Genomic DNA, 114,524 nt, shown 5'->3' with positions numbered 1-114,524 from the left:
TCGCCGTCCACCTGTTCGCCCGCGCCTGCCGACGCGATCGCGCGCAGGCGCGCGTGGAGGTCGTCGAGTCCTGCACCGGTGGCGGCCGAAACGAACACACGGTCCGGATCGTCCACGGTGGGGCCGGCCTGCAGCAGATCTGACTTGTTGTGGATGTAGACCTTGTGCGGCACAGCCCTCACCGCTTCGCCGATGGCCGCCTCTCCCGCCGCCGGATCGCGTGCATCCAGCACGATCAGCGCCAGGTCGGTGCGTTCGATCTCCACGCGCGCGCGGCGCATGCCTTCGCGTTCGATGGCGTCGCCACCGTCGCGCAGGCCGGCGGTATCGACCAGGGTCAGCTCCAGTCCATCCAGGCGGATGGTCTCGCGCAGCGTGTCGCGCGTGGTGCCGGCGATGTCGGTGACGATGGCGCGTTCGCTGCCGGCAAGCGCATTGAGCAACGAACTCTTGCCGGCGTTGGGCGGGCCGATCAGCACCGCGTGCAGGCCATCGCGCAGGCGGCGGCCACGCTCGGCATCGCGGCGCAGCAGGGCCAGGTCGCTGCGTGCCAGTTCCAGCCCGCGGCGCACCTGCGCGCCGCCCAGCGTATCCAGCGGCTCATCTACAAAATCGATGGCCGCTTCCACATGCACGCGCAGCAGCACCAGCTGCTCGACCACGGCGTCGATGCGCCGCGAGAACACCCCGTCCAGCGAGCGACGGGCAGCACGCGCGGCGCGGTTGTCGCCCGCAGCGATCAGATCGGCGATGGCCTCGGCCTGGGCCAGATCGAGCTTGCCGTTGAGGAAGGCGCGCTCGCTGAACTCACCGGGCCGCGCCTGCCGCGCGCCGAGCGCGATGCAGCGTGCAACCAGTTGCTGCAGCAACACCGGGCTGCCATGGCCCTGCAGTTCCACCACTTCTTCGCCGGTGAAGCTGTTCGGTGCCGGGAACCACAGCACGATGCCATCGTCGATCACCTCGCCGTCGGCGTCGCGTAGACGTGCGTAATGCGCGTGACGTGGGCGCAGGCCGGTTGCGCCCAGTGCGTTGGCGATGGCGGCGGCGCGCGGGCCGGACAGGCGCAGGATGCCGACGCCACCTGCACCTGGCGCGCTGGCGATGGCGACAATGGTGTCAGTGCGGGCTGCCTCATTCATCGCTTGGAACGTCTCCGGTTGCGCACGCGCGGAATTCTACCGCCTCATGCGAAAAGCCCGCCTTACGGCGGGCTTCTGCTGCGGTCAGCCGGCCAGCGGCCGACTCTACCGATTACTTCTTCTTGACCGGAGCCGATGCGGCGGTGGCCGGGACCGGGTCGCCGCCATGGCGCTTGGTCATCCACCACTGCTGCAGCAGGCCCAGGCCGCCGTTGACCACCCAGTACAGGACCAGGCCGGACGGCATGAAGGCCATCATGACGCCGAACACCAGCGGCATGAACTGCATCATCTTCTGCTGCATCGGGTCCATGCCCGGCGCAGGCGTGAGCTTCTGGGTGAACCACATCACCGCCACGTTGATCACCGGCAGGATGAAGTACGGGTCACGCGCGGTCAGGTCCTGGATCCAGCCCAGCCACGGCGCCTGGCGCAGTTCGACCGACTCCACCAGCACCCAGTACAGGGCGAAGAAGATCGGCATCTGGATGAGGATCGGCAGGCAGCCGCCCATCGGATTGATCTTTTCCTTCTTGTACAGCTCCATCATCGCAGTCTGGAACTTCTGGCGGTCATCGCCATAGCGTTCCTTCAGCTGCTGGATGCGCGGCTGGAAGCGGCGCATCTTGGCGCCACTCTTGTACTGCACGGCCGACAGCGGGTACAGCACCAGCTTCAGCAGCACCACCAGGCCAATGATGGCCCAGCCCCAGTTGTTAACCAGCTTGTGCACCTGGTTCAGCACCCAGAACAGGCCCTGGCCGATCAATGCAGGCAGCGAATAGCGGCTGTAGTCGACCACGCGGTCCAGGCCCGGCACGTCTTCCTTGGCGATCTGGTTGACCAGCTTCGGGCCCACCCACAGGCGTGCTTCGGTGCTGGTGGACTGGCCAGGGGCCAGGGTGAAGGCCGGGCCGTTGGCGGTGATCTGATCGCGGCCATCACGCTGGGAGAGCACGTAGTGCGCGGCTTGGTCCTTCTGCGGGATCCACGCGGTGAAGAAGTGGTGCTGCAGCATCGCCAGCCAGCCGCCGGTGATGGTCTGGTTCAGGGCACCGTCCTCCAGGTAATCCTTGAACGCACGACGCTGGTACTTTTTGTCGTTGTCGTACCAGGTGGCACCGTTGAAGCTGAAGGAATCCGGGTTGGTCATGCTCCGCGACAGGATGGTCGGGGTGCGGTCCAGGGTGCGGTAGACGTAGCCGTTCCACGTGGTGGCGCCGGCATTGCTGACTTCATCCTTGAAGCGCACGGCGTACTCGTTGCGCGAGACGGTGAGGGTGCGCTTGATGGTCACGCCGTTGTCGGCGGTCCACACGAACGGGATCTGCAGTTCGTTCTGGCCCTTGGCCAGCACGAAGTCGCGGGTGTCACCGACCAGCTTGAAGCCGTCGGCGCCGGGCACCGGGGCGTTCTTGTCCTGGCTGGCCCAGCCGCTGATCGCGCTGTACGGATGCGCGGGATCTTCGGTCAGCAGGCGGACCGGCGGGCTGCCTTCATCCTTGGTCTGCGGGAACTGCAGCAGCTCGGCGTCGAGCACGCGGCCCCCGTCCAGTACCAGGCGCAGGACGTCGGTGGTGACGGTCACGCGCTGGGCGGCCGGGGTCGCGCTGGCCTGGGCCTGCGTGGGCGCCTGGCCTGGGGCCGCCGGCACCTGGGCGCTGGGAACGCTGCCTGCGGCGGCGCCCGGCACGGTCTGCGCCGCGGCCGGGGCAGAACGGGTCGTCGGAGCAGGGGTCGGAGCGGCCTGCTCGCGGCTCCACTCCATCCACAGCAGCACGGCCACCATCAGCCAGGCAAAAATGAGAAATACGCGGGTCTGGTTCATCAGCGGACAGGCTCGGCGGGGCCGGAACGCGGTGCCGGCTCGGTCAAAGAGGGAGTTGCGATGCCATCAGGCGGCGGCATTGTGCCGTCCACGCCCGGCGCGGGCAATGCACGCAGGCGGCGCAGCAGGCGCAGGAAGGCCTGGCGGATGTCGTCATTGCTGGCGTGACGCGCAGCACTACGGGCCACGACGACAAAGTCGCCTGGCTGGATATCGGTTCGTGTCTGACGCAGGATGTCGCGCAGGACGCGCTTGATCCGGTTGCGCCCGACGGCGTTCGGATCGACCTTGCGGGAAACCGCCAGACCCAGCCTGGCCGGCCGGTCAGCCGGCAGCCAGTGCAGGGTCATCAGCGGATCGGACACACGGCGGGCGCCGTTGAAGACCGTTGAGTATTCGGCACGCGTGCGAACCCGCGCAGAGCGAGGGAATCGCTTGCGCGGGTCTGCAGTATTCACTGTCGAAGGGATTGCGTCTGCCGCGATGTGCGGCATGGCAATCAGGCGCTCAGGACTTTGCGGCCCTTGGCGCGGCGACGCGACAGGATCTTGCGGCCGTCAGCGGTCTTCATACGGGCACGGAAGCCGTGGTCGCGCTTACGCTTGAGGTTGCTGGGCTGGTAGGTGCGCTTGGTGGCCATTGGGGCCTCTCGTATGAATGGGACGGAAAGAACCGGAAATTCTAGAGAGGTACCCCACCCCGCGTCAAGCCCTGGGGACTACGCGAATTCACCGGCCTGTGCAATAGCTGTGGATGTTTTTGTGAATAAGTAGGGGACAAGCATTCCGAAGGCGGGCGCTCGGTGGTAGTCTGAGCCATCCATTTCCCCCCTTTCCGGCCTGTGTTTGGGCGCCTTGTCGCGCCCCCACCCCGGCCATCGGACGATTATTGCTGATGGATGCCTGGTCCCGTAGTCTCGAACGCCTCGAAGCGGAGTTCCCGCCTGAAGACGTTCACACCTGGTTGAAGCCGCTGCAGGCCGATCTGCGCGTGGACAGCCTGGTGCTGTATGCACCGAATGCCTTCATCGTCGACCAGGTGCGCGAGCTGTACCTGCCGCGCATCCGCGAGCTGCTGGCGCATTTCGCTGGTTTCAGCGACGTTTTTCTTGAAATCGGCTCCCGTCCGCGCCCGGTAGAGGCGCAGACCACGCCGGTTTCCACGCATTCGGCGCACGCAGCCAGCGAACCCCAGGTGCCGTTCGCCGGCAATCTGGACAGCCATTACACCTTCGCCAACTTCGTCGAAGGCCGCAGCAACCAGCTCGGCCTCGCCGCTGCGTTCCAGGCAGCGCAGAAACCGGGCGATCGCGCACACAATCCGCTGCTGCTGTACGGAGGCACCGGACTGGGCAAGACCCACCTGATGTTCGCCGCCGGCAACGCCATGCGCCAGGCCAATCCGGGTGCGAAGGTGCTGTACCTGCGCTCGGAACAGTTCTTCAGCGCGATGATCCGGGCCTTGCAGGAAAAGACCATGGATCAGTTCAAGCGCCAGTTCCAGCAGGTCGACGCGCTGCTGATCGACGACATCCAGTTCTTCGCCGGCAAGGATCGCACCCAGGAAGAGTTCTTCCACACCTTCAACGCCCTGTTCGACGGCAAGCAGCAGATCATCCTGACCTGTGACCGGTACCCGCGTGAGGTCGAAGGGCTGGAAGCACGCCTCAAGTCGCGGCTTGCCTGGGGACTGTCGGTCGCAATCGAACCGCCTGACTTCGAGACCCGTGCGGCGATCGTGCTGGCCAAGGCGCGCGAACGCGGTGCGGAGATTCCCGATGATGTTGCGTTCCTGATCGCCAAGAAGATGCGCTCCAATGTGCGCGACCTCGAGGGCGCGCTGAATACCCTGACCGCCCGCGCCAACTTCACCGGCCGTGCGATCACCACCGAGTTCGCGCAGGAAACCCTGCGTGACCTGCTGCGCGCCCAGCAGCAGGCGATCAGCATTCCCAACATCCAGAAAACCGTTGCCGACTACTACGGACTGCAGATCAAGGATCTGCTGTCCAAGCGCCGCACCCGATCGCTGGCCCGTCCGCGCCAGGTCGCCATGGCCCTGACCAAGGAGTTGACCGAGCACAGCCTGCCCGAGATCGGCGACGCATTCGCCGGTCGCGATCACACCACGGTGCTGCATGCCTGCCGTCAGATCCGGACGTTGATGGAAACCGACGGCAAGCTCCGCGAAGACTGGGACAAGCTGATCCGGAAGCTGAGCGAATGATGCACGGACGCCGATGAGGCGTCATCGCACAAAACGGTGCAGAATCCGGTAGCAAGCGCGGGATGAGTTGTGGATAAAAAAGGCGCCTGACAACGCGCGGAATTTATCCACAGCTTTCCCCACCCTCTGGGGGGCGGTAATACAGAGGGTTTCGAGGCCAGAAATCCTTTTTATTACAAAGACTTAACGTTGTTTTCCAGCGATTCTGTCTCTACCAGCACCACCAAGCTTTTGATTTATTCCACATTTTTTAAAGCATAGGGGCACGGAACCACATGCGTTTCACACTGCAGCGCGAAGCCTTTCTCAAGCCGTTGGCACAGGTCGTCAACGTGGTCGAACGCCGCCAGACCCTTCCGGTTCTGGCCAATTTCCTGGTCCAGGTGCAGAACGGCCAGCTTTCGCTGACCGGTACCGACCTGGAAGTGGAGATGGTGTCGCGGATCGCGGTTGAAGATGCCCAGGACGGCGAAACCACCATTCCGGCGCGCAAGCTGTTCGAGATTATCCGCGCCCTGCCCGATGGCAGCCGGATCACCGTCTCGCAGACCGGTGACAAGATCACCGTGCAGGCGGGTCGCAGCCGCTTCACCCTGGCAACGCTGCCGTCCAACGACTTCCCGTCGGTAGACGAGGTGGAAGCCACCGAGCGCGTGGCGATCGGCGAAGCGACCCTGAAGGAGCTGATTGAACGCACTGCGTTCGCGATGGCCCAGCAGGACGTGCGCTACTACCTCAACGGCCTGCTGTTCGACCTGCGTGGCGATGCGCTGCGTACGGTGGCCACGGACGGACACCGCCTCGCCCTGTGTGAAACGGATCTGGCCAAGCCCAGCGGCTCCAAGCGACAGATCATCGTGCCGCGCAAGGGCGTGACCGAGCTGCAGCGCCTTCTGGAGAGCGGCGACCGGGAGATCGAGCTGGAGGTAGGCCGCAGCCACGTGCGCGTGAAGCGGGACGATGTCACGTTCACCTCGAAGCTGATTGATGGTCGTTTCCCGGACTATGAAGCCGTGATTCCGATTGGTGCCGACCGCGAGGTGAAGGTCGACCGTGAGGCACTGCGTGCCTCGCTGCAGCGTGCGGCCATCCTGTCCAACGAGAAGTACCGCGGCATCCGCGTGGAAGTTTCGCCGGGCAACCTGAAGATCAGCGCGCATAACCCGGAACAGGAAGAAGCGCAGGAAGAGATCGAAGCCGATACCACCGTCAGCGATCTGGCCATCGGCTTCAATGTGAATTACCTGCTGGACGCCCTGTCCGCATTGCGCGACGAAGAGGTCATCATCCAGCTGCGCGACTCCAATTCGTCGGCGCTGGTGCGCGAGTCCAGCAGCGAGAAGTCCCGCCATGTTGTGATGCCGCTGCGGCTCTGACAGTTGCGCTGTTCCACGTGGAACCAGAAGACGCCCGGAACGTTCCGGGCGTTTTTTTTGGTGGGTTCCACGTGGAGCATCCCGTTTCTCCATCGTGCTGCAAGGGGCCAGTCCCCGGTGTGGCAGATCCCTATAGCTGTTCTGCCTGCCCGGATCCGCGTAGTTGCTCCTGTTGCTGACGCGACTATCCACAGACGTCGTTGCAGGCGCTGTCTGCCCTTCCTAGCTTCTAAATCTGGGTATAAATCTAAAGCCTGGTGGTGATGGTAGAGCCAGATTTCGTGGAAAACAGGGTCATCTCGTTGATTTTATTGGTTTTTAATGCGCTGAAACCCCCTGCATATCGGCGCCTGGGGCTGGGGGGGAACCTGTGGATAGATTTCAGGCAGGGCCAAAGCGGCTTTTTTATCCACAGATTGCCCATACCTTGTGTATAGGTAATACCGGGCCGCTGTGCATAGCGTGAAACCGCTGGCTTGAAATTCTTGAAATCTGTGGAACCGCCACGGGTGTTGGTGCGCAGATTTCAAGGAAATGCGGCAGGTTTTTTGCGGGCCGTCGTCAGTAGGCCCGTCAGGACACGTCCGCAACCGGCCATGGTCTGCACGGCGATAGCCTGACGCCAACGGCGGACTTGACCGATGCAGTAAGCTGATGGATTCCCTGCCCCTCTACCGCTTCGTGCGGATGGTCCTTCGCGCCCCATGCAGATCCGTCGCCTCGTCCTGCACAAGCTGCGCCGCTTCGACGTGGTGGATCTGTCGCCACAACCGGGATTGAATCTGCTGACGGGCGATAACGGGGCCGGCAAGACCAGTGTGCTGGAGGCGTTGCATCTGATGGCTTACGGGCGCAGCTTCCGTGGTCGGGTGCGCGACGGCCTGGTCCGCCAGGGCCAGGATGCGCTGGACATCTTTGTGGAATGGGAGGAACAGCGCGCCCAGTCATCGCCACACCGCCGCAAGGCCGGTCTCCGCCATACTGGACAGGACTGGAAGGGACGTCTGGATGGTGAAGATGTCAGCCAGCTCGGCAATCTATGTGCTGCACTGGCGGTCGTGACGTTCGAGCCCGGCAGCCATGCTCTGGTCAGCGGTGGTGGTGAACCCCGTCGCCGTTTCCTCGATTGGGGATTGTTCCACGTGGAACCGGATTTTCTGTCCCTGTGGCGCCGCTACTCACGGGCGCTCAAGCAGCGCAATGCCCTGCTCAAGCAGGGAGGGCCGGCAAGGATGCTCGATACGTGGGATCACGAACTGGCAGAGGCCGGCGAACCGTTGACCAGCCGACGTCAGCGTTATCTGGAGCGGCTGCAGGAGCGCACCATCGCGCTGGCGGCCAGTCTTGCCCCCCAGCTGGGTATCCAGGCGCTGGACCTGAGTCCGGGATGGCGCCGTCACGAGCTGCCGCTGGCCGATGCACTGCTGTTGGCACGCGAGCGGGACCGGCAGGCGGGCTATACATCCGTTGGGCCCCATCGGGCGGACTGGAGCGTGGACTTCCGCCATATTCCAGGGCGGGACGCGCTGTCGCGCGGCCAGGCCAAACTGACGGCCTTGGCGTGTCTGCTGGCCCAGGCCGAAGACTATGCGGAACAGCGCGGGGAATGGCCGGTCATTGCTCTGGACGATCTGGCCTCCGAACTGGATCGCACCCACCAGGCGCGGGTGCTGGAGCGCCTGCTTGCCGGCCCGGCGCAGATCTTCGTCACGGCAACCGAAACGCCGGCCGCGCTGCAGGCGCTGACCGACATTACCCGGTTCCACGTGGAACATGGACAGATCGTGGCTGTGCCATAGTGCGTACAACAGGGCCGCTCGACCCTGGCTGGTATAATTCGGGTTGCAATCCTTTCATTCTCGGCGCACCGCTTCCTGTGGTGCCCGACCTGCGGAGCCTACGGCAAGCGCAATGAGCGACGAACAGAACACCCCGGTAAACAATGGCAACTACGACGCCAACAGCATCACCGCCCTGGAAGGCCTGGAGGCTGTCCGCAAGCGTCCCGGTATGTACATCGGCGACGTCCATGACGGTACCGGCCTGCACCACATGGTGTTCGAGGTGGTCGACAACTCCATCGATGAGGCGCTGGCCGGTCATGCTGACCATGTCGCGGTGACGATCCACGCCGACGGTTCGGTTTCGGTCTCCGACAACGGTCGTGGTATTCCGGTCGGCAAGCATGAGCAGATGAGCGCCAAGCTGGGCCGCGAAGTCTCGGCAGCCGAAGTGGTGATGACGGTCCTGCACGCCGGTGGCAAGTTCGACGACAACAGCTACAAGGTTTCCGGCGGCCTGCATGGTGTGGGTGTCAGCGTGGTCAATGCGCTGTCGCAGAAGCTGCTGGTGGACGTATTCCAGGGCGGCTTCCATTACCAGCAGGAATTCAGCAACGGCGCTGCCGTCAGCCCGCTGGCGAAGCTGGAAAGCACCACCAAGCGCGGCACGACCGTGCGCTTCTGGCCGTCGACCGTCGCGTTCCACGACAACGTCGAATTCCACTACGACATCCTGGCCCGTCGCCTGCGTGAACTGTCGTTCCTGAACTCCGGCGTCAAGATCGTGCTGGCGGACGAACGCGGCGATGGCCGGCGCGACGACTTCCACTATGAAGGCGGCATCCGCAGTTTCGTCGAGCATCTGGCCCAGCTGAAGACGCCGCTGCATCCGAACGTCATCGCGGTCAGCGGCGAATCCAACGGCATCACCGTGGAAGTGGCGCTGCAGTGGACCGATTCCTACCAGGAAACGATGTACTGCTTCACCAACAATATTCCGCAGAAGGACGGCGGCACCCACCTGGCCGGTTTCCGCGGTGCGTTGACCCGTGTGCTCAACAACTACATCGAGCAGAACGGCATCGCCAAGCAGGCAAAGATCAACCTGACCGGCGATGACATGCGAGAGGGCATGATCGCGGTGCTGTCGGTGAAGGTGCCCGATCCCAGCTTCTCCAGCCAGACCAAGGAAAAGCTGGTCAGCTCGGACGTGCGTCCGGCCGTGGAAAGTGCCTTCGGCCAGCGTCTGGAAGAATTCCTGCAGGAGAATCCGAACGAAGCGAAGGCGATTGCCGGCAAGATCGTCGATGCCGCGCGCGCGCGCGAAGCGGCCCGCAAGGCTCGTGACCTGACGCGCCGCAAGGGCGCGTTGGATATCGCCGGCCTGCCGGGCAAGCTGGCCGACTGCCAGGAGAAGGATCCGGCGCTGTCCGAGCTGTTCATCGTCGAGGGTGACTCGGCAGGTGGTTCGGCCAAGCAGGGTCGCAACCGCAAGAACCAGGCGGTACTGCCGCTGCGCGGCAAGATCCTCAACGTGGAACGTGCGCGCTTCGACCGCATGCTGTCGTCCGACCAGGTCGGTACGCTGATCACCGCGCTCGGTACCGGCATCGGCCGTGATGAGTACAACCCGGACAAGCTGCGCTATCACAAGATCATCATCATGACCGACGCCGACGTCGACGGCGCCCATATCCGCACGCTGCTGCTGACGTTCTTCTACCGTCAGATGCCGGAGCTGATCGAGCGCGGCTACGTCTACATCGGCCTGCCGCCGCTGTACAAGATCAAACAGGGCAAGCAGGAGCTGTACCTGAAGGATGATCCGGCGCTGGACAGCTATCTGGCCAGCAGCGCGGTGGAAAACGCGTCGCTGGTGCCGGCCGCCGGCGAGCCCGGCATCGAGGGCGTTGCCCTGGAGAAGCTGCTGCTGGCCTACGCCTCCGCGCAGGACGCGATCGAACGCAATGCGCATCGCTATGATCGCAACCTGCTCGAAGCGCTGGTCGACTTCATGCCGCTGGAACTGGACACCCTGCGCAATGCCGGACAAGGCGAAGGCCTGGACGCGCTGGCCAGGCGCCTGAACCAGGGCAGCCTGGGCAGCCCGCGTTTCAGCCTGGAACTGCAGGAGGCCAATGAACAGCGCCCCGCGGCCGTGCTGGTGACCCGACGTCACATGGGCGAAGAGCACATCCAGGTGCTGCCGCTTTCGGCCCTGGAAACCGGCGAACTACGCGCGATCCACCAGGCAGCCAAGCTGCTGCATGGCCTGGTACGCGAGGGGGCGACCATCACCCGCGGTGCCAAGTCGATCGAGGTCGATTCGTTCGTGAAGGCGCAGAACTGGTTGCTGGATGAAGCCAAGCGCGGTCGCCAGATCCAGCGCTTCAAGGGCCTGGGTGAAATGAATCCGGAACAGCTGTGGGATACCACCGTGAATCCGGATACCCGCCGCCTGCTGCAGGTACGCATCGAAGACGCCGTGGCCGCCGATCAGATCTTCAGCACCCTGATGGGCGATGTCGTCGAGCCGCGTCGCGACTTCATCGAAGACAACGCACTGAAGGTCGCCAACCTGGATATCTGACACAATCGGGACGTGGCCGGTGCGCGGGGAGGCGCGCCGGCCCTTGCCCCTTGATCGCAGGTATCTGATGTCCACTTCCGCTCCGGTTTCCGCACCGCCGCCGGTTCCGCCGGCGACCGCCGCCCCCCGCGCCGCTTCGCCGCTGGCGGGATTCTTCATCGATCTGGGCATCGCCGCCGTCACCCTGTTCGGCCTGAGCCTGATCAGTGGCCTGTTCTGGGGCCTGTACCGCGGAATGATGGTCGGCTACGCAAACGCGAAGGCCAACGGCGCCGCACCCGATCCCGGCACCCTGACCGAAGCACTGGGCCAGCCGGGTGCCCTGGCGCAGATCCTGATGGCGCTGTTCGCTACCGGCGGCGCGGCCCTGCTGCTGTATTTCTGGCGACGACCGGCCAATGCGGCCGAACGCCAGGCGTCGCGTGACGCGCTGCGCCGGCCCTCCACCTGGGGCTGGACGCTGCTGGTGGCCACGCTGATCGTAGTGGGCAGCAACGGCATCGCCTTCCTGTCCCGGCAGTTCGGCATCGAACCGGTGCCGACCAACGTGGAACTGATGCAGAACGCGGTCGCGCGCTTTCCGCTGTTCCTGATGCTGTTCGCGGTGGTGCTGGCGCCGGCCTACGAGGAACTGCTGTTCCGGCGCGTCCTGTTCGGGCGCTTGTGGCAGGCCGGTCGCCCCTGGCTGGGCATGATACTGAGCAGCCTTGCCTTCGCCCTGATCCATGAAATTCCCGGCACCAGCGCCAACGGCCCGGCCGAGATCGCCCAGCTCTGGCTGGTCTACGGCGGCATGGGCGCTGCATTCTGCTGGCTGTACCGCCGTACCGGAACGCTGTGGGCGGCCATCGCCGCACATGCCCTGAACAATGCCGTGGCACTGGTGGCGCTGGTGTTCTTCGGCGCGACGTAACGGCTGTCCGCTTGACGAAAGATTAAGCAGCGACGATACACACTGCGCTCATGAACACGGGGGTGGACCCATGAAACAACTGCTGCTGGCCCTTGTCATCACCACCCTGGTCAGCGCCTGCGCGACCACCACATCGCCGACCGGACGGCGGCAGATGATCGGTGGCGTCTCGCAGGCACAGCTTGACCAGCTCGGCGCGCAGGCGTTCGCCGAGACGAAGCAGAAGGAAAAGATCAGCACGGACGGCCGGCAGAACGGCTACGTGCAGTGCGTGGTCAACGCGCTGGTCGCCCAGCTGCCTCCACAATACCGTGGCGTACGCTGGGAAACCGCCGTGTTCGTCGACAAGGAACCCAACGCTTTCGCCCTGCCTGGCGGCAAGGTGGGCGTGAACACCGGCATCTTCACCGTAGCCAGGAACCAGGACCAGCTGGCGGCCGTCATCGGCCACGAGATCGGCCATGTCATCGCCCGTCACCACGAGGAGCGCATCACCCGGCAGATGGGCGCGCAGACCGGCCTGGCGGTACTCGGCGCACTGGCCGGCGCTGCCTATGGCGAAGGCGCGGCCAGCACGGTCAACCAGCTTGGCGGCATGGGGGCACAGACGGCGTTCCTGCTGCCGGGCTCGCGGACCCAGGAAAGCGAGGCGGACGTGATCGGCCAGCGGCTGATGGCGCAGGCCGGCTTCAACCCGGCGCAGGCGGTGGACCTGTGGCAGAACATGATGGCCGCCAGCGGCGGACGCAGCCCGCAATGGCTGTCCACCCACCCCGATCCGGCCAACCGGATCCAGGAGCTGCGACGTGATTCCCCTGCCCTGATGCCGGTCTACCAGCAGGCGCAGGCGGCCGGACTGCGACCAAAGTGCGGATGAGTGCGCAGTTTCATGCTGTATTGCAGCACATAAAACGATTTCTCACGCCATCTGTTTCTGATACGTTTGGCGGCTCAGATTTTTCTGACAGTCCGACTTTGCCGCTATCCGGCGGTTCGATCGAGGTGAACGATGATTTTCCGTAAACACAAAGCTGTGCTTTCCGTCCTCGTCGCGACCGCCCTGACCGGCGCCGTGGTCACCGATGCGCTCGCGCAGTCCTCGCGTTCCTCCGACCGTGGCAACCGCGGCGGCAGCAGCAAGCAGGCCAAGGCCGAACCGCTGTACCCCAATGCGACCCGCCAGGAGCCGGCGGCCAAGTCCTCGGCCAAGATGGGTGGCAAGCTGCAGAAACTGGTAGACAGCTACAACAAGGAAAAGTTCCCGGAGACCCGCACCCAGGCCGACGCGATCCTGGCTGACAGCGCCGCGAACGAGTACGACAAGTCGCTGGCCGCGCAGCTGGCTTCGCAGGCCGCCTACCAGACCGACGATGTCGCCGCCGCCATCGCCTACCTGAAGCAGGTGCTGCAGTTCAACGGCCTGGACAACAACGGCCACTTCCAGTCGATGCTGATGCTGGGCCAGCTGCAGCTGCAGGAAGACCAGACCGCCGAAGGCCTGGCCACCCTGGACAAGTACTTCGCCGAGAGCAAGTCGACCAAGCCGGAAGAGCTGATCGCCAAGGGCCAGGCGCTGTACCAGCTGGAGCGCTACCAGGAAGCGATCCCGGTGCTGAAGCAGGCGATCGCCGGCTCCACCGAGCCGAAGGACAGCTGGAACCAGCTGCTGATGGCCGCCCTGTCCGAGGCCGGCCAGACCGGTGAAGCCGTGCAGGCCGCCGAGGCCCTGGCGGCGAAGAACCCGAACGACAAGAAGGCGCAGCTGAACCTGGCCAACATGTACATGCAGGCCGACCAGATGCCCAAGGCCGCCGCGGTGATGGACAAGCTGCGCAGCAGCGGCCAGCTCACCGAAGAGCGCGAGTACAAGCAGCTGTACTCGATCTATGCCAACACCGAGAACAAGGAAAAGGACGTCATCGCGGTCATCAACGAAGGGTTGCAGAAGGGCATCCTGAAGCCGGATTACCAGGTCTACCTGGCGCTGGCCCAGTCCTACTACTACTCCGACCAGGTGCCGCAGGCGATCGATGCGTGGCAGAAGGCCGCCCCGCTGTCCAAGGACGGTGAGACCTACCTGAACCTGGCACGCGTCCTGCATGCCGAAGGTCGCGTCCCCGAGGCCAAGCAGGCCGCCCAGCAGGCGCTGGCGAAGGGCGTGAAGAACCAGGCTGATGCCAAGAAAATCATCAACCTGAAGTAAGTAGGAATAACGCCTGAACGCCTGCTCAGTTGATGCGCAGGCGCTCAGGATTGGTATAAGCTTGGAGGTTCCTGCGGTGTCATGCACCGCTGATCAGGGATTCCGCCCCCGGCATCCCGGCCCCACTATTGAGCTCTTGGCGCATGACGGAACAACTAGTCGTTCACCGGTACGAACAACCCGATGACAAGGGGCTGAGCTGGCCTCGCATCGTCGGCATCGCGTTTGTAATCGCCCTGCATCTGGCCGCCTTCATGATGCTTCTGATCCCTGCCGTGGCTCCCAAGGCCGCTGCGGAGAAGGAACGCAATGTGATGGTGACCATCGTCGACGCACCGCCGCCGCCGCCCCCGCCGCCGCCGCCGCCGCCGACAGATACTCCGCCGCCGCCGGTGAAGAATCTGTCGCCGCCGAAGCCGTCGCCGGTCCCGCCGCCGCCGCAGGCGCCGGTCGTGGACGTGCCGGAACCGCGTCCGAACGATATCGTCACTCCGCCGACCCCGCCGTCGCCGCCAAGCCCGCCGGCGTCGATCGAGGCCAGCGTGGACATCTCGTCCAAGGCGATGAATCCCCCGCGTTATCCGCCGGCAGCATTCCGCGCAGGTATCCAGGGTGAAGTGATCCTGATCATTGATGTCGATGCCAGCGGCAACGTCACCAATGTCACGGTGGAAAAGTCCAGCCGTAACCGCGACCTGGACCGTGCTGCGATGGAAGCAGCACGCAAGTGGCGCTTCAACGCCGCTGAATCTGGCGGTAAGAAGACGGCAGGTCGCGTTCGCGTCCCGGTCAACTTTGCGCTGAACTGATGCGTTCGGGTGGCTTCGGGCCACCCCCGCTCCGGTTCGATTGTTTAGCTTAGCTACACCCTTTATCACCACACACAACAAAGGTAAGCGTCATGCTGCAGGAAATTTTCATCGCCGCTGCTGCCGGGGGCAATCCGTCCAACGCCCTGTCGCAGATGGGCTTCGAGCACCTGATCCACGAAATGACCACCAAGCCGGGTGATTTCGCTGTTTCCTGGGTCGTGCTGCTGACCCTGGTGATCATGTCGGCCATGTCCTGGTACTGGACCGTCATCAACATCTTCCGCGCCACCCGCCTGAAGAGCGCTGCCGATCGCGTCGTCAGCCTGTTCTGGGACACCCCGAACGCACAGGACGCCATCCGTGCGATGGAAGAGCAGCCGGCTTCGGAGCCGTTCTCGAAGATCGCCCTGGACGCTGCCCAGGCAGCTGCCCACCACCAGCGCGCTGAAGGCGGCGGTACCGGTGGCCTGGGTGAGAACCTGAGCCGTTCGGAATTCGTCGACCGCGCCCTGCGTCAGGCCGTCACCCGCGAAAGCAACAAGCTGCAGTCGGGCATGACCCTGCTGGCCACCGTCGGCGCGACCGCTCCGTTCGTCGGTCTGCTGGGTACCGTGTGGGGCATCTACGGCGCGCTGATCAAGATCGGTGCCACCGGCTCCGCTTCGATCGACGCCGTTGCCGGCCCGGTGGGTGAAGCGCTGATCATGACCGCGATCGGTCTGTTCGTCGCGATCCCGGCCGTGTTCGCCTTCAACTTCTTCAGCAAGATCAACAGCGCGACCATCAGCAAGTTCGATACCTTCGCGCACGACCTGCACGACTTCTTCGCCACCGGTTCGCGCGTCCGCTGATTGCGGCGCGCTTCCACCCGCGACGAAGCAAGTAGTCATCAAGATCTAGACGGAGCCCGTTATGGCTTTCAGTAGTGGTAACAGCGGCGGCCCCATGGCCGACATCAACGTTACGCCCCTCGTGGACGTGATGCTGGTGCTGCTGATCATCTTCATCATCACGGCGCCCCTGATGTCCCACAAGGTCAAGGTGGATCTGCCGGAAGCCAACCTGATCCAGAATCCGGATGACGCCGAAAAGCGCTCCGGTCCGATCACCCTGGCAGTCAAGGAAGACGGCTCGATCTACTGGAACGACGAAGAAATCACCAAGCAGACGCTCGAGTCGCGCTTGGCGACCGCCGCCCAGCAGACCCCGCAGCCGCCGCTGAACCTGCGTGGTGACCGCACCACCAAGATGCGCGTCATCAACGACCTGACCAAGGTCGCGCAGGAGCAGGGCATGCTGGACGTCGGCTTCGTCGCGACCAAAGAAAAGGGGCAATAAGCCATGGCATTCAGTAGTGGTGGTGGCAAGGGCCCCATGGCCGACATCAACGTCACGCCCCTCGTGGACGTGATGCTGGTGCTGCTGATCATCTTCATCGTGACCGCGCCGATCATGACCTACCCGATCGCCGTGGACCTGCCGCAGCGCGTGCTCAACCCACCGCCGCAGCTGGTCGAACCGCCGCCGCCGATCGAACTGAAGATCGACGCCAGCAACCAGGTCTCGTGGAACAACAGCCCGATCAGCACCAGCGAGCTGCAGCAGCGGATGGAACAGGAGGTCCAGCGTGACCCGACCAACCAGCCGGAACTGCGGATCGATGCAAGCCCGGATTCCGAGTACGACGTGATGGCCAAGGTTCTGGCTGCCGCGAAGAATGCTCAGATGAAGAAGATCGGCTTCGTACAGCAGTAAACGCAATACCGCAACACAACAGTCATGACGCGACTGCAGACGCCCCTGGAGACAGGGGCGTCTTTTTTTGTGCCTGCGAAGCCCGACGGGGTCAGATCCCTTTCCCTGCGGAAAAGGGATCTGACCCCCTCTGACTTCACGCGCCCGCTATGATCGGCGCATGCTCGCCCTCTTCGACTCCCTCCGCCACTGGCTTGATGGCATTGCCCACCTGGGTTCGATCCTGGCCGTGGCCTACCTGCTGTACCTGCTCGCGCTGGCGGGCTGGATCATGCTGCAGAAGCGCGAACCGGTAGCCACGCTGAGCTGGATCCTGTCGCTGGCCCTGCTGCCCTACCTCGGCCTTTTCATCTATTACCTGCTCGGTCCGCAGAAGGTGAAGCGGCAGCGCCTGCGTCGTGGCCGCGCGCGATCGGGGATGGAGCATTACAGCGACGTCTGCCCGCCCGATGCCGATTGCACCGAGCTGGCCAAGATCGCCCAGGCCACCACCGGACTGGCGCCGAGCAGTGCCACCGAAGTGATCTGGCTGGTCGATGGCGCGGCGACCTATGCCGCGCTGCTGGAAGCGGTGGCGCAGGCGCGTGACCACGTGCATCTGGAGTACTACATCTTCAATCCCGACCATGCCGGAACCGCACTGCGTGATGCCCTGGTCGAACGTGCCCGCGCCGGCGTGCAGGTGCGGCTGCTGCTCGATGCAGTGGGCTCGTCCGCGGTGCCGCGACGCTTCCTGCAGCCGCTGCTCGACGCCGGCGGTGAAGCGGTCTGGTTCCATCCCCGCCAGCTGCTGAAGCCCTTCAAGCGACCGTGGCTGAACCTGCGCACCCACCGCAAGCTGGTGATCGTCGATGGCCGCCTCGCGTTCACCGGCGGCATCAACATCACCGATGACGAGGATGAGAGCCGCAACGCCAACGCCTATCGCGACCTGCACATGCGCATCCGCGGTCACGTGGTCCGCAGCCTGCAACTGGTGTTTGCAGAGGACTGGCTCTACGCCAGCGGTCAGGACCACTCGCATTTCGACATCGCGCGGATGTGGCCGGCGGACATGCCGCTCCGCGGCGAAGGCTCGATCAACGCACAGGTGCTGGTGTCCGGCCCGGACTCGGGCTGGGAGACCATCCACCGGCTCCACGTGGCGGCCATCCAGGAAGCGCAGGAGCGCGTGTGGCTGGTCACGCCCTACTTCGTGCCGGGCGAAGCCGCGCGGATGGCGCTGACCTCGGCCGCGCTGGGCGGACTGGACGTGCGCCTGCTGGTGCCGAAGATGAGCGATTCCTGGTTCGTGACCCAGGCCGCACGGTCCTACTTCGACGAGCTGCTGCACGCCGGGGTGAAGATCTACGAGTACGGCCCCCGCATGCTGCACACCAAGGCCTTCATCGCCGACGACGACGTCTGCATCGTCGGCAGTGCCAACTTCGACCATCGCAGCTTCCGCCTGAACTTCGAACTGTCGATGATGATCAGCGACCGCGAGCGGGTGGCCGCCCTGGCGGGCCTGCTGGAGGCCGAGTTCCAGCAGGCTACCCGCGTGCACGACCAGGCCGCGGCCCGCTCGCTGTGGCTGCAACGCCTGCCCGAGGCCTTCGCGCGCCTGGCCTCGCCGCTGCTGTAAGGCGGCGCTACACTGCGGCGATCATCCGGGGAGCCTGACTATGTACTGGTTGTACCTGCTGCCGGCGCTGGGCTGTTTCGCCTTCGCGCTGAAAACCCCCAGCCCGGGGCTGATGGCGCTGGCGCTGCTGGCGGCCCTCGCCTTTCTGCTGGCCTGGGTGCGTGGCCGCTACGTGGCCCGGTTCGGTGATCTGCAGAGTGATCCCTCAACCCTGATCGATGCCGACGAGCTGCGCCGCCTGCGTGAGCAGGCCGAGGCCCGTGGCGCGGATCAACGCGACGAACACGATCCGTCCCCTCTTTCCAAGTAGTACCGTTCGATGACCCAGCTCAGTGTCAACGTCAACAAGATCGCCGTCCTGCGCAATTCGCGCGGTGGTGCCGAACCCGATGTGGTGCGTGCCGCCCAGGCCTGCCTGGATGCCGGCGCTCATGGCATCACCGTGCATCCGCGACCCGATCGACGTCATATCACCGCCGAGGACGTAATGGCGCTGTCCACGCTGACCCGCGTCCGTGGCGTCGAATTCAACATCGAAGGCAATCCCTTCGCACCGCCACGCGACGGCTACCCGGGGCTGCTGCCGCTGTGCGCGCAGACGCGTCCGGCGCAGGCCACCCTGGTGCCGGACGGCGATGGCCAGATCACCTCCGACCACGGTTTCGACTTCGAGCGCGACGGCGAGCGCCTGCGTCCGCTGGTGGCGGAGTTGAAGGCGATGGGCTGCCGGGTCAGCCTGTTCGTCGATGCCGGCAACCCGCTGCTGGAACAGGCGGCCGAGGTCGGCGCCGATCGCATCGAGCTGTACACCGGACCCTATGCCGAAGCGCACGCCGCAGGCGACGCCGCAGCGATGCTGGCGCTGTTCGCCACGGCCGCGCGCCGCGCGCAGGCCGTGGGGCTTGGTGTGAACGCCGGCCATGATCTGTCGCAGGACAACCTGCGTGACTTCCTGGCGAACGTGCCGGAGGTGCTGGAGGTCTCGATCGGGCATGCGCTGATCGGCGAGGCCCTGTATGACGGGCTGGATGCGACCGTTCGGGGCTATCTGGCGCTGCTCTGAGGTAGCGCCGGACCCTGCCCGGCGGGGCCAATACTGTTGTCGCAGCCGCTGAGACGGCAGCGGCGTAGGCTACCCACATGGGTATCGCGATCAAAGGCCGAGGGTCCAGCTCCCACCTTGCCGGGCGCTTCGAGAGCACCGTCAGCGAGGCAGTGGACGACGGCTGGGAAGTGGATGAAAGCGAAGAGTTCGCGGCCCCCCGTCTGCGCACCGAGGTACGCGCTGAAACCGCGCGCAGCATCATCAGCCGCAATACCTCCCCGGACGTGGGCTTCAGCCAGTCGGTCAATCCGTATCGTGGCTGCGAGCACGGTTGTTCCTACTGCTTCGCGCGCCCGTCGCATGCCTATCTGAACCTGTCGCCGGGCCTGGATTTCGAGACCAAGCTGTTTGCCAAGACCAATGCGCCGCAGCTGCTGCGCAAGGAGCTGTCCCGGCCAGGCTACGTCCCGCAACCGATCGCGCTCGGCATCAATACCGATGCGTACCAGCCGATCGAGCGCAAGTTCAAGCTGACCCGTCAGTTGATCGAGGTGATGCTGGAGACGAAGCATCCGTTCTCGCTGATCACCAAGAACGCGCTGGTCGAGCGCGATATCGACCTGCTTGCGCCACTGGCGGCAGAGAACCTGGTCAGCGTGCATTTCTCGGTGACCTCGCTGGATCCACGCCTGTCGGCGAAGCTCGAGCCGCGCGCCTCTGCACCGCACGCTCGCCTGCGCGCGATGAAGCGTCTGCATGAGGCGGGCATTCCGGTTGGCGTGATGGTCGCGCCGGTAATTCCGTGGATCAACGACAGTGAACTGGAAGGCGTGCTCGAAGCGGCGCACGAGGCGGGTGCGCGTACTGCCGGCTATGTGCTTCTGCGCCTGCCTCTGGAAGTTGCACCGCTGTTCCGCGACTGGCTGGACGCCCACCATCCGGATCGCGCGGCGCACGTGATGAGCACCATCCAGCAGCTGCGCGGTGGCAAGGACTATGACAGCCGCTTCGGCACGCGCATGCGTGGCCAGGGGGTCTATGCGGATCTGTTGAACAACCGCTTCAAGCTGGCGCGCAAGCGCCTGGGCTTCGACGCCCAGAACAGCCACTGGCCGAAACTGGATTGCAGCCGCTTCCAGAAGCCACTGCCGCCGAAGGTGGATTCGCCTCAGGGGTCGTTGTTCTGAAGTAGTGGCACTGGCTACTGCGGAACGCGTATGGAAAACCGTGATCACGATCTGCGCCTCGGCGACGGATACGACATCGCGACTGCGCACATCGCTCTGTTCAACTGTGTGAACTCCAGATTACTATCCACTTCCTCCTGAACCCACGGTTCAGGCGAAAGCGACTTCAGATCTGGCAACACAAGGAATAAAAGCGAGCATGAAGCTCCGTTCGAAAGGCGTGTCTACCACCGCCGCACTTCTGCTGCCCGTGCTGATGTCGGGCTTCCTCCTGGCACCTCCTGCGTCCGCGAAAAAGGCAACCAGGGTCTTCTATCAGAACAACAACGGGGACTCCGGAATCAAGGATCTGGACAAGATCACCGTTACCCATCTGCGTGGTCCATCAGTTGGCACTTCAGGTGTCATCTCGATTGGCATAGGGGTGTCCTACCACTCGGACGCGTCGATGCCCGCCAGGACAGCGGTGGAACAGGAAACCGACGATCGTCGTGATGACTGCGGCGAGCGCAAGGGCAACCCCGTCGTGCTCTACACCGGCAACAAGGTCGAAATCGAACGGGACTTCACCGTCGGTGGGGAGATGGGCCTGTACCTGGAGCGCACCTACAACCATCACTGGAGTGCTGCGGGCCTGTTTGGCAACCACTGGATCAGCAACTTCGACTACAGCATCGCATTCTCGAACGCGCAGAAGACGGCCTGGGCACAGCGGCCGGACGGACGCAGGCTCAAGTTCGTCTGGAGCGAAGCGAACGGGCGCTGGAACGAGGATCGCGCCAAGCCGATCGCCTACCTGACAAAGAACAGCGATGGCAGCTTCACCCTGTACAACGAGGAGCTGGGCAGCGAGCGGTACGACGCTGCTGGATACATTACCGAGCTTCGCAATGAGCAGGGCGTCTTCTGGACATTCACGTACAGTGACAAGTATCTGCAGAAGGTTACGCATTCCTCCGGCCGCAGCATCCAGTTCGTCTGGTCCAACGGATCGCTGACACAGGTCAAGGATCCTGCGGGCAACGTCTACCAGTACACCTATACCCCGAATGCGTTCGGCACGGGACGTGCGCGTCTTGCCAGCGCAACCCTACCGGGCTCGCCGCAGACCACGATCAGCTACCACTACGAGGACGCGCGATATCCAGGTGGCTTCACCGGCAAGTCCTACAACGGCGTGCGCTACTCTACTTTCGCCTACGATGCCAACAGGCGAGCAACGCTCTCGGAACATGCCGGCGGTATCGAGCGGCACACCTTCAGTTACGCCATCGAGAGCAGCGCGCCGGTGGCGGTACCTCCAGCGCCGGTGCATCCAGGCGGCATCCGGGGCAACGAAGAGACGGGCTGGTGTGAGTACAGACCGGGCCAGGGCAACATCTGCATCCAGCCCCGGTCCTTGCCCGGCGGCCCTGTTCAAATCGCCGCCGACCCGAGCGCCCAAGGCGTGCTGTTGGCCGCCACCGGGGAGCGGACCCGTCCGGTCAAACTGAAGGTCAGCGAGACCAATCCACTTGGCCGCACGACAACGTATGCCTATGAGGACGGACGACAGGTGTCGGTGACCGGCAACCGATCAACGACCTGTCCCACCAGCTACAAGGAACGCACCTACGATGCCAATGGCAATCCTGACCTCGTTCACGACTTTGTCGACAACGTCACTGATTTTGATTACAGCCCCGATGGCAATCTGCTGAGGAAGGCCGAGGCCGTTGGCAGCGCTGCGGAACGTGTCACGCTTTATCAGTGGGATGCGGCGGGACGGCATCTGCTGAAGGAAACGCGGGTTGGTGATCGCGAGACCAGCTTCAGCTATGACAGCCGCGGTAACGTCAGCTCGGTCACGACACGAAATCTCAGTGCTGCCGGCGTCAATGGTCAGGCCAGAACCACTCAGTACACCTATACCTACCACGCCAATGGGCTGACGGCTTCCGTCAAGGAAGATGGCCCCTTGGCGCAGGACGACATCACGTCCACCTTCAATGCGAAGGGAGATCTGTCCAGTGTCACCAACGCGTTGGGGCACAGGGTGACGTACGCCGCCTACAACGAACTGGGGCAGCCGGGCCGTATCACCGGACCCAATGGCGATGTCCGTGAAATCACCTATGACGCTCGCGGCCGTGTTCTGGTAGACCGGATCAACACAGGGTCCGGTTGGGCAACGACCACAACGACGTACAACGCGACGGGCGACATTGCCAGCATCACCACACCTGTGGGAATCAAGACGCTATACAGCTACGACGCTGGCCGGCGCCTGATGAGCGAAGTTCAGCCGATTGGGAACGGCAACTGGCTGTGGACGCGTCACACGTATGACACCGCATCCAATCGCACACGCACTGAAATCGCGCAGACGGACTATTCCAGCGAGAGCGTTGTCAGGGGTGTAATCGACGAGGTCACCCACGACGCACAATGGAACTGGTTCGTGCGAGGCTGGGCCTGCTCCTCGGGTTCGGCGTCGTCCATCCAGGTTGATGGCTATGCGGAGGGCGGAACCTATCTCGGCAGTGCACAGGCGAACCTTGCCAGCGAGAGCCAGGTAGCATCCGCGTGCCAGGCAACAGGAAACGCATATCGATTCCAGCTCCCCCTCACGCTGGAACAGCGCCAGCAGCTGGGTGGGAAAAAGATCACGCTCTACGGCCATTCTCCGCTGGGCGCGCAGTACAACCGAGCTCTGGACAACTCCAGCACCTTCTCCATTCCCACCGCGCACATCATCGGTGACGTTGCAGGGATCATGAACGATGGGAACTGGAACTATTCCGTGCAGGGATGGGCCTGCTCGGTAGGAGTCAACGCCGCAACCACGGTTCATGTCTACGCAGGTGGACCTGCAGGCAGCGGCACCTACCTTGGCAGTGTGACCGGGATGCTGATCCCGAATGACGATGTGAAAGAGGCTTGCCAATCACAGGGCTCTTACTGGTTCGGACTTGCATTGGATGCAAATACACGAAGCGTTCATGGCGGCAAGCCGCTCTATGTTCATGGCATCTCTCCCTGGGGCGGCCCCAATCTGGCCATCAATCGGTCCGGTACGTTCACCGTTCCAACCATCTCGCGTACTGCTGAGCTGGTGCAGGCGTCAGCCGGCCCAGAGCACATCTTCAATGGTGAAACGTCCACGGTGACATTCCAGTTCCGGAACACCGGCAACGTTGTCTGGAACCCCGGTGACACCTACTTGGCGCTGACGACGTTGCGGACAAGTCAATCCGTGGGGCTCAACAGTGCGGTGGCTCCTGGTGCCGTGGCCACCTTCACCATCAACGTCTCGCCGGTCAACAGTGGCAGCGGAGTTGCCCAGTTCCAGTACTTCGGGCAGCTCGCATCCGGTGCAACCGTCTGGGGACCTAAGGGACAGGTAACGATCAGAGCCGAGAACCATACAGGAAGCTGCAACCTGATCTTCTGTGAGCAACCCCGCTAAGGAAAGCCAAGACCATGTCCACAATTGCTTTGGCCATGATGGGGCTCAACACCATCGTCTCGGCCGTGAACTACGACTACGACGAGCTGGGAAGGCTTGTCGCCGAGCGTAATGATCAGGGGCGCAATGTGCGCTATGCGTATGATCTGGAGGATCGGCTGGTGCAGACCACCGATTCCCAGAACCGGGTGAGCCGATACTCCTATGATCCGCTGGGTCGATTGCTCGTACAGACGGATGCGAATGGCGGAACGACACGCTTTGCCTACGACAAGGGTGACCGGCTGGCATCTGTGACCGATCCCCGCGGCCTGGTAACGACCTACCAGACCGATGGATTTGGACAGCTATGGACGCAGACCAGTCCGGACACGGGTCGCACAGACCACGAGTACAACGCGGCGGGCCAGCGCATTGCGACGGTGTTGAACGACGGCAGCACCGTCGGTTACGGGTACGACGGGCTGGGCCGCTTGACCAGCCAGAATGCTGAGGGTCAGCAGCAGACCTATACGTACGACAACTGCGTGAACGGCAAGGGGCGTCTGTGTGCCCATTCGGCTCCAGGTGCAAGCGCGCGCTTCACCTACAACGCCGCAGGACAGCTGGTAAGCCGGACTGACCAGCTTTCGCAGGCGAACACTCTGAGTGAGGGAACTGTCAGCTACGCCTATGACAGTATCGGGAGGAACAGCACCGTCACCTATCCCGATGGCACGCTCGCGAAGTACGACTACGACAGTAGAGGCTTTCCGCGGTCCATGACCCTCACCAAGGGCACGGTGACGCAACAGGTTGTTGGACCCAGCGTCTACTCCGCTCTGGGAGCGCGGCAGCGCATGCCCTTTGGTAATGGCCTGGTGCGCAGCTACGCGTTCGATCAGGGCGGCCGCCTGGAGGCCCAGGTGGTGCGGAATCAGCAGACCACCGCTCTCAGCCGCACGTCATACCGCTACAACGGCGACAACGAGATCATCAAGATCAACGACGATGTGACGAGCAACCTCAGCCAGGCTCTGGGCTATGACGCACTGGGACGCCTGAGCACGCTGACACGAGCGGGCATCGCCTATACGCTTTCCCATGACGCAGGTGGAAACTACACGGCGCTCAACGCGAAAGCAGAGGCGACCCGCTACGTCATCGACGCAAGCAGCAACCGGATGCTGCAGTTCATCAACCAGGATGGCACCCGTACGTATCAGTACGATGCGCTCGGCAACAGGATCAGCGAAACAGCGGGCAGCCGCATCTCGACCTTCACCTACGGCCCGTTCAACCGGATGATTCAAAGCAACGTAGGCGGGCAACGAACGGACTATCTGCTCAATGCCCAAGGGCAGCGCGTGGGCAAGAGCAGCGCGAGCTCGACCAGTCGCTACTTCTATGCAGGTCAGAACCAGCTTCTGGCCGAACAGACCGGAAACACCTGGACGAACTACCTGTGGTTCGGTGGTGAGCTGGTTGGCATCGACAGGAACGGGTCGGTGAACTTCGTTCACAACGACCATCTGGGGCGGCCGGAGTATGCGACCAACAAGGCGCAGCAGGTGGTGTGGAAGGCATACAACTATGCCTACGGGCGCAGCGTCCTGAAGGACGATATCGGTGGGCTCAATATTGGTTTCCCGGGGCAGTACTATGACAGTGAGAGTGGGCTCTGGTACAACGGATTCCGTGACTATGACGCGAGCGCCGGGCGCTATGTGCAGAGCGATCCGATTGGGTTGGCGGGTGGGGCCAATACCTACGCCTATGCCAATGGCAACCCAGTAAGCCTTGTCGACCCATTGGGGCTGGAATGGGTAACCATCGGATATGACTATCACGCTGTATCAAACTATGGCACATGGTGGCTGAATCGCCTGAACGACAGAGTCTCGCATGGAATGGAATCAAACATTCCGGGATCCAATCCCAATGAGTTTTTGAATACAAAGAGGGACGTCATTCAGGAGTGGAAGATTGATTGTCCTGAAGGTGAGAAGAAAAGCGGTGAGCGCCGTCGCGAGATAAGGGAAGGGACGCAGCGTAGAATTACGCAAAAATTCGTTTATGGCCCGGATAGCTGGGCAGTTGGTGGCTACTCCTACCATTGGAAACCAGGCGTGCCAAATCAAACCAACATGACTATCGTGGAGCTTATGCAAAAATCCGGAGTGGGGCCATGAGGGCTGAAGGCGCGAGCAAGTCTAGTACTACGATTTGGCTGATGGTATGGGGCTGGATGGATATCATCGGTTTGGCATCTATGGTGGGAGCAAACGTCTACCAGGGGCGGATTCCAGTTCTTTCGGACATTTCAGATGCGATCAAAGCGCAGCAAATGTATGGAAGCGCATTTCCAGTCATTGTTTCTGCGGTGAGCGTAGCTCTATTGGCTTCTTTTGTTGCGTCCGGATACCTGTTGATCAAGGGGAGGAATGCAGGGAGACACCTCGCTTTTATTCAATCTCCATTTAGAATTATTCTGTTCATGCCGTCGCTATTTTTTCTGGAGTACACGGGCGTTTTCAGCCAGTACCCGTGGGCCCTAGTTGCAGCCCTGGTGCTCACAGAGCTTGCAAAGCTATGGTCGATCAGGCGCCGCCCAGCCTCTAACTAGCTGGATGGCGAATGAGAAGTATTGGGTTGCTAATGCCAGGCTCCGCGGTCTCACATGTTGCCTGGTATTTGCGATTTTCCATAAATAAGTCCCACGCAATTAATTCCATCAGGTCAGGAGAAGGTCGCTCGGCCGTTATCGAACTACTCGGTACCTGGATATGCAAGTGCTGTTGCAGAAGCTGCTCCCACGGTATGCGAGCGAGTTCTGCAGCGGTACTTGGAAGGAGCGCCTGTGGGGTGAGTTCATCACTCAGCATCGTCCACAGCAGAACGGGATGGTCGAACGGGTTATTCGGGCACTCAAGGAGCAGTGCGCGCGGCGACATCGCTTCGAGGGCCATATCCGCGACCTACGGCTAATCGCCGGTCGAATTGTCTTCTGCAACCAGCAGTGACCTCATCAGGCCCTCCACATGATGACCCCAGATGCGGCCCATGCTACTGCGTTAACTGCATGGAGAAAAAATGAGCAACTTGCTATTGAGCGCTCTCATCAATCTGCTGGGATTCGTTGGTCTTGGCGCAGTAGGTATTCTCCCGCTCCGTTCATGGCTGGAGCTGGAGGCTAGCCATGAAACGGAGCTAGGCGACTAGGAATCGAGCGATCTTTTTATCGATGCTGGCTGTTACCAGCGCAGCCCTCTGGAGTGCGCTGCAGATCCTGCGACATCTCTTCAACTGCCTCACCGGGGAATACTGTGGTCCAAACGTCGGAAGCGGATGGAGCTATCTGGCGACACTGGGGGCAATCTACGCACTGTTCGAGATGTTGGTTCTGACAACGCATGCAACGCTCAGAAGCAGGGGCTGACTTGTCGGTTTGTACTTTCGGTCTACCTCGATTTTTCGGAAAGACAAAAGCTGCCGATGCAAGCGGGATGGACCAGATGAGACCCCGATCGCGGTGACAATAGGGTGCATTCATGGAAGCTGCGACCACCAGCTATGGAAGAAACATCAATCAGGATCTGGAAGAAAAATGTGAATAATGCCAAGTTTGTAAAGATCTTTCTTTTGACGGCGAGGGCTACAAGTGTCGGCGCCTTGGTCTATTTCTACAGTAGGGCGTCGTCGCTCTACCGTCTTGTCAGAGAGTGCCTTGATCATGTGGAGGACGTTCCTGCGTTTGAAGCCTGCAAGCGTCATCCGGACTCAATTCAGTTTGAGCTCATTGGCATGACGGTGGCGTTCTTCGCGATTCTTGCGCTGACAAACTGCAAGATTCTATCTGCGGAAAAGTAAGGGAAAACAGAGTCATCTCCGATCTCGGAAAGAGACGGCAGTTGGGGAAGTGGATGGTAAAGACCAAATCGTTTTTCCGGTCGCTGCTGTACGTGGCGGTGGCTGTCCTGATAGGTGCGACCTACCTCTCAATGGGCCGTTCGATAGGAGGCGGAGATTGGAATGGGAAGCCAACGGAAGCAGATTTGCGCGGGGCCGCCAAGACGTTCGTGTTGCCTTCTGGATTCCCTCCGGCTGATGTCCAGATTCTGCAGAAGGTCACCTTCCTGGCGGTGGTCTTCGACGCTGAGCTCGAATCTGATCTAGAGCAGGTCGCTGCCTTCTTCTTGAAGCAGGCAGCAGAGAACAAGTGGCAAGTGAAAATGGACAGACAGCAGACCGACTACCGCCTGATGGTGTTCTGCGATGGCCGCTTGGCACGCTCGGTGGAGCTGACCGTCAGGGGGCGGATCGTCAAGCTGTATGGCGGGATCTACTGGGAGTCGAACAGGAACAGCGACATGTATTGCTCGACGGCTCTCCAGTTGGCGGGGGGATCAATACGTATGCCTATGTCGAGGGGAACCCGATCAGCATGATCGATCCACTTGGCTTGATCGGGTACCTGTGTCAAAAGGGAAACAATGTTGGTATCTCGATTCCAATCAACTTCCAGGGTGCAAACTCCGCACAGATATCGCAGGCAACGAGGGCGATCGAAAGCGCCTGGAGTGGAAAGATCGGGGCCTACAACGTAAAGACAACAGTGAAGTCCATTCCGGTTTGGCACACCGCCACGACTAACGGAATCGCCATCCGATCCGGAACACGCGAGTCGTATGTGCAGATGCCTTGGGCCAACGAGGGAGTCTGGTATATGCCCGGCCAGTGGGGAGACGCGACATTGGCTCACGAGTCAGGTCACTTGTTGGGTTTGGCTGACCATGGGACCGGAATCATGGGCAGAGATCTCAGTGTCCCGTGTCCGAGCAGAACATACAGGATCTCCTCGACCCTTCAAATGAGGCCATAATCCGTGTCTGTCAATGCAGTAACTAGAATTTCATTCTCCATGGTTCTGCTGGCGATGCTCGGCTGTCAGGCGACCGAAGGTAACACCACACTCAGCCATCGATATGGGATATGCGCCAACCTCCCAGTTGGTGTTGAGTTTCGAAAGGTCCCACCCGGACCTGACTTTGATCTTGGGGTTATGGAGTCTGAGGGGCATTACGCGGAAGTCTTCATCGGACGTCACCCAAAGTTCTCTCATCGCGTCATCAAGAGGGGCGTAACCGCTACAGATGGATTCGAGCTTTTGGGCCAGGAGTCCGGCGATGGCGTGGAAAGAATGCTGTACGCATATAATCGCGGTGACCTTGAAGGTCCGAGTTACGTCATGTTCATGGCCGTCGATATCCGGCCGATGAAGAAAATTCTGAATGCAAAGAATTTTCTCGTGAGTTGCAGATAAACATAATTTCGCAGGCCTTGCCGCTACTGTACTCTTTGCCCGAGTTTCAAACCTTTCAGTTCGATCGAGAAGAAGATAACGGCCGAATGCAGAAAATACGGCACCGATATCGGCGGTCTCAACTTGTAAGTGCAACACGTGATCTGGATGCCTGCAGTTCGGTATTCATGGCCTCTGCAGGTGTCTTCCAGCCCAGCGTCTGACGCGGTCGGGTATTCATCAACCACGCTACATGGTTGAGATATTCCTGGGTGGCCATGGACAGATCCGCGCCCTTGGGCAGAGACTGGCGCAGCAAACCATCGATGTTCTCGTTGCTTCCACGCTGCCATGGCGGCTGCAGTTGCGAGCAAGTCCCCGTTACAGCTAGCTTCTCGTACTGCAGTTGCCTACGCTGTTGGTTCGGCGTTCGGTCGCCAAACTGGACTTAAGGTCGCAGGTCTTGCGGCATACGGATCTGCAATCAAAGCAGCACACAACAGTTATGGCGCATTGGCAGCTGCGGCTGTGGTGGGAGAGGAGAGATGAATTGAAATCCCATTCAAGTTTTCATGCCCCAGTTGCGGTGCTCCGGGTCAGGGCCTTCCGCTTCGCCGTTCGATCGAGAAGAAGATAAGGACCGAATGTAGAAGCTGCGGAACCGAAATCATTTCGGAGCTGGGCCACGTTAAATATGCAATCTGCTACGTAATCGCTTTGGTTTCTGTGGCGCCCATTGGCATTGTCCTTGTTGCCGGAATTTTGACCGCACGGTGGCTATGGGTAGCTGCAGCACTCATCCTTGCCAGCCTCATTTGGACTTCGACATTGCTTTTCCATTCGCGGAACGCCAAAGTGCTCATCGCCGACAGGATGACCGGAGCGATACGGGCGAACGCACACGCCAAGCACGTAGCTCCTTGTGGTGCTCCCCCCGACAGCTTCTGCGCACTCTGGGGGCGGCCGGAGTACGCGACCAACAAGGCGCAGCAGGTGGTGTGGAAAGCGTACAACTATGCGTACGGGCGCAGCGTCCTGAAGGACGATATCGGTGGGCTCAACATTGGTTTCCCGGGGCAGTACTACGACAGTGAGAGTGGGCTCTGGTACAACGGATTCCGTGACTATGACGCGAGCGCTGGGCGTTATGTGCAGAGTGATCCGATTGGGTTGGCGGGAGGGATCAACACGTATGCCTATGTTGGAGGGAATCCGGTTAGCCGAATTGATCCATTCGGGTTAACGCAATGCGATATCGATGCTGCATTTGCCTTCGCAAAGAGGATGAATCCAGATATCAAGTTTGGAGCCGGTGCGCCAAAGGCCGATATACCGCGCGGCGGTGTTGAGGGGGAGGCACAACTGCGGGGAGGTGACGGATATATTCACCTCAACGAAAGGTACTTGGATGTGCTTGATTGGAGTGGTGTCTATAATTTGCTTGACACGATAATTCATGAAGGGCTGCACTTCACTCGCCCGATAGGGTTGCAAGAGAAGTCGAACAGCTACGATCATCGATATATTAGCCCTGAGGCAACTCGGCGAGCACGTGAGCAAGTCTACGATTTCAACAATGAGCGGAAGTCGCAGTGCGGGTGTGACCAATGATCTTGCTGGCTAGAATCCTGTTGCTAGTGCTTCTTGTTGCATCCTGCAGAACTCAAGGGGGCGTCAGGGCGAGTGAGAGTCACGAGTGCATCATCGTTGATGATGCAGAAATTGTGACGTTATCTCTTGATGGGTTGAACGAGTTCGAATCGAATTTGTGGGCTGCGAATTCCGGTCACCAGCTCCGATCCGGCTCAAGCTCTGTTCTATCCTTGAGAATCTTCTCCGAAAGGGAAGGCGTTGCTGATTCGCAGTATTCCACAAAAATAACGGGTTACCCGAGTAGTGCCGACGCTCTAGGGATGAAGAAGCTTCGCTTGGAAAATGGACATTTTTCGAGTGGATGGTCTGGATTTGCGTACAAAGCTGACTTCTGGACTTCCGACGAAATTTCCGTTGACATAAATCCATTGCCTGGCCGCGAAGGTGTCGTGGAAGTTACGGGTATGATTGGCGCGGCAAATTCCTATAGACGAGAGAAGAAGGAATTTGATCTTCATTTCACCTGCAAGCTAGCCAAGCGCACGTTGACAGAACTGAGTCCATGGCAAGGCGGCGCTGGTGATATCTGGCGCTTTTTTTATCCGTAGGCAAGGTCGGGTAGCTGATTGGCCGGGTAGGCTCAATGCCCATCTTGCGGCACACCTCGCTAACCGCCATGCCCAGCTCGACCTGCTTGAGCGCGTACGCAATCTGCTCCTCGGTGAAACGGGACTTCTTCATCGCCTGATTCCTCGTGATCCACGGGGCGCATGCGGGGCGAAGTCTCTACTTTACGGTGGCCCGGTTTTCTGGGAGTGGGTCAAACTTCAACTCAGTCACAGGTCTGACTAAAGGAATCCGGAACATGCTACGAGGAAATGCTAAGTTGTCGGACGCGAACGAAGTCGCAAAAGGGATAAAAGATAACGTAACGGACCCTGCATCGCCCTGCGATTGTGGAAAGTAAAAATTATGAAAACACTTTTCTGGCTTGGCATGGCATTTCTATTGATGCTTCCGGTGAACTTCCTCGTGGTGACTATTGGCAGAATTCTGTCAGGCGAGGCCTGGGGAGAGAAGGACATGGTAGGTCTTGGCATGGCGATATTCGGAGTAGCGGCGGCCGTCATTCTGTATAGACGGCCGCCGCTCGGAAGCTCTCGACGAAAAGGCAATCGTTGACGCTGATGTCAGTCGTCCGCTGTGTCGCCTTTTCCTTACGCCGCGTACCGGATGTATTGCTCGACGGCTCTCCAGCAGGCGCTGGCAGGACCACCGACCTGCCAGAACCTATCCGGCGATGTCCGTGATGCGTCACCCACCCCCAAACAACCTCTGCGCACTCTGGAACAGGATCCAGCTCGTCGCGATGAACTTGTCGCCACCCTGCGGCCGGTTGCCGCGGTGGGTGTGGGTGAAGGCGGTCGGAGCCAGCGGCAGGCTGCCGGTACGCGCTGCGATATTGGGTTGGCGGGGGGGAATCAACACGTATGCCTACGCAGCTGGAAATCCCATTTCCATCACTGATTCAGCTGGTCTTGCGCCAGATCCCATTGTAGGCTACATGCCTGCTTTCGGCCCGATCATCACCAAAACTCCGACCACCCTAATTCACTGGGCGGAGAAGATGGTTGTAGGTCTCTTGGTTGGGAAGGCGTCGTTTGGATGCCTTGATGTAAACAAGGCCGGCCAAACTGTGCCGAAAATGTCTACAGTACTGGGTAGGATCTCGGTGCGGTACATGTTGTTGGAACCAACTGAAATGGGATGTGCTGAGTTGAGCTGCGATAAGAATGGCATCATCGACGCACTTGAAGTGCCAATTGATGTGTGCCCAGTTTCAGGAGCTTCTTCATGAACGGCGAAAGTGACAGCGGTGGGAGGACAACTACTCTCGGAAAGACAATCATTGTAAAGACCACATTTCTAGTAATGTCGCTAGGGGGAATTACAGTAATTTGGAACCTTCCTCGCCCCTTCTCAGACATTTCAATTCTGCTAGGCATAGCTTGGATATTCTTCACGTCCAGAATCTTGAGGTGGTTCTTCATTCGAATGGGATGGACAACGAAGGAGCGGGAAGGAATTCTCTTCAAGTAGAAAGTTTGGTTCTTCTCCCATCTGAGTGGAGAAAGCTTACGGTCGACCAGAGATTATTAGTTGTTGAGAAAACAAGCCGAGGCTGAGATGAGAATGTTCAAATGCGGCTTTTTAGTGCTCGTCAGTTTTGTTTCTGCCTGTGACGGCTCATCTGGTGGAAATGCGGACTATGCAGTTCTTCAAAAGGAGAGCATTGCTTGCACTCCGCCAGCGCAGGTAGAAATACAGCCCTGGGGAAAATCCGGACTTTCCGGAAGCTGCAAAATGATTGTCGGCCAATTTACAGGGGTCGAAAACGGTCGCGTAATTTTGCGAGGGCAGTACGAAGCCGGTCGACAGGTTGGCGTCTGGCGGTGGTATGACAAAGACGGGAACGTGACTAAAACGATTGATTACTCGAGATCAGCCCCTGCACACTGAACTAAGCCCCGCCCATCGCGGGGCTTCTTCTTAGGGATGGTCTGAACAATCACCACGGAGTGCTGAATTTCCAGCATCTGAGTGGTCCAGGCCCTTCAGGGGCATGCGACTGCCGTTGATCTCTGCCCTTGAAGCGCCCAATCGGGCACCTCGGGTCGGAGTGATCCCTATGCCCGAAGCAACTGCCGGCGCACCATCCACAGGTTGGACAGCGCAAACAGGTTGAGTACCTGCGCAGTGTTTCTCGCCAAACCTCGATAACCCGCCTTGGTGTAACCGAACTGGCGTTTGATCACCCGAAATGGGGGCTCGGCTCTGCCTCACCCACCCCCAAACAACTTATGCGCACTCTGGAACAGGATCCAGCTCGTCGCGATGAACTTGTCGCCGCCCTGCGGCCGATTGCCGCGATGGGTGTGGGTGAAGGCGGTCGGGGCGATCAGCAGGCTGCCGGTACGCGGTGCGATCTTGCGGCCCTGGAACAGGAACTCGGTTTCGCCTTCGTCGAATCCATCGTTGAGGTACAGCGTCCACAGCACATGCCGGTGCAGCGTCTCGGCCTGCGCATCCTTCGGGTACAGCTCGCAGTGCCAGTACGGGTAACCACCCTCGCCTGCGGCATACCACTGCAGGTTGATCGCGCCCGGGCGCAGGCAGGTGCGCGCCAGGTCGGCCAGCTGCTGCTCCGGCATGTCGGGGAAGTCCTCGGCCGACAAGCGTCGCGGCTGACCGTCGCTGTCCTGGATCTGCAACATCAACGGTGCGATCAGCGCCTGTGGATAACGGCGTAGATAAGTCAGCAGGCCCTTGAACACGGCCTGCTGCAGCTGTACGTCGACGTCCTGCCAGCCCTCCAGGCCGCTGATGCGCAGGTCCTTGCTGTGCTTGAGTTCCGGGAACACGCCGCTGCCGACGGCACCTGGCATCAGGCCGCGGGTGGCACGCAGGCGCTCGACGATGGCAGCACAGACCTCCGTGGGGACCGCGTTGTGGATGACTTCGATGAAATCGACCGGGCCCTGCTCGTGCATGCGTGCATTCCTTCGGCGGCAAGGGCTTGATGGTGCCGTTTGCCGCCGTCGGTGTCACCCCACGGTCATGTCATTGAACTGCCATGAGCGTGGCCGCAGTGCGGGGCTCAGGCCTGTGCGGCGTCGTGCTGGTGGTGGTAGCGCACCGCCTCGGCCACTTCCTCGCGCGAGCCGAGAAACACCGGCACGCGCTGGTGCAGCTGGTCGGGCTGGATGTCGAGGATGCGCTCGCGGCCGGTCCAGGCGGCACCGCCGGCCTGCTCGACCAGCAGGCCCATCGGGTTGGCTTCGTACATCAGGCGCAGCTTGCCGGCCTTGGACGGATCCTTCCGGTCCCACGGATAGATGAAGATGCCACCGCGCGTCAGGATGCGATGCACATCGGCCACCATGCTGGCGATCCAGCGCATGTTGAAGTTCTTGCCACGCGCACCTTCCTTGCCGGCCAGCAGATCGCCGACATAGGCCTGCATCGGTGCTTCCCAGTGGCGCTGGTTGGACATGTTGATGGCGAATTCCTGGGTGGCCGCCGGAATCTGCATGTTCTCGGTGGTCAGCACGAACTCGCCCTTCTCGCGATCCAGGGTGAAGGCATGCGTTCCGTGGCCCACGGTGAGTACCAGCTGGGTGCTCGGCCCGTAGATGCAGTAGCCGGCCGCGATCTGCTTGCTGCCCGGCTGCAGGAACGCGTCATCGCCCGGCAGTTCGACGTTGGTCGGGCAGCGCAGCACCGAGAAGATGGTGCCGACGGAGACGTTGACGTCGATGTTGGAGCTGCCATCGAGGGGATCGAACAGCAGCAGGAAATCGCCACGCGGGTAGATGTCCGGCACCGGCTGGCTGTGGTCCATTTCCTCCGAGGCGCAGGCGGCGAGGTGGCCACCCCAGGCGTTGGCTTCGAGCAGGATCTCGTTGCTGATGACATCCAGCTTCTTCTGCGCCTCGCCCTGCACGTTGCCGGTACCGGCGTCGCCGAGCACGCCGCCGAGGGCGCCCTTGCTGACGGCGATGGAGATGCTGGTGCAGGCGCGGGCGACGACCGCGATCAGCTGACGCAGGTCGGCATTGATGCGGCCGGCGTGCTGTTCCTGGATCAGGAAGCGGGTCAACGAGGTACGGGACATGGGCGGACAGGTCTCGGCAGCGGGAAAACGCCTATTGTCGCCCGTCTGGCCGCTGCGTGCGTGAGCGCGGGAAGGCGTAATCGTTTCCAGATGCGTTGCGCGCGTGGCCATCCTGCATCGCCTCCCCTTCCCACGCGCTTCAGGGTTCGCCGCGAGCGCGGAGGGTGTGGCAAAGGCAAAGCAGGTGCAAAAACAAAGGCGCCTTCCGGCGCCTTTGTCTTCAAGCCACTGGAGCGTGGGTTCAGCCCTTGGCCACGGTGGCCACGGCCTTGGCGACATACTCCAGGTTGTTCTGGTTCAGCGCAGCCACGCAGATGCGGCCAGTGCCGACGGCGTAGATGCCGAACTCGTCGCGCAGGCGCTCGACCTGCTCGCGGCTTAGGCCGGAGTAGGAGAACATGCCCGCCTGCTCGTTGATGAAACCGAACTGCGGGGCGCCGGCGGCCGCCAGCTTCTCGACCAGGCCCTGGCGCAGCGCGTGGATGCGTTCGCGCATCTCGGTCAGCTCCTGCTCCCACATCGCACGCAGTTCCGGGTTGGTCAGTACACCGGCCACCAGCGCTGCACCGTGGGTGGAGGGGCTGGAGTAGATGGTGCGGATCACGCGCTTGACCTGCGACTGCACGGCCTTGGCGTCAGAGGCGGTCGGCGCCACCATCGACAGTGCACCCACGCGCTCGCCGTACAGCGAGAACGACTTGGAGTACGAGTTGGCGACGATGAAGCTGTCGATGCCGGCTTCGGCGATGATGCGCACGGCGGCGCCATCCTGCTCGATGCCCTTGTCGAAGCCCTGGTAGGCCATGTCGATGAAGGGGAACAGCTGGCGGTCCTTCAGCAGCTGTGCGACCTGCGTCCACTGCGTGACCGTGAGGTCGGCACCGGTCGGGTTGTGGCAGCAGGCGTGCAGCAGCACCACGCTGCCCGGCTGCAGCTTCTGCAGGTCGGCCAGCATGCCGTCGAAGTCGACACCGTGGGTCGCGGGATCGAAATAGGTGTAATCCACCACCTCGAAGCCGGCGGCACTGAACACCGCGCGGTGGTTTTCCCAGCTCGGGTTGCTCAGCGCGACGGTGGCGTGCGGCAGCAGCTTCTTGAGCACGTCGGCGCCGACGCGCAGCGCACCGCTGCCACCGACGGTCTGTGCGGTGGTGACGCGGCCTGCGGCCAGCAGCGGCGAATCCTTGCCGAACACCAGCTCACGCGTCGCCTGCGTGTAGGCCGGAAGGCCGTCGATCGGCAGGTAGCCGCGCGGTTTGGCTTCGGCGGCGAGCTGCTGCTCGATCTGCTTGACGGCGCGCAGCAGCGGAATGCGGCCGCTCTCGTCGTAGTAGATGCCCACACCCAGGTTGACCTTGGTCGGGCGGCTGTCGGCGTTGTATGCCTCGGTCAGGCCCAGGATCGGGTCGCCTGGGACCAGTTCCACGTTTGCAAAGAAGGACACGGCGGTACTCGTTCGGTAGACGGAAAGGGGGAGGAATTGCGCCACGCGGCTTGCGGCATTTCGGCCGAAAACGGCCCATCGTAACAAAGCCTGCCGGGGCTGGCCGCCACCATCGTCATCCGCGGCCCCGTACCATGGCGTGCGTTGCCGACCGATCCATCAACCTGAATCATGAATCCTCCCGCACGCCGCAATCGCCTGCCCCTGTCCGCCCTGCTGCTGTCGCCGCTGGTCGCGATGGCGGAGCCGTCCACGACCGCCCTGCCCCCGGTGCAGGTGCAGGCAGCCCGTGTGCAGGGGATCGATCCGTTCGCCCTGCCCGCCAGCCAGGACACGGTCTGGATCGATGCTGACCGCGCCGGCACCGGGGCGCAGCTGTCCGAAGCATTGGGCGGGGTGCCGGGCCTGCTGGCCCGCGACCGGCAGAACTTCGCGCAGGACACCCAGCTGTCGATCCGGGGCTTTGGCGCCCGCTCGACGTTCGGCGTACGCGGGGTACGCGTGCTGATCGACGGTGTGCCGGCAACCATGCCCGATGGGCAGGGCCAGCTGTCGCACGCCAGCCTGCTGGGTGCCGAACGCGTGGAGGTGCTGCGTGGACCGTTCTCGGCGCTGTACGGCAATTCCTCCGGTGGCGTGCTGCAGGTGTGGAGCGCGCAGGGCCGGGCGGGCGACCCGTGGCGGCTGCGGCTCAGCGCGGGCGCGGACACGACCCTGAGCGTGGGTGCGCAGCTGCGCGGCGCGGGTCAGGTGCTGGACTACAACATCGCGGCCAACCACTTCCGTACCGATGGCTGGCGCGACCACAGCCGTGCCCGGCGCGAATCGCTCAACGCCCGCGTCGGCGGCGAACTGGCAGGCGGGCGGCTGGAGCTGCTGCTCAACGCGCTGGATGCGCCCGATGCGCAGGATCCGCTGGGTCTGACCCGCGCGCAGGTCGCGGCCGACCCGCGCCAGGCCACCGCCGTCGCTCATCAGTACAACACCCGCAAATCAGTGCGCCAGCAGCAGGCCGGCCTGCGCTGGAGCCGCGAGGCCGGCGCGCAGCGGTGGCAGCTGATGGGCTATGCCGGCCAGCGCTCGGTCACCCAGTATCTGGCGATCCCGCCGACGGCCCAGGCCAACCCGTTGCATGCCGGCGGTGTGATCGACCTGGACAGTGGTTATGGCGGCCTGGACGCGCGCTGGAGCTGGCAGGGCGAGGTGGCCGGCCGACCGCTGGACCTGGTCGCCGGGCTCAATGCGGACCGCCAGCGCCAGCAGCGCACCGGCTACGAGAACTTCGTCGGCAGCACGCTGGGCGTGCGCGGGCGCCTGCGCCGCGACCAGATCGACATCGTGCAGAACGTAGACCAGTTCGCCCAGGCCTGGTGGCAGTGGAGTCCGCGCTGGTCGCTGCTGGCCGGCGTGCGGCACAGTGCCGTGCGCTTCGAATCGGACGACCGCTACATCACCGACCGCAACCCGGACGACAGCGGCCACCGCCGCTACCGGGCCACCACACCCGTGGCCGGCATCAGCTTTGAAGCCCACCCGCAGTGGCGCCTGCACGCCGCCGTGGGCCGTGGCTTCGAGACACCGACCTTCAATGAACTGGGCTATCGCGCCGACGGCCAGGCCGGGCTGGCGCTGGATCTGGCGGCGGCGCGCAGCCGCACGCTGGAGATCGGCAGCAAATGGCATGCACAGGATGGAATGCAGCTGGATGCAAGCCTGTTCCGCGCAGATACCGACGACGAGCTGGCCGTTGCCAGCAATATCGGTGGCCGCAGCACCTACCGCAACATCGGCCGTACGCGGCGCCAGGGCATCGAACTGCAGTACCGGCAGCCGCTGGCCGAGCAGCTGGAACTGCAGCTGGCCTGGACCTGGCTGCAGGCACAGGTGCGGTCGCCCTATCTGACCTGTGCCGGCAGCGGCTGCCGTGTGCCCGATACCCGCGTGGATGCCGGCAGCCGCCTGCCGGGTGTTCCGCGCCAGCAGGCCTTTGCCCGCCTGGAGTGGACGCCCGCGGACTGGCAGTGGGCGGTGGAGGCCACCGCGAGCAGCGATACCGTGGTGAACGACCTCGCCGACGAACGCGCGCCGGGTTACGCCCTGCTGCATCTGGAAGGGGGCCGCCAGTGGCGGCTGCCCGGAGGTGAGCTGCGGGCCTTCGCCCGGTTGGAGAACGTGCTTGACCAGGCCTACATCGGCTCGGTCATCGTCAATGATGGCAATGGCCGCTACTACGAGCCCGGCCCGGGCCGCCGCGCCAGTGTCGGCCTGCAGTGGTCATGGCGCTGACCTGACCGGCGGCGCCTGCGGGCCGTCAGTCGGGCGCCTTGGCCGGCACGAACGGTGACGTCGGGTCGCTGGCCGGGAACGTTTCCTCCAGCGCCTCGTCCTGGTTGTCGCTGGCGTGCTGCTTGCGTTCGCGTCGCTTGAGCGGGCTCTCCTGCCCTCCCCGATGGCGGTCGCCGCCGTCCTTGCGGTCCAGCGCGGCCTGTTCAGCCTCGCGCTTCACCGGCAGATGCTCGCCGGACTGTGCGGCGTCGAAGAAGGGCGCGCCCGTGCCACGGAAGTCGGCATCATCGTTGTCGTGCTTGCCGCGCTGCTCGCCGGGAATTGGCGCACGGTTCTCGCGGAGCGGGTCTCGGGAGGTCTCTCGGCTCATGATCAGGTACCTGCGCATGGGGAGGACCACTACACCGCCACTGAGGTAAAGGCACCGCGAACCCTGCGTCATGAACATCTCTGTCACGGCTGGATAACGCTGCCGCCGGTATTCCTGCCCACCCGACCCGCTGCAGGAGCCGGTCATGCCCCGCCTGGAACGTCCCGCCCCGTCCGTGTTCAACGCCCTGCTCGATCCGCTCGGCCAGCGCACCGCGCAGCGCCGGACGCGTCGCCACGAAGATCCGCAGGCCGTGGCCCAGGATTACCTCCAGTACATGCTCAGCGATTACGAGGAACGTCGTGGTCACGGTCATCGCAACTGGCGTGACCTGTGCCCGGTGTATGCCTTCGCACTGACCACGCATGCGGCGGACTGGCCGCGTGGGGATGCGGCCGATACCTGCGAGGAGCTGGCCGAGCATTGGGAACAGATGCGAGGGCAGTCGCGGCTGGGCTGGTCGCAGGCGCGGCCGGTGGTGGAAGACGCATGGCGCGCGCTGGATCATATTCCGGCAGCGGCGGTAAGACCCCTGCTGCAGTGACCTGGCCGGGATGCTGCGCGCCGACCCGGCGTGCACGGCATCGACACGGGTGGTTTACACCCGGCACCGGAAGCTGACGGTCCTGCTCAAGCACAGGTGCGCGCATGGCCCGCCCGATCTGGACCGGAACACTCTCCTTCGGCCTGCTCAACGTGCCGGTGTCGCTGATGTCCGGCGAACGCAAGGTCGATCTGCAGTTCCGCATGCTCGATTCGCGCGACCGCAAACCGATCCGCTTCGAACGGGTCAACGCCGATACCGGTGAGGAAGTTCCGTGGAAGGACATCGTCAAAGCCTACGAGTACGACAAGGGCAGTTACGTCGTGCTGGAGGAAGGCGACATCCGTTCGGCGGCGCCCGAAAGCCATGAGACCGTAGAGGTGGAGACCTTCGTGGACGCGGCGCAGATCGATCCGCGCTACTACGAAAAGCCCTATCTGCTGGTGCCGGGCAAGAAGGCCGAGAAAGGCTATGTACTGCTGCGCGAGACGCTGCGCAGTACCGGCAAGGTCGGCATTGCACGGGTGGTCGTGCGTACCCGCGAGTATCTTTGCGCGGTGATGCCGCACGAGCACGCCCTGGTGCTGATGATCCTCCGCTATCCGCAGGAGCTTGTCGACCCGGAGGACCTCAAGCTGCCCACCGGCACCCTGTCCGAGTACCGCATCACCGGCAAGGAAACGGCGATGGCCGAGCAGCTGATCGAGTCGATGGCTGGCGACTGGGATCCGTCGCAGTATCACGACGAGTTCCGCGAGCGCCTGCAGCAGGTGCTCAACAAACGGATCAAGGCCAAAGGGGGCACCACCCGGGTGGACGAAGAGCCTGCACCGCGCGAGGACGCCACCACCAACGTGGTCGATTTCATGGCCCTGTTGCAGAAGAGCCTGGATGCGAACAAGCGAACCCCCGCGGGCAAGACGGCCGCGCGCAAGGCGCCGGCGAAGAAGGCGGCCGGCAAGACAGGCAGGAAGACCGCGAAGAAGGCAGCGAAGAAGGCAGCGCCACGGCGCAAGGCGGGGTGATCCATGTCGCTGCATCAGTACCGGCGCAAGCGTCGGCTCGGCGGCGGCAACGGGCAGACGCCGGAACCGGACGACCAGCCGGCGCCGGGTGATCCGAAGCGGCGGCCGATCTTCGTCATCCAGCTGCATCACGCCAGTTCGCGCCATTTCGATTTCCGCCTCGAAATGGACGGCGTGCTCAAGAGCTGGGCGGTGCCCAAAGGGCCATCGCTGCGCGTTGGCGAGAAGCGGCTGGCGGTGGAAGTGGAAGATCATCCCCTGTCCTATGCCGGCTTCCAGGGCGATATTCCCGAGGGCCACTACGGTGCTGGTCACGTGGAGGTCTTCGACCACGGCACCTGGGCATGCGCGGGTGATCCACTGCAGGCGCTGGCAGCGGGCAAGATCGATTTCGTCCTGCATGGCCAGCGGCTGGCCGGGGGATGGAAACTGGTGCGGACCGCGATGAAGGGACGCCAGGTGCAGTGGCTGCTGATCAAGCGCGAAGACAGCGAGGCCCGCGACGCAGAGGCCGACGACCTGCTGCACGCGCCATTGCATGAACACCCCGGGAGCGCGAAGAAGATGACGGGCAGGAAGACACGCAAGGCGGAGTCGCGCTGGCACGCGCGCGCGCTGAAACTGCAGGGCGCCCGCGACCGCCCGTATCCGCGTGCATTCAAACCACAACTGACCGACCACCGCGATGCCGCGCCCGATGGCGATCGCTGGCTGCACGAGATCAAGTGGGATGGCTATCGCCTGCTGGCCGATCTGCACGGCGGTGAAGTGAAGCTCCGCTCGCGCAACGGGCTGGACTGGACCGGGGACTTCCCTGAAGTCGTGCAGGCCGTGCAGGCGCTGCCGGTTGATGACGCGCGCCTGGACGGTGAACTGGTAGTGCTCGACGAGAAGGGGCGCAGCGATTTCGCCGCCCTGCAGCGGGTCATCGATGGCAGCTCGAAGGCGCCGCTACGCTACCTTCTCTTCGACCTGCCCGGCGTGGCGGGAGTGGACATCAGCGCGGCACCGCTGCTTGAGCGCAAGACGCTGCTCAAGGCGTTGATCGGTGACACGCCCGGAACGCTGGCGTTCAGCGATCACGTGCTCGGCCATGGGCCGCAGGTCTTCGCCGCCAGTGGTAAGGCCGGGTATGAGGGCATCGTCAGCAAGCAGGTGGACGCGCCCTACGTCAACGTGCGTGCGCGCAGCTGGGTGAAGGTCAAGCATGAGGACACCGATGAGTTCCTGATCGTCGGCCATACCGCGCCGAAGGGCTCGCGCGTGGGGTTCGGATCGTTGCTGCTGGCAACTCCCGACAAGGACGGCCTGCGCTACGTGGGTCGCGTCGGCACCGGCTTCGACGATGACAGCCTGCGCGCGCTGGCGCGGACGCTGAAGCCGTTGGCGGTGGAGGACGCTGCGGTGGCGCTGCCCGCGCACGTCCCGTTCCGCGCCGCCAGCGTGCACTGGGTGAAGCCAGTGAGGGTGGCCGAAGTGGCCTTCCGTGGCTGGGGCAAGGAGGGGCTGCTGCGACAGGCCAGCTTCAAGCGGCTGCGCAGCGACAAGAGCGGCGAGGATCTGGCGATGCCTGCAAAGACCACGAGCAGCGACGACGCGGTTGCCATCAGCCACCCTGAGCGTGTGGTCTTCGCGAAGAAGAAGATCCGCAAGGGCGACGTGGTCGACTACTACCGGCAGATGGCGCGCTGGATCCTGCCCGGGATCGTGGGCAGGCCCCTTTCGCTGCTGCGCTGCCCTGATGGCGCGGGCAAGGCCTGCTTCTTCCAGAAGCACCACGGCCCGGGCCTGGGCGACGCCGTGCATGCGGTCCCCCTGCAGCAGAAGAGCGGTCGCGAGGACTACGTCTACATCGACGATGTACGCGGCCTGCTGCAGCTGGTGCAGATGAACACGCTCGAGCTGCATCCCTGGGGCGCCACGGTTGCCGATCCCGAACATCCGGACCGGCTGGTATTCGATCTGGACCCCGGTGAGGGCGTCGGCTGGAACGAGGTCAAGGCCGGCGCGCGCGACGTGCGCGACCGGTTGCAGGAGATCGGCCTGCGCAGTTTCGTGCGGCTGTCCGGCGGCAAGGGCGTGCATGTGGTGGTCCCCCTGCAGCCCGCCGCCGACTGGGAACAGGCCAAGGCATTCTGCGAGGCCTTCGCGCAGGCGATGGCACAGCAGGCGCCCGAACGCTATGTGGCAACGATGAGCAAGGCCAAGCGCGGCGGTGTGATCTTCATCGATTGGTTGCGCAATACGCGTGGCGCGACCAGCGTCTGCTCCTGGTCGCTGCGCGCCCGCGAAAGTGCGGGCGTGGCGGTGCCGCTGCGCTGGGAAGAGCTTGCGCGGATCAAGGCGGCCGACGCCTTCCCGCTCGACAAGGCGCTGGCACGGGCCAAGCGCCTGAAGGCCGATCCGTGGCAGGGCATCGATGCGGTGAAGCAGACCCTGCCGTCGCTCGATCTGTAGGGCCGGGGCATTGGCCACGGCCCTGCAGCGGCGGGCTCAGAAGTCCGCGCGGATGCCGAAGGTGATACGACGGCCGGAGAACTCGTACTGGGTCGGGAAGGCCTTGTCGATGGTGTAGCCGGTGGTCTTCTCGTCGAGCAGATTGATCGCCTCCAGGTTCAGCTTCCAGGTGTCGGTGAGGCGGAAGCCGATCGATGCATCGAGCTGGCCATAGGCATCGCGGTAGACCGGATACATGTTCAGATGGATGTACTCGACGTACTTGTCCTTGTAGTTGTACGAGGCGCGCGCGCTGAAGCGATCGTTCTCGTAGTACAGGGTGACGTTGTACGCCTTCTCGGCCAGGCCTTCCGGCGGCGTCGGGATATCCAGGTCGGATGCACCGGTCAGCGAATTGTCGAGCTGGGTGTAGTTGGCATTGATGCCCCAGCCCTCCAGCGCCGGGTGCAGCATCGACAGCGGCAGCTGCGCGACGAGTTCCACGCCGGTGACCTTGTACGAGCCATCGGCGTTGACCGGCTGGTAGACCTCGAAGTCGTAGTAGCCGTCCAGCGAACCGTTGGCGTTGAGTTTCTCCACGTTCGGCACGATGCCGGTCAACGACTGCCGCACTACGCCGTCGATCTTCTTGGAGAAGTACGACGCGGCCAGCAGGCCACCGTTCTGCAGGTACTTTTCCAGGCCCACTTCCCACTGCCTGGCGGTGGTCGGCTTCAGTGCCGGGTTGCCGTCCATGAAGCGGAAGCTGCTCCAGCTGACGGTGCGGCGGTAGGCAATGTCGGTCAGCGACGGACGCATCAGTGTTTCCGAGGCAGCACCGCGCAGCACCAGGCCGTCGGCGATCTCGGCGGTCATGTTGAAGCTGGGCAGGATCTTGCTGTAGTCGCCGCTGCTCGAAATCGGCGTCGGCGTGTAGCCGTTGCTGCCATCGGCGTTCTGCACCGGATGGAAGCCTGACGAATCGACGTCGGTGTCGATCGAACGCACGCCGAGGTTGGCGTACACCGGTACCTGTCCGATATCGAAGTAGAGATCGGCCATGGCATACAGCGCCAGGGTCTTCTCCTTCACCTCGTAGTACTGGCCCGGATCGATCGGGGTTTCATAGCCCGGGTAGCGGAACGTAGCGCGCGCATAGGCGTTGGAAACCTGCTGCCAGTCCAGGTCGCTCGGGCGATACGCACCACCCGGTGCCAGCTGGCTGATCCACACCGGGTTGCTGTCGGCCAGCGTGCGCGTATTGACCCACGCGGCGCTGCCGGCGGCCGGGCCCTGGATCTTGCCGCTGCCGAACGCGCGTTCCTTGGTCTTGTCGGTGTAGCGCGCGCCGAACTGCACGCCGCTCAGTGCCGGGAAGAAGGCCAGGTTCATCTGCCGCCTCAGGTCGAGCTGTGCGGCGTACTTGTCATCCTTCACCTTCTCCAGCTCGGTTTCGTACGCTTCGAACAGGTACTTGTCCGCGGCGTTGTACATGTCGAAACCGCCGGTTGTGCTCGGCACGGTCTCGCCGCCGTTGCGGGTCCAGCGCGTGCGCGACGGCGCGTAGGCCACGTGCTTGAGGTTGGCGTAGTCCGAGTCCTTGCGCGCGCCGGAGTAGCCGACCAGCGCGTCGATGTCCCAGTTGCCCACCTTCCAGTCCAGCGTGCTGCTGAACTGACGGTAGTCGGTATTGGCGTTGCGTTCCTTGCTCAGGATTTCGTGCTGGGTGGCGGTGTAGGACACGTCCTTCAGCACGGTGATGCCGTAGGCCGACAGCGTGTCACGGTCGTAGTCGTGGATGGTGTCCAGCGTGCTGCGGCTGGAGGCCGAGTACGCTGCGGCATCGTACTCGTCCTCGTGTGTGTCGTAGCCGCCGAGCATGGCGTCGAAGCTGAGCGAGAACGTGTCGCTGGGCTTGAACTGCAGCGAGGCGGTGGCGCCCCACTGGTCCTGCTCGTTGAGGTAGACGCGGTCGCCGACCTTGTCCTGGAAGACAATCCGGCTGGTTTCATCCTTGTCCATCCGGTTGCTGACGACGATGCCGGCATCGCGCGCCAGCACCGCGGCGGCCTGCGAACCGCGCGTACCCGACGCCTCCAGGAAGCGGCCCATGGGACGGAAGTTGATGCCTGAGTTGGAGTCGGTGCGGTTGGTGCGCTTGGCCTTGGAGAACGACACCAGGCCGCCCCAGTTGCCCCAGGTGTCACTGGCGAGGAAGGAGATCTTCGGATCGATCTTGCCGTTGATCGAGTTGTGCGAAGCTTCGGCCGACGCACTGAACTTCGGCTCGGGGAAGTCGAATGGCTTGGCCGTTTCGATGTAGACCGAGCCGGCGATGCCGCCTTCCTCATCGGCGGCGGTCGGCGACTTCTGCACGGTCACCGTCTGCACCACGTCCGAGGCGAAGATGTCGAACTGCACGTCGCGTCCGCCACTGCCGGAGGCCGTCGCCAGGTTGTTGATCGAGACCAGGGTGAACTCGCTGGGCAGGCCACGCACGCTGACCCTGCTGCCCAGGCCCTTGTTGCGTTCGATGGTGACGCCCGGCATGCGCTGCAGCGCTTCGGCGAGATTCTGCTCGGGAAAATCGGCCACGTCGGTGGCGACGATCGAGTCGGAGAAGCCGATGTTGGCGCGCTTCAGGTCGACGGCGCGCTCCAGGCTCCGTGCATAGCTGCCGGTCACGGTGACCGTGTCCAGCTGCTGCAGCTGTTGGCGGGTATCGCCTTCGATCGCCTCCTCGGCCATCGCTTCGACGGGCAGCACGGCCAGGCCGCCGATCAGCACCGCATGCACGGCGCGGGACAACAGCTTCGCTTGGGAGGCCGCGGCGGCGGCCTCCCGGGTCTGATAACGCATCGGATGATTCCCCGGTTCCCTGTGGTGTCTTACGCCGCGCCTGTTCCCGGGTTCCGTGGGTACAGGCCCCTGCGCCGCGTTGCCGACGTTCGGCGGGCACCGAGCCTAGGGGGAGATTGTTAAGCCCGTGTTGCGCTGCGTGAGGGCCGGCGTCCGAACCCCCATCCCAGCAGCAGCTGCACCGGCAGTGATACCAGCAGGCCGATGACGAACCAGCGTGGGAAATCCGCGCCGAGCGTCCACAGGCCGTAGCCTGCGCCCAGCACCAGCAGCGACCAGATCGAGGTGCCGTGCGCGCGCGGCCAGCAGGGCGCGTAGTAGGTGGCGAAGGCGATCGCGGCGATGCCGCCGAGCACGGTGAACGCCAGGTCCCAGCCCAGCTGCGCTTCGCTGCCGGGATGCAGGCCGAGCAGCGCAGGCAGCCAGCCACCGGCACTGGTGACCAGGGCAAGCGTGAGCAGCGCGCCAACCAGGGCAACGATGGAAAGAAACACAGTCTTGAGCATGCCGGGCATGGCCGCATTGTACGGCCGGACCGGCAGGGTGATGGCTTACAGCAGCTGCCTCAGCATCGCCTTCAGGCGTCGCCCTTCCTGCTGGAAGTAGTCGCGCTGCTCACGCCAGGCCGGGAACCGTTGCTCGACCTCCTGCCAGAACGCCGGCGAGTGGTTGGGCTGGATGAGGTGGCAGAGCTCATGCACCAGCACATACTCGAATGCCTGCGGACGCCCCAGGACCAGCGCAAGATCCAGGGCCATGCTGCCATCGGGAGCCAGCGAACCCCACTGCGAGGACATCACCTTCAAGCGCAGGCGGCTGGGTGCCCGTGGCAGGCCGGGCAGGTAGCGCGGCAGCCAGCGGCCCACGTCGGCGCGGGTCTGCGCCTCGAAGAACTCGCGCAGCAGACGGCGCAGGGTCGCGTCACCGGCACGGGTCGGCCACTGCAGGCAGGCGCCGTGCTCGTCGATGTCCAGGCGTGCGTAGCGGCCTTCCTGCCAGCGCAGCGGCAGCAGCTCCCCGCGCAGGGGCAGCACCCCGTCCACGCCGGGCTGCAGCGGTGCGGGCAGGCCCTGGCCCTGGTACTGGCGCAGCTGCAGTGCCAACCAGTCGCGATGCTGCTCCAGGAAACGTTCGCCCATCACCAGGCTGGCGCGCGGCGGCAGGGTCAGGCGCGCGCCGCGTTCGTCGACGCTGAGCTTGATGCGGCGCGCGCGCGGATCGCGTACGCGCAGCACGTCGATCTCGGCATCCTCCAGGCGCAGGCGAACGGTATCGCGCTGCACGGTGGCGGGCGGTGTGGGCGAGATCAGGCGGCGCAGCAGGCGGCTCATGCAGCCAGCATAGCGCTGCTTCGGGCCGCTGGATGACCGGCGGCCCACGCGGTGCCTGTTCAGTCAGCCTTGCTGAGCTTGAACGCCTCTTCCAGCAGCAGGAACAGGCGGCGGATCTCGGCGCTCTGCAGGGCGAACCGTGCGTCGAACTCGGCGCGCCGGCCCTCCTCGTCGGCATGCTCGAGCTGGTCCAGGGCGCCGTCGAGGAACTTCAGCTTGCGCACGATCAGGTCGTCGCCGATGACGAAGGACAGGTTGTCTTCGAAGATCAGTGCCAGCTTGGTCACCTGCTTGCCGGCGTCCAGGTGCTTGTCGATCTCGTCGCAGCGCAGTTCCTGGTGCTGGCACTTGACCACCGCACCGCCCTCCACCGGATCCTTCATCTCGCACTCCTCGCCCAGGCTGAGCCCGGTCGGCAGCGGTTCGCCGGCGATCCAGCCGGTCAGGATCGAACGCGGCGCGACTTCGGCGTTCAGCGGCATTGCCGGGAAGCTGCCGAGCAGGCCACGGATGTCGGACATGAAGTACTCGCCGGTCTTGCGGCTGGACGTATCCACCGCGACGTAGCCGTGCTGCAGGTCGATGAAGGCGTCGTTGCGCGAGGACTTCACGAAGGCGCGCGGCAGCAGTTCATGCAGCAGGTCGTCCTTCATGCGCTTGCGCTCGCGGCCACCGGGGCGCCGGCCTTCCTTCTCCTCGATCTCCTCCAGCTTGCGCTCGAGCAGGTCGTTGACCACGGCTGCCGGCAGGATCTTGTCCTCGCCGCCGACCGTCAGCCACAGGTGCTCGGCGATGCGGTGCGAGAGCTGTTCCTTCTCCTCGCGGCCGAACGGTGAAATGAAGCCGCGCGAATTCATCTCCAGCGCGCCGACCGGCTTGAGCACGGCGTGCGGCAGCAGCGTATCGATTTCAGAAAAATCAGTGGCGGTCGGGAAACGGAAGAACGTCAGGTTGCGAAAGAACATGGATTTCCGGATGGCAAAGAGAAAGGGCGACCGACCTTATGCGGTGGGCGTCTCGGGATCTGCGTCGGCGTCGACCGGGGTACCGGCCAGCCAGGCATGGGCATCGGGCAGCGGTGCGTCATCGCGACGGCCCAGCGCCATGAAGTCGAACAGGGACGTGTCGGCCAGCTGCGAGGGCCGGACCTGGCCCATGGCGCGCGCGATCTGCTCGATGCGGCCGGGGTGGTCCCTGTCCCATTGCTTGAGCATCAGGCCGACCTGGCGGCGCTGCAGGTTTTCCTGGCTGCCGCACAGGTTGCAGGGGATGATCGGGAACCGGCGCGCCTGCGCGTACGCGACGATGTCGCTTTCGCGCACGTAGGCCAGCGGCCGGATCACCACGTGCCGGCCGTCATCGCTGCGCAGCTTCGGCGGCATGCCCGACAGCTTGGCGTGGTGGAACAGGTTCATGAAGAACGTGGCCACCATGTCGTCGCGGTGGTGGCCGAGCGCGATCTTGGTGAAGCCGTGGGTCTCGGCATGGTGGTACAGCGCGCCGCGGCGCAGGCGCGAGCACAGCGAACACATCGTCTTGCCTTCCGGAATCACCCGGCTGACCACCGAATAGGTGTCCTGCTCGATGATGTGGTACGGCACCCCGAGCCCGGCCAGGTACTCCGGCAGCACATGCTCGGGGAAGCCCGGCTGCTTCTGGTCCAGGTTCACCGCCACCAGTTCGAACGGCACCGGTGCCTTCTTCTGCAGCTGCACCAGCATGTCCAGCAGGGTATAGCTGTCCTTGCCGCCGGACAGGCAGACCATGATCCTGTCGCCGGCCTCGATCATGCCGAAGTCGGCGATCGCCTCGCCCACCTGGCGGCGCAGGCGCTTGGCCAGCTTGTGCTGCTCGCGCGCGGCCGCGCGCGGATCGCGGGGCGTGCGCGGCAGGGGATCGGGAAGGGAGATCACGGCACTCATGCCTGCCATTCTACCGGCTTGGAGCGGCCCCGGCCGGGGAACGGTCCGGCCCTCTCCCGGTGGTCATCATCGCTGTGTATGCTCGGAGGCTGTGGACACCTACAGCCCCGCCGAGATCGCCGAACGCCTCGCCGCCCTGCGCGCCGAGCACCGCCTGCTGGATGAACAGATCACCCGCATGGCGGCCAATGGCGAGGACGAGCTCGAGTCCAAACGCCTGAAGCGGCGCAAGCTGCAGCTGAAGGACTGCATCACCCGGCTGGAAAGCCTGCAGATTCCCGACGAGCCGGCGTGAGCCGGGTTCAGGTGGGTGCCCACCTTGGTTGGCACGACTGGAAGGTGTGTGGACCAAGGTCCACACCCACCGTAGGACCCGGCGCGACCTTCAATCCTGCGGCGCAGGCTCGTCCGGGCGTGCGGCTTCCGGGCTGACCCGCTCGATGGTGTGGCGCAGTTCGCGACCGAGGATGAACTTGGCGTCCTTGGCCCAGGCATCCAGGCGCTGGTCGAACAGCAGCTTGCTGTTCTCGTCGGGCCATACCAGGCGCAGTTCGCGCAGCTTCTGGATGAAGCTGCGGAACAGGGCCTTGTCGAAGAACTCCGGTGCCGCCGGCGCGTAGAGCAGGCTCAGGCGCTGTGCGGCCTGCTGGCACAGGCTTTCCAGTTCGGCGGCGCCGAGCGTGCCCGGCCCGTTCTTCACCAGCACCGAAATGGCGATGTAGTAGCGCTCGAAGGCCTGCTGCAGGGAGTGGCCGATCGCACGCAGGCGGAACACTTCGTCGGTCTGCCCGGTGTTGCGGGCAAGAATGCCGCCATCGTCCTCGTTGACGTTCTGCAGCAGTCCCTCACGCACGAACACGTCGATGGTCTGGTCGATGCGCTGGGCGAACTCGTCCTCGGTCCACGGCAGGAACAGCTCGGCCTGCAGGAACGGGTAGACGGTGCGGCCCAGCTGGACCAGGCCGGTGCGGCTCATGCGGCGGTTGTTCTGGAAACAGCACGCCACCCACGAGGAGGCGGTGAACAGGTGCAGCACGTTGTTGCGGAAGTAGCTCAGCAGCACCGCGGTGTCGCCGCTCACACTGAGCACGTCGCCCAGCGGGTGCTTGATGCGGGTGAGGACGTTGATCTCCTCGGCGTGGGCGATGATCCGCTCCGGCGAATGCGGAGTCACCGTCACCCGGTCCGAATACGGCATCTCGACCAGCAGGGTCTTGCACAGTTCGATCTGCGCGATCAGGTCCGCCTCGCCCATTGCATGCTTGGGCGTGGACAGCAGGGCCAATGCCAGCAGATTGATCGGGTTGACGTCCGCCGCACCATTGATGCGTTCCTGGATGCGCTCGGCCAGTGTATCGACAGTGGTCGACAGCCATGCCGGCTTCTCGTCTTCCGGCACCGCCTCACCCTTCCACTCCGGCGCCTTCTCGGCCAGCACGTCGTTCAGCGCGATCGGCTCGCCGAAGTTGACCACCACCTGCCCGTAGTTCTGCTTGAGCACCTTGGGGATGCCCCACAGCAGCTGCCAGATCGATTCCTTTTCCTTCGGTCGGCCGGAGAGTTCGTCCAGGTAGCTGCCACCTTCCATCAGCTTCTCGTAGCCGATGTAGACAGGCTGGAACAGCACCGGCTTGCGCGGCTGGCGCAGGAAGGCACGCAGGGTCATCGAGATCATGCCGCCCTTGGGCTGCAGCAGGCGGCCGGTACGCGAACGGCCGCCCTCGACGAAGTACTCGATGGAATAGCCACCGGCCACCAGCTGCGCGACGTACTCGCTGAGCACCGCCGAGTACAGCGCGTTGCCGCGGATCGAGCGGCGGATGAAGAACGCGCCGCCCTTGCGCAGCAGCGTCCCGACCACCGGCAGGTTGAGGTTGATGCCGGCCACGATGTGCGGCGGCACGATGCCGCGGTCGTACAGCAGGTAGGACAGCAGCAGATAGTCCATGTGGCTGCGGTGGCTGGGCACGTACACCACTTCATGGCCCGGTGCGGCCGCCTTGAACTTGTCCAGATGGTGAACCAGCACACCGGCATAGATCCGGTTCCAGACATGGCTGAGCATGAAGCTGGCCGAGCGCACCACCGGGCTGGAATAGTCCGCAGCGATTTCCCAGGCGTAGGCATGCGCCTTCTTCCAGGCATCGGCCGGCTTGGAATTGTCGCGCTTGGCCTGCGCGGCGATCGCTTCGCGTACCGGCTCGGCGGCCAGCACCTGGTCCACCAGCAGGCGGCGGGTGGAAAGGTCCGGGCCGATCACCGATTCGCGGATACGGCGGAAATGGGTGCGCAGCACGCGTTGCAGCTTGCGCACCGTACGCTCGGGCTCCAGGCCCTCGTTGACGGTGGAGCGCAGCGAAATCGGCGGAGCGAAGCGGACGATGGTGCTGCGGCCGTTGAGCAGGACCGCCAGCAGGCGGCGGAAACGGCCGACCAGCGCCCAGTTCTCCGAGAACAGTACGGCAAACCACCCGCTCTGCTTGTCCGGCGCGCGGCCGACGAAGATCGACACGGGCACCAGGTGCACGTCCAGATCCTCATGCACGCGATGCGCCTGCAGGACCTTGGCCAGCGAATCGGAATGGGTCTTGGCGCCACGCTGTTCCGGAATCAGCGAGTTGCTGGAACTGCGCCGCGACAGTGCCAGGTAGGCGCGTTTGCGACCGGTCGGGTCGCCGGCCAGCGGCACCAGCGGTGACGGCAGGCCCGCCTGGCGGCACGCCTTGTCCAGGATCAGCGCATTGGACAGCCCGTAGTCTTCCAGCACGTACATCACCGGACGGCCATCGTTGTACTGGCCCGGATCCTCAGGTTCGATCTTCAGCGACAGCCACGGCTCGACCAGGCGGCCGAGCAGCCGTGCCCACAGCGGGCGGCGGCCGGGAGGACGGGCGTGCACGGGCGGCGGCACCGGATTCGGGCCGGTACTGGTCGAGGGGGACGCCAGCGCCGTTTCGGCGGGCGTCGACTGGGATTCTTCGCCGGGGAACGGCAGCGGGTTCTGTTTCGACATCGGCGCCATTATGGCTTAGGCGGCGGCATTGCCGCTTCTTCGCCTGCATCGGCGGGTTCGGCCGGGGCGGGCGCGGCTGCCGCACGGGCCGCGTCGGCCTGGCGCAGTATCGCGTCGGTATCGGCCAGAGTGCGGGTCAGGTACCAGTGACCTTCGCGCCGGCTCAGCGGCAGCTGCAGGGTCAGCTCGCGCCCGGCCAGGTCGTACTGCAGGCGGACCAGCGCGTTGTCGCCCTCCAGTGACAGCACTTCGCCGCGGATGCTGCGCAGGGCTTCGTCCACCCCCAGCCCGTAGCTGGCCAGCACGGCCTTGAGCGTGTGGATGAACGGCGCCAGCTGCTGCAGGCTGCCTTCCATCCCCGCGGCCTGCAGGCCGGCATCATCCTCGAAGCCGACCTGGGTGGCGGCGCCGACGAGCGCGGCGATGCTGCTGCGCGCCCGTGCGCGATCGCTGATCGGTGCGCCCTGCGCCCAGCCGGACAGGGCCTCCACGAGGGCGATGTAGTGGGCCTGCTGGCTGGGCGTGTATCCCTTCTGATGGCGTAGGTACTGCACCCCGAAGTTGCCCATCGACTGCGCGGCCTGGCGCACCGCGCCGGACTGCCCGGCCAGCTGGCGGTCGAAACTGCGCTGCAGTTCGGCGCTGGCGCCGGGCCTGCGCAGGGCGGCCAGCATCGGCAGCAGCTGGTCACCCAGCGGCAGTTCGGTCAGCGGCCATTGGCTGTGTCCGTCCGCCCAGGCCTGCTGCAGCCGCTGGTACCGGCTGGGGGGCACCGACAGCTTCGCGTAGCCGAGCAGATCGTCCTCGGCCAGACGCTGCGCCATCGCCTGCACGGCGGCCACCGGTTCGGCTGCCGGTCGGGCCGGATCACTGCCTGGCTCGCGGCACGCGGCCACGGCCAGCAGCACCATGGCCGCCAGCCCCCACCCTCGTGCAGACTTCGTTCGCACTACCGTGCTCATGCCTTCGGACTCCCCGGACCGGTCCGCATCTTGCGGCCTGCAAGGTGACAGCGGCAAGCCGGGACGTCACGGTTTCCAGCCAAGGGGGTCAGAACCCCTCTGCTGCGGCAGAAGGGATCTGACCCCAGCGCCGCCACCGGGATAAAAAAAAGAGCCCGGATCACGGGGATCACAGGCTCCTCAAGCCGGCTCGAGGCCGGAGGACAGTGTTGTGGCGCAGGTCCGGTCCGAAGACCGGATGGCGCGATCCTACGCCGCCGCACAACTTAAGGCAACACATGATGTAATGTTATTCAACTTATTGATTTTATTGAATCAATCGCGTTGCCACACGGATTCGATGAAATCCACGGCATGTTTTTCGGCGATTCGGGCATAAACCCCCGGGTAGCCGGCCAGGGCACAGCCTTCGCCCCAGCTCACGATGCCGAACTGGGTCCAGCCCTCCCGCAGGCGCAACAGCAGCGGCCCGCCCGAATCGCCCTGGCAGCTGTCGATGCCCTCGCGACCGGCACAGATCACCTTGCCGCGGGCCAGCTCACCGGCGTATGCCTGCTGGCATTGCGTGAAGGGCACGAAGGGCGTCCGCACCGCCTGCAGCTCGGTCGGGTAGATCACGTCGTCATCGATGCCGGTGTCACCCCAGCCGATCACGGTGAAATCACGACCCGGCTTGAGATAGCTGGCGTCCGGACGCAGGCGCAGGGCAACCGGCTGCACGTCGACCAGCGGCGCGCTGAGGTGGATCAGGGCCACATCGTGCTCCAGGGTGTTGCCGCTGTTGAAGGCCGGGTGCACGTGGATCGCCCTGATGTTGGACGCTCGAGGCGATGGCGCGGTGGCCAGCGTGGTGCTGCCGGCCAGCACCGCCAGCCGCGCGGGCGAGTTGCCCTGTACGCAGTGCGCGGCGGTCAGGATCCAGGACGGCGAGATCACCGTGCCGCCGCAGACGTGGCGGTCGAAGTCACTGTCCCCCAGCTCCAGGCCCTGCAGGCTGACCATGAACGGATACTCGCCGGGCACGGCCGGGGCGCCGCCGATGATGTGGGGCGACCCGGTCGCCGGTGCTGCTGCGGTGGCAGGAAAGATGGCAGCGGCCAGCAGGCCACCGAACAGCAAAGAGGTGCTGCGATACATATCCTTGTACTCCCTCTATCGATGATTGGAACCGGCGAAGCCGCGGTCCACGCCGGTGCATCGATTGGAAGGGCGACCACCCCCGCGCACTGCGAGCGGGCTCACAGTTCATCGGTGTGGGGACGGTCGCGTCATTACGGGAGCCACAATTGCGAACGCCATCCCGCATGCAGCGCGATGGCGTTCATGATGTCACCGTGATCGCTGTTGGTGCGGGACTCAGCGTGCAGCCAAAGCCGACGCGATTTCCTGCTGGATCGACCGCGCCGCTGCCTGCGGATCGGCCGCCAGGCGGATCGGTCGACCGACCACGATGGCGTCGGCGCCATCGGCAAACGCCTGGGCGACGCCGACGGTACGCTTCTGGTCGTCGCCGACCGGACCCCCGGGGCGGATGCCCGGGCAGACGATCGAGAAGCCGGCACCGGTCGCGGCACGGATCGGCGCGGCTTCCTGGCCTGATGCGATCACTCCGTCGATACCGGCGGCCTGCGCGGCCAACGCGCGCTCGACCACCACGTCCACCGGCTCGCGGTCGATCCCCATCTGCGCCAGGTCCGGACGCCCCATCGAGGTCAGCACGGTGACCGCCAGCAGGCGCATGTCGCCGGTGCTGGCCGCGGCGCAGGCTTCCATCATTGCCGGATGCCAGCCGTGGATGGTGGCGTAACTGACCGGCCACTGCGACAGCCGCCGGATCACCGCCGCCGCGGTAGCGGGGATGTCGAAGAACTTCAGATCGACGAACACGCGCTTGTCGCGGCGCGCCAGCTCATCCAGCACCTGGAAGTAGTCACCGGACGCCAGCAGTTCCATGCCGATCTTGTAGAAGGCCACGCTCTCGCCGAGGCGGTCGACCCACTCCAGTGCCTGTACGCGGTCAGGGACATCCAGCGCGAAGATCAGGCGCTCATCGTCGCGCAGCGGCAGCGGTGCGCGGCTCACGGCGCGTAGTCCAGGGCAGCGCGCTTGGCCTCATGGCGTGCCTGGCGCGACTGGCTGTAGTCATTGTTGAACTGCGCCGGCTCGAAGCCGCCGTAGGTCGGGTTCGGCAGCATCCACCAGCGCTCGCCGAACCAGTCGTGGTACTGCTGCAGCAGTGCGTCACGCCCTTCATTGGTGTTGGCGGTCACTTCCACGAAGTCGCCCAGCTGGTCGCCGAACTGCATCAGCACGCGGTACTTCTGCCCGGCCAGGCGGCGGCGGCAGTTCTTCTCGCTACCGGCCTGCTCGCAGCCTTCGACCACGGTGCCCAGGCCCAGGAACACGCTGTCATCGGCGACCGGCAGGCCCTGCTCGCGCAGGTTGGCCAGGGTCGCTTCCTTCAGGTGCACGGCGCGGTTGGAGATGTACAGAAGGGTCACGCCGCGGGCATTGGCCGCCTTGGCGAAATCGACTACGCCGGGAATCGCCTTGGCCTTCTTCTCCGCGACCCACTGGTCCCAGCTCAGCTCGTCGTATTCCTTGCCATCGCGCACCAGGCGCGCCTGGTAGGGCGAGTTGTCCAGCACGGTTTCGTCCACGTCCAGCACCACCGCGGGCTTCAGGCCCTTGGCCTCGTTGCCGCGCTCTTCCGGCACCAGCGCGTCCCAGTGGGCTTCCTTCAGCGCGCCGTCCAGGCGGTCGGCGGCGGCACGGTAGGTCTGCTCGGTGATCGCGCGGTACTCCTGCGCGCGCTGCATCCACAGCACCGCGTTGAGGTTGTCGTTGGCGGTCGCGTCGCCGGCCGCCCCGGTCTTGGCAGCCGGGGCCACCGGAGCGGCCGCGTCGGTGGCCGGGGTCTCGACGCGCTTGCAGGCGGACAGACCCAGCAGCGCCGTGGCGAGCAGGGTGAGGGACAGGGAAACAGGACGACGCATGGCATTCACCGGCAACAGATATCGGCTCATTTTACCGGCAAAGGCGCCATCGGGACGGCTATGCTTGGCGGTTGACCCGATGCCTTCCCGGAGGCCGCCATGACCGATGCCATCCAGACCCCCGACCGTCCCCTGCTCGATCCCCTGCAGGCCCGCCTGCTGGGCTGCCTGGTGGAGAAGGAGGCGACCACGCCGGACACCTACCCGCTGACGGTCAACGCCGCCCAGTCGGCCGCCAACCAGAAGACCGCGCGCGAGCCGGTGATGAACGTCGACGCCGGCAGTGTCCAGCACGCGCTGCGCCAGCTGGAGTCGATGGGCCTGGCGCGCCAGCACTTCTCCTCGCGTGCAGACCGCTACGAGCATCGCCTGCAGGCCGCGCTGGACCTGACCCGACAGCAGACCGTGCTGCTGGCGATGCTGCTGCTGCGTGGGCCGCAGACGCTGGGTGAACTGATCACGCGCAGCGAACGCCTGTACCGCTTCGCCGATGTGGACGAAGCCCGCCACGCCATCGAGCGCCTGCAGCAGCGCGCGCTGCTCATCGTGCTGCCGCGCGCCAGCGGCCAGCGCGAGGACCGCTATATGCACCTGCTGTGCGGCGAGGTGGACGCGGCGGCACTGGCGGCACGGTACGCAGGCGGTGCCGGTGGCAGCGAGCCAGCCGACCCGGGCCTGGCCGAACGGGTGGCCCAGCTGGAGGCGGCAGTGGCCGAACTGCAGGCGCAGCTGGCGGACCTGCGCGGCTGAGGCGGCCCGCCGGGCCTGGCCCAACGCTGTCGATGCGGTACAGGCGGACTAGCCGACCGGCGCCGCTCCCGGCGTGGCGTACAGACGGCTGGGCGTGGTGATGCCCGGCAGCTGGATGACACCCTGTTCGCACATGCCCAGGCCCAGCAGGATTTTCCCGGACACGACGTTGTCCAGGTCGGTGATGCCATAGAGGTCCTGCAGGCCAAGGGCGCCGCGCGCGTGGGTGAAGACCGCCCGCGCTGCTTCCCCCGCGTAGCCGTGCCCCGTGTACTCCGACAATAAGGCATAGCCGATGTCCGGTCCCGGCAGGCCGTCGCGCCGGACCAGCCCGGCATTGCCTAGCCAGGCGCCATCGGACAGACGCTCGATGGCATACATGCCGAACCCGTTCAACGCATAGCTGTGCAGCACGCGCAGGGCGATGTACTCGCGGGCCTGCGCTTCGCTGTGCACGTTGCGGTCACCAATGAAGCGCACGAAACCAGGATCGTTGAGCAGCGCCAGCATCGGCGCCGCATCACGATCAGGCTCGATGCGGCGGAGCCGCAGGCGTTCGCTTTCGATGGGATGCATGCGCAGACCTGTGGGTGGAGAGGCCCGATTGTAGGGCGATGTGCTGGGGTCAGAGCCCTTCCCTGCGGGAAGGGATCCGACCCCGGTCAGTCGAACAGGGCCTCGATCGCCGCCAGTCCCGCCGTTGCCCGCTCCTTCTTGCGCGCGGCATCGGCCACCGGATCGGCGCCGTCGCGCTGGATCTCCTCGGCCGGGATCTCGTCGAAGAAGCGGCTGGGCTTGAGCCGCACATGCTCGCCGAACTTGCGGGTGAGCTTGCTGTAGCTCATCCACAGCTGGATCTTGGCGCGGGTGATACCCACGTACAGCAGCCGCCGCTCCTCCTGCAGGTTGCCTTCGTCGAGGCTGACCTGGTGCGGCAGCACGCCGTCCTCGCAGCCGACGATGAAGACATACGGGAACTCCAGGCCCTTGGAGGCATGCAGGGTCATCATCCGCACCTGGTTGCCGCCCTCATCCTTGTCGCTGCGCGACAACAGTGCCAGCTGGCCGGCCAGATCGGCGGCGGTGGCACCGCGCGGCCCGCCTTCAAACCACTGCGCAAGTTCCTCGATGTTGTTGGCGCGGCGCTGGTAGCTGGCCTCTTCCTTGGCCTGCTGGCGCAGCTCGCTGAGCAGGCCCGATTCCTTGGCGACCTTGCGGATCATGTCACCGGAGCTGACCTGCCGCATCTGTGCGCGCAGGTCGCGCAGGATGTCGGTGAAACGCGCCAGGCTGTTGGCAGCGCGCGGCGGCAGCTGTGACAGCGCGCCAATCGCCTCGGCCGCCTGGGCCATCGGCATGTCTTTTCCCGATGCCAGTTCGGCCAGCTTGGCCAGCGTTCCGGCACCCACGTCACGCTTGGGCGCCTGCACGGCACGCATGAATGCGGTGTCGTCGTCCGGGTTCACCAGCAGCCGCAGCCAGGCCAGCGTGTCCTTCACTTCCTGGCGCTCCAGGAACATGGTGCCGCCGGTCAGGTGATAGGGAATACGCAGCAGCTGCATCGCCTTCTCCAGCGGCCGCGACTGGAAGTTGCCGCGGAACAGGATGCAGAAGTCACTCCACGGCACGTTGCGCGACTGCGCCACGAAGGCGATCTCGGCGGCCACCTTCTCTGCCTCGTGCTCGCTGTTGCGGCATTCCCATACGCGGATGCGCTCACCGTCGGCCTGATCGCTCCACAGCTTCTTCAGGTGCTCGTGCGGGTTGTTGGCGATCAACGCATTGGCCGCGCGCAGCACGCGGTTGGAGCAGCGGTAGTTCTGCTCCAGCTTGATGATCTCCAGCGTAGGGTAGTCGCGCCCCATCTGCTGCAGGTTCTCGGGGTTGGCGCCACGCCAGGCGTAGATGGACTGGTCATCGTCACCTACGCAGGTGAAGTTGCCCTTGTCCCCGGCCAGCTGCTTGAGCAGGCGGTACTGCGCGTCGTTGGTGTCCTGGCATTCGTCCACCAGCAGGTAGCCGATGCGTTCGCGCCAGGCCAGGGCGATCTCCGGGTTCTCCTCCAGGATCTGCACCGGCAGGCGGATCAGGTCGTCGAAGTCGACCGCGTTGAACGCGGTCAGGCGCAGCTGGTAGCGCTCGTAGACGCTGGCTGCTTCCTTCTCGCGGTTGCTGCGCGCGGCAGCCATCGCCTGCTCGGGCGAGAGACCGGCATTCTTCGCCCGCGACACAAGGTTCTTCATGTCCTCGATATCGTCGGGCTTGGCGCCATGCATCAGGTCCTTGATCTGCGCGGCGGCGTCGTCGGCATCGAAGATCGAGAAGCCGCGCTTCAGGCCCACCGCCGCATGCTCGATCTGCAGGAACTTCAGGCCCAGGGCGTGGAAGGTGCAGATGGTCACCTCGTCGGCGTCCTGCTCGCGCAGACGCTTGGCCACACGTTCGCGCATCTCTTTGGCCGACTTGTTGGTGAAGGTGATCGCGGCGATGCGGCGGGCCGGGTAGCGGCCGCAGCCGATCAGGTGGGCGATCTTCTCCACGATCACGCGCGTCTTGCCGCTGCCGGCACCGGCCAGCACCAGCAACGGGCCTTCGATGTGCAGGACGGCGGCGGCTTGGGGAGGATTGAGACCGTGCATGATGGGCGGATTGTACCGGGCGGCCGGGCACCACCACAGAGTCGCCATCGCCCGGCCAGGCTTGCGATGGGCGCCGTCCGGTGCTATCAGTGGGCAGACGCATCAATGGAGTGATGTCATGAACACGCACACGCGCTTGTTCTGCCTGGTCATACTCGCGATGGCTGCGCCAGGCTTGGCGGTGGCCGCCGCGCCGGCGCTGGAGTGCAGGTTGCAACCGGCCAAGCCCATTCCCCGCGATGTACTCACCAACGGCTTCTTTGAGGCCCATCCTGACCTGCGATGGCGGGGTCATGCCCTGGGGCTGTATCGCGAGGGCAAGTACGCGCAGGCGCTGCGCAGCTTCCGCACTGCCGCGCTGTATGCCGACAAGTTCTCGCAGTCGATGGTGGCGCGGATGTACTGGCAGGGCGTCGGGACCGCCGTCGACCGGCCGTTGGCCTATGCCTGGATGGATCTGGCCGCCGAGCGGATGTACCACGATTTCCTGCGCCAGCGCGAACTCTACTGGGAGCAGCTGGACGAGACCGAACGCGCACAGGCCGTGCACCGGGGCCAGGCCGTGTATGCACGCTTCGGCGATGCCCAGGCCAAGCCGCGCATGGAGAGGAAGCTGCGCCAGGGCCTTGGCCAGATCACCGGCTCGCGTACGGGCCATATCTCGCCCGGGCTGATGGTGGCGTCGCGTTCGGGGCCCGACGCTATGCCCGGCTTGGTTACCCCTCAGGTGCCGGCGCAGCTGGTCTACGACAAGGCCTGGTGGGATCCCCAGCGCTACTGGTGCAACCAGGATGCGTTCTGGGCCCGCCCACTGGATGCCTCCGTCGAAGTGGGCGAACTGGAGCAGCTGCCGAACGTGCCACCGGCAGCGAAGTAGCCTGCGGCCGGCTGCGCAGCGGATGCGTACAATTGGCCGATGGCCAAGCTCTACTTCTACTACTCGGCGATGAACGCCGGCAAGACCACCACCCTGCTGCAGAGCGCGCACAATTACCGCGAGCGCGGCATGCGGGTGGCGATCCTGACCCCGCGCCTGGATGATCGCGCGGGCGCAGGCGTGGTGGCCTCGCGCATCGGGCTGCGCGCCGAAGGCATGGCGTTCGACCGCGACACCGACCTGCAGCGCTGGGCCGAACAGGACCTGGCATCGAACGGGCCGATGGGCTGCCTGCTGGTGGACGAAGCACAGTTCCTGACCCGCGCGCAGGTCTGGCAGCTCAGCGAAGTGGTCGACCAGCTGCGCATCCCGGTGCTGTGCTACGGGTTGCGCACCGATTTCCGCGGTGAACTGTTCGAAGGCAGCCAGTACCTGCTGGCATGGGCCGACGAGATGCAGGAGATCAAGACCATCTGCCACAGCGGCAAGAAGGCGATCATGACCGTCCGTGTGGATGAGCATGGGCATGCCGTGCAGGACGGCCCGCAGGTGGAGATCGGCGGCAACGACCGCTATGTGTCGGTGAGCCGGGCCGAGTTCAAGAAGATCACCCGCGGTGAAGGCCGCATCGAGCCGATGCAGGCACCCTTGCCGCTGTAGGCGGTGTTTGGCAGGGCTGCGCTCACCTGCGGAAGCTTCAAGCAACGTCAACGTCGAATGAAACTGTGGGGTCAGATCCGTTTTCCTTCGGGAAAACGGATCTGACCCCATCGGCATGTCCAACTCATCCCGGGAAATTGCCTATCCACAGGGAGCCAGCTTCTGATGTTGCTCCGGCGTCTGCGGATGGGGGGCTGCAAGCCCTGCAAACCGACACCCACTCAGTACAGCGTCCGCTCCGGTGCACCGGCCGGCGGCGGCGTGTACTGGTACAGCCAGGTTTCGGTCAGCGGCTTGCCACCGCTGCGCAGGTACAGGCGGATGTCGATCTGTTCGGTGCTGCCCTCCGGCGGCACCAGGTCGAACATCGCGCGGTAACCGTCGATCTCGCGCAGCGGACGCGCCGATACGATCTCGACACGTCCCCGGCTGGTTTCCACCACTGCCTCGACCTCGGCCTTGTCGATCAGCTTGGCCAGTTCGCCGCCTTCGAAGTCCACGGCGAAGCGCCACGAGAAGTACTCGCGTTTCTTGCCGACCACACCACCCAGCCCCGTGCGGCTGGCCACGCAATGCGCCAGCGGTGGCCGTGCCGGCGGCTCGGCGCCCCAGTACAGGCGGTAGCCGACCAGCAGCTCCTGTCCCGGCTGCGGCTTCTCCTTCGGATTCCAGAAGGCGACGATGTTGTCGAAGGTCTCATCGACCGTGGGGATCTCCACCAGCTGCACCGAGCCCTCGCCCCATTCGCCCTTCGGCTCGATCCACAGGCAGGGGCGCTTCTCATAGAAGACGCCGTCGTCCTGGTAGTGATCGAAGTTGCGGTCGCGCTGCAGAAGGCCGAAGCCACGCGGATTGCGGTCGACGAACATGTTGAAGCGCAGGTTGCGCGGATTGCACAGCGGCCGCCAGATCCACTCACCGGCCCCGGTCCACATCGACAGGCCATCGGTATCGTGGATCTCCGGGCGCCAGTCCCAGTCCATGCGGCGGTCGTTCTCACCCACCTGGTACATGCTGGTGCACGGCGCGATGCCCAGGCGCTCGATCGCCTTGCGTGGGTAGAGCGCACTGTCGATGTCCATCAGCAGCACATCGCCGTTGGTGATGGCGAAGCGGTAGGCGCCGGCTACGCTGGGCGAGTCCAGCAACGCATAGACGATGATGGTGTCCGAATCGGCGGCAGGCTGTTCGAGGTAATAGGCGATGAAGTCGGGAAACTCCTCCGGCCTGCCCATGCCGGTATCGATCGCCAGGCCGCGCGCGGACTGCCCGTACTGGCCTTCCTTGCCGACCGCGCGGAAATAGCTGGCGCCAAGGAACGCCGCGAAATCGCGGTCGGTATCCTTGCGGGTGTTCAGGCGGAACCCGGCGAAGCCCAGGTCCGCCGGCAGTTCGCCGTTGCGGATCCCGCTCTTGCCGTAGTTGAACGCTGCACCGTCATACGCCAGTTCCTGCGCCTGGCCGTCGACCACGTCGAACATGCGCACCGGCGAATGGAAGTACAGGCCCAGGTGGAAGAACTTGGCCTGGAACTTGCCCGGTTGATCGGCCCACAGCGCGTGGTCCTGGCGATAGCTGATGGACTGGTACTGGTCCCAGTCCAGCGCTTCAAGCCGGCCCGGCAGCACCCGCTTGTGGCTCTGGTAGGGGGCCTGTGCCAGTGCGCGTGCCTGCCCCTTCAGGGTGGCGAAGCTGAACGGCTTCGGCTGGCCGAGGCGGCGCAGGCCGACCTGGCCGTTCCTGCTGGCGGCGCAGGCGGGCAGGGACGGCAGGCCGAAGGCTGCCAGGGCCAGGGAGGCGTTGCGGATGAAGTCGCGTCGTTGCATGCAGGCGCGTCAGGCACAGGGAAGGGTCGGCCATCATAGGCAGACAAACGTTAACGGGCAGCGGAGAGCGCAACCTCCCATTCAGCTGCCGCTGGCTGGACCGCCTCAGCGCTGGCAGTGGCTGCACCACACGCTGGCACGCTGGCCGATCATGGCGTGCTTGAGCAGGCGTCCGCAGGTCGGACAGGGCAGCCCGTCGCGGCCATAGACCAGCAGTTCCTGCTCGAAGTAGCCCGGTGCGCCATCGGGGCTGATGAAATCACGCAGTGTGGTGCCACCGCGGGTGATCGCGTAGCCCAGCGTTTCCTTCACCGCGGTGGCCAGCCGCTGGTAGCGCTCGCGTGAGACCTTGCCGGCCTCGCGCAGCGGGCTGATGCCGGCCTTGAACAGGCTCTCGGCGGCATAAATGTTACCGACGCCCACGACCACCGCCTGGTCCATGAGGAAGGTCTTGACCGGGGCGCTGCGGCCGCGGCTGCGGGCGAACAGGTAATCGCCATGGAAGGCCTCGTCCAGCGGTTCAGGCCCCAGCCCCTGCAGCAGCGGATGGACCTGCCCGGCCGGTTGCCAGAGCAGGCTGCCGAAGCGGCGCGGATCGTTGAAGCGCAGCAGGCGCCCGTTGTCCAGGCTGATATCCACGTGGTCATGTGGCCGCAGTGGGGTATCTCCGGGCAGTACACGCAGGCTGCCGGACATGCCCAGATGCAGTACGGCGCTGCCGATGGCCGTGTCCAGCAGCAGGTACTTCGCGCGCCGGCGGATGCCTCCGATGCGCTGTCCCGGCAGCAGCTGCGCAATCTCCGGCGGAATCGGCCAGCGCAGGTCGGCGCGGCGCAGGATCACGCCGTGGACGCGGCGGTCCTGTAGATGCGGGGCCAGGCCGCGGCGGGTGGTTTCGACTTCGGGCAGTTCAGGCATGGCCCGATTCTACGCCCGCTCAACGCGGGGGCGCGGACAGCTCACGGGCGTCGAGAAACCCGTCACCGTTGGCATCCTGCTTGTGGAAGCGCTGCACGATGACCTGCCGCTGCTGCTCGCGGGTGATCGCCCTGCCCTTGCCACCGGGCAGTTCATCGGCAGTCAGCACGCCATCGCCATTGCGGTCCATGCGGTCGAAGGCATACAGCATCCACTGCACGTACTCGGTCTCGCTGACCCGGCCGTCGCCGTCGCTGTCCATCTTCTGCAGGTAGCTGCGGGTGTCGCTGACCTGGGCCGGGGCGGCGGCCGGCAGCAGCGCGGCCAGCAGCAGCGCCCCTGCCCTCATGCGCCCACCAGCGTGTAGCCCTTCAGCCGTTCGGCATAGGCCTGCAGCGCGGCGATTCCGCTCCCCTCGGCCTCGCGGCACCACGCCTGCAGGTGTCGCAGGCGCTCGGCGGCATCGTGCCCGCGCGCCTCCAGCAGCGCAGCCAGCCGCGCGCGGTATTCGACCAGCACACGGATGCGCGGGCGTTGCGCCACCCACTCGCTGAGCTGGGCACGGTTGTCCGGCTTCAGCCAGCGCCCATCGTTGACCAGGCCGCGGCGCAGCCGCCGCGGCAGCAGCCGGCGCAGCTTGGCGCCCGCCTGGGCGGCTTCCTCGCGCAGGGCCGGCATGAAGACGTTGCGCTGGTAATCGGTCATCGCCTGGAAGCGATGCGACAGCAGCGCCTTCAGGGTCTCGGCGTCGGGCACGGCGATGTTCGGGCGCACATCCATCGCCGGTGCGACGCGCAGCACCCTGGCCAGGCGCAGGGCCTGCAGCAGGCGGATCGCGCACCAGCCGATGTCGACTTCCCAGCGCCGCATGGCAAAGCGTGCCGAACTGGGGAAGGCATGGTGGTTGTTGTGCAGTTCCTCGCCACCGATCCAGACGCCCCACGGTGTCAGGTTGGTGGAGGTGTCGGCCGATTCGTAGTTGCGGTAACCCCACCAGTGCCCCAGGCCATTGACCACGCCGGCCGCCCAGAACGGAATCCACGCCATCTGGATCGCCCACAGTGCTACGCCCGGCAGGCCGAACAGTACGCTGTTGATGGCCAGCAGCAGCACCGGGCCGAGGGTCGCATGCGGGGTATACAGGTGGCGCTCGATGGCATCGTCGGGCGTGCCGCGTCCGTACTGCTCGATATCCGCGCGCATGCCGCGTGCTTCCCGATACAGCTCCACTCCCCGCCAGAACACCGTGCCGATGCCGCGCGTGACCGGGCTGTGCGGGTCGTCCTCGGTCTCCACCTTGGCGTGGTGCTTGCGATGGATGGCCACCCACTCGCGGGTGATCATCGAGGTGGTCAGCCACAGCCAGAAGCGGAACACGTGGGCCAGTGCCGGATGGAAATCGACGCCGCGATGGGCCTGGCTGCGATGCAGGTAGAGCGTCACCGAGAAGATGGTGATCTGGGTGAAGACCAGCAGCACCGCCAGCATGGCCCACCCTCCCAGGCCGAGCACGCCACCGGTCAACAGGGATATCAGGGCATCGGACATGGAGGCTCTCCGGATCGCACGGGGATGGCAGACATCATGGCCGCTTGCGTTGCAAACTGCACCTCTGACCGCGGTGCGCCAGCACCGCTTCCGTGGCACCGTTCACAGTTGGGGACCTGAGTTGTCGAGCCTGGATCCGCGCGCCCGCGCCGTTGTCGCCGTCCCGTCCGCCGGGGAGCGGCCGCCGTTGATCGAACTGGACCGCGCCAGCGTGATGCGCGGCCAGGTGAAGGTCCTGCATGGGCTGAGCCTGCGCATCGCGCAGGGCCAGCACACCGCCCTGCTCGGCCCGAATGGCTGCGGCAAATCGACCTTCATCAAGCTGATCACCCGCGAGCTCTACCCGCTGGCGCAGGGCGACGGCGCGGTCGCGGTGAAGGTGCTGGGCCAGAACCGCTGGCAGGTGGACCGGCTGCGCTCGCAGCTGGGCATCGTCACCGGTGATCTCAGCAGCACGCTGTCCGAGATGCCGGGGCTGACCGTCGAGCAGGCCGTGCTGTCCGGTTTCTTCGCCAGCTGCGTGGTGCCGGCTTTCCGTGAGGTGACCGCCGAGATGCGTGCCCGCGCCGGCGAGACACTGGCGATGACAGGTGCGCTGGCCCTGCGCGAGCGCGCCTATGCAGAGCTCTCTGCCGGCGAGACGCGCCGGGTGCTGATCGCGCGCGCGCTGGTGAACCGGCCGCAGGCGCTGCTGCTGGACGAACCCTCCACCGGCCTGGATCTGGTCGCCCGCCAGCAGCTGATCGCGACCATGCGGGCACTGGCGCAGCAGGGCATCACCCTGGTGCTGGTGACCCATCACATTGAAGAGGTCATTCCCGAGATCGAGCGGGTGGTGCTGCTGCGCGACGGCCGCGTGCTGGCCGACGGCAGTCGGGCCACGCTGCTGTGCGACGGGCCTCTGTCGGCGGTGTTCGGCGGGCCGATCCGGGTGGTCGAACAGGACGGCCGGCTGACGGCGTACGCGGGGTGAGCAGTACGCCTGCGCAGTGCCGGCGTCGGCGTGGCGCTGCAGGCGGCGCAGGGTAGCGGGCCGGCATTCCGGCCCGCCACGTCATGCCTCAGAACCGCAACGCGACTGCGCGTGACTCGATCGGTGCCATCCGGCTCTGGTCATGCAACTGCAGCTCGCGCAGTTCGAAGGGGGCACCGAAGCCGGCCGGCAGCGCTGCCTGGTCGAACGGCAGCACCAGCTGGCCGCGACCGGGACCGTCGAACCATGCGGCGGCGTGCGCCTGCGCGACCGGACGCAGTTGGCCATCCGGGCCCGTGGCGTGCAGGGTGCCGCGCGCTTCGTAGCGCCCGGCGGCGGCGACCTGCAACGGCAGCGCCACGCGCCGGCTGGCCTGGTCCGGTGTGGCCTGCCCGACGAAGCGGGCGGTCGGCCGGGCTACGGCGAAGGCGACCTTGCCGTCGCGCAGTACGCCATCGGCCTGGGCGAACACCTGCAGTTCCCACAGCCCCTGCGTGTTGCTGGCCTCGGCGGGAATCCGTACCTGCGCGTGCAGGCTGCCGTCGGCCGTACGCAGCAACCGCTGCGGCCAGCTGCGGCCATCGGGTGCGACCAGCAAGGCTTCGCCGCCCAGTCCTCCGCGGCGCGCCTGCAACTGGGCGGGACTGGCTCCGTCTTCAAGCAGGCGTGCCCGCAGCTGTACGCTGCCGCCGGCCAGGACCTGCGCCTGGCTGGCCTGCACCTCCAGCCGCAACGGGCTGTTGGCTTCAAGCACCTGTACGACGTAGCGGCCCTGTGCCTGCGCGCTCTGCAGGCGGTAATTTCCCGCAGCACTGCCCGTGCCGGTGCGCAGCATGCTGCTGCCTTCGCCCACGGGCATGCCGGCGTCCTGCAGCTGGCGCGCGTCGACGGCGCGGGCGACGCTGCTGCGGCCGGCCGGATCCCGGACCTGCAGTGACTGCGCCGCAACCGCGCGCGCACCGGCTGCCGGGCTCAGCTGGATCACCGCATCGGGGGCGGTCAGCGGCAGCTCCAGGCCACGTTGCAGCTGCGCGCCATCGACCTGCTGCCAGTAGCTGCGGCTGACCGAGGCGTAGGGCGTGGAGGCCTGCAGGGCCTGCGCCGGGTCCAGTGCCCAGGCAAACGCCAGGGGCGCGTGTTCGCTGTCGTCAGGCGGCAGCGGTGCGGCCACCAGCGTGGCCACCACCTGGTCGCCGGGGAGGGCGCGCAGTGGCTGCGCAGCGTGCACCGTGGCGGAGGCCGTGGCCAGGGCTGCCAGCACGGCGATGGTCAGCGGAAGGGAATTCATCGTCATCGTCGTCGTCCTCACTGGGCCAGGTCGTTGCGCAGGATGGCGCCCAGGCCGAAGCACTCGCGGCGGCTCTGGTTGTGGCTCAACGGCTCGGCGCCCTGCGTGCGCGCGGTGTCGGTGAACCAGGTACTGCCCGCCGCCTTCTGGCTGCTGCACTCCAGGAAACCGTCCGAGCACGAGGACAGCCAGTTCTGGGTGAACTCCAGGCCGACGTTGGCCGCGTAGCCGCCGCAGTAGCTGTTGCTGTCCCACACGGCCGATTCGACATCGCTGCCGACCACCGCGCGGAATGGCTTGGGCAGTGCCGGCCGACCGGCCGTGCCGTACAGGTTCTGCGCGTTGTAGGTGGCCATGCTGGCGACCTGCTGCATGCGCACGGCATCGTTCTTGTAACCGAGCAGCCAGCCCAGCGAGGTTTCGAAGGTGTTGCCGTTGAGCACGGCATCGGCCAGCGGCGTACCCGCCGATGAGGGTGCCAGCGCGTTGACCTTGCGCACCGTGCGGATGATGTTCGGGTAGCGGCTGTCGTAGGTCGGGTTGGAGAGGATCCAGCGCATCACGTTGCCGCCGTTGGAATGGGTGATGACCACCAGCTGGGTGATGCCGCGGCTGTTGATGAAGCCGGTGAGCTGGTCGGCCAGGCAGCCGGCGGCTTCCGGCTTCCACATGTACTGCGTGAAATCGCAGTTGATGACCACATAGTTGCTGCTGTTCGGCAGCCCCTGGCGGACGGTGTCGATGATCGCCGGTTGCCAGTAGTCCTGGGTGGCGTTGGTCTGCGCGCCGGTGCCGTGCACGAAGGCCACGCCGACCACATCGGCGGCGGTGGCCGGCGTGACGGCCATGGTGGCGAGCAGGACCAGGACGGTACTTCCTGTTGCGGTGCTGCGCATCGCTTCTCTCCCTCTGTCAGCGGATCCCCCCGACCCGGCTGGAATGGAATGGCATGCATGCCATCGTTGCGCCGATGCTCGATGCCCCGGCGCGTGAAAGTCCGTGCGCTGCGCCCGGATTCGGGAGAATGGCGGAGCGCGATGACGCTTTTGCCCCGTTTTGATGACCATGCCGGGTCTGGCCGTATGACCGACGGCCACTGCGACGCCGGCTGCGGGCTGCGATCATGGCGTGGTGTTTCCTCTGCTGAGCCTGACCATGTCTGTGATCTTCCGCCCTGCCCGTCCCCTGCTTGGCCTGGCCATCGTGCTGGCGCTGGCTGGCTGTGCCGCGTCTGCTGCCCGGCCGACCGCCGTCGAAGCCAACGTCACCACCAAGGCCGTAGGCTATCTGGACGCGCGCGCCGTACCGGCCAGCCTGGCCCTGGTTCCGGCGCCACCCGCCACGGGCTCGGCGGGCTTCGCCCTGGATGAACAGGTCAGCCGCGAAGCGCGTGCACTGCGCGGCAGCCCGCGCTTCGCCCAGGCCACACTGGATGCCGAACTGGGCTTTCCGGAAGGTGCCAACCAGTTTTCCTGCGCGGTCGACATCGATGTGGACGCGGTGAAGACGCCCGCGCTGTACCGCCTGCTGGAGCGCAGCCGGATCGACGCCAGCGCTGCCACCAAGGTCGCCAAGAACCACTACCAGCGCCCGCGCCCGTTCATGGTCAACGGCGAGCCGACCTGCACGCCGGATGATGAAGCGGGCCTGCGCAGCAACGGTTCCTATCCGTCCGGCCACACCTCGATCGGCTGGGCGTGGGCCCTGATCCTGTCGGAGATTGCGCCGGACCGTGCCGATGCCATCCAGGCCCGTGGCCGCAACTACGGCGAGAGCCGCCTGGTGTGCAACGTGCACTGGCAGAGCGACATCCTCGAAGGCCGTTTCATGGGGGCTGCCGCCGTTGCCCGGCTGCATGACAATGCCGCGTTCCAGCGCGACCTGCTGGCGGCACGCAGCGAGATCGCCGCCGCGCGCAAGGCCGGCCTGCACTCCAGCCGCAACTGCACCGCCGAAGAGGCAGTGCTGAAGGTGCGCCCGCAGAGCGCGCTGTAAGCGCTCGCGGCGCAGAGGTGGCGCCGGGCCATGCCCGGCGGACACCGAACGCAGAAGGGCCGGCATTGCGCCGGCCCTTCTGCATTGCCTCGGTACAGCGACCGCATCAGAACTTCGCGGTGAACTCCACGCCCCAGGTCCGCGGCTCGTTGAGGAAGCCGGTCAGGTTGTTGAAGTCGATGGCACCGACCACGCGGGTCTGGTTGGTGAGGTTGCGGCCGAACACCGCCACGTCGTACTGGCCGTACTCCCAGTTGTAGCCCAGGCGCAGGCCGCCTTCCAGCGAACTGCGGCTGCGGAACTCCGGCGACTCGTAGATGAAGAAGTTCACCGGGCTGCGGTAGGCCCAGTCGGTGTAGGCGTACAGCTCGCTGCCATCGGTGAGCGGGAAGCCCACACGCAGGGTCATGTTGTGGATCCACTTCGGCGCCTGCGGCAGCGGATTGCCGTTGACCAGGGCGTAGGTGCCGCCGTTGATCACCGTGGTCGGATCGGTGATGGTGCAGCCACCGCCGCAGATCGCCACGGCCAGGTTTCCGTCCTTGATCTCGGTGTCGTTGTAGCTGCTGCCCAGGGTCAGCAGGACGTTGTCGGCCAGGTAGGCTTCCAGGTCCAGTTCCACGCCCTGGCCGATGGTCTTGTCGGCGTTGAGCAGGGTGGCGGTATTGTTGCTGCCGCCGACCGCGATCAGCTGCTGGCCGTCGACGTCGTAGCGGAACACGCTGAAGCCCAGGCGGGCGCGGCGATCGAACAGGTCGGCCTTGATGCCGGCTTCGTACGAGATCACCTTCTCGGAATCGGCCTGCGACACGCCACCGAAGGCCAGACGGCCCTGGATCGACGGCGCGCGGAAGCCCTTGGCCACGCGCGCATACGCATTGACGTTGTCGGTCAGCTTGTACACACCGCTGACATCCCAACTGACGTCATCGACGTCGGTGTTGGCCAGGTACGGCCCGCTCACCGGGGTGCCACCCTGCACGGCCTGCAGCACGCGCGCGGTGAAGTCCTTCTTGTCCTGCGTGTAGCGCACGCCGGCGCGCAGCTTGAAGCGGTCGGTGACATCGAAGTCGCCCGATGCGAACACCGCCCACGCCTTGTTGCGCTGGCTCTGCACGGCATGGCCGGTCTGCGGATTGCCCGGCGTCAGCGAGTCGTAGTTGAAGCTGTCGATGGTGACGTCTTCATCGAAGTAGAAGACACCGGCCTGCCAGTCGAAGCGGCCCCACTCATTGGATTCCACGCGGAATTCCTGGGTCCACTGGCGGTGGTGCGGCAGGCCATCGGCCGATTCGGACGGGAACGGAATGAAGCCCGGGCCATAATTGCCGGCGCCGAGGAACGAAGCACCGTAGCCACCGTCGATATCGCCGCGGTTGAGCGATTCGGCAGTCTCGTAGCCGGTGATGGAGTGCAGGGTCACCGAGCCGAGGTTCCACTGCAGGCGCGCGCTGCCGCCCCAGGTTTCCAGGTCGGAGAAGTTCACGCCGTCGTTGGCCACCTTGTCGCGGTCGAAGTTCTCGACCAGCGCGTTGCTGCCCTTCTGGATGATGTTGGCGCGGAACAGGCGGGCGGTGCCGTTGAGCTTGCGCTTGTGCAGGTTGAACAGGGCCTCGAAATCGTCGCCCTCGTACAGGAACTGCACGCGGCCGGCAGCCTCGTCATAGCCTTCAAAACCACTGTTGGGCGCGCCGACGCGGGTGTTGTCGACCCAGTCGTCGCGGCGCTGGTAGATCGCCGAAACGCGTGCCGACCAGCGGTCGGTCAGCGGGCCGCCGTAGGCGCCCTGCACGTTCCAGCTGTTGTAGCTGCCGTAGCCGACGCGGACGTAGCCATCGGCATCCTGGGACGGACGCGCCGAATCGAACTTGACCACGCCGGCCGGCGTGTTGCGGCCGAACAGGGTGCCCTGCGGCCCACGCAGCACTTCCACGTTGGCCAGGTCGAACAACGGGAAGCCCTTCAGCAGCGGGCTTTCCTGCACCACGTCGTCGTACACCAGCGAGACCGGCTGCGAGGCATTGAGGTCGAAGTCGGTGTTGCCGAGGCCGCGCATGTAGAAGCGCGGGAAGGCACGGCCATAGGACGATTCGATGTTGAGGCTGGGTACGCGCGCGGCCAGGAAGCGGATGTCGTCGCCGGCCGAGCCGAGCACATCGAGCTTCTCGCCCTGGATCGCGGTGATCGCGACCGGCACGTCCTTGGCATTCTCGACGCGACGCTGGGCCGTCACCTGCAGGGTATCGAGCGCGACCGGATCCTTGGCGGCGGGGGTTTCCTGGGCGGCTGCAACCAGCGGCAGCAGGGCGGAGAGAGCGGCAACGAGGGGGCGCGCGACCGGAATACGGCCGCGGGAAGTGCGGGTCGGGGACATGGCGGTAGGCTGTGTTTGGAGGGGTGGTAAAACGGCGCTACCAGATAATTGTTGCAATACAGCACCTGCGCCGCAAATGGCCGCTGTTCATGGCGCGGTCGCGGGTCACCGGGGAGGGTCGCTAGACTCGGGCTTTCCCACCCCGACCCGGCGCACCGCCATGACCCAGTGGTACTTCCATTCCTCCGCCCAGGCCGACCGCATCGGGCCGCTCGATGACGAAGCCGCGCGCCGCTACGCGCAGGCCAACCCCCGCGCGCTGGCCTGGTGCCAGGGCATGAGCGGCTGGACCGCCATCGCCGAGGTGCCCGAGCTGCAGGCGCCCGCCCCGGGCATGCCCAACACGCCGCCACCCGTGCCGGGCGGGCCTGCGCGGGGCCGGGCCGACGACATCGACTTCCGCATCGTCGGCCATGAGATGCAGTTCGTGGAGATCGAGCTGGATCCCGGCGAGAGCGCCATCGCCGAAGCCGGCGCGCTGATGTTCAAGGACGCCTCGGTGCAGATGGATACGGTTTTCGGCGACGGCACGCACAGCGGCCAGGGCGGCGGCATCATGGACAAGCTGATGTCGGCCGGCAAACGCGTGCTGACCGGCGAGAGCCTGTTCGCCACGCTCTATACGCATACCGGGCAGGGCAAGGCCAAGGTCGCGTTCGCCGCGCCCTACCCCGGCACCGTGCTGGCCATGAAGCTGGACCAGCACGGTGGCCGCCTGGTCTGCCAGAAGGACAGCTTCCTGGCGGGGGCGCGCGGCGTGCAGATCGGCGTGCAGTTCCAGCGCAAGATCATGACCGGCCTGTTCGGCGGCGAAGGCTTCATCATGCAGAAGCTGGAAGGCGATGGCTGGGTGTTCATCCACGCCGGAGGCTGTGTGGTCGAGCGCGAACTGGCCGCCGGCGAGCGCCTGGACGTCGATACCGGCTGCGTGGTCGCCTACCACCCGACGGTGGACATGGACGTGCGCCGGGTCAGTGGCATCAAGAGCATGGTGTTCGGTGGCGAGGGCGTGTTCCTGGCAACCCTGACCGGACCGGGCAAGGTCTGGCTGCAATCGCTGCCGTTCTCGCGCCTGGCCGGCCGGATGTGGATGGCCGCGCCGCAGGGAGGTGGGCAGAACCGCGGCGAAGGCTCGGTGCTGGGCGGCATCGGCCGCATCCTCGACGGCGACAACCGGTTCTGATCGCCCACGGGTAGCGCCGGGCCATGCCCGGCGAGCGCAGCGGCCCTGAACTGCCCGCCAGGCCATGCCCGGCGCTACCCATGGCGGTCCATGAATAGGGCGTCGTCCTGCCCTGCCCGGCCCGCCGTGGCTTCGGTATGCTGGCGCCCTTCCCTGAATCCGGCGCCGCGAGCGCATTGCCGATGAGCCTGTTCCGTCCCCGCGTGCTGCTGTCCGTTGCCCTGCTTGGCCTGCTGGCCGGTTGCGGTGGCGATCCGGTGCGTCCGGCGCCGCCGCCGGCGCCGACCGTGGTGCCGCAGGCCAAGCCGGTGAAGATCGGCATCGCGCTGGGCGGCGGCGCGGCCAAGGGCTTTGCCCACATCGGCGTGATCAAGATGCTCGAGGCCAACGGCTTCGAGCCGGTGGTGGTGTCCGGCACCAGCGCCGGCAGTGTGGTCGGCGCGTTGTACGCCAGCGGCATGGATGCGTTCCAGATGCAGAGCCGGGCCGTCGCGCTGGATGAAGCCAGCATCCGCGACGTGCGCCTGTTCTCCGGCGGGCTGGTGCAGGGCCAGAAGCTGCAGGACTACGTCAACGAGCAGGTCGCCAACCGTCCGGCAGAGCGCCTGAAGAAGCCGTTCGCCGCCGTCGCCACCCAGCTCGAAACCGGCGAACGCGCGATCTTCGTGCGCGGCAATGTGGGCCAGGCCGTCCGTGCGTCCAGCAGCATCCCCGGCGTGTTCGAGCCGGTGAAGATCGGCGGACGCAACTACGTCGATGGCGGCGTGGTGAGCCCGGTGCCGGTCGATGCCGCGCGCCAGCTCGGTGCCGACTTCGTGATCGCCGTGGACATCTCCAGCAAGGCCAGTGGCAAGGCACCGACTGACATGCTCGGCATCGTCAACCAGTCGATCGCGATCATGGGCCAGCGCCTGGGCGAGCAGGAACTGGCCCGCGCCGACATCGTGATCCGCCCGCGCGTGCTGGATATCGGTGCGGCTGATTTCAGCCAGCGCGGGACCGCGATCCTGGAGGGAGAAAAGGCGGCGATGGCCGCGATGCCGCAGATCCGCGCGAAGATCCAGCAGCTGCAGAAGGCGCGCGCCGCCGCGCTGGCACCGCCGCCGGTAGCCGCGCCGAAGTGCGAGGAGACCTCGCGGCTGGGCAGGCTGATGGGGCGCAAGGGCAAGTGCTGAGCCCTCGCCCGCGCTGAGCGGTGCTCAGGGTTCCAGCTGCGACAGTGGCAACGCCTGGAAGCCCTTCACCGTGCGCAGCACGAAGCTGGAATTGGCATCGGCCACGCCACCGGCATTGAGCAGGCGGTCCAGCAGGAAGCGCGAGAAGTGCTCGAGGTCGCGCACGTAGACGTGCAACAGGTAATCCATGTCGCCGGTGAGCGCATGGCAGGCCACCACTTCATCCCAGCCCTGCACGCTGTCCACGAAATGCGCGATGGCCGCCTGGTCGTGCTTTTCCAGTTGCACCCGCACGAACGCCTGCAGGCCCAGCCGCAGCTGCCGGGGTTCCAGGCGCGCGCCATAGCCGACGATCACACCCTCGCTCTCCAGCCGCTGCAGGCGGCGCAGGCAGGCGGAGGGGGAGAGGTTCACCCGGGCCGCGAGCTCGGCATTGGTGGCGCGACCATCCCGCTGGATTTCGGCCAGCAGGCGTATATCCGTGCGATCGAACTGGACTTCTCCGGCCATTGTTGCCCCGCAACATGGTGAGTACGCAAGGATATTGCGCCAGCAAGGATATTCCGCGCAACTTTTGCAACCCTGTTGCGCCCGCACTGCCCTAGCATCGTGGACATCCCTTCAAGGAGCGTCCCATGGATCCCGCCCAGCCCCGCCGCGTCGAACACCAGCAGACCGACAAGGGCTACGTGCCGGTGTACACCACCGCGCTCGTCGAGCAGCCGTGGGATACCTACAGCGCCGATGACCATGCGACGTGGAGCACGCTGTACCAGCGCCAGCGCGAACTGCTGGTCGGCCGTGCGTGCCGGGAGTTCCTGGACGCGCAGGACGAGATGGGCATGAGCGCGCACATGATTCCGCGCTTCGACCAGCTGAATGAAGTACTCGGCGCAGCCACCGGCTGGACGCTGGTGGGCGTGGAGGGGCTGCTGCCGGAGCTGGACTTCTTCGACCACCTGGCCAACCGCCGCTTCCCGGTCACGTGGTGGATCCGTCGCCCCGACCAGATCGACTACATCGCCGAGCCGGACCTGTTCCACGATCTGTTCGGCCATGTGCCGCTGCTGATGAATCCGGTGTTTGCCGATTACATGGAGGCCTACGGCCGTGGCGGTGTCAAAGCCCACGCCATCGGCCCGGAGGCGCTGCAGAACCTCACGCGCCTGTACTGGTACACGGTGGAGTTCGGCCTGATCGATACCCCGGATGGCCTGCGCATCTACGGCGCCGGTATCGTCTCGTCAAAGGGCGAATCGCTGTACTCGCTGGAATCGGCCGCGCCCAACCGCATCGGCTTCGACCTGCAGCGCATCATGCGCACGCGCTACCGCATCGATACCTTCCAGAAGACCTACTTCGTCATCGACAGCTTCGAGCAGCTGATGCAGGCGACGTCGCCGGACTTCACCCCGATCTATGCCTCGCTGGCCGAGCAGCAGCACCTGCCGGCCGGTGACGTGCAGGCCGACGACCGTGTGTTCCAGAAGGGAACCGGCGAAGGCTGGGCCGACGGCGGCGACGTGTGATGCGGCAGGGGCATCCGTAAGGCCGGCTCCACGCCCGGCTCCACGGGTCAGCGCGGGTATGCCAGCAGCAGCACCAGATCCTCGTCACCCACCTGCTGCAGTGCATGCAAACTGCCTTTGCGCGTCAGCAGGGCATCGCCTGCGCTGACGTCGTACTGCCTTCCGTCCAGCACGTAGCTGCCCTTCCCGCTGACGATGTAGTAGATCTCGTCCTTGTGCTGCGGATGCAGGCCGATGCCTGCACCCTTGTGCAGCACGCGCTTGCGCAGCACGAACGGCAGGTCCTTCTCTCCGGCGAAGAACGGATAGGCCGTGGTCGGCCCGGCGCCACCATGCGGGCCGGGCTGGCGGATGGCGATGTCATGCTCATGGACCACGCGCGAGGGCTGCGCCGGTTGCCCGCCCTGCCCCGCCGCCGCGCTCACGTCACAGTCGATGTCGCGCACGAGTGCGTCTTCCAGCCCCGGCTGCAGCACCCTCCACTCGCGCAGCACCAGGCAGGCGACGGCGTTGGCGCCGGCCACACTGAAGTGGGTGCCGTCGGCCTTGCCCTGCTCGGGCACGAACAGGAAGTAGGGGCGTGCACCCTGCTCGCCCAGCGCGCGTATCCAGTGCGCGCTGCGGTCGTTGAGTTCGATCAGGGCAACGTGCTCGCGCGCGGCCAGCTGCTGCATCGCCTGTGTGTAACGCGCATGCGTATCCAGCAGCGAACCGAAGTCATACAGCAGCCGCGCCACCGGCGTGACCAGCACCGGCGTGGCGCCCTTGTCGCGCGCCACCTGCACGTAACGCATCAGCAGGCGCGGATAGTCGCTGTCCGGATCGGTATAGCGCGTGGGATCTTCGAACTTGGCGTCGTTATGGCCGAACTGGATCAGCAGCACGTCGCCACGGCGCAGCTCGGTGGCGATCGCATCCAGGCGGCCTTCATCGATGAAGCTGCGCGTGCTGCGGCCTCCCCGGGCGTGGTTGCGCACTTCGAACCGCGCCGGATCGAGGTAGCTCTGCAGGGCCTGGCCCCAGCCCGCCTGCGGCGCGCGCTCGGGGCCGTACTCGGCCGCGGTGGAGTCACCGGCGATGAACACCCGCACCGGCGCCGCCTGCGCGGTGGTGCACGACAGCAGCAACAACAGCAACAGCCTTCGCATCGCGGCACTCCTGTAGAGCCGAGCCATGCTCGGCTGTTTTTCGATCAGAGCGCGACAGCCGAGCATGGGCTCGGCTCTACAGACCGGTGTGCCTCAGCGCGCCAACCAGCCGCCATCGACCGGCAGCACGGCGCCGTTGATGTAATCCGATGCGCTGGATGCCAGGAACACCGCCGCGCCGGCCAGGTCCTCCGGCGTGCCCCAACGGCCGGCCGGAATGCGATCCAGGATCGCCTTGTTGCGGTCGGCATCGGCACGTAGGGCCGCCGTGTTGTCCGTGGCCATGTAGCCCGGCGCGATCGCGTTGATGTTGACGCCCTTGCCGGCCCATTCGTTGGCCAGCAGGCGGGTGATGCCGGCGATGCCACTCTTGCTGGCGGTGTACGACGGCACCCGGATGCCGCCCTGGAACGACAGCATCGAGGCGATGTTGATGATCTTGCCGCTGCCCTGGGCGATGAAATGACGGCCCGCCGCCTGCGAGATGAAGAACGCCGACTTGATGTTAACGTTCATCACGTCATCCCAGTCCTGTTCGCTGAACTCCACCGCGTCGGCGCGGCGGATCAGGCCGGCATTGTTGACCAGGATATCCAGGCCACCCAGTCCCTCGATGGTTTCGCGCACCACGCGCTCGACCGGCTCGATGCTGATCAGGTTGGCTTCCACCGCCAGGCAGCGTCGGCCGAGCGCGGTGATCTTCTCGATGGTTTCGGTGGGCGGCGCGATGCCGGCCACGGCGACATCGGCGCCGGCGGTGGCCAGCGCAACCGCGATACCTTGGCCCAGACCGGTATTACCACCGGTTACCAGAGCGACTTTGCCTTCCAGGCTGAAGGGATTGGCCATTGCGTGTGCGTTCCTTGGTAGAGGTGTGCGTGATGCAGGCGAACGGCCACCGGCACGCGTGCGCGGCGGCCAGGCAGGACTTACTTGAGCTGGCAGATGTCCAGCACGTGCATGTCGGTGTAATCCAGGTTCTCGCCGCCCATCGCCCAGATGAAGGCGTAGTTGCTGGTACCGGCACCCATGTGGATCGACCACGGCGGCGATACCACGGCTTCGTTGTTCTGGATGACGATGTGGCGCTGCGCGTCCGGTTCGCCCATGAAGTGATACACGCGGTCGTTGTCGCCCAGGTCGAAGTAGAAATAGACCTCGCTGCGACGGTCATGCAGGTGCGGCGGCATGGTGTTCCACACGCTGCCGGGCTTGAGCACGGTCAGGCCCAGCAGCAGCTGCGAGGACTGGCAGGTGGCCGGCACGATGTACTGGTAGATGGTGCGTTCGTTGCTGGTCTCCAGCGCACCGCGGTCCAGCGCCACCGCGTCCTTGATCGACAGCTGCCTGGTTTCAAAGCGCGCGTGGGCCGGGGTCGAGGCCAGGTAGAACTGAGCCGGGTTGGCGGCGTCCTGCGAGGCGAACACGACATCCTTGCTGCCCATCGCCACGTACAGGCCATCCTTCGGGCCCAGCGTGTAGACGGTGCCGTCGACGGTGACCGTACCGGTACCGCTGCCGACGTTGATCACGCCCAGCTCGCGACGCTCCAGGAACGGATGGCCGGCGGCCGACGCCGGTTCGGTCTGCACCGGCAGCGCCAGCGGCGCATCCAGGGGCGCCGCGCCACCGAGTACGAAGCGCTCGTAGTGGGTGTACTTCAGCGTCACCTGGCCGGGGTTGAACAGGCCGTCGAGCAGGTACAGCTCGCGCAGCTGGTCGTTGCTGGCGCCCTTGATGGCGTCGGGATGGGTGGCGTAGTGGGTCTTGCAGTACATGGCATCTCCAGAGCAGGGGGCGGGCCGATCATTCGGCCCCGGCACGGTTCAGGGGGATTCTAGCGACGTTGGTAACCGGTGTCATTTTGCGCCGCACGATAGCGCTCAACGATCGCGGCAAGGTGAGGCGGCTTCAACGGAGTCGCAGGCAGGCCTGCGGGCTACCGGACTGATCCCCGCCGGATCAGTCCTCCGGCGGCTGGCAGGAGTCGCGCACGATCAGGTGCGGGCGCACGCTGGCGATCTGCAGCGCCGGTTGGCCGTCGGGCTGGATCAGCATCGCCGCAGCGGTGCGGCCGGTATCGCGGGTATGGCGCCGTACCGAGGTCAGCGACGGCCACAGGCGCGAGGCCAGCGGGCTGTCGTCGTAGCCGATGATGGACAGCTGGCGCGGGATGTTGATGCCTGCACGCAGCGCCACCTTGTAGATGCCCGCCGCCATTTCATCGTTCCCGGTGAAGATCGCGGTCGGCCGGCGCTTGCCCAGCAGCAGCTTCTCGGCGGCGGCCACACCCGATTCAAAGGTGTAGCCCGCCTCGATGATGCGGTCCTTGGGCAGCTCGATGCCACGCTGCGACAGCGCATCGATGAAGCCGGCGGTACGCTCGTGCGCCGAACGATAGGCGCTGGGCCCGGTCACCAGGGCGATGTCGCGGTGGCCCAGCGAGAGCAGGTAGTCGGCCGCTTCGGCGGCGCCGTCACGATCGTGGGTGACCACCATCTGCGAACTCTCGTCCAGCGGCAGCGCGGCCACGCGGGTGAAGCGGCAGCCGATCTCATCCAGCATGTCCGCCAGCGCCTGGTCCTCGGAGGCACGCGGCACCAGGATCACCCCATGCAGCTTCTGCTGCTGCACGAAGCGGCGCACGCCGTCGATGTAGCCCGGGCTGCGGCTGTCGCAGGGGTGCACGACCAGCTCGAAGCTGGAACCGCGCAGCGCGTCGAGTGCACCGTACTGCATGTCCACGATGTACTGGGCGGTGGGGTTGTCGTAGACCATGCCGATCAGGAAGGATCGACGGAAGGCCAGGCCGCGCGCCAGCGGATCGGGCGTATAGCCCACCTCGCGCATCAGGGCCTCTACTTTGTCGCGCGTGTCCTTGCGCACCAGCGGTGAGTTGTTGATGATCCTTGAAACCGTTTTCTTGGACACTCCGGACAGTCGCGCGATGTCGTTGATCGTGGCTGCCTTGCCTTTGGCCAATGCCGGCGTGGCGGCATCATTCTTGTTGCGCACTGACATGTAATGGACCAGGTAAGTCGGGGGATTTCCGGCCGCGCACTCAGTCCAGCGCGCGGTAGCGGAAGCTGCGGAAGGTCACCGCACCGTCACCGGCAGCGTACAGCGCCGGCTTCAGGGCGAGAAACTTACCAGCCACATTGTGATGGTAACCCGAGGTTTCCATCTGAACCGGGTACTTCTGCCAGGTCCGGCCGTCGCTGCTGGTATGGAAGGTGACGATATGGCGGTTGTTGGTGACGCGCAGCCAGAGCCGCCCGCCGCGCTCGCTGGGCGCAAGCCGGGCAGGGCGTTCCTCGCCGTAACGGTGCATGATGAACTGCTCGCCGTTGCTGCCCACGCCCACATAAAGACGGTCGCTGTAGAACAGCAGCGCGCCCCCGACTGCGCCCGGCGCTACCTCCAGCTCCACCTCGAACTGGTAGGCCGGATCGCCGGCGATGGTGGTCAGCGGAGACGCATCGCGCGGCGCACTGCCCTTGCCCTGCATCACCAGCCCATCGCCGCTGAAGCGCAGGCGCTCGTATTCGTCACTGCCCGGGTTGAAGAACGCCCACTGTGGCCCGAGCATGCCGCCGCGGAAATCATCCGAAAGCGCCATGCCGTGCGGTGCCAGGCCGCTTCCGGAAGGCTTGCGCAGCGGTTGGCCGAGGTCACCGCCCCTGGCCACGAACCAGCCATCGTCCGTCCACTCGATCGGGTCCAGCAGGGTCTGCCGGCCCAGGGTCCAGAAGCCGTTCTCATACCCGTGGTACATCATCCACCAGCGACCGTCGGTGCCTTCGATCACTGTCGCGTGGCCTCGTGACCACCACGGCTCGGACGCCGACTGCGTGCGCGTGATCGGATTGTTCGGTGCGTTCTGCCAGGGCCCATGGATGGAGCGCGAGCGCGCAGTGATCACCATGTGCCCGGTGGGTGGGCCGGCGGTGCCTCCCACGGCGGTGGTCATGTAGTACCAGCCCTCGCGGAAGTGGATCTTCGGTCCTTCCTGCGCATAGGCTTCCACATCCCAGCTCTGCGGATAGCGCCAGCCGTCGTAGACATGCTTCGGTGTGCCGACCACGCTCAGCCCGTCATCGGCCAGCTGCACATAGTCGCCTCCGCTGAGAAACAGGTAGCGCTTGCCGTCCTCGCCCACCGCATGGCCGGGGTCGATGTAGCCGCCCAGGCCGATGTCGATCGGATCGCTCCACGGCCCGCGGATGTCATCGGCCCACACCACGAAGTTGCTGCGGTGTTCGCCGGTCCGGGCCGGGAAGTAGATGAAGTAGCGACCCTGGTGCTTGACGATGTCCGGTGCCCAGATCGCACCCACGTTGCGGGTGATGGCATGACCCAGCGGCTGCCAGTTGACCAGATCCCGCGAATGCCAGATCGGCAGGCCGGGATAGGCGTCGAAGGAGGACAGGGTCAGGTAGTAGTCCTGTCCGTCCTTCAGTACCGACGGATCGGGGCGGTCGCCGGCCAGCACCGGGTTCAGGTAGGTGCCGTCGCCGAGATCGGCCTGGCGCTGGTTCTCCAGCCCACGTGCCCAGGTTGGTGAGGCCGGGCCGGAGGCCAGCGCCGGAAGCGCGGCCAGAAGCAGGCTGGCCAGGGCCACGGCAGGGATGCGGCGAAGCGGACGGTGCATGGCAGCGGTCTCCGGCTCAGCTGCGCAGCGTGGCCGGCAGCCACAGCGACAGGGCAGGGAAGAAGGTGACCACCAGCAGCACGCCCAGCGCAGCGAACCAGAACGGCCAGATGGTACGCATGCTCTGGCCCACGCTGATCTTGCCGATGGCGGTACCGATGAACAGCACCGAGCCCACCGGCGGTGTCACCAGGCCCAGGCCGCCGGTCAGCACCAGCACCAGCCCGAAGTGGATCGGATCGATGCCGTACGCGCGCGCCACCGGCAGGAAGATCGGCGTGCAGATCAGGATCATCGGTGCCAGGTCCATGAAGGTTCCCAGCAGCAACAGCATCACCACGATCATCAGCAGCACCATGAACTGGCTGTGCGCGAAGGACTGCAGGAAATCCACCGCCGCCGCCGGCACCTGCAGGTAGGCCAGCAGCCAGCCGAATACCGCAGCGGTGGCGATCACGAACAGGATCACGCCGGTGCTGCGTGCGGCGTGGACGACCGTGGCGAAGAACTCGCGCCAGCGCAGTTGCCGGTACAGCACCGTGGTCACCAGCAGTGCGTACACCACGGCGATCGCCGCGCTTTCCACCGCAGTGAAGATGCCGGCGCGGATGCCGACGAAGATCAGCGCGACCAGACCGAGGCCGGGCAGGGCGGAGATCATCCGCAGCAGCACCGCGCGCCAGCCCGGGAACACCTCCACGCCATAGCCGCGGCGGCGCGCGACGACGTAGCCGGTGATCATCAATGCCAGCGTCATCAGCAGTGCCGGAACGATGCCGGCCGCGAACAGATCGGCGATCGAGAGGCCGCCACCGGCTGCGGCCGAGAACAGGATCAGGTTGTGCGAGGGCGGAACCAGCAGTGCGACCAGGGCGGCGGTGATGCTGACATTGACGGCGAAATCGCGGTCATAGCCGCGCTTGACCATCTGCGGAATCATCGTGCCACCCACCGCCGAGACATCCGCGATGGCCGAGCCGGAGACGCCGCCGAAGAACAGCGAGGACAGGATCGAAACCTGGCCCAGGCCACCACGCAGGCGCCCCACCAGCGAGGACGCCAGCGCGATCAGGCGCTCGGAGATGCCGCCGCGCATCATGATCTCGCCAGCGAAGATGAACAGTGGAATGGCGATCAGCGATGCGGACCCGGTGCCTGCCGAAATCTGCTGGACCAGAACGATGGACGGGATGTCCAGGTAGAGCAGGGTGGCAAGGGCGGCCGCAGCCAGCGCGTAGGCCACCGGCACGCCCAGCAGAAGGAACACTGCGAACACCGAGAACAGAATGGCGATACCCATGGATCAACGATCTCCTTCAGCGTCATCGGCGGCAGCGTCTGCCGGCGTGGACTGCGTGGCCTTCCACGCACGGTTCAGCGCGAACACCACCATCAGCACGCCGCCCAGCGCCAGCGGCAGGTAGTTGATGCTCTGCGGAAGCTCGGCACCGGCGGTCTTGATGTCCAGGCCGTCGAGAAGAAGCTCGGCCGACCACACTGCGATGAACGCGCCCAGCACGGCCACCACCAGTTGCACCAGCACGTCCACAGCGCGGCGCAGCGCCGGCGCCATGTAGGCATGCAGCAGGAAGAAGCCGAAGTGGCGGTTGGTGTGCACGCCACAGGCCGCGCCCAGGCTCATCGCGGTGCTGAGCAGCAGAAGGGTCACCGGTTCGGTCCAGCTCGGGGAATCGTTGATCACATAGCGCGCGAAGACCTGCCAGCCCTGCACCACCACCAGCCCCAGCAGGGCCGCCACGGCGGTGTAGATGGCAATGTCGGCGACGCGGTCCAGCAGGCGCTGCCCGGGGCCGGGTGGGGAAAATGTCGTCGTTTCGGTCATGGCTGTGTCCTCAGGCTGCACCGCGGATGCGATCGACCAGCGCGGCGATTTCCGCGTGCTGCAGGTACTGCTGCAGCAGGGGCTGCGCGGCGGCGCGGAACGCCGGCATGTCGACCTCGTTGGCCTTCACGCCGTACGCCAGCACCGCGCGTCGTGCCGCATCCTCGGAGGCATCCCACTGGTCGCGCATCACCTTCACCGACGCACGTGCGGTCTCCAGCAGCAGCTGGCGGTCATCCGGCTGCAGCCGCTCGAAACTGGCGCGTGACATCAGCAGCACGTCCGGTGCATAGGAGTGATCGCTCTGCGACCAGTAGTGCGCAGCCTCGAAGTGACGGCTGGAGTGGAAGCTGCGCATGTTGTTCTCGGCACCGTCGATCATGTGCGTCTCCATGCCGGAGAACGTATCGCCCAGCGACATCGGCGTCGGGTTGGCGCCGAGCAGCCGCATCAGCTGGATGAAGATGTCCGATGATGCGACGCGCAGCTTCAGTCCGTGCAGGTCACCGGGCTGCGTGATCGGATGCCGGGTGTTGTAGAAGCAGCGCGCACCGGAATCGTAGATGGCCAGGCCGACCAGGTCGCGGCGTTCGAAGCCGCGCAGCACGGCATCGGCCACGCCGCCATCAAGCGCTGCCCGCTGATGCGCCACCGATTCGAACACGTAGGGCAGGCACAGCGCCTGGGTCAGCGGAAACGCGTTGTTCAGCGCGCCCGCATAGACACGGGTGATGTCGATGGCGCCGAAGCGGGCCATGTCGATCGCTTCGGACTCGCGGCCGAGCTGGCCCGAGTGGTACTGGCGCAGACGCAGGCGTCCCTGGGTCTCACGCTGCAGGGTCTCGCCGATCCACTTCACCGCCGTCACGGTGGGGTAATCGGCCACGTGCACATCGGTCGCCGTCAGCAGTTGGCCGCCGGCTGCGTCAGGGCCCGGCCCGCGGCCACAGGCGGCGAGCAGGGGAGTGGCAAGTGCAGTGGCGCCACCGGCCAGGAAATGTCGTCGTGTGATCATCTGCGCCCTCCCGCGCGTGTTCACTGGATCGTGCCGCGGCTTACCCGGCCGGCACGGCCCTGCAGGCAATCTCGCCGAAGCCGGCGAAGCGCACCAGCGCCGTTTGTCCTGCCTGGATGTCGTGGATGCCGGTCGCATTGCCGGTGGCGATCAGGTCGCCACGCCGCAGGGGCCGGCCGCGAAGCGCGGAACGGGACAACGCGAACGCGTACGCTGCGCGCAGGCCACCGGGCAGGCGGCTCGCGCCGCCGACCCCGACCACTTCACCCTCGATCAGGGTCTCGGCGCGCAACGCCGACTCATCGAGGGACGTCCAGTTGCCGATCTCCGGCCCCAGCACGAGGCCGTTGTTGTTGCCGAAGTCGGATACCACCACGCGCGGGCCCAGCTCGTTGATCGTTGCCAGCGGGCTGCTGGCAACCTCGACACCGAGGTACAGGCGGGCCGGCAACGCTTCAGCCTGTTCCGGCGACCAGTGCAGCTGGTCGGCGGGGGCATCCTCCAGCAGTTCCAGCACGTACTCGGCCTCGATCGCGGCGAAACCGCCGACGAACACCGGAACATTCGTTGTTCCACCGGTAGCATTTTTGAGCTGAGGCTTGAAGATCGGGCCCAGCAGCCGTTCGTCCCCGGACGCATCGCGGCGTTCGGCAGCGATGTAGCCGACCTTCCAGCCGACCACCGGCTGGTTCCAGCGGGCGATGGCCAGGTCCTGGACCTGGTAGGCCGCGACCAGGTCCGCCGGGATGTCGCCCGGGAACGCCTCCAGTGCCTGGCCCGCAAGGCGTGCGGTGGTGAAGGCCTGGGCAATCGCGGCCGCATCGGCCGGCGGCGTGTCCCCATGTGTGCCGTGTTCGTTGCTCAAGAACGTCTCCCTCTGGCGTTGTTGCGCTGCCTATCGACAGCGTCTGCAGGACGTGTATATGGTAAACCGGTGTCATCACGCAAGCGGCAGCGCATCACGCCGTCTTTGCCGACGCCGCCAGCGCCCTGTCCTGTCCTGTTGGAGCCCCGTCAGTCATGCGTCTGCCCATCGTGTTGCTGTGCCTGTCCCTCCTGCTGCCGGCGGCGCCCGCCTGCGCGGTCGACACGTCGTTGCGCGAAGGCGAGCGTGTGGCCCAGGCGTTGCCCGGCGAGCAGCTGCCGTTGTGGCCGGCAGGCGCAGTGCCGGGCGAACCCGGCCCCGCACGTCCGACGCGGGTGGTCGAGCGCAGTGCGGACCCTGCACGCCCGGACCGCTACGCCGACCAGATCGACGCGCCCTCTCTGCAGGTGTACACACCCGCCCGGCCGAACGGCCGGGCCCTGCTGGTGATCCCCGGCGGCGGCTACCAGCGGGTGGTGATCGACAAGGAGGGCAGCGCGCTGGTTCCGTTCTGGGTGGACGGCGCCGGCTACACCCTGTTCGTCCTGCGCTACCGCCTGCCGCAGCCGGGGCGCGACCGCCAGGCCGCGCTTGCCGACGCGCAGCGCGCGCTGCGGGTGGTGCGCGACCAGGCGCGACGGCGCGGACTGGACGCGAACGACGTGGCGGTGATGGGATTCTCGGCGGGCGGCCACGTCGCGGCGCGGCTGGCCACCGGCTTCGACATCGCCGTCCATACCGCACGGGATGACCTCGACAGGCTGAGCGCCCGCCCGAGCCGTGCCGTGCTGGTCTACCCGGTGATCGACATGGGCGCGCATGCGCACAGCGGCTCGCGCGCCCGCCTGCTGGGTGAGCATCCGGGGACCTCGCTGCAGGCAGACTATTCGATGCAGCAGCGCGTACGTGGCGACATGCCGCCGACGCTGCTGGTCCACGCCGCCGACGACGCCGTGGTGTCGGTGCGCAACAGTGAACTCATGGCGCAGGCACTGGCGGGTGCGGGTGTCGAGCACGAACTGCATGTCTTCGCCCATGGCGGTCACGGCTTTGGCATGGACATTCCCGCGCGATCGACGCTGGCACTCTGGCCGCTGCTCGCGCAACGCTGGCTGGGCCCTGCGGAGGACGCGCGATGAACGATGCGCCGGCCGACCTGCAGCGTCGGCGATTCCTGCGTGACAGCGCCCGCTGGGCCCTGGCCACCGCGTCCGCTACGGCTGCCTTCACTGCATTGCCAACGCTGGCCGGCGTGCCGGGTGCCCGCGATGACCGCCTACCATTGGCCCGGGTTCGTGGCGGGCGTGTGCGTGGCCAGCGCGAGCACGGGGTTCTGGTGTTCCGTGGCCTCCGCTATGGTGCCGACACCGCTCAACACCGCTTCCAGCCGCCGCGGCATGAAGCTGCCTGGCGCGGCATCGCCGATGCACTGGAGTACGGTCCGGCCGCACCGCAGGGCGGCAGTGAAGGGCCCGGCAGCGAGGACTGCCTGTTCCTCAATGTGTGGACGCCCGCGCTCGGCGACGGTGGACGCAGGCCGGTGCTGGTGTACGTGCACGGCGGTGGATTCAACAACGGGTCCGGCAGTGATCCGCTGTACGACGGCGCTGCGCTGTGCCGCCGCGGCGATGTGGTGGTGGTCACCCTCAATCATCGCCTGAACACGTTCGGCTATCTCTACCTGGGGGCGTTGGGCGATCCGCGCTACGCCGCCTCGGGCAACGTCGGCCAGCTCGACCTGGTACAGGCGCTGCAGTGGGTGCGGCAGCACGCGGCGGTCTTCGGTGGCGACGCGGCGAACATCACGGTGTTCGGGCAGTCCGGCGGGGGCGCCAAGATCGCCACGCTGATGGCGATGCCTGCGGCCCGAGGGCTGTTCCAGCGCGCGTGGACGATGAGTGGCCAGCAGGTCACCGCTGCCGGACCACGCGCGGCCGCGCAGCGGGCTGCGATCGCGATGCAGGCCGTTGCTGCACGTGACGTGCAGGCCCTGCTGGACCTGCCGGTCGACGTGTTGCTGGAAGCCACCCGCGCGCGCGATCCCTCGCGCGTGGAAAGCACGTCGCTTTATTTCGGCCCGGTGCTGGACGATGTGGTGCTGCCGGTGCATCCGTTCTGGCCACAGGCGCCGCAGCAGTCGGCGGCGATTCCGATGGTGATCGGCAACACCCGCGACGAGACCCGCGCGTTCCTCGGCAACGATCCCGCCAACTTCGCCCTGACCTGGGAAACACTGCCGGCACAGCTCGAACGACAGCAGTTCGTCGATCTGCGGCCGGAGACCGTGATCGCCGAGTATCGCCGCCTGTATCCGCACTACACGCCGTCCGAAGTATTTTTTGCTGCAACCACGGCTGGCCGCAGCTGGCGCGGAGCGGTGGAGGAACTGGAAGCGCGGGCGCGCCAGCCCGCGGGCGCAGCACCGACCTGGGCGTACCAGCTGGATTGGGGGTCGCCGGTGGAGGAGGGGCGCCTGCGTGCTTTCCATACGCTGGACATCCCGCTGGTCTTTGACAACGCAGGGCTGCCGGGCGCGCGCACCGGGGGTGGCGATGATGCCCGTGCGCTGGCGGCGACCATGAGCGAGGCCTTGATCGCCTTCGCCCGCAGCGGCGACCCCAATCACGCCGGATTGTCGCAATGGGCCCCTTATACGCTGCCGCAACGGCGGACAATGCTGTTCGATCGCACCAGTCGCGCGGTTGACGATCCGCGCGCAGGCGAGCGCGCGCTCTACGGAAAAGTGCCTTTCGTGCAGCGCGGCACGCAGTGATGACACCGCAGCACAAACATTCTGTTAACTCCGCTCGGCTAGAGTCGAGTCATGGGAGACACGTTCACGCCACTGCCGTTCGCCGGCCGGGAGCGCCTGCTTGCCGCCATTGATGGTGCGGTAGCACTGGCGGATCCGCACGCGATCACCGAGGGCCTGCAGCGCGTGCTGCGTGATGCCATCACCGATCCTTCGATACAGCTGCCGCCGTGTGTACGGCGACCGGTGCGTGGTCACTACGCACGTCGTGAACTGCACCGCAGCCGGACCCTGGGGTACAGCGTCATCGCCATGTGTTGGGGCCCGGGGCAGGGTACGCCGCTGCACGATCACGATGCGATGTGGTGCGTGGAAGGCGTCTGGCAGGGCGAACTGCTGGTCACGCCGTATGCGCTGCTGGAGCGGAAGGGCACTCGCCACCGCTTTGCCGCGCAGCCGACGCTGTACGGCCAGCGCGGCAGCGCCGGCAGCCTGATTCCCCCGCATGAATACCACACGCTGCGCAATGCCAGCGATGCCGACGTGGCCGTGTCGCTGCACGTCTACCAGGGCGTGATGGAGCGCAGCGCGGTGTTCGAGCCGCTGGGCGATGACTGGTACCAGCGACGGGTGAAGCGGATGGAGACCGACGCGGCATAGCCCGCGCCGGCCGCCGCGTTCAGCGCGGCACGTCCACGACGTTGTTGAGCAGGGTCACTTCCTCGCCACCGTCAGCGAGGGCGACGCGCACACGCAGGCCACCCTGATGACCGGCGGGGATCATCAGTGTCACGTGGGTGGTCTTCGGTTCCAGGTCATCGGGTGCCGCCATCGCGGGCACATCGGCACGCGCGATCTCACGGCCCGTGGTGTCTTCCAAGATCGCCACGCCCGCGCCGGTGGCCACGTGGCCCAGGCTGTGCACGGTCACCCGCACACGCTGGCCGTCCACCTGCACATCACCGCGGCCGACGCCCAGGTCGGCGCGTGTTTCCACCGGGCTGCCGGCGACAACGCGCTCGAACTCGAACAGTTCCGTGCGCCCGGGACGGAACTGCATCGGCACCGCGCGGCTGGTTTCCAGCCGCACCGTGCGCTCCGTCGGCGTGCCATCGATGCGTCCATCTCCATCGGCATCCACGCCGGCACGGATGCGCCACGTGCCGCTGGCAACGTTCCAGCCGGTCATGTCGGCACTGATGGTGCGGTTACCCAGATTGTGGCTGGTGATGGTGAAGCGCTCGCGCGAGGGCGCATGCACCAGCAGTGCAACCTGTTCGGCGGCACCGTCGCGATCGAAGCGCCAGCTGACCGTATGCCCGGGCCAGCTCTGGTTGCGCTTGAGCGCGATGCCCCCCAGCCGGGCGCGCTGCAGGAACTCGCTGGGTGCTTCCACGCGATCGGACCACCAGTGGCCCTCGGTGTTCATGTAGGCCCGCAGCACCTTGGCCTGCAGTCCTTCGGCATGCAGTGCATCGATGTACTTCAGGTCACCACTGGCCTGCCAGGCCATCAGGCTGGCGAAACCGGTCTTTCCGGCGTCGGCTTCGGCAGTCAGCTGCGGATACCAGTCCTGCTGGCGTCCCAGCACCTCGACGATGTTCTCGCCGAGATTGGCCAGCGCGCCCGGTCCCCCGCGTGCCACGCGATAGTCCAGCGCCTGCAGGTACTTCGCATCGCCGGTCCAGCGCCAGGCGGCCCAGAAGGTATGCAGCGTGTCGCCGCCGCCGGAACCGTCGTTGAGTTCACCGCCGCGGGTGGCGCCGGTGGCCCAGTGGATCTCGTTGGGCAGGGTGAAGCGTCCTTTCGCGTCCGTGCCGGCATGGGCGAGATAGCTGTCGGCCAGGCCGGTCACCAGCCGGCGCCCGGTCGGATCGGCGTTGTACTGGCCCAGCAGGAACGCGGGGTGCAGCACCGGGAACGAATAAGGCTTCTGCCATTGCCAGTTCGGTTCGCGGTAGATCCTGTTGCCGCCGAACCAGTTGCTGGAGAACAGCAGGTGTCCCTGCGGATTGGGCAGGATGATCCGCTCGTCGAATGCCTTGACCGTCTCCATCAGCCGTTCCAGCGTCAGCGGATCGCCCCAGTTGAGGTACAGCATCGCGCTGTTGGTGTTGATGCCCTCTTCGTAGGCATGCAGCTCATCGGTTTCGATGGTGCTCAGGCCGTTGCTGAACATGCCATTGCGATACACCGCATCGGACAGGGCGGTGAGCGAGGCATTGAGGCGGTCCGGCTGCACGCCCATCAGCGCCAGGCCCGGCCACTGCTGGGTGAGATCGGAATCATCGGAGATGCCGCCGCCGAAGTCGCCGTAGGGCACCTGGCGATGGTCGATCCACCAGTCGACGAAGCGACGCACCTGTGCGAGGTCCTGCACCTGGTGGAAGGCCCAGGCCGGCACACCGGCGGGCACCACCGGTGCGGAGTAGGGCGGCCGGCCCTGGCTGTTGTAGCTGATGTAGTTCCAGTACTGCCGCCCCAGTGCGTGGTCCGGATCGACCCGCAGCAGGTCGCTCAGATCGGCGTAGACGCGCGCATACAGGCGCTGCCGCTTGGAGGTGGTGTGCTCCTCCACCAGGAATCCCCAGTTGTCGCGCACCTGGTTGAAGCGGTCGGCCACGTGCTCCTTCAGCGCTTCGGCGCGCGGCTTGAACACCAGCCGGATCTGCGCGCCATCGAGCACCCGGGCATCGAAGCCGGGGGCGGCCGAGGCGATGCTCAACCACAGGCTGTCAGGGGTGAGGATGCGGTCGCGCAGGTCCAGCCACAGGGTGCGCTTCTGTCCCGGCTGCACCGAGACCGACACGTCGATCATGTCGCGCGCCGGCCAGATCGGGTCCTTGATGCGGATGTTGAGCGGAATCAGGCCTTCATGCGTGGCCGCCAGATCCAGCGCGGGAAGATCGATGGCAACGCCGTCCAGGCCGTCGTGCATGTTCTCCCAGCTGTAGGCCCAGCTGCGGATCAGCGGCTGGTCGGGCGGCGCATCGCCTACCCCGGAAGGAATGAGCACGTGCACGATCGGGCGCGGCTGCGCGGGCAGGGTACCGGCATCGCGGCGGCGTGAGCCGGCCCCCTTGGGCAGCGCCATCACCGTGCTGCGTTCGGCCTCGGGATAGCGACCGTCGATGTAGCGGCGCAGGGCATCCAGATTGGTGTAGTCCGGCAGCGCCTGGCTGTCGATCGTGTAGGTCTGCTTGACCGTGCCGTCCGGCTCGCTGCCCTCGCTCACGGCGTAGGCCCAGATTTCCTGGATCGGCGTTTCCTGCTCGACGTTGCTGAAGCGCAGCACGCCGCCGCTGAGGGACGGGATCGGATCGACGCTGCGCACCACGCCGCGCGGGCGGGTGAACAGGGTGCGGGTGGCGTGCGCGGCGTCGCTGCCATGTGCCAGCGTGCCGAAGGCCGCGCCGCGGATCTCGATGCGGTTGACCGTCTCGCCGTCCGGCAGCGTCAGGTCCAGGTGCTTTCCACCCTCCACGTAGGTGTTCCAGTCCGGCAGCTGGAAGTAGTCGTTGCGTCCGGGCAGCCGCGAGCGGTTGTAGACGCCGGGCCATGTGGTCTCGGCGATGCCGTCGGTGGCCTTCCACATCCACGCCTTCAGATCGCGGGTGTCGGCGAATTCGACCTTGCGGATGCGGGTGGTCGGCGCGGTCAGCGCCGGTGGTGCGACGCCGTCCCAGCCGAAGCGATGGCGCCAGGCACGCAGGCCTGCCTCGGGAACCTCGGCGGTGGTGGGCGTAACGCCACGGGCCAGCGCCGCCACGGCCGGCGCATCGAGCATGCGGTCGTAGATGCGGATGTGCTGGAAATCGCTGCCGCGCAGGAAGTTGTAACGGCTCTGTACCTGGTACGGTGCCATCACCCGACCGGCCAGGCCAAGCTGGTCCAGCGCGGCATCGTAGTCGCCGGTGGTCTGCGCGCGGGCCACTTCGCGTCCATCGATGAACAGGCGTACACCCTGGTCCTCGTCCCAGGCGAAGGCCAGATGCAGCCACTGGTCCGCGCGTGGCGGCGTGTCCATGCGGAACGAGACGCGGGTGCGGGCAAGATTGGCATCGGTGACGAACGCATCGAAACCGTGGCCGTTCCAGTCGATGCGCAGCCACGCCATGTCCCAGCTGCTGTGATCGGCATAGCCGACGCGGAAGATCACGAACGGGGCTTCGCCTACCGCGTACCGCGCACGCCAATCGAAGGCCAGGGTGCCGCGCTGGGCCAGGATGTTGCCCGGCGCATCCCACGCCAGGACGCCATCGTCCTGCCATTGGATGGCCTTGCCGCGTACACCGTCATCGACCACCGCCACCCTGTCGCGGAAGTTCGGTATCGCCTCGCCGTGCGCCACGGTGGCCTGCAGGCCCTGGTTGGCGTCGACGTGGAACAGCAGGGTTGGGCCATCGGCAGCTGTCGCAGGGCCAGCAGCCAGGGCCACTGCCAGCAGCAGGCAGCGGGACAGGGTCGAGCGATGCGGCATCAGATGTTTCCTTTCAACGGGCGACAGCCGGCGTAGGGCCGCCGGACCGTAGCAAGGCCACGCCGCCACGGCACCTTGCGGCGCAGCAGCGGTCGTGGCGAACGGCGATGCACCGGTCGGCGCATCGCCGGCGCTGCTCAGAACTTGTAGCGCACGCCGAGCAGGAACTGACGGCCGGTCTCGGTGTACTGCAACGGCAGGCGGCCGGTCGCGGGCGAATACACCCACTCATCGGACGCTTCGTTGGTCAGGTTCACGCCTTCCAGGCTCAGTTCCAGCTGGTCACTGATCCGGTAACGGATCGACGCATCGATGACCGTGGTACCGGTCATGCCGTGGTAACCGTCCAGATTGAAGCCGGTTTCCTGGCCCGGCACCTGGGTCAGGTAGTCATCGCGGTTGGTGGCCGAGATGCGCCCGGAGAAGGTGGTGCCTTCGTAGAACAGGGTCGCGTTCCACGAGGTGTTGGACAGGCCCAGCAGATCGTTCTTCATCACCGGCTGACCGGCCGAGTTGATGTACTGGATCTTCGAATCCACCCAGGTGTAGTTCAGCTGCAGACCGAGGTTGGCCCACTTGCCCGGCAGGAAGGTGAAGGGCTGGGTGTAGTTCGCTTCTGCGCCGAACAGCTCGCCACCCGGGGTGTTGACCGGACGGGTGAAGGTGAACTCATCGGTCGGCGATGCGCCGGTGCCGATCAGCAGTTCGGCAGGCAGGCCGCTGTCGGTGTACGGCCGATTCTCGCGCAGCGTCTGTACGGAGGTTTCGATGTCCTTGTAGAACAGGCCAAGGCCGGCCATGGCGCCTTCGGCGAAGTACCACTCGAAACTCAGATCGACATTGGTCGCGCGGGTCGGATCCAGGTTGGGGTTGCCGCTGGAGATGGTGCGTGCGCCACCGGCCACGGCCACAGTGGCACCCGGCGTCAGGCTGCCCAGGCCGGGTCGGGTCATCACCTTGGCCGCACCCAGGCGGATCAGGAAATCGGGGGTGACTTCGGCAACCAGGTTGAACGAGGGCAGGGTGTCGTCGTAGGTGCGGGTGGCGGTGGTGGACGTGGTGCCACTGGCCAGCGTCGACAGCCCGGTGGAGGACTGCTTGGTGCGCACATAGCGTACGCCGACGTTGCCGGACAGCGGCAGCGAGCCGATCTCGGTGGAGAACTCACCCATCAGGTAGGCACCGCGATCCTTCTCTTCCACGCTGCGCACGTTGTTGGCGCGCGGTGCGACGGCGTAGATGCCGCTGTTGCTGTAGATGTCGAACTGATCGGCGACGGCGTCCAGATCCGGCACCACCCAGTTCGAGGGATTGCCGCTGATGCCCTTCAGGCCGGCCTGCGTGGTCATGTCCACCGGAACGATCCTGCTGCCATCGGCGAAGGTGGGCACGGCCAGCTCGCTGCCACGGCGCAGTTCGGTGGTCTTGAACGTGTAATCCTTGGCCAGCACGCCACCCTTGAGGCGGAAGCCGGGGCTGATGTTCCAGTTGAAGTCGATCTGGCCGGTATCGAAATCATTGTCCACGTACTGCGGTCGCAGGCGGATCTCCGCCAGTTCCCAGCCGTTGGGATCGGTGGGATCGATGCCGTAGTTGAGGATCGGCGAGCGGTTGTTGCCCCGGTAGTCGTAGCTGTAGCCGTCGACGTCGTACTTGTCCATGATGATGGTGGTCTGCACCGGGTTCTCATGCCGGGACCGCGAGACCCCCAGCTTGCCGGACAGGGTGAAGTCGTCGCTGAAGCGGTGCTGGCCGTTGAGGCTGATCTGCTTGAACTCGGTGCTCCACTCGTCGTGGCGGTTCTCGCTGCGGATGTCGACGTTGTCGAACTCGCCGTAGACCAGCGCGTTGTTCTCGATGACGCCGTTCCTGACGATCATCGACGGCTTGCCGGCCAGGCGTGGCTGGCTGGTGTTGGCACCGCGGCTGAAGGAAATCGCCTCGATGTAGTGCTCGTCGCGGGTGGCATCGATTTTCGAGTACAGCGCGTCCAGCGAGATCTCGGTCGCGTCGCTGGGCTTCCACTGCAGCGTACCCGTCACGCCCAGGCGCTTCTGCTCATGTTCCATCTGCACGTAGCGCGGGAAGCGCGGGTGGTAGACGTCGGCACTGCGCGCGGCGGTGAACGGGGACGAGGCACTGAAGTTGCCGTTGCTCGGGCCGTTGGCCCAGCGGCCCGTGTTGGAGCCCTCCTCCAGCGCCTGGCGCTCGGAGTAGGCCACCGACAGCAGGGCGCCGAACGTACCGTCGGCGAAGATGTTCGACACCAGCGCGGCCATGCGCGGGTCGGCCTTCTCCGCCATCGCGTTGTAGCCGGCCTGGCCGCTGGCGGCGAAGGTGAAGCCGTCATAGTCGAACGGCCTCGCCGTGCGCAGATCGACGGTGGCGCCCAGCGAGCCTTCTTCGACATCGGCCGAAGCGGTCTTGCGCACCACCAGCTGCGAGAACAGGTCGGAGGCGAAGACATTGAAGTCGAAGCCACGGCCGCGGTTGGTACCACCGCTCTGATCACCGGCGCCGACGGTGGTCAGCGCCTCCATGCCGTTGATGCGCACGCGGGTGAAATCCGGGCCGAGGCCGCGCACCGAGATGTTGCGGCCCTCGCCGGCCTCGCGGGTGATGACCACACCCGGGATGCGCTGCAACGACTCGGCCAGGTTCAGATCCGGGAACTTGCCGATGTCCTCGGCGACGATGGCGTCGACCACGCCGGCCTCGCCACGCTTGATGTCCAGCGCCTTCTCCACGCTGGCGCGGTAGCCGGTGACGGTGACCGTATCCAGGTCCGTGGCGCCGGCGGCGCTGCTCTGCTGCTGGGCGGTCGCATTGGCCGCCAGGGCCAGTCCGACGGCCATAGCGAGCAAGGTAACCGGTGTCTTTTTTTGGTGGTTCCGAGACTGCATGCCTTTCCCCTCTCCCAAAGGTCTGGTGCTGCGGCTGTTTCAGCGTGATGACACCGCTGGTCAGAGCGGACGTTAGCAGCACGTCCCGGATCCGGCATCTTGCACCGCAACAGATCTGAAATGTCTCCAAGAGGCTTGCAGGACAATGCTTCCGTCAGTTCCTACGGGTGCGTGGGGCGCATCGGAAGGCTAGAATGACACCGATGGCCAAACGCCGCGCCGACGCGTGGTACACATTCACGCCGTGCAGTTTCACATGCTGGCGGCAAGCGGGGAGGAGTGGAGATGGGGCGTATCGTATGTTTCGGGGAACTGCTGCTGCGGCTCGGCGCGCCCGGTCGCGAGCTGCTGCTGCAGTCGCCGCAGCTGCAGGTGCACGTGGGCGGGGCGGAAGCAAACGTGGGTGTCTCGCTGTCCCGATTCGGACATGACGTGGTCATGGTCAGCACGGTGCCCGGCAATGCCCTGGGGGCGCACGCACTGGGTGAACTGCGCCGCCATGGCGTCGATACGCGGGCGGTGCGCGAGGTGGCGGACGGTCGCATGGGCCTGTACTTCCTCACCACCGGCGCGGTGCAACGTGCCAGCGAGGTGGTGTACGACCGGGCCGATTCAGCCTTCGCGCGCAGCACTGCAGCCGATCATGACTGGCCGGCGCTGCTGCAGGGCGCGGACTGGCTGCACCTGTCCGGCGTCAGCCCTGCGCTGGGGCCGCAGGTGGCCGAGGCGACGCTGGCGGCGGCATGCGCCGCGCGTGCCAGTGGCGTGCGCGTTTCCTTCGACGGCAATTTCCGGCCCACGCTGTGGCAGCGCTGGGGCGGCGACGCGCAGGCGATCCTGCATGCCCTGTTCGACCAGGCTGACATCGTGTTCGCCGACTACCGCGATATCGAAGTGATCCTGGGCCAGCGCTTTACCCAGGCCGGCGCCGTGGAGCGCGTGGACGCTGCCGCAGCGGCGGCATTCGCCGCGTTCCCGCGGCTGCAATGGCTGGCATGCACGCAACGGCAGGCGCTGAGCGTGGACCATCATGCGCTGGGCGCCCTGCTGCTGGGCCGTGAGGGCGTGCGTGCGCAGGCGCCCGTGCGGCAGCTGACCGGCATCATCGATCGCATCGGCGGCGGCGATGCCTTCGCGGCAGGCATCCTGCATGGCATCCTGTCAGGCTTCGATGCCGACGCCACCGTGCGTTTCGGCCTGGCTGCCGGCGGACTGAAGCATTCCATCCCCGGCGATTTCAATCCTGTCAGCGAAGCTGACGTGCTGGCCCAGATGGGCGAGGAGCGATTCGATGTCCGGCGCTGATCCGCGCGTTCGCGCGGTACTGAAACTGGCACCGGTGATTCCGGTGTTCACCCCCGATGATGTCGACGATGCCGTGCAGGTGGCGCAGGCGCTGTTCCGGGGCGGTCTGCCGGTGATCGAGGTCACCCTGCGCACACCCCGTGCGATGGATGCCATCCGGGCAATGGTCGAGGCCGTACCCGACGCGGTGGTGGGGGCCGGAACGGTGCTGACGCCCGCGCAGATGGAGGCGGCCAGGGCCGCAGGTGCGCGCTTCGCGGTGTCGCCGGGCGCAACGCCGACGCTGTACGCGGCCGCGCGCGATGCCGACCTGCCGTATCTGCCGGGCGTGGCCACGGGGTCCGAGCTGATCCTTGGCCTCGAGCATGGCCTGGATACCTTCAAGTTCTTCCCCGCGGTGCAGGCCGGCGGCGCGGCACTGCTGGCGGCCTGGCACGGCCCCTTCGCCGACGTGCGCTTCTGCCCGACCGGTGGCATCAGCGCCCAGACCGCGGCGCAGTTCCTGCACCTGCCGAACGTGCTGTGCGTGGGCGGTTCATGGCTGACCACGGCGGCCTTGCTGCAGACCCGCGACTGGGGCGCGATCGAACGCCTGGCACGCGAGGCGTCCGTGCTGGCGGGCTGAACCGGCAGGCAATCTTCCAGGATTTGATCGGGATCAAAGCGCCGGCCTCGTGCCGGCGTCACTCTGTCTGCAAGCGCACGACGGAGGAAAACCCATGAACAGAACCATGAAGGCCGCTGTCGTTCGCGAGTTCGGCAGCCCACTGGTCATCGAGGAAGTTCCGGTACCACGCCCGGGGGCGGGCGAGGTGCTGGTCAGGATCGAAGCCTGCGGTGTCTGCCACACCGACCTGCACGCCGCCGAGGGCGACTGGCCGGTGAAACCGGACCCGCCGTTCATCCCCGGCCACGAGGGCGTGGGGCACATCGTGGCCGTGGGCGGCGGGGTCGGGCATGTCAAGGAAGGCGACAGGGTCGGCATCCCCTGGTTGTACTCGGCGTGTGGACATTGCGAACACTGCTTGGGCGGCTGGGAAACGCTGTGCGAGACGCAGCGCAACACCGGCTACTCGGTCAACGGCGGCTTCGCCGAGTTCGCACTGGCCGATGCCAACTATGTCGGCCTGCTTCCGAAGGAGGTGGGCTTCGTCGAGATCGCGCCGGTGCTGTGCGCCGGCGTGACGGTCTACAAGGGCCTGAAGGTGACGGACACGAAGCCCGGTGACTGGGTGGCGATCTCCGGCATCGGTGGCCTGGGCCACATGGCGGTGCAGTACGCGCGTGCGATGGGCCTGAACGTGGCTGCCATCGACGTGGAGGACAGCAAGCTGGCACTCGCGCGGCGGCTGGGCGCGCAGGTCACGGTCAACGCGCGCACGACCGATCCGGCAGCATTCCTGAAGAAGGAGATCGGTGGCGCACACGGGGCGCTGGTCACCGCGGTATCGCCCAAGGCCTTCGAGCAGGCGCTGGGCATGGTCCGGCGGGGCGGCACGGTCTCGCTCAACGGACTGCCACCGGGCAACTTCCCACTGGACATCTTCGGCATGGTCCTCAATGGCGTGACGGTGCGCGGTTCGATCGTCGGCACGCGGCTGGATCTGCAGGAGTCGCTGCAGTTCGCCGCCGAGGGCAAGGTGGCGGCCACGGTCAGCACCGACCGCCTGGAGAACATCAACGAGGTGTTCGCACGCATGCGCGCGGGCACCATCGACGGGCGCGTGGTACTGGACATGGCCGCCTGACACCCGTGCATGGCCGCCGCGGCCCGGCACCCTCTCCCACGGGTGCGGCGGTCATGCCGATCGATGCGCGCCCGGCGCAGCGGCGCAGGTGGTCAGCGCTGTGACCCAGCGCGCCGGGCGGCAGCCGTTGCCCAGCGCGCCGCCACCACCGGAGCCGTGATGCACACCGCCTGGTCGGTCACCGTGGTCACCGCGCGTTCCAGCAGCTGGATGTCTGCCTCGTGCTGGCGTGCCACGTGCGGGTCCTCGAAGAAGATGGCGCGCTGGCAACGGCCCTCCAGCACGCGGTCGGCGATCTGCGCATCGCCGCCCATCGGTCCGCTCTGGTAGCGCGTCACCCAGGGCGTGTCGCTGGGCCAGCCGCGGCTCCATGCCAGCTCGTTGAGGCGCTGACCGGTGGTCCCGGTCGCCACCCGCTCGCCGAAGCGTGCCAGCACGTCGAAGTGCTCGTCGGCGAAGGCGAGCATCGCCGGCTTCATCGCATCATGCGCGATCAGTGCCAGGGTCTGGGTACCGAAGGCATGCAGATCGTCGGCACCGGCGTCGGCCTGCAGGCCGGCGTGCACGCGCTCCACCTCGATCCAGTCGCGTGCGGTGGCTACCGTGGAAATGAAAGGTTTGCCGTGGATCACGCACTGCCGCTTGAGCGCGGTCGCTTCGGGAAACACCGAGGACGGATCGACCGGATCGATCAGATAGATGGCACCGTCGAGCGTGCGCTGCGGGCCCATGCCGACCACCTCGGCGACCAGCTTCATCAGCCCGCCCTCGCGGCCGTAGGGATAGCGATGGAGGCCAGCATAGCCGTCGAGGAAGCCGTGGCGCCCGATCGCATCATGGGTGCGGCCGACAGCGTGCAGCGTTATGCCCAGTTCGCGCAGGCCCGGTTCGCAGGCACGCAGCCAGCGGAACAGGGCGGCGCGCGCATCCTGGTGGTGGAGCCGGTTGGCGGCCAGGCCGATACGCATCGAACGCTCCGTGGGCTGGTAGAAGCGGCAGTTTATGTCGCGAATGGCCAATTCTGCGCGCTTTGCAACTTTCCTCATTGTTGCTGTGCGGTGCGTCGCTAGCGTGGCAGGCAGAGCGGTACCGCTGCGCGGCCGTCGTCTCCGCCTGCGATTCGAGGATGCCCATCGTGAATGCCGCCGGCCCTGCGGCCGCATCCATTGCACGCTCCTGCCCGTGGCTGCGATCCCGCATCGTGCTGCCTGCCCTGTTGCTGTGGCCCATGATCACGCGTGCCGACGGGTGCGACATGCCCCTGGTCGTGGCCTGGCCCAGTGACCGCCCGCCACTGTCCTTCAGCGCGCAGGGCCAGCCCGGCGGCCTGGTTGCCGACTACCTGCGGCGGCTGGGCGAGCAGATCGCGCTGCGTCCACATCCGCTTCCCGCCGCGGCCGGCGCGGCCGGGGCGCTGCCGGCCGGTACCCAGGCCGTGCTGGGATGGCCGCGCGAGCAGGTGCCCGACGGCTGGGTCGTGAGCAGGCCCTACCTGCAGCTGTCACAGGTGATCGTGCGCCGTCGCAACGACACGCCACTGCAGGGACTGGGCGGTCTGCGCGGCCGCCGCGTCGCCAGCCTCGACACGGTGCCACTGGCGGCCCACCTGCGTGAGCAGGCGCCGGGCGCATGGCTGCTGCAGGTCGACGCGCTCGATCATGCGCTGCAGTTGCTGGCCATCGGCCAGGTGGACGCGGTGGTTGCCACGTTGGGCGAAGTGGAAGCCGCATTGCGCAGGCCCGGCAGCGATGCCCTGGTGATCGCCGCGCCGGCCGGCTTCGATGATGCCTGGGTACTGGCGGCTGCGCCGGCCTGTGCGGCCACCGTCGCCGCCTTCGACACCGTGCTGCACGAACTGGACGACGCGCAGCGGGCCGCGCTCCGCGCGGCGTGGGCGCCCAGCGGAGCACGCGCGCCGCCCGCACGGTCGCCGTTGCGCTGGCTGGTGCCGGTGCTGCTGGTCGCGCTGGCGCTGATCCTGGTGTATGCCTTCGGCTACTGGAGGCTGCATCGCGAAAGCAGCCAGCGCCGCGCGCTGGAACAGCGGCTGCAGGAAGTGACCGCCAACCTGCCTGCGGTGGTCTACCGGGCGCGCCGCAGCGGCGAGGGCGACTACAGCCTGCCGCTGGTCGCCGGCGACGTGCAGTCGCTGTTCGGCATGAGTCTGGACAGTGTGCGGCTGGACCATCGCCGGCTCATGGCGGCGGTGCATGTCGACGATCGCAAGCCGGTGCTGGATCATCTGGAAGCCGCAGCGCGGGCCCGTGCGCCGATCGACATCACCTTCCGCACGCTGGGTCCTCATGGCTGGCGCTGGATCCGTTCGCATGGCAGGCCGTTGCCGGGCGAGAGCGACGACATCGAGTGGAGTGGCTACTGGATGGACGTCAGCCAGGCGCAGGCACGCACCCGTGCCCTGGCCGGGGCACGCCACCAGGCCGAAGAGACTGCAGCGGCGAAGACGCACTTCCTGGCCACCATGAGCCACCAGATCCGCACACCGATGAGCACGCTGCTGGGCATGCTCGAATGCCTGGCGGACAGCCCCCTGGACCCGTGCCAGCGGCAGGTCCTGTCCACCGTCGATGTGGCCGCGCAGATGCTGCGGCAGATTCTCGATGATGTGCTCGACAGTCATCGGTTGCAGGCGCTGCCGTTGCAGCTGCGTGCCACCGACATGGGTGCGCTGGCCACGGCCGTGCAGCAGCTGCTGGCACCGATGGCGGCCAGCCGTGCGTTGCACCTGCGGTGCGTGCTTGATCCTGCGCTGCAGCGGTGGCTGCTGGCCGATGGCCTGCGCGTGCGCCAGGTCCTGTTCAACCTGGTGGGCAACGCACTGAAGTTCACCCTGCACGGAGGTGTGGAACTGCGGCTGCGGGTGCTGCGGACGCAGGCGGCAGGACAATGCCTGCGCCTGCAGGTGAGCGACAGTGGCGTAGGCATCAGTCCCGAGCGGCAGCAGGCCGTGTTCGCCGATTACATCCAGGCCGAGCCGTCGACGGGGCGCCGGTTCGGCGGCAGCGGCCTGGGCCTGGCCATCTGCCGGGACCTGGTGGCCTCGATGGGCGGCGAGCTGCAGCTGCAAAGCTCGCCGGGCAAGGGCACGCGCATCTGGTTCGACCTGGAGTTCGCCAGCTGCCTGGCGCCACTGGAGGCGGTGCCGGCCATGGCCGAGGTGGTCGCGCGACTGCCTGCGGCACGGGTGCTGGTGGCCGAGGACCACCCGACCAACCTGCAACTGCTGGTGCAGCGGCTGCGCGAGCTGGGCCTGCAGGTGCACGCCACTGCCGATGGCCTGCAGGCGCTGGCGGCATGGCGGGCGCAGGGCTTCGATGTTGTCGTTACCGATTGCCACATGCCCGGCATGGACGGGTTCGCGCTGGCGCGTGCGATCCGCGAAGACCCCTGCCCTTCGCGTGCACGGGTGCCGATCATCGCGCTGACGGCCAGCGTGCTGGAGAGCACGCGCGAGGCCTGTCGTGCCGCCGGCATCGACCGGTTCCTGGCCAAGCCGGTCGACACCCAGGGGTTGCGCGCGACGCTGGCCGACGTACTGCCGGCAATGGAACCCGGCTCAGTTGGACAGTAGACGGACGATGCTGGCAGCGGCGTCGCGGCCTTCAGCCACAGCGGTTACCACCAGGTCGGCGCCGCGTACCGCATCACCGCCGGCGAACAGGCGCGGATGCGCGGTCTGGAAGGGCAGCCGGTCCTTGCCGCCGGCAACGATGCGACCGTTCGCCTGGCCCTGCACACCGTGTTCGGCCAGCCAGGCCGGAACGCTCGGCGCGAAACCGAAGGCGATGATGACCACGTCCGCCTCCAGCAGCGACTCGCTGCCCTCGATCGGCACCGCGTTGCGGCGTCCTTGGGCGTCGGCCTCACCCAACCGGGTTTCAACCACGGTCACGCCGATCGCTTCGTCGTCGGCGCCGGCCTCGATCGACAGCGGCTGCCGGTTGAACAGGAAGCGCACGCCTTCCTCGCGCGCATTGGCGACTTCACGCGCGCTGCCGGGCATGTTGGCCTCGTCGCGACGGTACGCGCAGGTGACCTTGGCTGCGCCGAGCCGCACCGCGCTGCGCACGCAGTCCATGCCGGTGTCGCCGCCGCCGAGCACGACCACGCGCTTGCCGTTGAGGTCGGGCAGGGCGATCTGGTCCTCCCAGCCGGCGATCGGTCGACCCTGCGGGTCATCGCCGCCGACGATGCGGCTGTTCTGCACCAGGAACGGCAGGGCCGGCAGCACCCCCTTCAGGTCCTGGCCCGGCAGGCCGCCGTCGGTGTAGCGGTAGGCCCCGGTGCCGACGAACACCGCGTCGTGGCTGTCCAGCAGCTGCTGCACGCTGATGTCGCGGCCAATCTCCACGCCCAGACGGAACTGCACGCCCATCCCTTCGAGCACCTCGCGGCGACGATGGATGACGTCCTTGTCCAGCTTGAAGCTGGGGATGCCGAACTGCAGCAGGCCGCCGATCTGTTCGTAGCGGTCGTACACCACGGCGGTGACGCCGGCCCGGGCCAGGCGATCGGCACAGGCCAGACCCGCCGGACCGGCACCGATCACCGCCACGCTGTGGCCGGTGGGCTGCACGGCACCCAGGTCCGGACGCCAGCCACTGGCGAGTGCGGTATCGACGATGTACTTCTCCACCGCACCGATGGTCACCGCACCGAATTCCTCCAGGGTGCAGCTGCCTTCGCACAGGCGATCCTGCGGGCAGACCCGGCCGCACACTTCCGGCAGCGGGTTGGTGCTGTGGCACAGCGTGGCGGCCTCGTGGATGCGGTTCTCCTGCACCAGCTGCAGCCACTGTGGAATGGCGTTGTGTACCGGGCATTTCCAGCTGCAGTAGGGGTTGCCGCAGTCCAGGCAGCGCCCGGCCTGGTACTGCGCATCCTCCTTGCCGAACTTTCCGTACAGCTCGCCCCAGTCGCCGGAGGTGCGCAGTTCAACCGGAATGCGCTGCGGCATGGTGCGGGGCAGATCGAGGAACTGGAAGGCGTGCTTGCGGCTCATGGCGGGCTCTGTGATTTCGATGGCCGACCAGAGGCCGGCACTACTGCGGTGAGGGAGCAGGCGCGCGCCGGTTGCGGGCGGCGCGCCGGAGGCGCTTACGCCGCGCGTCGAAGGGTCTCGGTCAGCGATTCGATGCTGGCGGCCTTCGGTTTGACCAGCCAGAACTTGCCGATGTAATCGCGGAACTCGTCCAGGATCTGCTGCGCCCAGATGCTGCCGGTCAGTTCGCGATGGCGGCCGATCAGGCGGTGCAGGTGCTGGCGGTAGTTCTCGAAGCCTTCGGCGGACACGCGATGGATGTCGATCAGCTCGTGGTTGTAACGGTCCACGAAGTCGCGGTCCACATCCAGCACGTAGGCCAACCCCCCGGTGAAGCCGGCACCGAAGTTCAGGCCGACCTTGCCCAGCACCAGTACCACGCCGTCGGTCATGTACTCGCAGCAGTGATCGCCGGCGCCTTCCACGACCGCGAGCGCACCGGAATTGCGGACCGCGAAGCGCTCGCCGGCACGTCCGGCGGCGAACAGCTCGCCACCGGTGGCGCCATACAGGCAGGTGTTGCCGATGATCGCAGTGCTGCGCGCCTCGAACCGCGCGCCGCGCGGCGGACGTACCACCAGGCGGCCGCCGGCCATGCCTTTGCCGACGTAGTCGTTGGCTTCGCCCTCCACTTCCAGATGCAGGCCGCCGACATTGAAGGCGCCGAAGCTCTGTCCGGCGCTGCCACGGAAGCGCAGCTCCAGGGGGGCGTCGGCCATGCCCTGGTTGCCGTGCGCGCGTGCCACCGCGCCGGCCAGGCGGGTGCCGATGCTGCGGTCGGTGTTGTGGATCAGGAAGCGATGTTCGCCCCCCCTGCGCTGTTCGATCGCGTCCGCCAGCAGGCCATCCATCTGCGTGGCCAGGCTGTCCGGCGATTCGTACAGCCGCTGCGCCGCGCAGTGGCTGCCTTCGTAGCGCGCATCTGCCAGCAGGCGCGACAGGTCCACGCGCACGCCGTCGCGCGGTGCGGCCTCGATCTGCCGCAGCAGGTCGGTGCGGCCGACGATCTCCTCCAGCGAACGCGCGCCCAGGTACGACAGCCAGCCACGCACTTCCTCGGCCAGCAGGCGGAAGAAATTCTCCACGCGCTCGGGCTGGCCGGTGAAGTGGTTCTCGCGCAGGCGTTCGTCCTGGGTGGCCACGCCGGTGGCGCAGTTGTTGAGGTGGCAGATGCGCAGGTACTTGCAGCCCAGCACGATCATCGGCGCGGTGCCGAAGCCGAAGCTGTCCGCACCCAGCAGCGCGGCCTTGACCACGTCCAGGCCGGTCTTCAGGCCACCATCGGTCTGCAGCAGGGTGCGCCCGCGCAGGTCGTTGGCCAGCAGCGCCTGGTGCGCTTCGGCCACGCCCAGTTCCCACGGCACACCGGCGTAGCGGATCGAGCTGACCGGCGAGGCACCGGTGCCGCCGTCGTGGCCGGAGATGGTGATCAGGTCCGCGCCGGCCTTGACCACGCCGGCGGCGATGGTGCCGACGCCGGCATGGCTGACCAGCTTCACCGATACCAGCGCGGTCGGGTTGACCTGCTTGAGATCGTAAATCAGCTGCGCCAGGTCCTCGATGGAATAGATGTCGTGGTGCGGTGGCGGCGAGATCAGGCCGATGCCCGGCCGCGCGTAGCGCAGGCGGGCGATCAGCTCGTTGACCTTGTGCCCCGGCAGCTGGCCGCCTTCGCCGGGCTTGGCGCCCTGCGCGACCTTGATCTGCAGCACCTCGGCATTGACCAGATACTCGGCGGTGACACCGAAGCGACCCGACGCCACCTGCTTGATCTTGCTGCGCCGTGGGGTGCCGTAGCGGGCCGGATCTTCGCCACCTTCGCCGGAATTGCTGCGGCCGCCGAGGCGGTTCATCGCGATGGCCAGTGCCTCATGCGCTTCCGGCGACAGCGCGCCGAGGCTGATCGCGGCGGTGTCAAAGCGCGGGAACAGTTCGCTGGCCGGCGCCACCTCGTCCAGCGGCGTGGGGGTCGCCGCCGGCACCAGCTGCAGCAGGTCGCGCAACGCCGATGGCGGCCGGGCATGCACGGCATCGCAGTACTGCTGCCAGGCGCGGGCATCACCACTGCGCGCCGCGCGCTGCAGGGTGGTGACCACGTCCGGGTTGTACATGTGGTACTCGCCGCCGTGCACGTACTTCAGCAGGCCGCCGACATCGACATCCTGCTGTGCATCCCAGGCCTGCGCGCACAGTTCGCGCGCATCGGCATCCAGCCGCGCGAAGCCGGCGCCGCCGATGCGCGAGGCGGTGTCGGGGAAGCACAGCGCGACCACTTCCGGCTCCAGGCCGATGATCTCGAACAGCTGCGCGCCGCGGTAGCTGGCCACGGTACAGATGCCCATCTTCGAGATGATTTTCGACAGGCCCTTGTAGACGCCCTTGCGGTAGCGGCGGCCGATCTGCGACTGCTCACCGCCCTTGCTGAGCTTGAGGATGCCGCGCCGGCCGAGGTCGAACAGGGTCTGGTAGGCAAGATACGGGTACACCGCGGTGGCCCCGAAGCCGAGCAGGCAGGCCATATGGTGCGGGTCGCGCGCAGTGCCGGTCTCGACGATCAGGTTGACGTCGCAGCGCAGCCCCAGCCGCGAGAGGTGATGATGCACCGCACTGGTGGCCAGCAGGGCGTGCACCATCGGTCGCCCGGCCACCGGATAGCGGTCGGACAGCAGCAGCATCACCATGCCTTCGCGTGCGGCGCGTTCGGCCTCCGCACAGATGCGCTCGATGCCGTTGCGCAGCCCTTCTTCCTCGCTGTAGGACAGGTCGAGCAGGCGGTTGGCCTGCAGGTACTGGTCCATCTTCAGCAGCTGGCGCAGCTTGCGTTGGCTGAGTACCGGCGAGTTGAGGATGACGTGGTTCACCGTCTCCGGGCCGGCATGGAAGATGTTGGTCTCCTTGCCGAGCTGGGTGGATAGGGACATGGCGCAGTCTTCGCGCAGCGGATCGATCGGCGGATTGGTGACCTGCGCGAATGCCTGCCGGAAGTAGTCGTACAGCGGCCGGCTGCGCTGGCTCAGTACCGCCATCGGCGTGTCATCGCCCATCGAGCCGGTGGCTTCCTGCTCGGTCTCGGCCAGCGGCCGCAGCACCTGCTCCACCTCCTCGCTGCTGAGCTGGTACAGCTTGTGGTAACTGCGCAGGGTGCCCTCGTCGAAGGGCTCCTCCACCAGCGAAGGATCGATCAGTTCGGTCTGCAGGTAGGTCACGCCCTGCTGCAGCCACTGCTTGTACGGTGCGCGGCCGCGGTTGATGCGGTCCACCGCGTCCGAATCGAGCAGGTCGCCGCGCTTGAGATCGATGGCCACCATTTCACCGGGGCCGAGCTTGCCCTTGCGTACCACGCGCTCGGTCGGCACTTCCCACACGCCCGCTTCGGAGGCGACCAGGAAGTGGCGGTCGGCGGTCAGCATCCAGCGCGCCGGGCGCAGGCCGTTGCGGTCCAGCGTACACACCGCATAGCGGCTGTCGCAGGCGACGATGCCGGCCGGGCCGTCCCAGGGCTCGCTGTTGAGGCCATGGAACTCGTAGAACGCGGCCAGATCCGGATCCTTGAACTCCAGCGACTGCGTCGCCGGTGGCACCAGGATGCGCAGCGCCTGGATCAATTCCATGCCGCCGGCGACCATCAGTTCCAGCATGTTGTCCAGGCTCTGCGAGTCCGAGCCATGCATGGAGATCACCGGATCGAACTCGGCGATGTCGAAGCGCGGTGTCTTCCACACCTTGCTGCGCGCCTGCGCCCAGCGACGGTTGCCCTCGATGGTGTTGATCTCGCCGTTGTGCGCGAGCAGGCGGAACGGATGTGCCAGCGGCCAGCGCGGCAGCGTGTTGGTGGAGAAGCGCTGGTGGAACACGATCGCGCTGGAGGCCAGCTCGCGCCGCTGCAGGTCCGGATAGAAGCGGCTGAGCTTGTCCGGCAGGACCATGCCCTTGTAGCTGATCGCATCCGGGGTGAGCGTGGTGACGTAGAAATCGCCATGGTCGCGCAGCTGCTGCTCGCTGCGACGGCGTGCGAGGTACAGCGCCAGGGCGAAGCCGGTGCCGTCCTGGCCGACACCGGCATCGACGAACACCTGCTCGATGCGCGGCAGCGTATCGCGCGCGAGCTGGCCGCAGACACTGTCGTCGATGGGAACCTCGCGCCAGCCCGCCACGCGGCAGCCTACCGCTTCAAGCTGCACCTGCAGCTGCGTCCGGCAGGCCTGCGCGGCGTCGGCGTCGTGCGGAAGGAACACCAGGCCCGCCGCGAAGCGGGTGGCCACGGTGATGCCCGCTTCGCTGGCCAGCAGTTTCAGGAATGCATCGGGGCGACGCAGCAGCAGCCCGCAGCCATCACCGGTGAGCCCGTCAGCGGCGACGCCGCCGCGATGGGTCATCCGCGAAAGCGCGGCGATGGCGGTATCCACCAGCAGGCGCGACGGCTGGTCGTCGAGCTGCGCGACCATGCCGAATCCACAGGCATCGCGCTCGGAGCGCGGGTCGTAAAGCCCTTGGCGGTTGCGGGGGGCCATCTCTACCTCGATGCGGAATGAAATGAGCGGGGACACTCAAGCCCGCCCAATCCCTGGAGCGCATCGTGAGGCCACCGGATGCCTCGAATAAAGCACAGGTTGCTGCAACGCCGCAATACACGGTTGCAGGTGCAACGGAAAGCGCCGGCGGTGATCCGCCGGCGCGGGCCGGGATCAGCCGCAGCGGACGCCGCTGACCACGTCCTTGGCGTCCACTTCGATGTTCAGGCGGTCGCCCAGGAACTCCATCGTGGTCGCGTCATTGGGGTGCAGCACGCGCACCTGCTGAGCACCGGCATCTTCCTCGGCCTGCTTGCCCAGCGCATCGGTGTAGGCCTGGCCGACCAGGCTCTGTACCTGGCTGGCGTCGCAGGTGCCCACCGGCGGTGCCTCGGTGGCCTTGCCGGCTTCATCGGCCGGTGCCTTGGCGGCTTCGGCGGCCTGCTGGGCGTGGGCCGTGGCCGAATCCTGTTCATCCAGCGCCGGCGCCTGGCAGGCGGACAAGGCCAGCACGGCCGGCAGCAGCAGGGCGGAGAGCGAACGGGCGCGAATCGGGAACGACATCATGACTCCGGAAGGGACTGTGAAAGCCGGAGCATAGCCGCGAACCCATCCTCACGTGTTTGTCTTGCGTTATTGACGCGGCCGCGTCATGTCGATCGCCACACTGCTGGCATGCCCACGTCCCCCACACCCGAGCGCGCGGCGGCGCGCGCGGCCGGCCTGCGCTACGTTGATGACACCCAACCGGGCTTCACCCGGCTGCGTGCAGGCAAAGGCTTCCGTTACCGTGATGCTGACGGCCACGCAGTGCGCGATGCGGCCACGCTGCAGCGTATCCGCGCATTGGCCATTCCCCCGGCTTACACCGCGGTATGGATCTGTGCGCATGCCAACGGCCACCTGCAGGCGACCGGCCGCGACGCGCGTGGCCGCAAGCAGTACCGCTATCACGCCGACTGGGCGAAGGTGCGCGATGCCGGCAAGTTCGATCGGATCATTGCGTTCGGCGAGGCACTGCCCACGCTGCGGCGGCGGCTGGCACGCGATCTCCGGCAGCCCGGATTTCCGCGGACCAAGGTGCTGGCCGTGGTGGTGGCGCTGCTGGCCGATACGCTGGTACGGATCGGCAATGAGACCTATGCCCGCGAGAACCGCTCGTTCGGGCTGACCACCCTGCGCAACCGCCACCTCGAGCTGCTTCGCGGCGGGCGGGTACGCATGCGGTTCCGGGGCAAGTCCGGCCAACTGCAGGAGGTGACGGTGGGCGACCGCCGCCTGGGCCAGATGGTGCGACGGTTGCAGCAGCTGCCGGGGCAGTCGTTGTTCCAGTACCGCGACGATGATGGCCAGGTGCAGCCGGTCGATTCCGGCGCAGTGAACGAGTACCTGCGCGACGTGATGGGTGAGGACTTCACCGCCAAGGATTTCCGTACCTGGGGCGGCACGGTGGCGGCGGTGCAGGCACTGGCTGCCACCGCGCTGCCCGAGCCTGCCAGCCAGCGCGCACTGGCCGCAGCACAGCGCGAGGTGGTCTGCCAGGTTGCCGCGCGTCTGGGCAACACCCCTGCGGTGTGCCGCAGGGCATACATCGATCCCTGTGTGTTCGCCGGCTGGGAGCGTGGCGAACTCACCGCGCTGGCGGGCCTGCGCGGCCCGCGCCAGTGGGAACAGGCCACGTTGCGTGTACTGCGGCGGGCACGCCGGCTCAGCCGCAGTAGATCGCCGTGATGTTGTTGGTGCGTCCCTTCTCGATGGTCAGGCGATCACCGCCTTCGCTGGCGGGCGGAACACGCGGACCGTCGTGGCGCAGCACCTGCACGTGCAGGCTGTCGCTGTCCACGCGTGCACGTTCAACGGTGGCCGCCGATGCTGCCAGGCCGACGGCGCCGCGCACCATGTCGCTGTGGCACTGGCCGGAGATCACGCCGTCGATCGGTTGAACCTGTGCGATTGGCGTGCTGCTGCATGCGGCGACGGCAAAGGTCAGTGCGGCTACGCTGAATGCGCGGATCATGATCCTGCTCCATGGTGATGAGGACGCCAGCGTGCCGCGCGCGGCGTGGTGGCGGCATGAACGGCGTGCACATGCGGGACACGGTGCATTCACCGTCGCCGACAGCGGCGATGGCCACACTGCATGTACTGGCACGCCACGGAGGTATGACATGGCCACCTGTGATGTATGCGGCAACGACTACGACAAGAGTTTCACCCTGCAGCAGGGCGGGCGCAGCGGCACGTTCGACTCGTTCGAATGCGCGATCCACGCCTTCGCGCCACGCTGTGCGCACTGCAACTGCGCCGTGATCGGTCACGGCGTCGAAGGCAACGGGCAGATCTTCTGCTGTGCGCACTGCGCTGGCCATGCCGGCGTACAGGGCGTGGCCGATCGCGCCTGAACCCACCCGATTCCCCACACCTGAAGGAGACCGCATGGCTACGAGCAAGAAGGTTCCCGCCCGCCGCAAGGCGTCGCCCAAAGTACGCAAGCGTACGAAGGCAGCTGCCGAGGGCAGCGCCGCAGCAGCGGCCGAACGCCCCCGCGTGGTGAAGACGGCAACCCGCAAGGCCGCCGCCGGTGATCCACGTGCCGCCCGGGTTGCGGCCCGCCAGCGACGCCTGCAGGACCAGGAAAAGGCCAAGGATGCGCGTGCGGCGAAGAAGGCGACCAGGAAGAAGGCGACCCAGGCGGGCACGCGACTCCAGCCGGAGACCCTGCCTGCCCAGCACCTGGCCAAGCCGGGACATGAGCACGAACTGGACCTGGCCCCGCGCTTCCTGGCACCGGACTACGTCGGCAGCGGCAAGCTGCAGGGCATGCGCGCGATCGTCACCGGCGGCGATTCCGGGATCGGACGCGCCGTCGCTGTCCTGTTCGCGCGCGAGGGGGCGGACGTGGCGGTGCTGCACCTTGATGAGGCCGAGGATGCCGAGATCACCCGCCAGCATGTGGAGAGCGAGGGCGGACGCTGCGTGGTGATTGCGGGCGACGTGCGCGATCCGCGTTTCTGCAACAAGGCGGTGAAGCAGGTCGCCAAGGCCTTCGGGGGCGTCGACATCCTGGTCAACAACGCCGCCTTCCAGCTGCACTGCGAGCGCCTGGAGGACCTGGAGGACGAGCATCTGCAGGAGACGCTGCAGACCAATATCGGCGGCTACGTGCAGATGGCACGGGCCGTGCTGCCACACTTGGGCGAGGGCGCCAGCATCATCAACACGGGCTCGGAAACCGGCCTCTTCGGCAGCAAGGCGCTGATCGACTATTCGGCGACCAAGGGGGCGATCCACGCTTTCACCAAAGCCTTGGCCAGCCAGCTGCTGCCGCGTGGCATCCGGGTCAACTGCGTGGCCCCCGGCCCGGTGTGGACGCCGCTCAATCCTGCGGACAAGCAGGCCCCCGACGTGGCCGAGTTCGGCAAGGACAGTGACATGGGGCGCCCGGCACAGCCGGAGGAGCTGTCTCCGGCCTATGTGTTCCTGGCGTCACCGGCCTGCGCCAGCTACATCAGCGGGGTGATCCTGCCGGTGATGGGCGGCCCGCGGGGCTGACCGGGGGCGCATACAGATCGGCGATGCGCGGAATGAAGCGCTGCGGGTTGGCGCCGACCAGGTTGGTGAGCACCACCACGGCGATGCCGCGGTCAGGGTAGACGATGAAGGCCGAGCGCGCGCCACCGATGCCGGCGACCTGGCGGTCCGGCGCACCCTGCAGTACCGGCCAGCCGGCAGACCACGGGCCTGCCCTGCCATCGGCCAGCGGCTCGGCGGTCCACATCCGTGTGCGCCCATCCTCGCGCAGCAGTCGCCCGTCCAGCAGTGCGACCAGCCAGCGCGCGGTGTCATCGGCGGTGGTAAGGATGCCGCCGCCGGACCACAGGCTGGGCGGCACGTCGTAGAACCAGTGCGACAGCCGTGGCGGAGTATCGGCGGCTTCGGTCGCGCGCGGGGCCAGGCTGTACATCGTGGCGGCGTCGGGGATCAGGTCGTAACTGTCGCCGAAGGTGGTGCGTGCCATGCCAGCGGCGCCGAACTGCTGGCTGGCCAGGAAGCGGTCGTAGGGCATGCCCGACTGCCGCGCGATGATCCGCGCCAGGAGCAGATAGTTGGTCTGGTTGTAGGCGAAACGCTGGCCAGGTGCCGCCTCCATCGGCTGTGCGGTCACGGCCTGCCAGGCCTGTGCCTCGGTGCCTCCGCCCAGCAGACCGCGCTCGTCAAGGATGTCCGGCAGGCCGGAGGTGTGGGCCAGCAGCTGACGTACGCGCACGGTCTGCCAGGCGGCCGGAAGTGCATCCAGATAGCGCGATAGCGGTGCATCCAGATCCAGCCGGCCCTGCTGTGCCAGCTGTGCGGCGGCGACGCCGGTAAAGGCCTTGGTGGCGGAGTTCAACGGGAATCGCGTGCTGCGTGTGGCGGGCACGCCGTTTTCCACGTTGGCCAGGCCGAACGCTTCGGACAGCACGATCTGGCCGTCCTTGACCACTGCGATCTGCAGGCCCGGAATGCGCTCGTCCTGCAATGTCTGGCGGATCAGGCGGCGAGCCTGTTCGTTCGCCGGCTCCGGGCTGGCTGACGCCGGCGAGAGGGGCAGAGCAGCAAGCAGCAGGAGCAGAAGGGGGAGCGATGGGCGGAGCATGGGTTATTCCCGGCGGGATGTGCGGATGGGATGCAGCAGGCAGCAGGAGGGTTTAGATGCCGCCGTTGCGACTTTCCGGGAGGGAGGACATTCCAGCGGAGCCGGCAGTCCACCCTGATGGCAGTGATGCCGATACTGACAGCGAACGGAGGATGCCTGCTGCCGGACTTGCTACAGTCTGTCCGCTGCACGCAACGCAGACCCATGCACAGGAGGAAGGGCGGCGATGTCCGAACCGTACTCGGCTTTTCTCAGATTGAGCATGTCACGCGCAGATCTTGCGCGGTGGCTTGCGGCAGCACCGCCGGACGTGTCCCGCTGGTCGGACTGGCGCTCCATCGGCGGGCAGTGGAGTCTTCCCGGAGGCGGGGATCTTTCCGACCCGGATGCGCCGGGTCTGCAGACGCTCATTTCAGACTGCAACGCGATGTTGGCGCGCCATCGGGACAACCGCGCGGCACTGGAGTTCGTGCTGGGATCGGCAGAGGCGGAGAACATCAGGATTGCGGCCTATGACCGCAACGGAAGAGACTTCGTTGCCGGGTCGTTGACCTATTCGGAGAGTCTCTACGACATCCTGTTCTTTCTGGCCCTGGGGCGCAGCGCAGCCGAGTTCCTGGCCACGGACGATGCCGGCCTGGTCGTTGTCCACGACTATCTGTGGGGCGAGGACGGCGAACGGAGAACGGTCGCCGCGCTTGGGCTTGCTGGAAACGGACACTCCGCATTCCTTGGGCCCGACGCCTCCGCTGCCGCCGCCCGCGAGTTCGACGAACGGGTCGAGGCAATGCTGGATGGACAGGACGATCCGGACTTCTTCCCGCGCGATCAGCTGCAGGATCTGCGGGACTGATCCCGCGCATCAGCTATTGTTGAAGGGCACATAGGGTGTAAACGGCCTGGAAGGATCGAAGTCCTTCTGGCCAGGGTACAGAAGGCAATAGAGCCTGCCTTCATGCACGACTGCCAACGGGTAACAGGCATCCTGCCTGCTCATTCCGCCTGCGCCGCATTCCTGGAGGCCTTCCAGCACCTCCATGGCGGTGCACTTTCCGGCCTTGCAGTCATGTTCCCGGATCGCGCTGAAGCCCTTTGAATAGAAGATCCGCGGTGCCCGATAGCCCTGCAGCGGTTGCAGGTGCTTGGCCAGGGCGGCGTAGGCCCTGTCCACTTCGTCCCGCTCACCCAGGTTGAACGTGGAAGGCG

Annotated in this window: 94 protein-coding genes and 4 pseudogenes (2 of these 98 only partly in view); 47 read left to right on the top strand and 51 right to left on the bottom strand. The window is 65.9% G+C overall.

Features of this window, described 5'->3' with window-relative positions:
• From mnmE to rpmH, 4 genes are all read right to left on the bottom strand, one after another.
• On the bottom strand, positions 1-1,142 hold the 5' portion of the coding sequence (gene mnmE / locus AC5P76_RS11915) for a tRNA uridine-5-carboxymethylaminomethyl(34) synthesis GTPase MnmE (RefSeq protein WP_253118414.1). Its footprint begins 208 nt before the window's first position; 1,142 of the gene's 1,350 nt are visible here — the first part of the coding sequence; it begins with the start codon at positions 1,140-1,142; its stop codon lies beyond the left edge, outside the window.
• A gap of 112 nt (positions 1,143-1,254) precedes the next feature.
• Positions 1,255-2,970, bottom strand: coding sequence for a membrane protein insertase YidC (yidC, locus tag AC5P76_RS11910; RefSeq protein WP_253118413.1), 1,716 nt, complete (start codon positions 2,968-2,970; stop codon positions 1,255-1,257).
• Positions 2,970-3,464 (bottom strand): ribonuclease P protein component, encoded by a 495-nt coding sequence (rnpA, locus tag AC5P76_RS11905; RefSeq protein ID WP_080375251.1) that lies wholly within the window; start codon positions 3,462-3,464, stop codon positions 2,970-2,972. Before rnpA ends, yidC begins: the two co-directional genes overlap by 1 nt.
• Before the next feature lie 5 nt (positions 3,465-3,469).
• Positions 3,470-3,610 carry a 50S ribosomal protein L34 gene (rpmH, locus tag AC5P76_RS11900; protein ID WP_005411729.1) on the bottom strand — a complete coding sequence of 47 codons (141 nt, stop codon included), beginning with the start codon at positions 3,608-3,610 and terminating at the stop codon, positions 3,470-3,472.
• Between the two features lie 254 nt (positions 3,611-3,864).
• Here rpmH and dnaA point away from each other — a divergent pair, with 254 nt between their 5' ends.
• From dnaA to AC5P76_RS11810, 18 genes are all read left to right on the top strand, one after another.
• Positions 3,865-5,196, top strand: a complete 1,332-nt coding sequence (gene dnaA, locus AC5P76_RS11895; protein ID WP_180876229.1) for a chromosomal replication initiator protein DnaA — start codon at positions 3,865-3,867, stop codon at positions 5,194-5,196.
• Positions 5,197-5,471: 275 nt separating this feature from the next.
• Positions 5,472-6,572 (top strand): DNA polymerase III subunit beta, encoded by a 1,101-nt coding sequence (dnaN, locus tag AC5P76_RS11890; RefSeq protein ID WP_005411731.1) that lies wholly within the window; start codon positions 5,472-5,474, stop codon positions 6,570-6,572.
• Between the two features lie 704 nt (positions 6,573-7,276).
• Positions 7,277-8,371, top strand: a complete 1,095-nt coding sequence (recF, locus tag AC5P76_RS11885; protein WP_253118412.1) for a DNA replication/repair protein RecF — start codon at positions 7,277-7,279, stop codon at positions 8,369-8,371.
• A 112-nt stretch (positions 8,372-8,483) separates the two neighbouring features.
• On the top strand, positions 8,484-10,943 hold the full coding sequence (gene gyrB / locus AC5P76_RS11880) for a DNA topoisomerase (ATP-hydrolyzing) subunit B (RefSeq protein ID WP_065174070.1): 2,460 nt from the start codon (positions 8,484-8,486) through the stop codon (positions 10,941-10,943).
• A gap of 67 nt (positions 10,944-11,010) precedes the next feature.
• Complete coding sequence (locus tag AC5P76_RS11875) at positions 11,011-11,856, top strand: CPBP family intramembrane glutamic endopeptidase (RefSeq protein WP_253118411.1); 846 nt, start codon at positions 11,011-11,013, stop codon at positions 11,854-11,856.
• 70 nt (positions 11,857-11,926) lie between these two features.
• Entirely contained in the window at positions 11,927-12,733 is an 807-nt protein-coding gene (locus AC5P76_RS11870) for a M48 family metallopeptidase (protein WP_053517217.1), read from the top strand.
• A gap of 132 nt (positions 12,734-12,865) precedes the next feature.
• Positions 12,866-14,059 carry a tetratricopeptide repeat protein gene (locus AC5P76_RS11865; RefSeq protein WP_128987818.1) on the top strand — a complete coding sequence of 398 codons (1,194 nt, stop codon included), beginning with the start codon at positions 12,866-12,868 and terminating at the stop codon, positions 14,057-14,059.
• Between the two features lie 143 nt (positions 14,060-14,202).
• Complete coding sequence (locus tag AC5P76_RS11860) at positions 14,203-14,868, top strand: energy transducer TonB (protein WP_495222757.1); 666 nt, start codon at positions 14,203-14,205, stop codon at positions 14,866-14,868.
• Positions 14,869-14,960: 92 nt separating this feature from the next.
• Positions 14,961-15,722, top strand: coding sequence for a TonB-system energizer ExbB (exbB, locus tag AC5P76_RS11855; RefSeq protein WP_053517213.1), 762 nt, complete (start codon positions 14,961-14,963; stop codon positions 15,720-15,722).
• Positions 15,723-15,783: 61 nt separating this feature from the next.
• Positions 15,784-16,209 carry an ExbD/TolR family protein gene (locus AC5P76_RS11850; protein WP_053517212.1) on the top strand — a complete coding sequence of 142 codons (426 nt, stop codon included), beginning with the start codon at positions 15,784-15,786 and terminating at the stop codon, positions 16,207-16,209.
• 3 nt (positions 16,210-16,212) lie between these two features.
• The gene (locus AC5P76_RS11845) at positions 16,213-16,626 is read left to right on the top strand and encodes an ExbD/TolR family protein (protein ID WP_053517211.1); all 414 of its coding nucleotides are present in this window, start codon (positions 16,213-16,215) and stop codon (positions 16,624-16,626) included.
• 160 nt (positions 16,627-16,786) lie between these two features.
• Positions 16,787-18,250: a cardiolipin synthase gene (gene cls / locus AC5P76_RS11840; RefSeq protein ID WP_495222756.1), complete on the top strand. Its 1,464-nt coding sequence runs from the start codon at positions 16,787-16,789 to the stop codon at positions 18,248-18,250.
• 40 nt (positions 18,251-18,290) lie between these two features.
• Positions 18,291-18,560: a hypothetical protein gene (locus AC5P76_RS11835; protein ID WP_053517208.1), complete on the top strand. Its 270-nt coding sequence runs from the start codon at positions 18,291-18,293 to the stop codon at positions 18,558-18,560.
• Positions 18,561-18,569: 9 nt separating this feature from the next.
• Positions 18,570-19,313, top strand: coding sequence for a pyridoxine 5'-phosphate synthase (locus AC5P76_RS11830; RefSeq protein WP_111187091.1), 744 nt, complete (start codon positions 18,570-18,572; stop codon positions 19,311-19,313).
• Between the two features lie 77 nt (positions 19,314-19,390).
• A complete protein-coding gene (locus tag AC5P76_RS11825; RefSeq protein ID WP_253118409.1) occupies positions 19,391-20,482 on the top strand; it encodes a PA0069 family radical SAM protein in 1,092 nt (363 codons plus the stop codon).
• A gap of 199 nt (positions 20,483-20,681) precedes the next feature.
• Positions 20,682-23,930, top strand: coding sequence for a DUF6531 domain-containing protein (locus tag AC5P76_RS11820; RefSeq protein ID WP_253118408.1), 3,249 nt, complete (start codon positions 20,682-20,684; stop codon positions 23,928-23,930).
• 14 nt (positions 23,931-23,944) lie between these two features.
• Positions 23,945-26,101: an RHS repeat-associated core domain-containing protein gene (locus AC5P76_RS11815; protein ID WP_253118407.1), complete on the top strand. Its 2,157-nt coding sequence runs from the start codon at positions 23,945-23,947 to the stop codon at positions 26,099-26,101.
• Positions 26,098-26,535: a hypothetical protein gene (locus AC5P76_RS11810; RefSeq protein WP_253118406.1), complete on the top strand. Its 438-nt coding sequence runs from the start codon at positions 26,098-26,100 to the stop codon at positions 26,533-26,535. The genes AC5P76_RS11815 and AC5P76_RS11810 overlap by 4 nt, the downstream gene beginning before the upstream one ends.
• A 959-nt stretch (positions 26,536-27,494) precedes the next feature.
• Here the strand turns inward: AC5P76_RS11810 and AC5P76_RS11805 are convergent.
• On the bottom strand, positions 27,495-27,644 hold the full coding sequence (locus AC5P76_RS11805) for a hypothetical protein (RefSeq protein ID WP_155760128.1): 150 nt from the start codon (positions 27,642-27,644) through the stop codon (positions 27,495-27,497).
• Between the two features lie 188 nt (positions 27,645-27,832).
• Here AC5P76_RS11805 and AC5P76_RS11800 point away from each other — a divergent pair, with 188 nt between their 5' ends.
• On the top strand, positions 27,833-28,357 hold the full coding sequence (locus AC5P76_RS11800; protein WP_253118405.1) for a hypothetical protein: 525 nt from the start codon (positions 27,833-27,835) through the stop codon (positions 28,355-28,357).
• A gap of 437 nt (positions 28,358-28,794) precedes the next feature.
• The gene (locus AC5P76_RS11795; protein ID WP_253161728.1) at positions 28,795-29,232 is read left to right on the top strand and encodes a hypothetical protein; all 438 of its coding nucleotides are present in this window, start codon (positions 28,795-28,797) and stop codon (positions 29,230-29,232) included.
• Between the two features lie 118 nt (positions 29,233-29,350).
• Here AC5P76_RS11795 and AC5P76_RS11790 read toward each other — a convergent pair.
• Positions 29,351-29,566, bottom strand: a pseudogene (locus tag AC5P76_RS11790) (transposase); the annotation flags it as partial.
• Positions 29,567-30,066: 500 nt separating this feature from the next.
• Between AC5P76_RS11790 and AC5P76_RS11785 the strand changes: the two are divergent.
• Together AC5P76_RS11785 and AC5P76_RS11780 are read left to right on the top strand one after the other, a co-directional pair.
• Positions 30,067-30,822: an RHS repeat-associated core domain-containing protein gene (locus AC5P76_RS11785; RefSeq protein ID WP_429000954.1), complete on the top strand. Its 756-nt coding sequence runs from the start codon at positions 30,067-30,069 to the stop codon at positions 30,820-30,822.
• A complete protein-coding gene (locus AC5P76_RS11780; protein ID WP_253118432.1) occupies positions 30,819-31,412 on the top strand; it encodes a hypothetical protein in 594 nt (197 codons plus the stop codon). The genes AC5P76_RS11785 and AC5P76_RS11780 overlap by 4 nt, the downstream gene beginning before the upstream one ends.
• A gap of 34 nt (positions 31,413-31,446) precedes the next feature.
• On the opposite strand, the pseudogene AC5P76_RS11775 reads toward AC5P76_RS11780, so the two are convergent.
• Positions 31,447-31,545: pseudogene (locus AC5P76_RS11775) on the bottom strand (transposase); the annotation flags it as partial.
• A gap of 573 nt (positions 31,546-32,118) precedes the next feature.
• A pseudogene (locus AC5P76_RS11770) lies at positions 32,119-32,265 on the bottom strand (2OG-Fe(II) oxygenase); the annotation flags it as partial.
• On the opposite strand from AC5P76_RS11770, the gene AC5P76_RS11765 reads away from it, so the two are divergent.
• The gene (locus AC5P76_RS11765) at positions 32,219-32,662 is read left to right on the top strand and encodes an RHS repeat-associated core domain-containing protein (RefSeq protein ID WP_253118431.1); all 444 of its coding nucleotides are present in this window, start codon (positions 32,219-32,221) and stop codon (positions 32,660-32,662) included. The pseudogene AC5P76_RS11770 and the gene AC5P76_RS11765 sit on opposite strands and share 47 nt — an antisense overlap.
• Positions 32,663-33,491: 829 nt before the next feature.
• On the opposite strand, the pseudogene AC5P76_RS11760 reads toward AC5P76_RS11765, so the two are convergent.
• From AC5P76_RS11760 to AC5P76_RS11745, 4 genes and pseudogenes are all read right to left on the bottom strand, one after another.
• Positions 33,492-33,641: pseudogene (locus tag AC5P76_RS11760) on the bottom strand (IS5-like element IS1646 family transposase); the annotation flags it as partial.
• A gap of 3 nt (positions 33,642-33,644) precedes the next feature.
• On the bottom strand, positions 33,645-34,355 hold the full coding sequence (locus AC5P76_RS11755) for a 2OG-Fe(II) oxygenase (protein ID WP_253118403.1): 711 nt from the start codon (positions 34,353-34,355) through the stop codon (positions 33,645-33,647).
• A gap of 107 nt (positions 34,356-34,462) precedes the next feature.
• The gene (locus AC5P76_RS11750) at positions 34,463-35,479 is read right to left on the bottom strand and encodes a class 1 fructose-bisphosphatase (RefSeq protein ID WP_053516088.1); all 1,017 of its coding nucleotides are present in this window, start codon (positions 35,477-35,479) and stop codon (positions 34,463-34,465) included.
• Between the two features lie 241 nt (positions 35,480-35,720).
• Positions 35,721-36,923 carry an amino acid aminotransferase gene (locus AC5P76_RS11745; RefSeq protein ID WP_253118402.1) on the bottom strand — a complete coding sequence of 401 codons (1,203 nt, stop codon included), beginning with the start codon at positions 36,921-36,923 and terminating at the stop codon, positions 35,721-35,723.
• Positions 36,924-37,094: 171 nt separating this feature from the next.
• Here AC5P76_RS11745 and AC5P76_RS11740 point away from each other — a divergent pair, with 171 nt between their 5' ends.
• The gene (locus AC5P76_RS11740; protein WP_253118401.1) at positions 37,095-39,209 is read left to right on the top strand and encodes a TonB-dependent receptor family protein; all 2,115 of its coding nucleotides are present in this window, start codon (positions 37,095-37,097) and stop codon (positions 39,207-39,209) included.
• A 25-nt stretch (positions 39,210-39,234) separates the two neighbouring features.
• Here the strand turns inward: AC5P76_RS11740 and AC5P76_RS11735 are convergent, their stop codons facing one another.
• Positions 39,235-39,579, bottom strand: coding sequence for a hypothetical protein (locus AC5P76_RS11735; protein WP_065182172.1), 345 nt, complete (start codon positions 39,577-39,579; stop codon positions 39,235-39,237).
• Between the two features lie 145 nt (positions 39,580-39,724).
• Between AC5P76_RS11735 and AC5P76_RS11730 the strand changes: the two genes are divergently transcribed.
• From AC5P76_RS11730 to ligD, 3 genes are all read left to right on the top strand, one after another.
• Positions 39,725-40,123, top strand: coding sequence for a hypothetical protein (locus tag AC5P76_RS11730; protein WP_053516083.1), 399 nt, complete (start codon positions 39,725-39,727; stop codon positions 40,121-40,123).
• Between the two features lie 104 nt (positions 40,124-40,227).
• On the top strand, positions 40,228-41,148 hold the full coding sequence (ku, locus tag AC5P76_RS11725) for a non-homologous end joining protein Ku (RefSeq protein WP_065174078.1): 921 nt from the start codon (positions 40,228-40,230) through the stop codon (positions 41,146-41,148).
• Positions 41,149-41,151: 3 nt separating this feature from the next.
• Positions 41,152-43,605: a DNA ligase D gene (gene ligD, locus AC5P76_RS11720; protein ID WP_253118400.1), complete on the top strand. Its 2,454-nt coding sequence runs from the start codon at positions 41,152-41,154 to the stop codon at positions 43,603-43,605.
• 36 nt (positions 43,606-43,641) lie between these two features.
• On the opposite strand, the gene AC5P76_RS11715 is transcribed toward ligD, so the two are convergent.
• From AC5P76_RS11715 to ttcA, 5 genes are all read right to left on the bottom strand, one after another.
• The gene (locus tag AC5P76_RS11715; RefSeq protein WP_253118399.1) at positions 43,642-46,443 is read right to left on the bottom strand and encodes a TonB-dependent receptor; all 2,802 of its coding nucleotides are present in this window, start codon (positions 46,441-46,443) and stop codon (positions 43,642-43,644) included.
• Positions 46,444-46,562: 119 nt separating this feature from the next.
• Complete coding sequence (locus AC5P76_RS11710) at positions 46,563-46,958, bottom strand: hypothetical protein (RefSeq protein ID WP_253118398.1); 396 nt, start codon at positions 46,956-46,958, stop codon at positions 46,563-46,565.
• Positions 46,959-46,994: 36 nt separating this feature from the next.
• Positions 46,995-47,774 (bottom strand): M48 family metallopeptidase, encoded by a 780-nt coding sequence (locus tag AC5P76_RS11705; RefSeq protein WP_053516073.1) that lies wholly within the window; start codon positions 47,772-47,774, stop codon positions 46,995-46,997.
• Positions 47,775-47,833: 59 nt separating this feature from the next.
• Entirely contained in the window at positions 47,834-48,739 is a 906-nt protein-coding gene (locus AC5P76_RS11700) for a recombination-associated protein RdgC (protein ID WP_164151482.1), read from the bottom strand.
• Between the two features lie 36 nt (positions 48,740-48,775).
• The gene (gene ttcA, locus AC5P76_RS11695; protein WP_414487589.1) at positions 48,776-49,696 is read right to left on the bottom strand and encodes a tRNA 2-thiocytidine(32) synthetase TtcA; all 921 of its coding nucleotides are present in this window, start codon (positions 49,694-49,696) and stop codon (positions 48,776-48,778) included.
• A gap of 91 nt (positions 49,697-49,787) precedes the next feature.
• Between ttcA and AC5P76_RS11690 the strand changes: the two genes are divergently transcribed.
• Positions 49,788-49,991 (top strand): YdcH family protein, encoded by a 204-nt coding sequence (locus AC5P76_RS11690; protein WP_053516066.1) that lies wholly within the window; start codon positions 49,788-49,790, stop codon positions 49,989-49,991.
• Between the two features lie 90 nt (positions 49,992-50,081).
• Here AC5P76_RS11690 and plsB read toward each other — a convergent pair whose 3' ends face one another.
• The 5 genes from plsB to AC5P76_RS11665 form a co-directional block, all read right to left on the bottom strand.
• Complete coding sequence (gene plsB, locus AC5P76_RS11685) at positions 50,082-52,718, bottom strand: glycerol-3-phosphate 1-O-acyltransferase PlsB (protein ID WP_065174083.1); 2,637 nt, start codon at positions 52,716-52,718, stop codon at positions 50,082-50,084.
• Positions 52,718-53,671: a hypothetical protein gene (locus tag AC5P76_RS11680; RefSeq protein ID WP_253118397.1), complete on the bottom strand. Its 954-nt coding sequence runs from the start codon at positions 53,669-53,671 to the stop codon at positions 52,718-52,720. The genes plsB and AC5P76_RS11680 overlap by 1 nt, the downstream gene beginning before the upstream one ends.
• A 315-nt stretch (positions 53,672-53,986) precedes the next feature.
• Complete coding sequence (locus AC5P76_RS11675; protein WP_445393963.1) at positions 53,987-54,808, bottom strand: serine protease; 822 nt, start codon at positions 54,806-54,808, stop codon at positions 53,987-53,989.
• Between the two features lie 219 nt (positions 54,809-55,027).
• The gene (gene pyrF, locus AC5P76_RS11670) at positions 55,028-55,753 is read right to left on the bottom strand and encodes an orotidine-5'-phosphate decarboxylase (RefSeq protein ID WP_053516059.1); all 726 of its coding nucleotides are present in this window, start codon (positions 55,751-55,753) and stop codon (positions 55,028-55,030) included.
• On the bottom strand, positions 55,750-56,667 hold the full coding sequence (locus AC5P76_RS11665) for a 5'-nucleotidase, lipoprotein e(P4) family (protein ID WP_111187117.1): 918 nt from the start codon (positions 56,665-56,667) through the stop codon (positions 55,750-55,752). Before AC5P76_RS11665 ends, pyrF begins: the two co-directional genes overlap by 4 nt.
• A gap of 99 nt (positions 56,668-56,766) precedes the next feature.
• Here AC5P76_RS11665 and AC5P76_RS11660 point away from each other — a divergent pair, with 99 nt between their 5' ends.
• The gene (locus AC5P76_RS11660; RefSeq protein ID WP_253118395.1) at positions 56,767-57,417 is read left to right on the top strand and encodes a YceH family protein; all 651 of its coding nucleotides are present in this window, start codon (positions 56,767-56,769) and stop codon (positions 57,415-57,417) included.
• 48 nt (positions 57,418-57,465) lie between these two features.
• Here AC5P76_RS11660 and AC5P76_RS11655 read toward each other — a convergent pair whose 3' ends face one another.
• Positions 57,466-57,993 (bottom strand): GNAT family N-acetyltransferase, encoded by a 528-nt coding sequence (locus AC5P76_RS11655; RefSeq protein ID WP_253118394.1) that lies wholly within the window; start codon positions 57,991-57,993, stop codon positions 57,466-57,468.
• 86 nt (positions 57,994-58,079) lie between these two features.
• Entirely contained in the window at positions 58,080-60,056 is a 1,977-nt protein-coding gene (locus tag AC5P76_RS11650) for a UvrD-helicase domain-containing protein (RefSeq protein WP_253118393.1), read from the bottom strand.
• A gap of 118 nt (positions 60,057-60,174) precedes the next feature.
• Between AC5P76_RS11650 and AC5P76_RS11645 the strand changes: the two genes are divergently transcribed.
• Together AC5P76_RS11645 and AC5P76_RS11640 are read left to right on the top strand one after the other, a co-directional pair.
• The gene (locus tag AC5P76_RS11645; protein WP_053516053.1) at positions 60,175-60,933 is read left to right on the top strand and encodes an SEL1-like repeat protein; all 759 of its coding nucleotides are present in this window, start codon (positions 60,175-60,177) and stop codon (positions 60,931-60,933) included.
• Positions 60,934-60,972: 39 nt separating this feature from the next.
• Positions 60,973-61,593 (top strand): thymidine kinase, encoded by a 621-nt coding sequence (locus AC5P76_RS11640; RefSeq protein WP_053516051.1) that lies wholly within the window; start codon positions 60,973-60,975, stop codon positions 61,591-61,593.
• A 221-nt stretch (positions 61,594-61,814) separates the two neighbouring features.
• On the opposite strand, the gene AC5P76_RS11635 is transcribed toward AC5P76_RS11640, so the two are convergent.
• From AC5P76_RS11635 to AC5P76_RS11620, 4 genes are all read right to left on the bottom strand, one after another.
• A complete protein-coding gene (locus AC5P76_RS11635; RefSeq protein ID WP_253118392.1) occupies positions 61,815-63,419 on the bottom strand; it encodes an OpgD/OpgG family glucan biosynthesis protein in 1,605 nt (534 codons plus the stop codon).
• 105 nt (positions 63,420-63,524) lie between these two features.
• Positions 63,525-64,337: a bifunctional DNA-formamidopyrimidine glycosylase/DNA-(apurinic or apyrimidinic site) lyase gene (mutM, locus tag AC5P76_RS11630; RefSeq protein WP_253118391.1), complete on the bottom strand. Its 813-nt coding sequence runs from the start codon at positions 64,335-64,337 to the stop codon at positions 63,525-63,527.
• A gap of 19 nt (positions 64,338-64,356) precedes the next feature.
• Positions 64,357-64,686 (bottom strand): EF-hand domain-containing protein, encoded by a 330-nt coding sequence (locus AC5P76_RS11625; protein ID WP_065182118.1) that lies wholly within the window; start codon positions 64,684-64,686, stop codon positions 64,357-64,359.
• Entirely contained in the window at positions 64,683-65,885 is a 1,203-nt protein-coding gene (locus tag AC5P76_RS11620; RefSeq protein WP_053516042.1) for a DesA family fatty acid desaturase, read from the bottom strand. The genes AC5P76_RS11625 and AC5P76_RS11620 overlap by 4 nt, the downstream gene beginning before the upstream one ends.
• 214 nt (positions 65,886-66,099) lie before the next feature.
• Between AC5P76_RS11620 and AC5P76_RS11615 the strand changes: the two genes are divergently transcribed.
• Complete coding sequence (locus AC5P76_RS11615; RefSeq protein WP_253118430.1) at positions 66,100-66,858, top strand: ABC transporter ATP-binding protein; 759 nt, start codon at positions 66,100-66,102, stop codon at positions 66,856-66,858.
• A gap of 88 nt (positions 66,859-66,946) precedes the next feature.
• Here AC5P76_RS11615 and AC5P76_RS11610 read toward each other — a convergent pair whose 3' ends face one another.
• Entirely contained in the window at positions 66,947-68,152 is a 1,206-nt protein-coding gene (locus tag AC5P76_RS11610; protein WP_253118390.1) for a DUF4785 family protein, read from the bottom strand.
• A gap of 11 nt (positions 68,153-68,163) precedes the next feature.
• A complete protein-coding gene (locus AC5P76_RS11605) occupies positions 68,164-69,042 on the bottom strand; it encodes a hypothetical protein (protein WP_065182116.1) in 879 nt (292 codons plus the stop codon).
• Between the two features lie 259 nt (positions 69,043-69,301).
• Between AC5P76_RS11605 and AC5P76_RS11600 the strand changes: the two genes are divergently transcribed.
• Complete coding sequence (locus AC5P76_RS11600; RefSeq protein ID WP_253118389.1) at positions 69,302-70,141, top strand: acid phosphatase; 840 nt, start codon at positions 69,302-69,304, stop codon at positions 70,139-70,141.
• Between the two features lie 106 nt (positions 70,142-70,247).
• Here the strand turns inward: AC5P76_RS11600 and AC5P76_RS11595 are convergent, their stop codons facing one another.
• Positions 70,248-72,515, bottom strand: a complete 2,268-nt coding sequence (locus AC5P76_RS11595) for a TonB-dependent receptor (RefSeq protein WP_193395692.1) — start codon at positions 72,513-72,515, stop codon at positions 70,248-70,250.
• 160 nt (positions 72,516-72,675) lie between these two features.
• Here AC5P76_RS11595 and AC5P76_RS11590 point away from each other — a divergent pair, with 160 nt between their 5' ends.
• Positions 72,676-73,698, top strand: coding sequence for a TIGR00266 family protein (locus tag AC5P76_RS11590; RefSeq protein ID WP_053516031.1), 1,023 nt, complete (start codon positions 72,676-72,678; stop codon positions 73,696-73,698).
• A 182-nt stretch (positions 73,699-73,880) separates the two neighbouring features.
• On the top strand, positions 73,881-74,873 hold the full coding sequence (locus AC5P76_RS11585; protein WP_253118388.1) for a patatin-like phospholipase family protein: 993 nt from the start codon (positions 73,881-73,883) through the stop codon (positions 74,871-74,873).
• A 24-nt stretch (positions 74,874-74,897) separates the two neighbouring features.
• Here AC5P76_RS11585 and AC5P76_RS11580 read toward each other — a convergent pair whose 3' ends face one another.
• Positions 74,898-75,383 carry an Lrp/AsnC family transcriptional regulator gene (locus tag AC5P76_RS11580; RefSeq protein WP_053516027.1) on the bottom strand — a complete coding sequence of 162 codons (486 nt, stop codon included), beginning with the start codon at positions 75,381-75,383 and terminating at the stop codon, positions 74,898-74,900.
• Between the two features lie 125 nt (positions 75,384-75,508).
• Between AC5P76_RS11580 and phhA the strand changes: the two genes are divergently transcribed.
• Positions 75,509-76,402, top strand: coding sequence for a phenylalanine 4-monooxygenase (phhA, locus tag AC5P76_RS11575; protein WP_053516024.1), 894 nt, complete (start codon positions 75,509-75,511; stop codon positions 76,400-76,402).
• Positions 76,403-76,449: 47 nt separating this feature from the next.
• On the opposite strand, the gene AC5P76_RS11570 is transcribed toward phhA, so the two are convergent.
• From AC5P76_RS11570 to AC5P76_RS11530, 9 genes are all read right to left on the bottom strand, one after another.
• Positions 76,450-77,550, bottom strand: a complete 1,101-nt coding sequence (locus tag AC5P76_RS11570) for a GDSL-type esterase/lipase family protein (RefSeq protein WP_253118387.1) — start codon at positions 77,548-77,550, stop codon at positions 76,450-76,452.
• 93 nt (positions 77,551-77,643) lie between these two features.
• Complete coding sequence (gene kduD, locus AC5P76_RS11565) at positions 77,644-78,399, bottom strand: 2-dehydro-3-deoxy-D-gluconate 5-dehydrogenase KduD (RefSeq protein ID WP_053516021.1); 756 nt, start codon at positions 78,397-78,399, stop codon at positions 77,644-77,646.
• 80 nt (positions 78,400-78,479) lie between these two features.
• Positions 78,480-79,328: a 5-dehydro-4-deoxy-D-glucuronate isomerase gene (kduI, locus tag AC5P76_RS11560; RefSeq protein ID WP_193395696.1), complete on the bottom strand. Its 849-nt coding sequence runs from the start codon at positions 79,326-79,328 to the stop codon at positions 78,480-78,482.
• 184 nt (positions 79,329-79,512) lie between these two features.
• On the bottom strand, positions 79,513-80,571 hold the full coding sequence (locus tag AC5P76_RS11555; RefSeq protein WP_053516017.1) for a LacI family DNA-binding transcriptional regulator: 1,059 nt from the start codon (positions 80,569-80,571) through the stop codon (positions 79,513-79,515).
• Positions 80,572-80,611: 40 nt separating this feature from the next.
• Positions 80,612-82,201 (bottom strand): family 43 glycosylhydrolase, encoded by a 1,590-nt coding sequence (locus tag AC5P76_RS11550; protein ID WP_253118386.1) that lies wholly within the window; start codon positions 82,199-82,201, stop codon positions 80,612-80,614.
• Positions 82,202-82,217: 16 nt separating this feature from the next.
• Entirely contained in the window at positions 82,218-83,501 is a 1,284-nt protein-coding gene (locus tag AC5P76_RS11545) for a TRAP transporter large permease (protein ID WP_065174099.1), read from the bottom strand.
• A gap of 3 nt (positions 83,502-83,504) precedes the next feature.
• Entirely contained in the window at positions 83,505-84,044 is a 540-nt protein-coding gene (locus tag AC5P76_RS11540; RefSeq protein ID WP_053516012.1) for a TRAP transporter small permease, read from the bottom strand.
• A gap of 10 nt (positions 84,045-84,054) precedes the next feature.
• Positions 84,055-85,059 (bottom strand): TRAP transporter substrate-binding protein, encoded by a 1,005-nt coding sequence (locus AC5P76_RS11535; RefSeq protein WP_065182105.1) that lies wholly within the window; start codon positions 85,057-85,059, stop codon positions 84,055-84,057.
• A gap of 40 nt (positions 85,060-85,099) precedes the next feature.
• The gene (locus AC5P76_RS11530; protein ID WP_253118385.1) at positions 85,100-85,924 is read right to left on the bottom strand and encodes a 2-keto-4-pentenoate hydratase; all 825 of its coding nucleotides are present in this window, start codon (positions 85,922-85,924) and stop codon (positions 85,100-85,102) included.
• Positions 85,925-86,079: 155 nt separating this feature from the next.
• Between AC5P76_RS11530 and AC5P76_RS11525 the strand changes: the two genes are divergently transcribed.
• The 3 genes from AC5P76_RS11525 to AC5P76_RS11515 are packed head-to-tail and all read left to right on the top strand — an operon-like array spanning position 86,080 to position 89,336.
• The gene (locus tag AC5P76_RS11525; RefSeq protein ID WP_253118384.1) at positions 86,080-87,063 is read left to right on the top strand and encodes an alpha/beta hydrolase; all 984 of its coding nucleotides are present in this window, start codon (positions 86,080-86,082) and stop codon (positions 87,061-87,063) included.
• On the top strand, positions 87,060-88,697 hold the full coding sequence (locus tag AC5P76_RS11520; RefSeq protein WP_253118383.1) for a carboxylesterase/lipase family protein: 1,638 nt from the start codon (positions 87,060-87,062) through the stop codon (positions 88,695-88,697). Before AC5P76_RS11525 ends, AC5P76_RS11520 begins: the two co-directional genes overlap by 4 nt.
• Positions 88,698-88,748: 51 nt before the next feature.
• Positions 88,749-89,336, top strand: a complete 588-nt coding sequence (locus AC5P76_RS11515; RefSeq protein WP_053516003.1) for a cysteine dioxygenase family protein — start codon at positions 88,749-88,751, stop codon at positions 89,334-89,336.
• A 19-nt stretch (positions 89,337-89,355) separates the two neighbouring features.
• Here AC5P76_RS11515 and AC5P76_RS11510 read toward each other — a convergent pair whose 3' ends face one another.
• Both AC5P76_RS11510 and AC5P76_RS11505 read right to left on the bottom strand, forming a co-directional pair.
• Positions 89,356-93,156, bottom strand: a complete 3,801-nt coding sequence (locus AC5P76_RS11510; RefSeq protein ID WP_253118381.1) for a LamG-like jellyroll fold domain-containing protein — start codon at positions 93,154-93,156, stop codon at positions 89,356-89,358.
• Positions 93,157-93,293: 137 nt separating this feature from the next.
• A complete protein-coding gene (locus AC5P76_RS11505) occupies positions 93,294-96,059 on the bottom strand; it encodes a TonB-dependent receptor (RefSeq protein WP_065182101.1) in 2,766 nt (921 codons plus the stop codon).
• A gap of 285 nt (positions 96,060-96,344) precedes the next feature.
• On the opposite strand from AC5P76_RS11505, the gene AC5P76_RS11500 reads away from it, so the two are divergent.
• The 3 genes from AC5P76_RS11500 to adhP all read left to right on the top strand — a co-directional run bounded on the left by AC5P76_RS11500 (position 96,345) and on the right by adhP (position 99,112).
• On the top strand, positions 96,345-97,364 hold the full coding sequence (locus AC5P76_RS11500) for a sugar kinase (RefSeq protein WP_262917884.1): 1,020 nt from the start codon (positions 96,345-96,347) through the stop codon (positions 97,362-97,364).
• On the top strand, positions 97,351-97,989 hold the full coding sequence (gene eda / locus AC5P76_RS11495; protein WP_065174105.1) for a bifunctional 4-hydroxy-2-oxoglutarate aldolase/2-dehydro-3-deoxy-phosphogluconate aldolase: 639 nt from the start codon (positions 97,351-97,353) through the stop codon (positions 97,987-97,989). The genes AC5P76_RS11500 and eda overlap by 14 nt, the downstream gene beginning before the upstream one ends.
• 94 nt (positions 97,990-98,083) lie before the next feature.
• On the top strand, positions 98,084-99,112 hold the full coding sequence (gene adhP / locus AC5P76_RS11490) for an alcohol dehydrogenase AdhP (protein ID WP_053515992.1): 1,029 nt from the start codon (positions 98,084-98,086) through the stop codon (positions 99,110-99,112).
• 92 nt (positions 99,113-99,204) lie between these two features.
• On the opposite strand, the gene AC5P76_RS11485 is transcribed toward adhP, so the two are convergent.
• Positions 99,205-100,080, bottom strand: a complete 876-nt coding sequence (locus tag AC5P76_RS11485) for a methylglyoxal synthase (protein ID WP_065174107.1) — start codon at positions 100,078-100,080, stop codon at positions 99,205-99,207.
• 260 nt (positions 100,081-100,340) lie between these two features.
• Between AC5P76_RS11485 and AC5P76_RS11480 the strand changes: the two genes are divergently transcribed.
• On the top strand, positions 100,341-102,701 hold the full coding sequence (locus AC5P76_RS11480; RefSeq protein WP_253118379.1) for an ATP-binding protein: 2,361 nt from the start codon (positions 100,341-100,343) through the stop codon (positions 102,699-102,701).
• Here the strand turns inward: AC5P76_RS11480 and AC5P76_RS11475 are convergent.
• From AC5P76_RS11475 to AC5P76_RS11465, 3 genes are all read right to left on the bottom strand, one after another.
• Positions 102,687-104,132 (bottom strand): FAD-dependent oxidoreductase, encoded by a 1,446-nt coding sequence (locus tag AC5P76_RS11475; protein ID WP_164151515.1) that lies wholly within the window; start codon positions 104,130-104,132, stop codon positions 102,687-102,689. The two genes, AC5P76_RS11480 and AC5P76_RS11475, sit on opposite strands and share 15 nt — an antisense overlap.
• 95 nt (positions 104,133-104,227) lie before the next feature.
• The gene (gene gltB, locus AC5P76_RS11470; RefSeq protein ID WP_253118378.1) at positions 104,228-108,682 is read right to left on the bottom strand and encodes a glutamate synthase large subunit; all 4,455 of its coding nucleotides are present in this window, start codon (positions 108,680-108,682) and stop codon (positions 104,228-104,230) included.
• A gap of 174 nt (positions 108,683-108,856) precedes the next feature.
• Positions 108,857-109,246 carry an I78 family peptidase inhibitor gene (locus AC5P76_RS11465; protein ID WP_253118377.1) on the bottom strand — a complete coding sequence of 130 codons (390 nt, stop codon included), beginning with the start codon at positions 109,244-109,246 and terminating at the stop codon, positions 108,857-108,859.
• Between the two features lie 111 nt (positions 109,247-109,357).
• Between AC5P76_RS11465 and AC5P76_RS11460 the strand changes: the two genes are divergently transcribed.
• On the top strand, positions 109,358-110,413 hold the full coding sequence (locus AC5P76_RS11460) for a DNA topoisomerase IB (RefSeq protein ID WP_253118376.1): 1,056 nt from the start codon (positions 109,358-109,360) through the stop codon (positions 110,411-110,413).
• Here AC5P76_RS11460 and AC5P76_RS11455 read toward each other — a convergent pair.
• Positions 110,391-110,699, bottom strand: a complete 309-nt coding sequence (locus AC5P76_RS11455; RefSeq protein ID WP_128987665.1) for a hypothetical protein — start codon at positions 110,697-110,699, stop codon at positions 110,391-110,393. The genes AC5P76_RS11460 and AC5P76_RS11455 overlap by 23 nt on opposite strands.
• A gap of 151 nt (positions 110,700-110,850) precedes the next feature.
• Between AC5P76_RS11455 and AC5P76_RS11450 the strand changes: the two genes are divergently transcribed.
• Positions 110,851-111,084 (top strand): metallothionein, encoded by a 234-nt coding sequence (locus AC5P76_RS11450; protein WP_065174491.1) that lies wholly within the window; start codon positions 110,851-110,853, stop codon positions 111,082-111,084.
• Between the two features lie 34 nt (positions 111,085-111,118).
• Positions 111,119-112,234: an SDR family oxidoreductase gene (locus AC5P76_RS11445; protein ID WP_495222755.1), complete on the top strand. Its 1,116-nt coding sequence runs from the start codon at positions 111,119-111,121 to the stop codon at positions 112,232-112,234.
• On the opposite strand, the gene AC5P76_RS11440 is transcribed toward AC5P76_RS11445, so the two are convergent.
• On the bottom strand, positions 112,191-113,288 hold the full coding sequence (locus tag AC5P76_RS11440) for a serine hydrolase domain-containing protein (protein ID WP_253118429.1): 1,098 nt from the start codon (positions 113,286-113,288) through the stop codon (positions 112,191-112,193). The genes AC5P76_RS11445 and AC5P76_RS11440 overlap by 44 nt on opposite strands.
• 256 nt (positions 113,289-113,544) lie before the next feature.
• Here AC5P76_RS11440 and AC5P76_RS11435 point away from each other — a divergent pair, with 256 nt between their 5' ends.
• Positions 113,545-114,171: a hypothetical protein gene (locus AC5P76_RS11435; RefSeq protein ID WP_253118374.1), complete on the top strand. Its 627-nt coding sequence runs from the start codon at positions 113,545-113,547 to the stop codon at positions 114,169-114,171.
• A 9-nt stretch (positions 114,172-114,180) separates the two neighbouring features.
• On the opposite strand, the gene AC5P76_RS11430 is transcribed toward AC5P76_RS11435, so the two are convergent.
• Positions 114,181-114,524 carry the 3' portion of a hypothetical protein gene (locus AC5P76_RS11430; RefSeq protein WP_253161731.1) on the bottom strand. Its footprint extends 112 nt past the window's final position, so only the last 344 of its 456 coding nucleotides appear in the window; its start codon lies off the right edge, out of view; it ends in the stop codon at positions 114,181-114,183.

Source organism: Stenotrophomonas sp. YJH_SMC_36, assembly GCF_059369935.1.
The sequence above is the reverse complement of the archived record's forward strand: the minus strand, read 5'-3'. Positions and strand labels throughout refer to the sequence as shown.

Excerpts from the sequence above, each read along its gene's own strand:
- AC5P76_RS11835 (WP_053517208.1), top strand. The coding sequence starts at position 18,291 with ATGTACTGGTTGTACCTGCTGCCGGCGCTGGGCTGTTTCGCCTTCGCG.
- AC5P76_RS11510 (WP_253118381.1), bottom strand. The coding sequence starts at position 93,156 with ATGCCGCATCGCTCGACCCTGTCCCGCTGCCTGCTGCTGGCAGTGGCC.
- ligD (WP_253118400.1), top strand. The coding sequence starts at position 41,152 with ATGTCGCTGCATCAGTACCGGCGCAAGCGTCGGCTCGGCGGCGGCAAC.
- AC5P76_RS11580 (WP_053516027.1), bottom strand. The coding sequence starts at position 75,383 with ATGGCCGGAGAAGTCCAGTTCGATCGCACGGATATACGCCTGCTGGCC.
- AC5P76_RS11590 (WP_053516031.1), top strand. The coding sequence starts at position 72,676 with ATGACCCAGTGGTACTTCCATTCCTCCGCCCAGGCCGACCGCATCGGG.
- AC5P76_RS11625 (WP_065182118.1), bottom strand. The coding sequence starts at position 64,686 with ATGAGGGCAGGGGCGCTGCTGCTGGCCGCGCTGCTGCCGGCCGCCGCC.
- rnpA (WP_080375251.1), bottom strand. The coding sequence starts at position 3,464 with ATGCCGCACATCGCGGCAGACGCAATCCCTTCGACAGTGAATACTGCA.
- phhA (WP_053516024.1), top strand. The coding sequence starts at position 75,509 with ATGGATCCCGCCCAGCCCCGCCGCGTCGAACACCAGCAGACCGACAAG.
- kduI (WP_193395696.1), bottom strand. The coding sequence starts at position 79,328 with ATGTACTGCAAGACCCACTACGCCACCCATCCCGACGCCATCAAGGGC.
- AC5P76_RS11570 (WP_253118387.1), bottom strand. The coding sequence starts at position 77,550 with ATGCGAAGGCTGTTGCTGTTGTTGCTGCTGTCGTGCACCACCGCGCAG.
- gltB (WP_253118378.1), bottom strand. The coding sequence starts at position 108,682 with ATGGCCCCCCGCAACCGCCAAGGGCTTTACGACCCGCGCTCCGAGCGC.
- eda (WP_065174105.1), top strand. The coding sequence starts at position 97,351 with ATGTCCGGCGCTGATCCGCGCGTTCGCGCGGTACTGAAACTGGCACCG.
- AC5P76_RS11865 (WP_128987818.1), top strand. The coding sequence starts at position 12,866 with ATGATTTTCCGTAAACACAAAGCTGTGCTTTCCGTCCTCGTCGCGACC.
- AC5P76_RS11815 (WP_253118407.1), top strand. The coding sequence starts at position 23,945 with ATGTCCACAATTGCTTTGGCCATGATGGGGCTCAACACCATCGTCTCG.
- AC5P76_RS11850 (WP_053517212.1), top strand. The coding sequence starts at position 15,784 with ATGGCTTTCAGTAGTGGTAACAGCGGCGGCCCCATGGCCGACATCAAC.
- AC5P76_RS11610 (WP_253118390.1), bottom strand. The coding sequence starts at position 68,152 with ATGACGATGAATTCCCTTCCGCTGACCATCGCCGTGCTGGCAGCCCTG.
- AC5P76_RS11635 (WP_253118392.1), bottom strand. The coding sequence starts at position 63,419 with ATGCAACGACGCGACTTCATCCGCAACGCCTCCCTGGCCCTGGCAGCC.
- AC5P76_RS11475 (WP_164151515.1), bottom strand. The coding sequence starts at position 104,132 with ATGAGCCGCAAGCACGCCTTCCAGTTCCTCGATCTGCCCCGCACCATG.
- AC5P76_RS11675 (WP_445393963.1), bottom strand. The coding sequence starts at position 54,808 with ATGTATCGCAGCACCTCTTTGCTGTTCGGTGGCCTGCTGGCCGCTGCC.
- AC5P76_RS11755 (WP_253118403.1), bottom strand. The coding sequence starts at position 34,355 with ATGCACGAGCAGGGCCCGGTCGATTTCATCGAAGTCATCCACAACGCG.
- AC5P76_RS11800 (WP_253118405.1), top strand. The coding sequence starts at position 27,833 with ATGGTAAAGACCAAATCGTTTTTCCGGTCGCTGCTGTACGTGGCGGTG.
- plsB (WP_065174083.1), bottom strand. The coding sequence starts at position 52,718 with ATGGCGCCGATGTCGAAACAGAACCCGCTGCCGTTCCCCGGCGAAGAA.
- AC5P76_RS11740 (WP_253118401.1), top strand. The coding sequence starts at position 37,095 with ATGAATCCTCCCGCACGCCGCAATCGCCTGCCCCTGTCCGCCCTGCTG.
- ku (WP_065174078.1), top strand. The coding sequence starts at position 40,228 with ATGGCCCGCCCGATCTGGACCGGAACACTCTCCTTCGGCCTGCTCAAC.
- AC5P76_RS11460 (WP_253118376.1), top strand. The coding sequence starts at position 109,358 with ATGCCCACGTCCCCCACACCCGAGCGCGCGGCGGCGCGCGCGGCCGGC.
- AC5P76_RS11820 (WP_253118408.1), top strand. The coding sequence starts at position 20,682 with ATGAAGCTCCGTTCGAAAGGCGTGTCTACCACCGCCGCACTTCTGCTG.
- AC5P76_RS11620 (WP_053516042.1), bottom strand. The coding sequence starts at position 65,885 with ATGTCCGATGCCCTGATATCCCTGTTGACCGGTGGCGTGCTCGGCCTG.
- AC5P76_RS11870 (WP_053517217.1), top strand. The coding sequence starts at position 11,927 with ATGAAACAACTGCTGCTGGCCCTTGTCATCACCACCCTGGTCAGCGCC.
- AC5P76_RS11515 (WP_053516003.1), top strand. The coding sequence starts at position 88,749 with ATGGGAGACACGTTCACGCCACTGCCGTTCGCCGGCCGGGAGCGCCTG.
- AC5P76_RS11525 (WP_253118384.1), top strand. The coding sequence starts at position 86,080 with ATGCGTCTGCCCATCGTGTTGCTGTGCCTGTCCCTCCTGCTGCCGGCG.
- AC5P76_RS11735 (WP_065182172.1), bottom strand. The coding sequence starts at position 39,579 with ATGAGCCGAGAGACCTCCCGAGACCCGCTCCGCGAGAACCGTGCGCCA.
- AC5P76_RS11875 (WP_253118411.1), top strand. The coding sequence starts at position 11,011 with ATGTCCACTTCCGCTCCGGTTTCCGCACCGCCGCCGGTTCCGCCGGCG.
- AC5P76_RS11705 (WP_053516073.1), bottom strand. The coding sequence starts at position 47,774 with ATGAGCCGCCTGCTGCGCCGCCTGATCTCGCCCACACCGCCCGCCACC.
- AC5P76_RS11750 (WP_053516088.1), bottom strand. The coding sequence starts at position 35,479 with ATGTCCCGTACCTCGTTGACCCGCTTCCTGATCCAGGAACAGCACGCC.
- adhP (WP_053515992.1), top strand. The coding sequence starts at position 98,084 with ATGAACAGAACCATGAAGGCCGCTGTCGTTCGCGAGTTCGGCAGCCCA.
- AC5P76_RS11445 (WP_495222755.1), top strand. The coding sequence starts at position 111,119 with ATGGCTACGAGCAAGAAGGTTCCCGCCCGCCGCAAGGCGTCGCCCAAA.
- AC5P76_RS11505 (WP_065182101.1), bottom strand. The coding sequence starts at position 96,059 with ATGCAGTCTCGGAACCACCAAAAAAAGACACCGGTTACCTTGCTCGCT.
- yidC (WP_253118413.1), bottom strand. The coding sequence starts at position 2,970 with ATGAACCAGACCCGCGTATTTCTCATTTTTGCCTGGCTGATGGTGGCC.
- AC5P76_RS11730 (WP_053516083.1), top strand. The coding sequence starts at position 39,725 with ATGCCCCGCCTGGAACGTCCCGCCCCGTCCGTGTTCAACGCCCTGCTC.
- AC5P76_RS11665 (WP_111187117.1), bottom strand. The coding sequence starts at position 56,667 with ATGCGTCGTCCTGTTTCCCTGTCCCTCACCCTGCTCGCCACGGCGCTG.
- AC5P76_RS11435 (WP_253118374.1), top strand. The coding sequence starts at position 113,545 with ATGTCCGAACCGTACTCGGCTTTTCTCAGATTGAGCATGTCACGCGCA.
- AC5P76_RS11780 (WP_253118432.1), top strand. The coding sequence starts at position 30,819 with ATGATCTTGCTGGCTAGAATCCTGTTGCTAGTGCTTCTTGTTGCATCC.
- ttcA (WP_414487589.1), bottom strand. The coding sequence starts at position 49,696 with ATGAGTGCCGTGATCTCCCTTCCCGATCCCCTGCCGCGCACGCCCCGC.
- AC5P76_RS11480 (WP_253118379.1), top strand. The coding sequence starts at position 100,341 with ATGATCACGCGTGCCGACGGGTGCGACATGCCCCTGGTCGTGGCCTGG.
- AC5P76_RS11465 (WP_253118377.1), bottom strand. The coding sequence starts at position 109,246 with ATGTCGTTCCCGATTCGCGCCCGTTCGCTCTCCGCCCTGCTGCTGCCG.
- AC5P76_RS11645 (WP_053516053.1), top strand. The coding sequence starts at position 60,175 with ATGAACACGCACACGCGCTTGTTCTGCCTGGTCATACTCGCGATGGCT.
- AC5P76_RS11485 (WP_065174107.1), bottom strand. The coding sequence starts at position 100,080 with ATGCGTATCGGCCTGGCCGCCAACCGGCTCCACCACCAGGATGCGCGC.
- AC5P76_RS11535 (WP_065182105.1), bottom strand. The coding sequence starts at position 85,059 with ATGATCACACGACGACATTTCCTGGCCGGTGGCGCCACTGCACTTGCC.
- gyrB (WP_065174070.1), top strand. The coding sequence starts at position 8,484 with ATGAGCGACGAACAGAACACCCCGGTAAACAATGGCAACTACGACGCC.
- AC5P76_RS11640 (WP_053516051.1), top strand. The coding sequence starts at position 60,973 with ATGGCCAAGCTCTACTTCTACTACTCGGCGATGAACGCCGGCAAGACC.
- exbB (WP_053517213.1), top strand. The coding sequence starts at position 14,961 with ATGCTGCAGGAAATTTTCATCGCCGCTGCTGCCGGGGGCAATCCGTCC.
- AC5P76_RS11500 (WP_262917884.1), top strand. The coding sequence starts at position 96,345 with ATGGGGCGTATCGTATGTTTCGGGGAACTGCTGCTGCGGCTCGGCGCG.
- AC5P76_RS11680 (WP_253118397.1), bottom strand. The coding sequence starts at position 53,671 with ATGAGCACGGTAGTGCGAACGAAGTCTGCACGAGGGTGGGGGCTGGCG.
- AC5P76_RS11585 (WP_253118388.1), top strand. The coding sequence starts at position 73,881 with ATGAGCCTGTTCCGTCCCCGCGTGCTGCTGTCCGTTGCCCTGCTTGGC.
- AC5P76_RS11860 (WP_495222757.1), top strand. The coding sequence starts at position 14,203 with ATGACGGAACAACTAGTCGTTCACCGGTACGAACAACCCGATGACAAG.
- AC5P76_RS11650 (WP_253118393.1), bottom strand. The coding sequence starts at position 60,056 with ATGCACGGTCTCAATCCTCCCCAAGCCGCCGCCGTCCTGCACATCGAA.
- AC5P76_RS11655 (WP_253118394.1), bottom strand. The coding sequence starts at position 57,993 with ATGCATCCCATCGAAAGCGAACGCCTGCGGCTCCGCCGCATCGAGCCT.
- mutM (WP_253118391.1), bottom strand. The coding sequence starts at position 64,337 with ATGCCTGAACTGCCCGAAGTCGAAACCACCCGCCGCGGCCTGGCCCCG.
- AC5P76_RS11710 (WP_253118398.1), bottom strand. The coding sequence starts at position 46,958 with ATGCCCGGCATGCTCAAGACTGTGTTTCTTTCCATCGTTGCCCTGGTT.
- AC5P76_RS11555 (WP_053516017.1), bottom strand. The coding sequence starts at position 80,571 with ATGTCAGTGCGCAACAAGAATGATGCCGCCACGCCGGCATTGGCCAAA.
- recF (WP_253118412.1), top strand. The coding sequence starts at position 7,277 with ATGCAGATCCGTCGCCTCGTCCTGCACAAGCTGCGCCGCTTCGACGTG.
- dnaN (WP_005411731.1), top strand. The coding sequence starts at position 5,472 with ATGCGTTTCACACTGCAGCGCGAAGCCTTTCTCAAGCCGTTGGCACAG.
- AC5P76_RS11450 (WP_065174491.1), top strand. The coding sequence starts at position 110,851 with ATGGCCACCTGTGATGTATGCGGCAACGACTACGACAAGAGTTTCACC.
- AC5P76_RS11540 (WP_053516012.1), bottom strand. The coding sequence starts at position 84,044 with ATGACCGAAACGACGACATTTTCCCCACCCGGCCCCGGGCAGCGCCTG.
- AC5P76_RS11545 (WP_065174099.1), bottom strand. The coding sequence starts at position 83,501 with ATGGGTATCGCCATTCTGTTCTCGGTGTTCGCAGTGTTCCTTCTGCTG.
- AC5P76_RS11700 (WP_164151482.1), bottom strand. The coding sequence starts at position 48,739 with ATGTTCTTTCGCAACCTGACGTTCTTCCGTTTCCCGACCGCCACTGAT.
- rpmH (WP_005411729.1), bottom strand. The coding sequence starts at position 3,610 with ATGGCCACCAAGCGCACCTACCAGCCCAGCAACCTCAAGCGTAAGCGC.
- AC5P76_RS11715 (WP_253118399.1), bottom strand. The coding sequence starts at position 46,443 with ATGCGTTATCAGACCCGGGAGGCCGCCGCCGCGGCCTCCCAAGCGAAG.
- dnaA (WP_180876229.1), top strand. The coding sequence starts at position 3,865 with ATGGATGCCTGGTCCCGTAGTCTCGAACGCCTCGAAGCGGAGTTCCCG.
- AC5P76_RS11810 (WP_253118406.1), top strand. The coding sequence starts at position 26,098 with ATGAGGGCTGAAGGCGCGAGCAAGTCTAGTACTACGATTTGGCTGATG.
- AC5P76_RS11595 (WP_193395692.1), bottom strand. The coding sequence starts at position 72,515 with ATGTCCCCGACCCGCACTTCCCGCGGCCGTATTCCGGTCGCGCGCCCC.
- AC5P76_RS11615 (WP_253118430.1), top strand. The coding sequence starts at position 66,100 with ATGCGCGGCCAGGTGAAGGTCCTGCATGGGCTGAGCCTGCGCATCGCG.
- kduD (WP_053516021.1), bottom strand. The coding sequence starts at position 78,399 with ATGGCCAATCCCTTCAGCCTGGAAGGCAAAGTCGCTCTGGTAACCGGT.
- AC5P76_RS11660 (WP_253118395.1), top strand. The coding sequence starts at position 56,767 with ATGACCGATGCCATCCAGACCCCCGACCGTCCCCTGCTCGATCCCCTG.
- AC5P76_RS11605 (WP_065182116.1), bottom strand. The coding sequence starts at position 69,042 with ATGCGCAGCACCGCAACAGGAAGTACCGTCCTGGTCCTGCTCGCCACC.
- AC5P76_RS11825 (WP_253118409.1), top strand. The coding sequence starts at position 19,391 with ATGGGTATCGCGATCAAAGGCCGAGGGTCCAGCTCCCACCTTGCCGGG.
- AC5P76_RS11550 (WP_253118386.1), bottom strand. The coding sequence starts at position 82,201 with ATGCACCGTCCGCTTCGCCGCATCCCTGCCGTGGCCCTGGCCAGCCTG.
- AC5P76_RS11455 (WP_128987665.1), bottom strand. The coding sequence starts at position 110,699 with ATGATCCGCGCATTCAGCGTAGCCGCACTGACCTTTGCCGTCGCCGCA.
- AC5P76_RS11830 (WP_111187091.1), top strand. The coding sequence starts at position 18,570 with ATGACCCAGCTCAGTGTCAACGTCAACAAGATCGCCGTCCTGCGCAAT.
- AC5P76_RS11805 (WP_155760128.1), bottom strand. The coding sequence starts at position 27,644 with ATGATCAAGGCACTCTCTGACAAGACGGTAGAGCGACGACGCCCTACT.
- AC5P76_RS11600 (WP_253118389.1), top strand. The coding sequence starts at position 69,302 with ATGTCTGTGATCTTCCGCCCTGCCCGTCCCCTGCTTGGCCTGGCCATC.
- AC5P76_RS11845 (WP_053517211.1), top strand. The coding sequence starts at position 16,213 with ATGGCATTCAGTAGTGGTGGTGGCAAGGGCCCCATGGCCGACATCAAC.
- cls (WP_495222756.1), top strand. The coding sequence starts at position 16,787 with ATGCTCGCCCTCTTCGACTCCCTCCGCCACTGGCTTGATGGCATTGCC.
- AC5P76_RS11520 (WP_253118383.1), top strand. The coding sequence starts at position 87,060 with ATGAACGATGCGCCGGCCGACCTGCAGCGTCGGCGATTCCTGCGTGAC.